We start from the raw sequence: 83498 nt of genomic DNA, 5'->3' as shown, positions 1-83498 counted from the left end.
CTGCATTCCTTATTGCCAAAAATGCTGCACCGTTAGTGCCATTTTTGCTGCACTCTAAATTGCCAAAAGTTGTGTATTCTGATTTACCGATTACAATTGTAGATCCACGCATTTTCTTCGGCATTAAAACAGACCTTATCCGCACCTATCTTGGTTTCATCGACCTGTTATTACAATCGGAAAAAAGTACGGAAATTCTCCCTATCATCGAACAGGCACTTCCCCTAACTGAGAAAGAAAAGAATCGCATAAAACAGATTGTAACCCTTGCTGCAAGCCCTGAAAACGCTTCTTCCAAACCGAAAAAATAAGGCCTTTTTATTTAATGACTTTTAGATGTCAATAAATAAAATTAAAAGTATCACTTTTGCCTAACACTGTTAAATTATTTACACATTAGCATGGGTAGTAAAGAACGCATACAACGGCTCAAAGATGAAAATAGAACCAATATTCTAGATGCTGCGCTCCAAATCGTCAAAGAAGAAGGATGGCAAGCCCTGAGTATGCGCAAAATTGCAGATATCATTGAATATACTGCCCCCATGATATACGAGTATTTCGCCAATAAAGATGCCATTTTGATGGAACTTGCCAACCAAGGCTATCTCCTGCTTGCCAAAAAAGTAAAGCAAGCCAAATCAACTGAAACCGATCTGGAGAAGCAATTGGAAGCAATGTGGTTTAGCTATTGGGATTTCGCCTTCGAAGAACGGGAATTATATCAGTTAATGTTCGGTGTGGGAACTGCCTGTTGTGGATTTGAAAAAACGTATAAATGTGCAGAATCCCATGGGAAATTGATAAGTGATGTCATCCGTGAAATCATGAAAGAGAAAAATCCATCCGAAGAATTGATCTGTAGAAAGTATTTCACCTACTGGTCTATTATACATGGATTGATTTCGATCAATCTGGTAAACCAAGGTAATGGCGAAAATACCAATCAAGAAGTATTAAAGGATGCTATTTACGGCATCACACGCTCCCTGACTGACTAAATTTTTTTACAGCAAAAAATACAACGTTAAAAAATCTAACACCGTTAAATACACCAAAACTTCAATTTTTAATATCACATGAAAACAAATTTATCACCAAGTCTTAAAAAGATTTACGTTCCAGCACTTAACAGTGTTAAACGAATTAATATCGTAAAGACAGCATATGTGTTGAGTGCAATCTTTCTATACAGTTGCTCAACCGGAACAAGTAAACCCATTGATCCACCACCAGTTAACCTTCCGGTCGTTACCATCGAGAACGGTAACGAGACCGTTTACCAGGAATATCCAGCGACTATTGAAGCTTCCGCCAATATTGAGATCAGACCTCAGGTAGAGGGAATTTTGGAAAACATCTATGTCGATGAAGGAGCCAAAGTAACTAAAGGTCAAGCACTTTTCAAGATAAACGACCGCCCCTATCAGGAACAATTAAACCAAGCGAAGGCAAATTTACTGGCAGCAAAAGCTAGTCTGGAAAATGCGGAGTTAGAAGTCGAAAAGAAAACAAAGCTGGTGAATACCAAAGTACTGACAGACTTCCAGCTAAAAACAGCTATTAGCGAACGTAATGCCGCTAAAGCAAACGTACAATTGGCGCTATCGGCCGTTGAAACTGCAAAAATCAATGTCGGATATACGCTAATACGGGCTTCAGCCGAAGGATACATCGGTAGATTACAGCGCAAGCAAGGGAGTTTGGTTGGTCCTACAGACGCACAACCACTTACCGCATTGTCAAATGTAAGAGATCTTCATGTTTATTTCTCACTGGGAGAAAATGACTTTATCGCATTCAAAAACAATACAGAAGGGAGCAACTTACAACAAAAGCTTCACAACCTCCCTCCGATCAGCCTAGTTCTTTCGGATCAGACAATTTATGATCAGAAAGGAAAAATAGATATGGTGGACGGGCAGTTTGATAAAAATACCGGTGCGATTACACTTCGTGCAACGTTCAACAATCCGGAGGGAGTTTTACGCAATGGAAATACGGGGCGTGTAAGACTACAGAAGAAGTATGAACAAGCATTATTGGTACCGCAGCTTGCTACCCTTGAAATGCAGGATAAAATCTTCGTTTATACCGTTGGTAAAGAAAATAAAGTTGTTCAACAGCCTATTACTGTCATTGGAAAAAGTGGTGCAAACTACCTGGTAAGTAAAGGACTGAATGCGGGAGATCGAATTGTCTACAAAGGCATTGACTTGCTTCAGGATGGTCAGAAAATTACACCACAAGCCTTATCAAGAGATAGCATCAATTCATTATAATATTAGAAAATCACATGCTTAAGAAATTTATAGAAAGACCTGTACTTGCTACCGTTATCTCCATATTACTTGTCATATTGGGGGTGATTGGTATCCTCAAACTGCCATTGCAGCAGTTTCCCGATATTGCACCGCCCGCAGTGCAAGTAACGGCATTATATCCTGGGGCAAATGCCGAAACCGTCCTTCGTGCCGTAGCCCCCTCACTCGAAGAGTCAATCAACGGTGTTGAAAATATGAGCTACATGAGCTCTACCGCCAGTAACGACGGTTCGTTAATGATTACGGTATATTTTAAACTTGGTACAGACCCTGACCAAGCTGCTGTAAACGTCCAAAATCGTGTGGCTCAGGCAACCAGCCAATTGCCAGCTGAGGTTGTACAAGCCGGGATCACCACCGCAAAACAGCAAAACAGCTTGATCATGGTATTGGATCTTTATACGGAAGATCAGAGTAAATACGATCAGACCTTTATTACCAATTACGCCCAGATCAATATCATTCCTGAACTGAAGCGGATACCCGGCGTGGGACAAGCATTGGCATTTGGTGGTAGTAAAGACTACTCCATGCGTGTATGGCTCAATCCAAATCAAATGGCGACCTATAAATTAACGCCTGAGGAAGTAATGGCCGCCATCCAAGATAAAAACGTCGAAGCTGCTCCGGGTAAATTCGGAGAGAGCAGCCGTGAAGCTTTTGAATTTGTAATCAAATATAAAGGTAAACTCAACCAGCCAAGTGATTACGAAAATATTATTATCCGCTCCAATACAGACGGTTCTGTATTAAAACTCAAAGACGTCGCTCGTGTCGAACTGGGATCTTATACCTATGCGAGTCATACGCGCATCAACGGTAAAGCAGGATTGAATATTGGGGTCATGCAGCTTGCAGGTTCGAATGCAAATGAAATTCAGATTGCCATTCAAAAATTCATGGAGAAAGCCTCTTTAAGCTTTCCAAAAGGTGTCAAATATCTCGTTTTATACAACACAAAAGATGCACTTGATCAATCCATTGACCAAGTAAAACATACACTAGTTGAAGCATTTATACTGGTATTTTTAGTTGTCTTTCTATTCCTTCAAGATTTTAGATCGACATTGATACCAGCGATTGCGGTACCGGTAGCCATCGTGGGAACATTTTTCTTCATGCAGCTCTTCGGCTTTTCAATCAACCTACTGACTTTGTTTGCTCTGGTACTAGCCATTGGGATTGTCGTCGATGACGCGATTGTGGTTGTGGAGGCTGTTCATGCCAAGATGGAGCATGAAAATCTCCCGCCTAAGCTTGCTACGACATCTGCCATGAGTGAGATCACAGGCGCCATCATCTCGATTACATTGGTGATGTCTGCCGTATTCCTTCCCATCGGCTTTATGGAAGGTTCAACCGGGGTATTTTATAGACAATTTGCTTTCACCTTGGCGATTGCAATCGTTATTTCAGCAATCAATGCCTTGACACTAAGCCCTGCGTTATGTGCGCTCTTCTTAAAACCAACGCATCATGGTCATGCTGATGCCAAGAAACTTAATTTCAAAGAGCGTTTCTTCGCTGGATTCAATGTCGGATTTGATCGGTTGACGAAGAATTATTTAGGTAGTTTACGCTTCTTGATCCGTTATAAGTGGGTTGCATTTGCAGGATTGGGAATTACCCTACTTTTGACTGTATTTATGATCCGTAAAACACCTACTGGATTCATCCCATCAGAGGATCAAGGATTCATTGCTGTATCCTTATCTATGCCAGCAGGTGCTTCTTTGGATCGTACCTCTGGAGCATTAGCCGAAGCAGAGAAGCAACTTCAACATGCTGATTTTACCAAAACTTTAAATGTACTTGCTGGTTTCAATATTTTGACACAATCCACAAGTCCATCAGCAGGTGTTGCATTTATCCTCCTTAAACCACATGAAGAACGTGGTAAGATAAAAGACATCAATGCTATTATGGCCGATGTCAATCAGCGATTGGCAAATATCAAAGGCGCAAATTTCTTTGTCTTTACCTTCCCTACTGTCCCAGGATTCAGTAACGTGGATGGTCTGGATATGGTACTGCAGGACCGGACCGGTGGACAACTCGGAAAATTCAGTGGCATAGGCCAAAAGTTTATTGGCGAATTGATGAAACGTCCAGAAATTATGATGGCTTTCACAACCTTTAAAGCGGATTATCCACAATATGAACTCCAGGTAGATGATATCAAAGCAGAACAACTTGGCGTAAGCACAAAAAGCATTTTACAGACTATGCAAGCCTATTTTGGTAGTGCCCAAGCCTCAGATTTTAATCGTTTTGGAAAGTATTATCGTGTGATGGTTCAAGCTGATGCCAAGGATAGAAGTGAACCAACTTCAATGGACGGTATTTTTGTAAAAAACAGATTGGGAGACATGGTTCCCATCAATACATTAGTCAAATTAGAACGTGTATATGGTCCGGAAACTGCATCTCGTTACAACTTATTTAATTCGATTGGAATAAATGCGATACCAAAACCAGGATATAGTTCTGGAGATGCTATCCGTGCGGTTGAAGAAGTTGCAAAACAACAATTGCCGACCGGATTTACTTATGAGTTCTCAGGTATGACTAAAGAAGAAATTGTCTCCGGAGGCCAATCCACATTGATTTTTATTCTCTGTCTGATATTCGTTTATTTTCTGCTTGCGGCACAATATGAAAGCTATATCATTCCATTGGCGGTTATTCTCTCCATTCCTACAGGTATATTTGGGGTCTTCGCAGCAATTAGCTTCACTGATATTGCCAACAACATCTATGTACAAGTTGCACTCGTTATGTTGATTGGATTATTGGCCAAAAATGCCATTCTGATCGTAGAATTTGCCATCCAAGGGCGTAAACAGGGACTATCAATTCCTAGTGCCGCACTTAAAGCAGCGAGATTACGTTTGAGACCTATTATTATGACTTCTTTAGCTTTTATCGTTGGTATGATTCCAATGATGACAGCGGTAGGTCCATCAGCGCAAGGAAATCACTCAATCAGTATTGCCGCTGCGGGCGGGATGTTCACTGGAGTAGTTTTAGGACTCTTTATTATCCCTATTCTCTTTATTTTCTTCCAATTTATCCAAGAGAAAATAGGAGGTTCTCCAAAGCAAAAACAACATGAAAACAATGCCGTTTCGTTGGAAATACCCGTGCATACAAACAATTAGTATATCATGACAGCATTTAAATATATGAATAGTAAATCAAAATTACTGACGGTTTTCATCTTATCCTTTGTCGCATGGTCTTGCAAAACAGATAAGTTGGTCAGCAATCAACACCTTGCCCCCAACTTACCCGAACAGTACCGCGACCAGGCTAAAGCTCCGCAGGAAACTAGCATAGGTTCTATTCCATGGCGTGATTTTTTTAAGGATCAAGTCTTACAAACCTTGATCGATAGTGCTATACAACATAACTTAGATATGCAACTGGCACTAAAAAATATAGAAGCGTCTCAACTGAGCCTGAAACAAGCAAAAGCAAACTATCTTCCCACGGCCCAACTACAGATCCGCGGAAATAGTACCAACCCATCCAATAATAGTATGAATGGATTGAGCCTGGGGCAGTTTTTAGGCCAACACCATGTGGAAGATTATACGGCATCCTTAGGTTTATCCTGGGAGGCCGACATATGGGGTAAAATCAAAAACCAAAATATCGCTGCTTTAGCTTCCTATCTACAGACAGAAGAAGCGAAAAAAGTAATTCAAACCCAATTAATTGCACAAGTTGCACAAGGTTATTATCAACTACTGATGCTTTATCAATTGCGTGATATCGCCAAACAAAACTTGCAATTGAGCGATACAACTTTACGCATTGTCCAGCAACAATATGAAGTTGGTGACATTACGCTGCTTGCGTTGGAACAGGTCGATGCGCAGCGATTGTCTGCAGCTGCCTTGATCCCAGACTTTGAACAACAGATCCGTATTCAGGAAAATGCCATTCAGATTCTTAGCGGAAAACTCCCGCAGGAAATTAAAATAGGGGAGAAATTGTCGAATATTCAATTCCCCGAAGAATTAGCAACTGGCGTCCCAGCCGATTTGTTAAGTCATCGTCCGGATGTAAAACAAGCTGAACTGGCTATTACAGCTTCACAAGCTTATCAACAATACGCAAAGGCACGCATGTATCCTTCCTTGGTTATTAGCGCCGAAGCAGGAGTAAATGCATTCAAGGCAAGCAATTGGTTCAACTTACCGGCTTCATTATTTGGGGCAATTACAGGAAGTATTACGCAGCCAATTTTACAGCGGAAGGAATTGAAAACTCAATATGAACTGGCACGTGTCGAACAAGAAAAGAACGTACTGATCTTCAAGCAAAAAGTAATCTCAGCAGCTGGAGAAGTTTCCGATGCTTTAATTTCAATTCAAAAATTGAAAGAAAAACAAAAGATTACTTCGGATAGAACGACGCGTCTAAAGGAAGCAACGAAGCACGCCAATCTTTTATTTGAAACAGGAATGGCCACTTACTTGGAAGTAATTACAGCACAAAGCAATATCTTGCAAAGTGAGCTCGAACTTGCTCAGGTAAAAAAAGCGGAGCTTTCTGCAGTTGTTGACCTGTATCGTTCATTAGGTGGTGGATGGAGCAACAACTAATGCTATAAAAAAAGCAATTTTCTAATTTTATTATACATATCTGGTAGATGGGGGGCTTTAGGGTCCCCTGTTTTATTTTTATCCGAAGGGCATTCTACCATCACCTTTAATTTGTTTCCATGTAAAGCATACTTCAAAGCAAATTAAAAGCAAGCTTTTTCTTTTGTTTAACCTTCTTCTACAACGCGATCTCATTCAATTTATAAATCCTTCAAACCTTGGAATAAAAGAGACAAACGCAGCTGAAACAATGCGATTATTTTTGTGACATCATATAAATTTTATAAAATGAGAGATTTAAAAAAAATTGCATTAGCGGTATGTATCGCCTTAAGCACATTAGTAGCGATGAGCTGCAGTAAAGATGACGAAACTGTTGTTGAACCACAGCTTACACCAAGCGAAATATTGGCCAGTACACCCTGGGAAACAACAAACGCAAAGAATAATAAAGGAGAAAGTGTAGTGTTAACAGATGCGAATGTGTCAAATTTTGTAGGATTTGCTTATTTCAAATCTGACGGTACATTTACAATGTTCAATCTTGACAATTCTCCCAAAATGCACGGCGACTGGACCGTATCTGCAGATGGTAAAACGAGAACAATTGTTGCTAAAAATGCTGCTGGTGAAACATTGTTTACTCGTGTGGTTGATATTACTGTATTAACGAAGAAAGAATTCACGTATAGAGTTTATCCAAACGCGAATGACAAAACAATCTATTTCGATATTATCCATACACCAACAACGCATCAAGAGCCAAAATAATTTACACGATAACACATCGAAAAAATAGTTACTTCAGTAAAACAGAAAGGCTTGACGAAACGATGTCAAGCCTTTCTGTTTATAGCTAAAAACGAGCCCCTTAACCAGAGTCATTCTTTTACACTGTTATATCAACAGATCACAAAAAAAACAATAACAACAAGATTTACAATCCATTAAAAAAAACAGAACATCCGAATTTCATAAAAAATTATATTCTGATATGCCAAGGCAAGATAATCTATCGGCCTTCGTCAATATACGTCTGAGTACATCAAATTGATATTTCAGTCGGGGCTTTATACGCTTCAGCAGAAATTTGTCGTCCAATACTAAAAGGAATTACGAAATTTGCATAGATTTCACCGATACATATAAGTTAAAAGAATGCAGGATATAGCGATCTATAAAAACGATAAGACTCTAATTAGTACAAATAAAAAAAGGCTGATATTTACCTTTCTGTCCTTTCTGCTTATTTATCTCGTCGCCTATATTATTGATCCTTTCTCGAGTTGCTGGGATGGCTATTTTAAACGGAATATGTTCGAAATACTCGGTGAATGGACATTTACGATCATTTACAGCTTTATCATTTCCGAATTTAGTATCATTGTCCATGACAAGCTTAATAAGTTCTTAACTTGGAAAGATAGTCCGACAGAGCGACTTCTACTTGAAACCGTCATCAACCTTTTTGCAGTACTCTTTATCAATTTACTGCTGGAGTACCTGATTTCAAAATATTATTTTGGACCTCAAAATGTTACTATAGCCCCATCTTTGGAGGAAAAAAGGGGGATGATTCAAAACATTACAATCAGTGTATTGATTGCGCTCATGATAATGGGGATCAATATTGGTAGTCATTTGATCACTAACTGGAAAAATGAGTCCATGCGTGCGGCAAAGCTCGATCAGGTCATTCTTGAAACAGAACTTCAATCGTTAAAATTACAGATCGACCCCCATTTTGTCTTTAATAACCTGAGCGTGCTCTCAGAAATCATCCTCGAAGACCAACAATTAGGCTATGAATATGCAGAAAACTTCTCCAAAATATATCGCTACCTTCTTGTCAATTCCAAAAAGGACATTATCTCACTCGACGAAGAACTCAACTTTCTAAATTCATACATATTTCTCATCAAAAACCGATTTGGCGATGGCGTAAACTTCGAAATAAACGTCAATCCCGCCAAACGCAATTGCCAATTACCTCCCCTTACCTTACAATTATTGGTAGAAAATGCATTAAAGCATAATCAGACAAATAAGAAAAAACCGCTGAAAATAAAGGTATACACCAACTCCCAGAATCAACTTGTTGTTGAAAATATATTAATCCCTATTGAGAATGTATCCGAATCATCGGGAATCGGGATTTCAAACATCATTAAGAGATACGATTTGCTATCCAACTTAAAACTGCAAATAAAGAATGATGGCAAAACATTTAACGTTATCCTCCCACTTTTAGCGCAAGCATAATGAATATAACCAAAGTATTAATCATCGAGGACGAAAAACTCAATGCCGATCGTTTAAAACGACTTTTGAAGGAAATAAAGCCATCCATCGTTATTTTAGATGTGCTGGATAATATCGCTGATAGCATCAACTGGTTCAATGGCAATGAACTTCCCGACCTCGTGATGATGGATATTCGTCTATCCGATGGTTTAAGCTTTGAAATATTAGAGACTATAAAAATAGATTGCCCAATCATATTTACAACAGCATTTGACGAATACGCTGTGAGGGCCTTTAAATTCAATAGCATAGATTATTTGCTTAAGCCTGTAGAAAAAACAGAGCTGGAAAACGCCATCCAAAAACTTGACTATCAAAAAGATCTCCAGATCAACCAACAACCGCTTCAAGGTTTATTGGATTTTATCTATCCGAAAGATTTTCGCTCACGCTTTCTAATTCCATTCAAAGACGGCTATAAAACCGTTCTTGTTGAAGAGATATTATACTTCTACTCCGAATTTAAACTTACCCATGCGCAACTCAAATGTGGCACTGTCGAAATTGTCCCTCAAACAATGGAAGAACTCGAACAGCAATTAAATCCAAAAGTATTTTTTCGCGCCAACAGGCAATTCATTGTGCATATAGATGCGATCAAAAGATTACATAACCACTTCAACGGAAAACTAAAAATAGAAATTAAAAATAACGATCAAGTGGAAATCCTTGTGAGCAGAGAAAAGGCTCAACTGCTAAAAAATTGGTTAGACTATTAATATTAAAACTGATCCGCTTACTCCTTTTTTCGTCAGAAAGGTAAAGTAAGTTTTTCGCGATGAAGAAGGGGATGTCAATCGGTAAGACCAATATCTCCAACACAATTGGATCGGATCATTTAATATCGTAAAATTCAGATCATCACTGATACGTTTCAGTAAGCAATTGTAACGTCTCGGTAGATTTCTTTGCCTTATGGCTTAAAAGAATTCTTTTCTTTGTTTCATTATAAAATGATAAAATGGCACAAAGAACGATGACTTTAAAACCTTTCCTTACACTTATTACAGCAGCAGCATTATTATCGTCCTGTGGAGGCAACCAAGAACAACCGCAAGAGCAGGCAGTTACTGTTGACTTTATCGAATTATCTCCTACCCACGCGGAGACCGAAAAAAAATATCCTGGTACATTAGAGGGGACCGTCAACGTCGATGTCAAAGCGCAGGTAACGGGGTATCTCGAGCAGATTTATGTCAAAGAAGGAGACTATGTATCCCAGGGTCAACCCCTTTTCAAAATAAAAGCTGATGTCTACAACGAACAAGTAAACAACAGCAAGGCAGCTTACCAAGCTGCTTTATCGGCAGAACAAAACGCGAAATTGGAGATTGAAAAAATCAAACCACTTGTTGAGGGTAAAGTGTATACCGAATTACAGTTAAAAACTGCAGAGGCCAATTATGCCGCAGCTAAAGCGCAGGTAGCGCAAGCACAAGCTGCACTCGGTTCATCTCAAATAAATGCCAAATTTACGTTGATAAATGCGCCAGTGAGTGGTTATATCGGCCGTATTCCTAATCGGATCGGAAATTTAATTACCGCAGCAGATGCGACACCTTTAACAACGCTATCTGAAATCAATACCGTAAATGTATATTTTTCATTGAGTGAGGCCGATTTTATAGCCTTTATCAAAGATCATAATAACAAAACATCCAATCAACAAGCAACGCTATTACTGGCTGATGGAACAGCATACAACCATTCGGGGAAAGTAGAGTTAGCCAGTGGTAACATCGACAGAACAACAGGAAGCATGGCACTTAAAGCAAGTTTCATCAATCCCGAAAAAATTCTCCGTTCGGGTGGCTCAGCAAAAGTAATCTTGAAAAAAGCGCATGAAAACGTATTGTTGGTACCTATGGCCGCTGTCAAGGATATTCAAGACCGCTATTTCGTTTATGTTATTGGTGAGAAAAATAAAATTTCCATGAAACAGATTGAAATTGCAGGAAATACAGCTAACGCCTACTTACTTAAATCGGGACTCACAGCTGGTGAAAAAATCGTTATGAATAGAATTGATATGCTTAATGATGGAATGCAAGTTCAACCGACTAAAAAATCCACCATGTAACAAGGATAGCAGGTATAGCAAAAGCTGAACTGCTCAAAGAATGGCAACAAGGCTATACATTCAGTATTCACTTTTGAAAAAAAAACGGTACTAAAAGCTTTATAAAATTTAAACTAAAATGTTAAAGAAATTTATTGACAGGCCAGTTTTGGCAACTGTTATATCTATCATATTTGTCATACTGGGGGTCATCGGTCTTTTTAGGTTGCCTCAAACGCGATTCCCGGATATCGCCCCGCCCACGGTTCAAGTTACCGGAAGCTATCCCGGAGGAAATAGCGAAACAGTATTGAGGTCAGTTGTTACACCCCTTGAAGAGCAAATCAATGGTGTGGAGGACATGGAGTACATTACATCTACTGCAAGTAATGACGGTACATTCTCTGTACGCATTGTCTTTAAAGCAGGTGTAAATCCAGATCAGGCAGCCGTAAATGTGCAAAACAGAGTACAACAGGCTACTCCTATCCTGCCACAGGAAGTTGTCCGAATGGGATTAACGACCTCCAAGCAACAAAATAGTATGATCATGATATTTAATATCTATACAGAAGATAATAAAAAATATGATGAACTATTTTTACAGAATTATGTGAACATCAACTTGATACCACAGATCAAGCGTGTACCTGGCGTTGGTCAGGCTATGGTATTCGGTTCCAAAGACTATTCGATGCGTGTATGGTTGAATCCGCAAAAAATGGCGAGTTATGGACTTGTGCCACAAGAAGTCATTGCTGCAATTTCCAAACAAAGTTTGGAATCTGCACCTGGAAAATTAGGGGAAGAATCAAAAGCACCACTAGAATATGTCATACGCTATAAAGGGAAAAAGAACCTTCCTGAACAGTATGAAAACATTATCGTCAAAAACAATAACGTTCAGATTGTACGCTTAAAGGATGTGGCACGTATCGAGTTTGGCTCGATCAGTTATAGTGGTAATTCGCAAAATAACGGCCTCAATACCGTTACCATTGGTATATTCCAGACATCAGGCTCCAACGCCAATGAAATTGAAATCGGAATCGACAAACAGATTGAAATAGCGCAACGCTCTTTCCCTCCTGGGATCAAGATTTTTAAATTGATCAGTACCAAAGAACGCTTGGATGAAAGTACGGCACAAGTACGTTCGACATTGATTGAAGCCTTCATTTTGGTTTTCCTCGTTGTATTTTTGTTCCTGCAGGATATACGGTCGACTATTATTCCAGCAATCGCAGTTCCAGTAGCTATCGTAGGTACTTTTTTCTTCCTGCTGGTGTTTGGCTTTACCATCAATATATTGACGTTATTTGCCTTAGTACTCGCCATTGGTATCGTTGTCGATGATGCAATTGTCGTTGTCGAAGCAGTACATGGAAAAATGGAGACTTCCAACTTAACCGGCAAGCAGGCTACCCATAGTGCCATGAGTGAAATCACAGGGGCTGTAATCTCCATTACCTTGGTTATGTGTGCAGTTTTTATTCCCATTGGATTTATGACAGGTTCATCGGGCATGTTTTATAAACAGTTTGCCTATACCCTTGTTATCGCCATTGTGATCTCTGCGATCAATGCCTTGACTTTAACACCAGCACTCTGCGCATTATTGCTTAAAAATACGCACGCCGAAAATCACGATGGGCAGACCCCAAAAACAGGATTTTCTCAACGTTTTTTCAAAGCGTTTAACGCTGGCTTCGAAAACATGACCAACCGATACGTTGGTTCATTAAAATTCCTGGCAAAGAAAAAATGGATTTCGGCACTTTTGATCCTGGCTACAATTGGCGTTGCTGGATACCTCATGACAAGCACTTCCAAAAGTTTTGTACCAATGGAGGATGATAACTTTGTTGTATACAGTTTGGAAATGCCCCCAGGAACAGGACTTGATCGAACCACAAAAGCAGTAGAAAAAATCGAAAAACTACTTGCCGATATCCCTTCTATTGAAAGCCATACAAGTATTACTGGATTCAATATGATCGGTAACAACTCCAGCGCAGCCTATGCAACAGGATTTATACGCCTGAAAGATAAAAAGAAACGTGGTGAGATGAACGATATCGATCAGATTCACCAAGTGATCTCGCAAAAATTATCCAGTGTCAAAGAAGGTAACGCAATGGCCTTTCGTTCCCCTCCTGTTGATGGTTATGGTATGATGAATGGCGCGGAACTCGTTTTGCAGGACAGAGCTGGTAAATCGCCGGTAGAGCTCAAAGCAATGTCCGACTCCGTTATTGCGCAGATTATGAAACAACCAGGGGTGCAGTTTGCTTATACCATGTTCAGAGCAGATTATCCACAGATGGAGTTAGAAGTAGATGAAGACAAAGCTGCCCAACTTGGCGTAGATGTCAGTGAAATGCTTTCGTCCGTTCAAACTTACTTTGCGGGTGACCAATCATTGAATTTCAATCGTTTCGGTAAATTCTATCGGATAGCAGTTAAAGCGGATGGCATCTATAGAACCGATAAAGAAGCCTTCAACGAAATATTTGTCAAGAATAATCTTGGCCAAATGGTTCCGGTGAACACTTTGGTTACACTTCGTAAAGTTTATGGTCCTGAGTCGGTAACACGTTATAATTTATACAATTCACTCACGATAAACGTGGTTAGTACGCCTGGTATCAGTAATGGTGCGATCATGGAAACATTGGAGAAAAATGTATTGACTAAGTTACCAGGAGACTATAGCTACGAATGGACGGGACTTAGCTTGGAAGAGAAGTCTTCGGGCAATCAGACCGTACTTATCCTAGCATTAAGCTTGCTATTTGTATACTTCTTACTATCAGCACAGTATGAAAGTTATTTATTGCCCCTTGCCGTCCTGTTATCAATCCCAACAGGTATGATCGGCTCTTTCCTAGGAACACGTGCCATTGGGTTGGACAACAATATCTACGTCCAGGTCGGCTTGATCATGCTCATCGGTCTTTTGGCAAAAAATGCCATTTTGATTGTTGAATTTGCTTTACAGCGGAGAAGAGCAGGCTCCTCACTCATTGATTCGGCTTTAGAAGGTGCAAGAGCTCGTCTACGCCCAATCTTGATGACTTCATTGGCTTTCATTGCGGGTATGGTCCCCTTGATGTTTGCGACCGGCGGAACGGCTACAGGTAACCATTCCATCAGTACCGGAGCAGCAATGGGTATGTTAAGCGGTGTTATCCTTGGGGTAATTATTATACCATTACTGTACCTTGTGTTCCAATATTTGCAAGAAAAAGTTTCGGGTAAAAAGCTTACGGACAATACAGTACACAATACAAACGATTAAAATGAAAAAATTTCATCACTATACAACAATTTTCGCAAGCACTACCCTGTTGTTGTCCGCATGCAGCGTGGGGAAAAAATATACACGTCAGGAGATAGCAATGCCCGAAAATTTCAAAAACAGCGAGGTTGTCTTGACGTCTGATACGCTACAGCTATCCTGGCGTAACTTTGTACAGGATCCCTTGTTGACTTCACTCATTGAGAAGGCATTATCCAACAATACAGACGTCAATGTTGCACTCCTCAACATGCAACAATTGGAACTCGCTTACAAGCAGTCTAAGAAAGGGTTATTGCCAACAGCTGATTTAAGCATTGGAGCGAATAGAACCTGGTTATCGAGCAACTCATTGAATGGCTCGCTCAGTGACCAATTTATCGGGACACCTTATATGGACGATTATAGTGCCACGCTCAGATTATCTTGGGAAGCCGATATCTGGGGAAAGGTAAAAATGCAAAAAGAGGAATCTATGGCCAATTTTTTTGGCCAAAAGGAAAATTTATCGGCTCTGAAAACCCGGGTTATTGTACAGGTCATCCAGTCCTATTATAATCTGATTGCTTTGGATGAGCAGCTTAAGATTGCACAAAGAAATGTTCAATTGAGCGACAGCACACTGAATATGATACGTTTGCAATACAACTCATCACTGGTCAGTTCGCTTGCCGTGGAGCAAGCCGAAGCTCAGAAGAAAACTGCTGAATTGTTGATTCCCCTAGCCCATCAAAACATGGCTGTAGAAGAAAATGCACTGAGCATTCTTTGCGGCGGTTTCCCCCAGGGCATTCAACGTACAGCAAGTTTAGATGATACGATTGTTGGAGACGGACTTGCTACAGGGGTGCCGGCCGAACTCTTGAGCCGCAGACCAGATGTCAGAGCAGCTGAATACGCGGTTGTGGCTGCCACAAGCAGAATGGGACTCGCCAAAGCGGCGATGTACCCTTCCATAAGCTTGACACCATCCATTGGTACAAACTCCATTCAATTTAACAAATGGTTTGATCTACCGGGTTCGATTGTGAAAACAATAGCGGGGAATATTGCACAGCCAATTTTCCAGAAAGGTGCTTTAAAAACAAACTATGAGATATCAGTCATCGAACGCGAAAAGATAGCATTGCAGTTTAAACAGTCGGTTATGGTTGCAGTTTCAGAAGTTTCGGATGCCTTGGCAAAAATCAAACATACGGAACAGCGCCTGCAACTTATCCATGCCAAATCAAATGCCCTCGCCAAAGCCACCGCTGATGCAGCCTTACTTTATAAAAGTGGGATGGCAAACTATTTGGAAGTGATAACTGCCCAAAACAATGCGCTCCAAAATGATTTGGAACGTATTACAGTAAAACGGGAAAAGCTCAACGCAGCTATAGATCTTTATCGTGCACTGGGTGGCGGAACAGATACTTTACCGCCAAATACGCCATAGAATCACAAAATAAAGGCAACTGACTAAATATATGCCCCTAGAACCAAAGACTTTCTAGGGGCTTTTTCATTCCTTTTTTGCAGCTGCGCCCAAAATTTCCTATCTTCGGGTAAATACAAATATGATGAATAGAACGAGTTGTCTTCCCCCTCCAATAGCGTAATATTTTTTCTCTATATTACTGAAGCCCAATACCAGAAATGGACCGATTTGCTGTGCTTCTTATTTACGATCAATTTTATGATTTAACACCTTTCGTCCTTAATGGACGGAACCGGAAGACAATTTCTTATGAAACATTCATATTTCATGCTGCACCTTGCTGTGCTGTGCCTGGGACTATCTGGTGTATTTGGAAAAGTGATTTCACTCAACGAGGGGATACTCACATGGTACCGTGTATTTTTAGCTGCCGTTATCCTATTTTTTATTCTAAAATGGTATAAAATACCTACAGATTTTACTTTCAAAGAGAAACTGCATATTGCAAAAAATGGGCTACTATTGACAGCATCCTGGCTATTATTCTATGCTAGCATCAAATATTCAAACATTTCCATCGGCGTGATCTGCTACTGTATGGCAAGTTTTTTCACCGCTATTTTTGCACCGATGATCAATAAAACGAAATTCAGATTGTCTGAACTTCTGTTGAGTGGACTTACGTTGTGTGGGATAGCACTGATATTTCACTTCGATACCTCACACCAGCTTGGCATAGTCTTAGGGATAATTTCTCCGGCTTTTGCCTCACTCTATGCGGTTCACAATGAAAAATTGACCAAAAAGTACAATGCAATATGCATTAACTATTATCAAATGATCGGTGGAACAATAGGGCTGGCATGTCTACTTCCTTTTTACATTCAGCACTATCCAATCAGCACTTTCATTCCCAATGCCCTGGATATTTTCTATCTGATCATCTTATCTTTATGTTGCACTGTGGGAGTCTATCTCGCATTTACAGAAATCTTAAAGAAGATATCAGCATTTACATTGAACTTAAGCTTAAATCTTGAGCCAGTATATGCTATTTTGATTGCATTTTTACTTCTTAATGAAGCAAGAGAATTAAACCTATCCTTCTATGTTGGACTGTTTTTGGTTGTTTCATCTGTGTTATTGCAGTATTGGATCAGTAGTAAAAAGAGCGCTTAACAACCTCCATTCATTTCCCAGTCTAACGAAGATTGGGAAATGAATATTGTTTCCTCCTTGTGCCAAGCAGGTAGCCCCGATAAACAGGTAGTCCCGAAAAAAACATGTTGAAAAGAAAAATGTGTGTCATTTTCAACAAAGCCTTATATTTATGAAACGGTTCGGGTTTTAATTCCAAAACCGGCACAACCGGTCAAGCAATTTATTATATATACATTAAATAGATAGTTCCGTTATGAGCAATAGCAGTACAGAAAACAAATTTGTCAACCAGCAGATCCAATACCTTGAGTTTGTATCAAGCGACCTTGAACGTGCCAAAGCATTCTACTCAACGAGTTTCGGTTGGGAGTTTACGGATTACGGGCCAGCATATACGGCTTTTGGCGGAAAATATGTTGATGGTGGTTTTACACTTGGTGACCCCAGAAATGGCAGTATTCTCGTCGTAATCTATGCCGACGATCTGCAGGCTACGCGTGATCAGGTTATCCGTGCTGGCGGGACTATATTAAAAGATATTTTTAGCTTTCCCGGAGGAAAAAGATTTCAGTTCCAGGATCCTGACGGATATGAATTGGCCGTATGGACTGTTGAATAAAAGTTGAATACAGTATATACTCAAATACAAAGCCCCCATATTTTTCTCATATGGGGGCTTTGTATTTTAAGATCAGGCTCTTTTAGCTTTCTGATAGTTTTTATTTTTATTCCTATTGAAACGCTTCTTCTTATGCTGTGGATTCTTTTTGGCAGGATTGTAAGTAGGTCCCGCTTCAAACCCCTCTGGCAATGGAAGTTGTTCAATCGGATAACCTATTAAATTCTCAATCTGAGCGAAACGGTTTTGGTCTTTCTCATTGACAAAGGTAATGGCTGTTCCTGTAGTTGCTGCCCGCGCAGTACGTCCAATACGGTGTACGTAGTCTTCCGGATCCGGTGGAACATCGTAATTAACGACCAAACTGATCCCCACCACATCGATACCGCGAGATATCACATCTGTCCCTACCAGTACCCGTACCTGACGAGACCGGAATCTGGCCATGATATCTTCCCGTTTCGACTGCTCGAGATCCGAATGGAAACCCTCCGCATCAATCCCCTGCTTCTGTAATTCCTGAGCGAGAAGTTTGACTGTAGTTTTTTGGGATGCAAAAATAATAACAGATACATAGTTGGGATCCTTCAGTATATTCTTCAGAAGCTCCATTTTCTGTTGATCATAGGCAAGATATACACGTTGATCTATCCCTTCCGAAGGTTTAGAAATGGCAATATTGACTTCCACAGGCTCTTGCAGAATTTTTCGGGCAAAAGACCTGATCTTCATCGGCATCGTCGCCGAAAACAAAAGCATCTGCTTTTTCTTCGGTAGATAACTTACAATACGTAAAATATCGTCTTGAAATCCCATATCCAGCATACTATCGGCTTCATCCAAAACAAAGTGCTTTAAATGAGAGAGATCAATCTTCATGGAGGTAAGATGGCTTATCAACCTTCCCGGCGTAGCAACAATAATATTTACCCCCTCTCGTATGGCCCGTTTTTGCTGTTCATACCCCATACCATCACCACCACCATAAATGGCTATGGATGTTGCACCCGTATAATAAGACATGCCCATAATCTGCTGGTCAATTTGCATAGCAAGTTCCCGGGTCGGAACAAGGATAATAGCGAGGATAGATTCCCTTGAATTCCGTGCTATTGCATCGAGGATCGGCAACATATAAGCTGCTGTTTTACCTGTACCTGTCTGTGCACAGGCAATCATATCTTTTCCCTCTTTAATAATCGGGATGGTCTGTTCTTGGATCGGCGTAGCCTCCTCAAACATCATACTTTCTAAACCTTCTTCCAAAGCTGGAACAAAGCCAAATTCATCAAATCTCAACGTATTGTTTTTATTGTTGTGCCCTAAATTACTAAATCTAATTCATAAAAGTCTAAAATTAATACCTATAGCTCGTTATCCGCTTTCAAATAGATGTCCAGATCGGATTAATCCATGAGAGAATCAGAAATGAATTTGACCAAAAACAATTGTCCTACACATTCCTGTAAGCCAAGCATACGACTGCTATCTATTCAAAATCTAATCAATAACCTCTGTTTTCTTTGCGGCTGACACTGCGCTCAAAACGACATAGCCTAGCAAGCCAGCGCATAAAGAAGCGATCAGAACCGCGAACTTTGCTTCTTCAATCAGCATGCTATCATCAAAAGATAGTATCGAGATGAAGATCGACATCGTGAAACCGATTCCCCCCAACAAACCTACACCAAAAATCTGTTTCCAGCCAGCCCCTTCCGGTAATTGCGCAATCTTCAATTTTTTAGCAATAAAACAGATCAAAAATATCCCAATTGATTTACCAGCGATTAGGCCAAGGATAATACCGATCCCCAATTTTGAAGTCAAACCACCAATCATTTCCCCATGGATTGGAATAAGCGTATTCGCAAATGCAAACAAAGGAATGATAATGAAATTGACAGGTTTGGTCAATAGATGCTCAAGTTTCTCCAAGGGAGATTCTTCCGCATCCGGTGTTGTCGGCAGCGTCATGGCCACCAGCACGCCAGCTATTGTTGCATGAATACCCGAGTGGTGAACAAAGTACCAAATAAATAGTCCCGGAATCAGGTAAGCCCATATTGCTTTAACGCCCAATTTATTTAACACGATCAAAAACAGAAATATACCTAAAGCAATAAATAAATAGGTCGCATGAATTCCATTGCTATAAAAGATCGCAATAACCAATATGGCAAGTAGGTCGTCAACAATCGCTAACGCAGCCAAAAAGATCTTAAGACTGGCAGGTACCTTATTTCCCAGAAGCGTGATAACTGCTAAAGCAAATGCAATATCCGTTGCCATAGGGATTCCCCAGCCGTTTGCAGTATCGGTGCCCTGATTTAATGCAAAATAAATGATGGCAGGCAAAAGCGCCCCACCAACCGCAGCCAAAATGGGCAGAATTGCTTTACTTGGCGATGAGAGTTCACCTTCTACAATTTCACGTTTTATCTCGAGCCCCACCAGTAAAAAGAAAATCGCCATCAAGCCATCGTTGAGCCACAACAACCAGGAATATTTTAAATGAATATGACCGCTCTCAAAGCCTACTTCCCGGTTCAGAAATTCCATTACACTGGCATACAATGATGTATTTGCTACGATCAATGCCAGAATAACACAGGAAAAAAGTATAATTCCGCCAGCAAAGCTGGATTTTAAGAATTCTTTAAAGACAGTTAAATTGATAAGTTTTGACATGATTTGAATATCTAAAAACGCTTACAAAGGTTCACAAGATACGATTTTTAGGACCATTTACCGAATTCCCTAAACAATATCCGGAGCTATATCCAATGTAAAAAAGCTGAATTAGCTGTGTTTTATCAGTGGTAAAGCTCCTCTCCTATCCTTTTATTTTTCGAACCTAACGAATCAAATGTGAGAAACAGACATTATACCTTAAAATTTCATAAAAATCTAACTTATTTTTTACCGAATTAATTTGACTTTGTTGCAAAAAATACTTAGCTTGCTACTATAGTTAATAAACCGTTTATTATGTGCAAGAAGTGGATTTTCATGGTGCTTCTTTTCGTAGCAAATTTTACATATGCGCAGACGACAGAGGATAAAACCCAACATTCAGGTTCCCATTACATTATTTTAGCAATCATCGCTATCATTGTCATTGTTTATATATTATACAGGAGGCAAAAGAGGAAATTTAATGAATAAGGGAGATCAGTAGATCTCCCTTATTCATTAAATTTCCTTCCACATCCCCTTCACTTCCCATCAAACTTTCAATGACTCAACATATTAATCACGAATCGGTTCATTCGTTTGTGCTAATCGTTGCGCCCCCGTATTTGCCGGACAGGCAATATCATCTGTTGCATCGTATACAAGCTTCTTACCATTCAACTTTGTAATCAATTCTTGAGGGACATACACCTGAACTTTAGTAACCGCATAACCACTTGGATAATAACGAACATAATAACCATCAGGATGAAGCGTCCAAATACCACTTGGCACGTCCGTACGAGGCTCAGCCATACCAGCTAAGATCGCATATTGTTCAAAATCAGCGTACGAATAGTTTCCTGAGGAAACGAGCTGGCGAATATTATTTTCTGCTTCAAAGATTGTCTGTACTGCCGGTGGCATCTGGTCTTTTGCCTTTTGGACAACGTCAAATGGCAAAACGCCGAGTGCACCACCTTCCAAATGCAAAATTTGTTCAGCTGTAAGCAATTTTAAGGCTGTTTCTTTCACCGGACCCGAATAATCAATAAATTTTGTCTTCGCAATGATCGTCCACAATAGCATCTGTATATCTGATTGTGCAACTTCAGGATGCTTTTCAGCGCTTTTCAAAATTGCAATGACCACGTCTCTCTTCTTGCCCAATGTAGGTGCATACATATATCCATCACCTTTCGAAGGCGCATAAGTACCCGCTTTCAAGCAATAGCTCTTATTGGTCATTTCAAAATGTCCAGCCTCCAATAAGTAACCATCATTGCCATTCTTTTGCAAATTTTCTAAAGGTTTATAAACAGCCGTATTTTGAAAATCGGGCATTTGCTCCCCCTTCCTATTTACATCTTCAAAACTTGTACTAATCGCTTCGGGCTCTTTTAAAAGTTTATCCAGCCCAAGTACCTTGCTTCCCTTGGAAGCAACGGCTTTGCTTGCCTTATCCAATAGCCCTCCAAATTGAGCCGAGGCTCCTTGGATATTAAATAAAAAAGCAACTGCAAGTATAACGACACCCGTTATTCTATTTCTTTTCATAATTGATTTCATTTCAGCTCTTGTCCACAAAAAAGAAGCCAATTTAAATCACCAACACAATATTTATAATTTATTAATTCATTATTTGCACACATTGCTGGATTTCACGCTTCATTTCAAAGATCCTCTCCATCCATTGAAATTTCAGCGCATACAGGTTTGCCAAAGAAGCTAAAAACAGTTGATTTCCCCAACATTACTCTCCTCAATTTCTCCTGAAACTGATCACCGCAAATAGTTAAAAATACAATATTAAAACGTATCTTTGCAGCATGATTAATGTGTCAAATCTCTCCCTTCGTTTTGGTAAACGTGTACTATTCGAAGATGTCAATCTAAAATTCACACCTGGAAACTGTTACGGTATTATTGGCGCTAATGGAGCAGGTAAATCTACTTTCTTAAAAATTATCTCAGGGGAAGTCGATCCTTCGACAGGTTCAGTGGCATTCACGCCAGGCGAACGCATGTCTGTTTTAAGTCAGGATCACTATGCTTTCGATGAATTTACTGTTCTTGAAACTGTCATGATGGGTAACCAAGAGCTTTACAAAATCATGAAAGAGAAAGATGCCATTTACATGAAAGAGGATTTCTCTGATGCCGACGGCGAACGTGCTGGCGAACTGGAAAGTCTTTTTGCTGAAATGGATGGATGGAATGCCGAATCTAATGCCGCAACTTTATTGAGCAGTTTGGGCATTAAAGAAGAACTACATTATAAATTAGTTTCTGAAATTGACGGTAACCAAAAAGTCCGTGTACTCTTGGCTCAAGCATTATTTGGCAAACCAGATATTTTGATTCTCGATGAGCCTACCAATGATTTGGATATTAATACCATTGCATGGTTAGAAGATTTTTTAGCAAGTTATGAAGCAATCGTTTTAGTTGTATCCCACGACCGTCACTTCTTGGATGCTGTATGTACGCACACGGTGGATATTGATTTTGGTAAGATGACAATCTATACGGGTAACTACTCGTTTTGGTACGAATCTTCTCAATTAGCGTTAAAGCAACGTTCTGATCAAAACAAGAAAATGGAAGATAAAGTGAAAGAACTTCAGGAATTTATCCGTCGCTTCTCTGCCAACGCTTCCAAATCCAAACAAGCTACTTCTCGTAAGAAAGCATTGGATAAAATTAATATTGACGAGATTAAACCGTCCAACCGTAAATATCCTGCCATCATGTTCAATACCATGAATCGTGAACCAGGAGATCAAACGCTGCAAGTCGAAGGATTAAGCAAAACGGTCAATGGTGAGGTATTCTTCAAGGATATTACCTTTATGATTAATAAAGGCGATAAAATCGCTGTTCTAGGTCCAAATTCATTGGTTACCACAGCATTTTATGATATTATAACTGGTAGAGACACCGATTTCAGTGGCGAATTCAAATGGGGCGTTACCATCACTCCTGCCGATATGCCGATTGAAAATGCCGCATTCTTCGAAGGAAAAAGTGATAATTTGGTCGATTGGTTGAGAGACTATACAACTAACCCAGAGGCAGACGAACAATTTATACGCGGATTTTTAGGGAAAATGTTGTTCTCTGGAGAAGAAGTTATGAAGAAAGTATCTGTACTTTCAGGGGGAGAAAAAATGCGTTGTATGTTTTCTCGCATGATGCTTCAAGGTGCCAACTTCCTAATCTTTGATGAACCAACCAACCACTTGGATTTGGAATCTATCACTGCATTGAACAATGGAATGTCTGATTTTAAAGGATCAATGTTGTTCACATCCCGTGACCACGAATTGACTGAAACTGTTGCAAATAGAATCATCGAATTGACGCCGAAAGGTATCATCGACAAATTGATGACTTACGATGAATACATTAATAGCGATGTGGTGAAAGCACAACGTGAAGAAATGTATAAATAAGATAATTTATCCCAATTTAATAAAGGCTCCATAATTCATTTTATGGGGCTTTTTTGATGCGCAATAAAAAAGCACTGAGGGGTTCAGTGCTAATCGCGATTGATATGAAAGAATTGAGAAAGTTTTACTTTACTGAACCGAAGGTTTGACAACACGCCAACCTAATTGTAAGGACACCGCACAATGGTCGGATAAATCCTGGCCCTTTTCGTTTTGAAAAAGCTTTTTTTGAACCTGATAATTCTTTGCCTCAAATAGCAAATGATGGTTATTGCGATAGTAAATTTTATCAATACCTTCACAATCCTCTGTCAACTCCAATGCTGTTTTCGCTTCAAAATTCACTTGATGCCCAGGAATATTACCTTTGTTGCGTAAACTTACCCATGCATCTACCAAACCTAAGTCCTTCTGAAAAGAACCGATGTTATCCAGCTCGTAAGCATAATGTGCATTAAAGTCACCCATAATCAAAAGTGGTCTGTCAGCCGAATACTTTTTAATATAGGCTTTTAGCTGATTTATATTCTTCTGCCGGGCAATCGTTGCATTCGGATCATCCTGAGCAGTCACATGTACATTATAAACATCTATAAATACCTCTTTGGCCAATTGAATTCGAGCATAAGAAAAGCCTTTAGGCGTCAGACAATCTGCACCATTGCAATCAGTCCAGCCTACCCGCTCAAACTCAACAATCGGATATTTTGAAAGTGTACTCAGCCCGTCCCCAAAAGGTACCCCACCCATATTTGCCGTTCGGTAGCTATGCTTATTTTCGCTGTAGAGGAACTTGTTGTAGTTAAAATCTTCCTGCACATTGACAATATCAAACCCATTGATCCGATTACCGATCGACGTAATACTGGAGGACCGCTCGGTTACAGCACTGGAAATCAATTCAGGAAGGCCAGCTATATTGTACGTTAACAAATTTAGCTTTCCGTAAGTCGCTTCCGGCATAGCTGCATACACAGCATTACTGAGCTTTGGCTGTTGTTTTGGCTTCAACTTAAAACCCAACATAACACCGGCAGACGCACAAATAAATAAGATGACAATCTTTCGAAAACCCTTAGGTCTAATTTTTTTTTCGAACAATAGATCTAATAGCATGGATTGAATATTTCGTTCACTCCAAAGCTACTGCGCCAACATTAGCTCTATTATCATATTCAATTAATTCTATTTTTAATAATTATGCACAAATTATTAAAAACTAATAATTTATAAACACTATAATGACAAAAGGTTAATACCTGCATAGCATAGGAGTTACAGCTTTCAGCTATTTTTATACAACCCCTAATAAGAATAACATGAGAAAGGTAGCCTTCTTTACAGAGATACTCGTCGAGGATTTCGACGGTGCATCACGGACAATGTTTCAGCTAATAAACCGTATAGACCAGCAGAAATTCAACTATTTTTTTATTTATGGTGGCGGCCCTACGCAATTTCGCAATTTTCATTCTTACAAGGTACCCACATTCAAAATACCGGTCAACGACGACTATTGTCTCGCTATTCCACAGCTTATTAAAAAGAAACTTGAGCTCGCCTTAGATAAATTTGCTCCCGACATGATCCATATTGCAACGCCTTCGCTTTTAGGTTTTTTTGCATTAAATTATGCCAAACGGAAAGGTATTCCTGTCCTTACGATCTATCATACACACTTCATTTCATACATTGCCTATTATTTCAAAAACATACTCCCCTTGGTCAAGCCAACTGAACAATGGATGAAAAAAGCAATGAATAACTTTTATAACAAATGTGATATTGTCTATGTACCCACCAACTCTATTCTAAACGAATTACAGCAGATTGGCTTACAACAAGAAGGATTAAAACTGTGGCAAAGAGGAATAGACACAGCCTTGTTTAATCCCAATAAAAAGAATCTATCTCAGCTGCAGACTATCACCAAGAATAACAAACCAACAATCCTCTTTGTCAGTCGTATCGTCTGGGAAAAAAATATTAAAACGCTTATTGAAATCTATCAACAGATACAAGCTCAGAATCTTGACTATAATTTCATTGTTGTCGGTGAAGGAACAGCCAAAATAATTGCAATGCAAGAGATGCCTAATGCCATTTTCTTAGGAAAGAAAAGCCATGATGAGCTTGCAATTCTATATGCTTCGGCAGATGCCTTTGTTTTCCCGTCGGTCTCAGAAACGTACGGAAATGTCGTTGTCGAAGCATTGGCATCCGGACTTCCTTGTGTTATCGCCGATGGTGGGGGTTCGGCTTCCTTGATTCAGCACGGGAAAAATGGATTTAAGTGTCAACCTGAAAATGCAGCTGGATATGTTTACTACCTCAAAAAAATTCTCTCTGACGTGAGCCTAAAAAAGAATCTCATCAATGAAGGTCTATCCTATGTCGGACAACTGGATTGGAATAGACTATCTGGGTGCTATTTTAATGACATTGAACTATTGATTGACAAAACACAGGAAGTCGATTTGGCATGGGCAAACTAACAAACCCAAGCCAACTCATCAAAGGTATTTTTCTATTTTTGATTCTGGCGTCCATCACTGTCTTTTTAGCGAAAAGCGACTTAAATGCCTTGAAAAAAGAGCTCTCCTCAGTTGGTTATCGCTTTATAATTATTTTGTTTACGACTTTCGCGGCCTATTTTGTTGGCACATTAGCTTGGTGGATATGCTTGGGCTCCACAAAAAAGAAGGTCAATCTGATCGAACTCTTTGCCATCCGTCAAATCGGGGAAACCGTTGGACTATTCAACCCTACAAGCATTATAGGTGGTGATTTATTAAAGGCACAATTGATAACCCGTTATGACATTCCCTTAAAAGAAGGATTGAATTCAGTTGCAATATCCCGTATTACCGCCGTACTGTCTCAATTGACACTCTTTTTGATTGCGATGCTTTGGTTGGTATTTTCTCCCTTAAAAAATGAAATTATACGCTACGCAGGCCCGGTAATATATATTATCTGTCTATTTTTGTTCCTTTTGATGATCCTGATATTTTATTGGTTAATGGTTGCAAAAAGTCCCTCGCAAACCAAGGCTTCAACAGCAACACTTTTTGGAAAAGCAATAGCGCATTTTCAGTCACTACTTTGGAACGTAAAAGACTTTTATCGGCATCAAAATAAGGTTTTTTGGTATTCTTACTTACTTTTTGCACTACATTGGATTATTGGCAGCCTTGAATTCTATTATATTCTAAAATTTTTGGGTGTTGCAGTACAACCAATACATGGTTTAATAGTAGATATGAGTGTCATTGTGCTGAAAAGCATCGGTGCTTTTATTCCAGGGCAACTGGGTATTGAAGAAATCGCCAATAAGCTCCTACTCCATATGATCGGTATTACTGGGGGTAGTATTTGGCTCAGTGCTTCATTATTACGTCGCGGCCGACAGCTCACCTGGGTAGCGTTGGGTTTTATATTTTATCTATGCATCAAAAGGAAACCAGTACATGTATCCATCTGAAATAGAAATACTATTTGTCAGCCACAAATATCCCCCAAGTGTTGGCGGTATGGAAAAACAAAGCTTTGAACTGATCAATACTGCGGCTCTTTACTTGAAGGTACACACCTTAGTCTATGACAACCGGGAACCTCTTTTAGCTTTCTTCTTCCAGCTGAATCGCCGAATTCTAGCCAAAATTAACGATAACCCCGGCATCAAGCTTATTCACTTTAATGATGGTTTAATTGCGTCTTTAGCCTCTTTTCACAAAGGATATTCCCATTTAAAACGAGTTGCCACGCTTCACGGACTGGATATTGTATTTCCCTTTCGCTATTTTCAACGTAAGATCATACCGCGGTTTAATACATTTGATCAGCTTATTGCGGTTAGCCAAGCTACCGCCGACGCCGCCCAGTTACGTGGTATCGATCCATCCAAAATTATTGTTATACCCAACGGTGTAGATCCGATACACCACTCCACTGCAAACAATGAATCAGCCTGCCAAAGCAAGCCCTATTTTATCACTTTGGGACGCCCTGTTAAACGGAAGGGCTTCTCGTGGTTGATGAAACATGTCATTCCCGCTATCCAGGGTGATTTCAAATTACTGATGGTAGGTCCATTCGATCACGAACCTACATGGAAAGAACGCCTATTGCAGCTTATACCCAAAAAGATAAATCATTTAATCACCTTATTCCTCGGATTTCCGACCGATCAGGGGGAGATCAGAAAATTACTGAAAGCGTACCCCGAAAAAATTGAACATCTTGGAAAAGTCCCATTCGAACAACTGCAAAGCCTCTTGACCAACGCACAGGCCTTCTTGATGCCCAATATTGAAGTGCCCGGAGATATGGAAGGCTTTGGGCTCGTCTGTTTGGAGGCTTCTACAGCAGGCACCATTGTTGTGGCCGCCGAATTAGAAGGAATTACAAGCGCCGTAACACATAATTGCAATGGCCTGCTCCTGGCAAGCAAAAACCAAAATGCATGGATCGAACAACTTCAAGCCATTTTAGCAAATCCAGTCCATTATAAAAGCCTGAGCCTACAATTTAAACAAAATACCCTAAAACAATATAGCTGGGATATTATGGCCAGATCCTATTGTCAATCATTTGCGGACTTAGTTACAGCAGCAGACCAATAATTGACAGTAACACTTCATAGATTTGACCGCATCTATCATTTAGAGGGAATGGCTCTCCAGAAAGCACTTTTCAACATCTTTCAAGACGCAAAACTTTTTTATAGTGACCTGCTAACGTTTTATAAAAAATCAATTGAATCAAAGCGAAACATCCTACCAAAACAAGCCCCAATGCTGAATAAAAAGTTAGACTGATATACAGTAGTAATAAGAATAGCCGAAGCATCTCAAGTGGAAAAACCCAGTCTTCATGTTCTAGAAGTCCCCCAATACAAATGACGCTACAGAGAATAAATCCTCCGCCAATAAGGAGTTGTATGAGTTGCTGATAATTACCATAAAGCAAAAAAAAGAAAAGCAGGAGCATCGTCAGCATGGACTGAAAAAAGATATAGCGGCTTAATACCTGTGCATGAACTTGTGGCCTAGCTCCTGCAAATATGCGCTCTTCCAGTTCTTCTCGAATTTCAGGCTGTATATCGTCAGGCCTACCAAATATAGTCCGCATTTTGTTTTTAAATCCTTCGGCCCGCTTAAATGATAGACCAATTTCAAATAAATAATGAAAATGCTGCCATAGAAAAGTGTAGCGATGAATGGGCTTTGTGAGTCCATAGACACAAGGTTCTTCTTTTTGTTCCGGGATAAATGTTCCGAATAGCTTGTCCCAAATAATCAGGATATCTCCATAATTTTTATCCAAATAGATTTCATTGCTGCTATGATGCACCCGGTGGTGAGATGGCGTTACAAATACACGCTCCAAAATCCCCAAATTTCCTACCGTCTGCGTATGGGAGAAAAATGGATATACGCCATGGATCAACAAAATAGTGGTCATCATAAAGGGAGGGAATCCCAAAAGGGGAATAAAAGCCCAAAATAACGAACGGAAAACGGCTTGAAATATGGTGATCCGGGCTGCTACGGTAAAGTTATAATCTTCACTTTGGTGATGTACAACATGAGCTGCCCACAACAAGTTTATTTCATGGCTATAGCGATGATACCAATACCAAAGAAAATCTGTAAATAGAAAAAGTATAACCCAGGTCCAAACATTCGCTTCAATGTGAAATATCGCAAAGTTTTGATACACCCAAACGAAAAAAAAGTAAAATAAACTAACAGAAAACATATCACACATACGCTCGACGATACCAACATTGAGATTTGAGATCGATTCATCAAAAGAATAAAAACGTTTCTGTTTTTTGAGGCTATACCAATATTCCAACACCATCAAGATTAAAAATAAGGGAATGATAAACGCCAAAAAATTAAGTTTTTCTGTATACATGCAGCCGCTATTTTGAAGACAAAAAATCTACCTTAATCGCAATTCAACAAGAACCGACTTTTCTGATGCCAAAAGATCAATTCTTCCAAACTCTTTATTATTAAACAATCAATTTTAAATCAGGTTTTTCAATGGACAAAAATGTATGCTTTCTAACGCCCCTACAATAACAAACGCCAACTCAAAAAGAAACGCCAACTCAACGTGATTTTCTACCACAAAAGAACGTGCACAAAAAAAGTCCTCAAAAAGTTAAACACTTTTGAGGACTTCTGATTGAACGATAAATTATTCTTCACTGATGGTGCACTATAATAACAGCGCAGCAGACGAATCCAATATTAATGTACACTGGACATATCGATCTGTGTTTTCCCTTGTTTGATCATCAATACAAAAGGGACACAAATCAGAAAGACAACCCCGAGGTACAGGAACACATCCATGTAAGATAGCACTGTTGCTTGTTTCATCACACTCATGTCCAATATCTGATGCGCTTTGGCCAAAGCCTCATTAGGTGAAAAACCTTTCGCCTGAAAACTCATCTGCAATTGCTGCACCCGTTGTTGCACATCAAACTTACTTGGATCCAAATTAGCTACCAGATCAACACGATGTTTTTGGCTATCACGGGCGATAAATGTCGTAATCAAAGCAATTCCAAATGAACCACCCAATTGACGCATCATCCCTGTAAAAGCAGCTCCTTCACCGATTGACTTACCATGTAATGTTGATAAAGACAGTGTCATAACAGGCACAAACAACAATCCTAGGCCAACTCCGCGGAGAATCAATGGCCAAAACATATGCTCCGAACCTGTATCGTTTGTCATGAGGCTATACATCCAAAAACAAAAGCCAAAAAAGATACATAGCCCTAAAGCAACCATATACTTCTGAGGAACACCATTTTGGATCATCTTACCGATAAAAGGCATCATGATACCGGTCATAATCGAACTCGGTAACAAGAGCAAACCCGCATCTGTTGCCGTCCATCCCAATATCGACTGCGTATAGATGGGAATAATAAAGGTCGATCCGAACAAGCCAAAACCAAGAATAAAGCTCATCACCACACCCACCTGTAAATTCTTATCCTTCAATACACGCAGGTTAACAATCGGTTTATCGTACACCAATTCCCGCCATATAAAAAACAGTAATCCAAAGACAGACAAAATCGATAAGCCTAAAATCAAAGGATCGTCAAACCAGTCATCCTGTTGTCCATGTTCCAATACAAACTGAAGTGAACCAATAAACATGATCAAAAATATCATACCGAACCAATCCACTTCCCTAGCAGACTGCTTTTGACTGTATTTAGGACTGCGTACAAAAGATAAGGTCAACAAGGTCGCAATAATGCCAAGCGGCACATTGATATAAAAGATATAAGGCCAAGAGAAGTTATCGATGATGTACCCACCCAACGGCGGCCCTAATGTAGGACCAACAATGACGCCCATCCCGTAGATAGCTTGGGCCATACTACGTTTTTCTTTGGGATAACTTTCCGTGATAATAGTCTGGGCTGTAACCAGTAAGGCTCCCCCACCCATCCCTTGTATAAAGCGAAATGCAACAAGCTCCCACATATTGGTTGCATTACCGCACAAAAATGAAGATACTGTGAATATGATAATAGAAGCCGCAAAGTAATTTCTACGCCCAAACTGTTGGGACAACCAGCTGGTCATCGGAATCACAATTACATTGGCAATTGCGTAAGCTGTGATAACCCATGCGACATCCGTCAGCGTCGCCCCCAATGAACCTTTCATATCGTTCAGGGCCACATTGACAATCGTTGTATCCACAATTTCCAACAGCGCACAAAGCACCGCTGTAATCGTGATTACAACGCGACGAAAACCATATTCAACCAGACTATCTTGTTGATTTAAATTTTCCATAGTTATTTAACATGCACATCTACGTCAGCATTCATGCCCGGTCTGAGCAAAGCCACATTTTCTGCTTTATTGTCTTTTGTCAATTTGATCTTTACGGGTAAACGCTGAACAGTCTTTACAAAGTTACCCGTTGCATTATCTGGAGGCAATAAAGAGAAACGTGAACCAGTGGCTGGAGAGAAAGAGTTTACCTCGCCTTCAAACTCAATAGCAGGATAAGCATCCACTTTAATACCGACTTTTTGTCCAGGTTTTATTTTTTCCAATTGCGTCTCCTTAAAGTTAGCAACGACCCAAGTTTCAATATTATCTACAATGTAGAACAAAGATTGACCTGGATTGACCATCTGCCCTGGTTGTACCTTGATATTCGATACCTGGCCATCCACAGAAGCAAGTACTGCAGTATAAGAAAGGTTCAATTTAGCCGCTTCAAGTTGCGCATTCGCTCTTTTTATATTTGCCTCAGCAACAGAAGTTTGCTTTGAAGCTACTGTAGTCTTACTCACGACTGCATTACGTTGTGAAGCACTGGCGTTACGTTGTTGTTGCAAAATTTCAACCTGCTTGTCAGCTTCCAATTTCGCTGTTAATGCCTGCTCATACTGTTGTTTCGTAATTGACTGATTGTTGTATAAGTTTTGGTAGCGGATATAATCATTATTCGCTTGCTTAGCACGAATACGTGCTGCATCGATGCTGCCCAAATTAGATTGGATCGTTGCATCCGAGATGGCTACATTCGCCGAAGATGCAGATACATCTGCCTTTGAAACATCAAAGCTACTTTGAGCTGCTGCCAAGGCTGCTAGCGCTTCATCCACACGAACCTGATAATCTTGGCTCTCAATGGTGAACAACGTATCCCCTTTTTTTACCAAATCATTATCTTTTACGTACACTTTCGAGATAAACCCACCAACACGTGGAATGATCGGACTCATGTTTTTCTCTACCTGCGCATCGTCTGTCGTTTCATGCGCCTGACCATGCATATATTTATAAGCACCGTAGGCTCCTCCGAAGATGACCAATGCAGCCAAAATAATTGTGAATTTTTTATTTGTACCTTTCTTTTCAGGTGCGTTTTCTACTGTATTTTCCATGTCTAGATTAATTGCTATTTAATGTTTAAAGACCCATTTGCTAACAGCAGGTCGTAATATTTTTCAATGGTATTTGCTTTGCTGATCGCAAGATTGATCTTGCTTTGAAGCTGCTGTACGTCGGCCGTTAACAAATCGTCCGTATCCGCGATACCATTATCGTACTTATCTTTTGTAATACGATAATTTTCAACTGCCTGATCCACAGCCTGATGGTAAACCACATCCTGCTTTTGTGCCAGCATATAGTTTTCATTGGCCTGTTGAACCTGCACTTTCACCTTATCGTTTAATAATTCAATGTGCTCATCAATTTCCCTGATATGATTTTTCGCAACATTCACTTCTCTTTTGTTTTTATAAAGTGAACCGATGTCGTAGGATACACCTACACCGACCATGGCCGCATTTGTTACGGTAACCACTTTTTGCAAACCAAAAGCATTGTAACCTGCCGTTGCAGAAACCTGTGGCAATGTAGATGCTTTTGTTACCTTCAACTGGTCCTCTGCAACCAACCGTTGTGACTCCAAAGATTTCACATCAGAACGCGAGGTTTTCGCAGCGTCATAAGATGCTTTTAAACCCAAATCAACACCGTTCACCTCAGCCAGATTGATCTGATCCAACTGCGTATCCGCATCAATTTTCAAAAAATTAGCCAATTGATAATTCAGCACCTTGATATTTTTCTGTGCTTCCTGAAGCGAAACCTGATAATTTGAAAGCTGCAGTTCTGCTTTTAACAGGTCGTTACGCGCGATCAAACCATTGTCAAGCATCGCTTTAAAATCCGAAACACGCTGCTCAGACTGCTTGATATTTTCAGCAATCAACAAGTTGGTTTGCTGAGCTTTATAAAGACTTAAATAAAGATTCACTGCACGTATAGCCAGTTGTTCTTTACTTGCTACAGCGTTGTATTCCTCGGCTTTTAATACATCTTTTGCAATATTAATTCCACCTTTAATACGTCCACCTGTATAGATTGGCATACTCACCGAAGCCTGTCCCAACCACAATTGGTTTGCAGCAATATCCGGAGCAGAGCCCCCCTCACCTAAAGCCAACTTTAAATTCACATTTGGAGTAGTCATAGCCATGTATTGTCCACTCAATTTTGCATCAGGAAGCTGTTTCGATTTGGCAGTTTCGACTTCGAGCTGTCTCCCCAATATCTTCGTATCGGTAGACTTTGCTTCCACGCTTTGATTTGCGGCCAAGTGAATTATCTCTTCCAAAGTCATGTGTTTGTTGTCTTGCGCCAACAGACCCATAGGACTTAAAAGCAATAAAGCACTCAAATTGGCCAACTTATTTTTCATATGTCAATAAAGCTTTAATTGTTTTCTGTATAAATTCTGTTAAAGTTGTTTCTATATAATTTGCATAGTCCTCATCGTTATCGATATGCAACTGATCCTGTAAAAAACAATGATTCATCTGAAAATTCATAAATACGCCCATCATCATGGAGTGGATCAAGATGGGATCATAACCCGCTTTGAATACACCCTGTTCTACCCCCGCATTGATAACAGACGATATCACTTCAAGATTGTGCAGCTTGAGTTTGCGAAAAGCCTCCGAGATCAGCATGCGTTGTTTTAACGAACTTTCAATGGTGATGATATGATACAGTTTACGATGCGAGTTCATGGACTTAAACGATTTATCCACCATAGCGTCAATTTTATCCAACGCATTATCGACAAGCGCCAACTCATCCACATTGATCATAAAATCAGGAACACGCCATTCAAAAAACGTATCCAGTAGCTTGTCCTTTGATCCAAAATAATAGTTGATCATCGCAACATTCACATTCGCCTCATTGGCGATATCACGAACGGAAGTCCCATCAAATCCTTTTGTTGCAAAAAGACGCTCTGCTGCAAGCAAAATATCAATCTGTTTCTCGTTAAATTCCATTTTAAACCTCGATCTTTTAAAGATACAATCGCATATTCATAGCGATTATAAAATACGTTCTCGCTAAATGCGCGACAAAGTTAAACAAACGTTTAATTTAAACAAGTGTTTAATTATTAAATTTGTGTAAAAAAAACACCATTTCTGGTGTTCTTGCTGTTGGATGGGATTAGTTAAGTATCCGATAGATCATTTCTTTTAAAATCTCTTCACTATTGAAATTGCTCGGCACATTGACACCTTTAGATTTTAAATCAGTCTCCTTCAACACATTGAGCACATCGAAAGTTTTCCGTCGGTTGTAATTTCTTGCAGCAAGCTCGTATTCTTTCAGAAAGAAAGGATGTACCCCCAATTCTTTTGCTGCGACCGATTTATCGATCAGATAATGGTATTTGAGAATCTTCGTGAAGTAGGTGGCAATTTGTCCAATGACCATTACCAGCGGATTATTTTTGGGGTTGGCCACAAAATAATCAACGATCTGATAAGCTTTTAGGGCATTACGTTTAGCCAATGCTGTATTTAATTCAAAAACATTATAATCTTTGGAGATACCAATATTTCGTTCAACATCTTCCATGCTGATCTCTTGACTCTTTGGAACATTAAGCATCAGCTTGTCAAGTTCATTGGACACTTTGGACAGATCATTACCGAGATAGTCCGCAATCATCATCGTCGCTTGCGGATGAATGCGCCAGCCGGCATCTTTCACATAAGCTCCGATCCAAGGGCCCACCTTATCGTCGTATAGTTTGGCAGCATCAACAACTAGTCCTTTTTTTTCAAAGACCTTATAGATCTTTTTGCGTTTGTCAAATTTCCCATGTTTAAAACAAAACACAAGAATGGTTGTCGGTGTAAGATGTTCCAGGTATTTAGTTAACAGTTCTTCCGTATCCGATTTCCATTTTAGCTCCTGTGCCTCCTTGATAATAATCACCTGATAGTCACTTAGCATAGGATACCTCTTTGCTGCATTGACAATCGTAGAGATATCGATATCTTTTCCGTAAAAAATGGATTGATCAAAGCCTTTCTGCGCATCATTCAATACGGTTGCTTCCAAAGCGTCGGCAATGGTATCAATGAAATAACTCTCCTCCCCTTGCAATAAATACACTGGTTTAAAAGACCTGTTCTTAATATCGGATAAGATCGGATTTATGTTCATATATATAGTCTATTTATTCGTCCGCAATAGATCAGCTGCCCAGATTTGTTTTCGGTATCCAAGCCATCTGCGAAGGCTAAAATACCCCCATGTCACCACATATCAAAATGTCTTTCGAGTTCGACCATGGGCTTTTTATGCGAAGCAAAATTACGATTTTAATGGCAATTCAACCGAGTAACTCCGTAAAATTACGCTTTTATAATTGACTCATGTATCGCGATTACATTAAACTATTGATTTAATGCCATGAACATTTAGCAACATAACTTTCACCATCTCGTTAAGTAATCGCATCATAAATACAGACCTCGGGTTTCCCCCGGCCTAAAAAATCAGACTAGTCAAAAAAACACCATCCTTCGGACTTGACGAATTTATTTCTTTTGCTAATATTTTAGTATATTTGTGTATGTTTTCACCGACTCCACTGAACTTACCGCCATTTAAAGCTAAAATATCCAAGAAGAACAATTCGATTTACATCTTTGATGAGCTCAGAAAAAAGGACTTGGTATTAACACCGGAGGAATGGGTTAGACAACATTGGATCAATTATTTGTCGCTCATGAAAAATTACCCCAAATCACTGATGCATATTGAAGGCGGATTGAAATTAAATAACCTTCAGAAACGAAGTGATTTATTGATTTACAACAGTAGCGGGCATAAGGTCGTGTTAGCCGAGTTTAAAGCGCCACATATAAAAATCACCCAACAGGTATTTGAGCAAATTGCAAATTATAATACGGTTCATCGTATACCATACCTATTAGTGAGCAATGGCATGAATCATTACTATTGTAAAATTGATTTTATCAACGCGTCTTACGAATTTTTGGAAGACCTCCCCAACTACAACGAAATTGACTAAGGAGCTATGCATGAAATAGATAAAGAATTAATCCGGAGATACAGTGTCCCCCAAGTCTTGAAAGGGGATCACCGAAAAAATGTAAAGTAGATGTAAAACATCTTTTCAATTTATTTGATTTTTAAAATATAGTTTTATATTAGTCCTACAGAATAGAAAAAATAAAAAGATGAATATAGATAAAAACGAATTCAGAAAATATGCAGTAAAGCATCACCGTATTGGAAGCCAACATGTTGATAGCTTCATTGCTCGTACAGAGACAAGCATTCCGACAAACCTTACACCTTACATCGTTGAAGAACGTCAATTGAACGTTGCCCAAATGGATGTGTTTTCGCGTTTGATGATGGACCGTATCATATTTTTAGGCAGCGGTATTGATGATCAGGTAGCCAACATTATTCAGGCACAGCTCTTGTTCCTACAATCTACCGATGCACAACGTGATATCCAAATCTACATCAATTCACCAGGTGGAAGCGTATACGCTGGACTAGGAATTTATGATACTATGCAATATATCACGCCAGATGTAGCGACGATCTGTACAGGTATTGCTGCGTCTATGGGAGCTGTTCTTTTGGTTGCTGGTGCAAAAGGCAAACGTGCAGCCTTACGTCACTCACGCGTCATGATTCACCAACCTTCCGGTGGTGCACAAGGAGTTGCTGCCGATATGGAAATCAACTTACGTGAGATGATGAAATTGAAAGAAGAATTATACACCATTATTTCAGATCATTCTGGACAAACTTACGAATGGGTAGAAAAATCTTCAGATCGCGATTACTGGATGAGAGCCAATGAAGCCAAAGAATTCGGTATGATTGACGAGATTTTACTTCCTAAGAAGGAGATTATTAAATAACAATGGCAAAGAATAACGATAGAGACATTCACTGTTCGTTTTGTGGCATAAGCAAAAATGAAGCCCAGATGCTTATTGCAGGCAACGGAGCACACATCTGTGACAGATGTATCCAGCAGGCAGGCGAAATCTTGGCAGAAGAATTAAAACAACGAAAAAGTAAAACTTTACAGACTGCTTTAAAGTTGATCCGTCCTTTGGAGATTAAAACTCACCTGGATCAATATGTAATCGGTCAGGATGATGCTAAAAAAGTAATTTCAGTAGCAGTTTATAATCACTATAAACGTTTAAATCAGAAAGTGGATAAAGACGAGATTGAAATCGAAAAATCCAATTTGATTATCGTTGGTGAAACAGGTACAGGTAAAACCTTGCTGGCAAAAACTGTTGCCAAAATACTCAACGTCCCCTTCTGTATTGTGGATGCAACTGTATTGACAGAAGCAGGGTATGTAGGGGAAGACGTAGAAAGTATATTAACACGTTTATTGCAAGCAGCAGATTATGATGTAGCCTCTGCAGAGCGCGGTATCATCTATATCGATGAGATTGATAAAATCGCACGTAAAAGCGATAATCCTTCCATTACGAGAGATGTATCGGGTGAAGGTGTGCAGCAAGCTTTATTGAAGATTCTCGAAGGTACAGTTGTAAACGTTCCACCTCAAGGCGGCCGTAAACACCCGGATCAAAAAATGATCGCAGTCAATACAAGTAATATTCTATTTATCTGTGGTGGTGCATTCGACGGTATTCAAAAGAAAATTGCAAACCGTCTGCGCACGCAAACAGTAGGTTATAAAATGAACGAAGACGAAGAGGAAATTGACTTGAATAATCTATACAAGTATATTACTCCTCAAGACTTAAAGAACTTTGGCTTAATTCCAGAGTTAATTGGCCGTCTTCCTGTATTGACTTACTTAAATCCATTGGATAAGGAAACTTTACTGAGCATTTTGACTGAACCAAAAAATGCATTGGTAAAACAATATAAGAAGTTGTTTGAATACGAAGGTATCGAACTAAAATTTGATCCTGACGTATATACGTTTATTGTTGATAAAGCTGACGAATTTAAACTTGGAGCCCGTGGCCTCCGCAGTATCTGCGAAGCCATTATGCTGGATGCCATGTTTGAGATTCCGTCAACAAAAGAGCAAACGGGACAGAAAGCATTAGAAATTACCTTGGACTATGCGAAGAAAAAATTCGAAAAGTCCGATTTAAAAAAGCTTAAAGTCGCTTAAAAAAAATCCCGTTCGCTGAACGGGATTTTTTTTTAGAAAAGAATTAAAAATTTTATATTACAATAATAACATAGCCATAACGGAATGTTGACAGGAAGATAAGAGATTCAAGAAATTAAATTTAATGACTATGACAACAAAGAAAAGTGCAAAGAATACCGTAAATAGTCCGATCACACCAGGTTTAAAAACCAAAGAAGAAATCGTGAACAACTGGCTTCCCCGTTATACGGGAAGGCCTTTGGAAGAGTTTGGGGAGTATATCCTTTTAACAAACTTTTCAAAATATATCCACCTGTTTTCTGAAATGCATGATAATGCTCCTATTTACGGGGAAGACAAACCGATGCAATCCGTCACTGCCGGAGGCATCACCATTATCAATTTCGGAATGGGAAGTCCAATGGCCGCAACCATTATGGATCTATTATCAGCAATTGCACCAAAAGCCGTTCTATTTTTGGGTAAGACCGGGGGTATCAAGAAAAAAATTCCTGTAGGTGAATTGATTCTTCCAATTGCCGCTATCCGCGGCGAGGGAACATCGAATGACTACTTTCCACCCGAAGTACCTTCATTACCTGCCTTCGCCATGCAAAAGGCCATATCCACTACAATTCGGGATCACCAACGCGATTACTGGACTGGAACGGTATACACCACCAATAGACGGGTTTGGGAACATGACAAAGCTTTCAAAAAATATTTAAAATCAATCCGTGCCATGTGCGTTGATATGGAAACCGCAACGATATTCAGCGTCGGATTTGCCAACAAGATTCCAACAGGTGCTTTACTGCTAGTTTCAGATCAACCGATGGTGCCAGAAGGAGTAAAAACTTCGGTCAGTGATGTAACCGTTACAGCGAAATATGTGGAAGAACATATCGGTATAGGTATTGATGCTTTAAAACAGCTTATCAATAACGGATTGACCGTGAAGCACCTTAAATTCTAAGCTACAATACTAGCAACATCATATTTTCCTTTGGGGGAAAATATGATGTACCCCTCTCCATAAAACCATAACTATCAAATTCTTAAAACTATTAAACATTATTATTGATTAATAATTGAACAGTTATTAACTAGAATCTGAGATGTTAACAAATGTTAATCTTCACAATAATTAAACTATTTGGCGTTTATATTGTAATATTCATATTACCCAACACATATATCGTAAAAATTAATCAAGCATTGTGAAGAAAAAAACATTATCTATTTTTAAAGTATCCCTATTGATTTGTTCAGCCTTAGCCACACAGGTAAGTTGTTCTTCAAGTTCTTCAAAAGAAAATAAAACCAAAGAAAAAAACGTGGCCTTGCCCGTCTATACCGTCACTAAATCAGATGCTACCACCATCAAGGATTATTTGGGCACCATAGAAGGTAAAGTTAACGTTGAGGTCCGCCCACAGGTCGAAGGACTGCTTCAGGAAATTTATATCGATGAAGGTTCTTTTGTTCAAAAAGGCCAGAAACTGTTCAAAGTAGACCCCTCTACTTATCAGGAAAATCTCAATAACATGGTTGCTACAGAGCAGGTCGCCAGAGCCAAACTTAAAAATGCACAGCTCGAAGTCGACCGATTGAAGCCGCTGGTTCAAAACGACGTTATCTCCGATGTCAGGTTGGCTTCGGCCAAATCAGATTATCAGGTAGCCAAGGCGACACTGGATCAGGCCATCGCAGCCGTACGTTCCGCTCAGATCAGTAAGGATTTTACGGTTATCACCGCTCCGGTAGGCGGTTACATTGGTCGGATCCCAAAACGTATCGGGAATCTGGTCTCAAAAGGTGATAAAGAACCCCTCACCTATCTTTCAGATATCCAGGAAGTCTATGTTTATTTCTCCATGAATGAATCTGACTTTCTTTATTTTTCCAAAGCACAGGCAAAAAAAGATAGCTTAGAAGGGAAAAAATACAACCAGAATCAGAAGCTTGTATTTCCCGAAGTTACGCTCGTCCTTGCGGATGGCGAAGAATATGCAAAAAAAGGTATAGTGGATGCCGTCAATGGTCAGATCAACCGTACTACAGGTGCGATCTCCTTGCGTGCGACATTTCAAAATCACGACAATATACTTCGGTCCGGAAGTAGTGGTACACTTAAAATTGCAGAGGTTAAAAAAGACGTTCTTCAAATCCCTCAGATTGCAGTCAATGAATTGCAGGATAAAACCTTCGTGTATATACTGGACCAAAACAACAAAGCACAAAAACGAAATATCCAACTGACAGGCAAAAGTAAAAACAATTATATCGTCTACTCAGGACTACAGGAAAACGATCGCGTTATTACCAGTGGATTTGACAAATTGACCGACGGTTCACCAGTAACCCCGATTTTACAGAAATAATTATCTATCATTTTTACATGCTACAAGGTGTCAGACATACTGTACACTTCATGTAGCGTGTTTAAAATTCCATATATATGCTAAAAACATTTATAAATAGGCCTGTATTAGCCACGGTGGTTTCCATTATCCTGGTAATCTTGGGCTTAGTTGGGCTAAAACTTCTGCCTGTCTCGCGTTTTCCAGAAATTGCACCACCAAGTGTGCTTGTTTCACTAAGTTATCCGGGAGCTAATGCCGAGACTGTAGCAAAAAGCGTTTTACTACCTATCGAAGAAGCCATCAATGGTGTAGAGGATATGACCTATATCAAGTCATCTGCCTCCAATTCAGGATCGGGAAGTGTGTCGGTCTATTTTAAGACCGGTACCAATCCTGATATTGCCTCGGTCAATGTACAGACACGGATTTCCAAAGCAATCAGTTCCATTCCCGCAGAAGTAAATGAGGCCGGAATCACGGTCATGCCACGGCAAACGGGTGTCATTATGACCATCAATCTCTACTCTGATCATCAGGATAGTGCCTATGACGAAACCTTTCTCCAGGCTTATGCACAGATTAACCTGATGCGGCCTTTGCTGCGTGTTGATGGTGTAGCCCAGGTTTCCCGTTTGGGAGCAAGGGATTATGCGATGCGACTTTGGTTGAATCCCGAAAAACTAGCCCTGTATAACCTCGTCCCACAAGATGTCACCAATGCTATAAAAGATCAAAACTTTGAGATTGCCCCCGGTAAATTTGGAGAAACCTCAGATGAAGCTTTCGAAACAGTGATCCGTCATAAAGGGCGTTTCACCACTCCGGAGGAATTCCAGAGTATTGTGATCAAAACCAACACCGACGGTTCAGTGCTCTATTTAAAAGATGTAGCACGCGTCGAATTCGGTGCTACAAATCTAAGCAGCGACAATAAAGTAAATGGACATCCCGGTCTTACACTCAACTTAACACAAACCAGTGGTTCCAACGCCCATGATATTGATATTGCCGTCAGAAAGGTTCTCGAGGAACAATCAAAAACATTTCCAAAAGGCATAAACTATGAGGTGACCTACTCTGTACGTGACCAGATCGATGAATCGATCAACCAAGTTGAGCACACCCTTTTTGAAGCCTTTATCCTGGTATTTATTATTGTCTTTATCTTCCTGCAAGATTTTAGATCCACCTTGATCCCTGCAATTGCAATCCCCGTTTCATTGGTGGGAACCTTCTTTTTTCTGCAGCTTTTTGGATTTTCGCTCAATGTCCTCACGATGTTTGCCCTGGTGTTAGCCATTGGAATCGTAGTGGATGACGCCATTGTCGTCGTTGAGGCCATCCACGAAAAAATGCACAGCACAGGAATGAAACCCAGAGCCGCTACATTATCGACGATGTCCGAAATTACGGGAGCTATCCTGTCCATAACCATGGTCATGGCTGCTGTATTTTTGCCTGTAGGATTTATGGAAGGGCCAGCAGGTATCTTTTATCGCCAGTTTGCTTACACCCTGGCAACAGCGATTCTAATTTCAGCACTCAATGCTTTGACCTTAAGTCCAGCCCTATGTGCGCTACTCCTGAAAGCCCCGCAACAGCATACCAATCAAAAAAACGGCAAAATCAATCAATTTAAAGATCGCTTCTTTAAAGCATTCAATACCTCTTTTGATCGACTGACCGCCCGTTATGTCTCGATTGTAGAAATACTGATCAAGAATAAGAAAATAGCCTGGGCAGGCTTAATTTTAATTACAGCACTTGGCATTGTGTTTATGATTAAAACACCTAAAAGTTTTATTCCGACAGAGGATGATGGATTTATCACATACAACATTGCCCTCCCTCCCGGCGCTTCATTGAGCCGAACAACTGAGGTTCTTCATCGTGCCGATAGTATTTTAAAGAAAAGACAGGACATCAATGGAATGACAACAGTTTCTGGTTTTAATGCCCTGGACGGAAGCTCAAGCCCGGCATTTGCCGCTGGTTACATCACCTTAAAACCACATGCCAAACGCGAGCATATCAAAAATATCAATGCATTTATGGACACCATCAGGCATGATCTATCCCAGATTAATGAAGCAACGTTTACAGTATTCCCCCGGCCTACCGTACAGGGCTTTGGAGACTTTGCCGGAATTGAAATGGTCCTTCAGGATCGAATGGGTGGTGACATTCGGGATTTTAACACCATTGCAGATACCTTTATTAACCAACTCAATACCTTACCGGAAATACGAAGTGCTTATACAAGTTTTAAATCAAACTTCCCTCAGTATGAAGTAAATATCGATGCTGTAAAGGCAAAATCCCTGGGAGTTGAGGTCAAAGATCTCATGTCCACAATCCGATCTTATTTTGCACGTGTACAGGCGAGCGATTTTAATCGGTTTGGTCGCCAATACCGGGTTTATGTCCAATCAGATTTCGACTTCCGCAAAGATCCCGAATCCTTCAATTCAATTTTTGTGCGCAACAGTAAAGGCGAAATGGTGCCTATTAACACCATATTGACCTTAGAAAAGACTGTGGGTCCAGAAACCATTACGCGTTACAATCTATACAATGCAATTGCGGTAAATATTACACCCGCGGAAGGCTATAGTACAGATGACGCGATGCAGGCTATCCAAAAATTGGCCGACAACAAACTTCCGGGTAATTATGGTTTTGAATGGACGGGCATGAGCTATGAAGAAAGTCAATCCGGCTCACAGACGATATTGATTTTTGCGCTTAGTATCCTATTCGTCTACTTCCTGCTTTCCGCTCAATATGAAAGCTACATTCTTCCTTGGGCAGTATTACTGTCTATACCTGTGGGACTGATCGGCGTATTTTCCGTGATCAACCTTGTGGGACTTCAAAACAACATTTATGTGCAAGTAGGACTCATCATGCTCATTGGTCTTTTGGCCAAAAATGCTATTCTGATCGTCGAATTTGCCGTTCAGGAACGCAAAAATGGTAAAAGTATCGTCGAAGCTGCCATTAACGGCTCAAAACTTAGGCTACGGCCAATCTTGATGACCAGTTTGGCATTTGTTGCTGGCCTTGTACCTTTGATGTGGACGGTTGGTCCCTCGGCGATCGGTAACCATTCGATCAGTTTCAGCGCCGCCGGCGGTATGCTCTTTGGTGTAGCATTCGGCATCTTTATCATCCCTGTACTCTTTGTCGTATTCAAAAGCCTGGATGAAAAACTACATGATAAACTAGCTAAAGAAGAGGAAGAATAATGAAAAACATAAAAAAATACCTTTCGGGAATATCGATCATCATTGGTCTCTTAGGCCTGATGAATGCCTGTAAGATCGGCAAAGATTATGTGCAGCCCAAACTCAAACTTCCCGAAAACTTTCGTGGCGATACGCTGGATTATTTCGGAGACACCTCCAGTATGGGACTGATCCATTGGAAATCCTTCTTTCACGATCCCACATTGAAACTATTGATTGATTCTGCCTTAGCGAATAATTTTGAAATGAAGACAGCATTGCTCAACCTGCAGATTTCAACCCGAGTTTTGGCGCAGAACAAAGCCAATTATCTGCCGAGTGTAAATGCGACAATTGCCAATGGAAACCGTACCTGGCGATCGAAAGACTTTGGTAGTGGTCCCCTGACCAAATATTATGATCACAAAGGTGAAACAGCACCGCAAAATATGTTCGTGTATCAATCTATGTTTGGTTCCGATATTAATTTTAGCTGGGAAATAGATATCTGGAAGAAAATAGGTAGCAAACAGGAGCAGCTGTTAGCCGAGTATCTGGATACACAGGAGGCAAAAAATGCGATACAGACTTCTATCATAACTGCTGTCGCAAAAGGTTACTTCAATCTCTTGATGCTCGATGCCAAGATCGAGGTTGCTAAACGTAACGTCCAATTGAACGATAGTACGCTGCGTATGATCAAGCTCCAATATGAAGCGGGTGAGATCACCGCCTTGGCGATCCAACAAACACAATCACAGCGCCTATTGGCGGCATCCCTCGTTCCCGAAATCGAAAAGGAAATTGTCATCCAGGAAAATGCGCTTCAGACACTTACTGGAAAATTACCCGATAGCATCAAAAGAGGCACTTCTTACGAGCATCTCTTCGCTGAAAGCAAAGACATTTCACTCGGTTCCCCGATCGAAATTGTGCGTAATAGACCAGATATCCGATCATCTGAATTTCAATTGATGGCAGCCAATGCGAATGCCAATATCCAACAGGCCATGCGTTACCCTTCATTGACCGTTGGCGGCGTATTGGGGGTAAATAGTATGCTCCCTAAAAATTGGTTCAATATACCAGGGGCATTGCTCGGTGGAATAACCGGGAATCTGACCACACCTATTTTCAAAAACAAAACCTTGAAAACACAGTATGAGGTCGCTAAATTGGAACGTGATAAAGCCGAAATCCAGTTGCAACAAAAGGTCGTGGAAGCCGTAGCCGAAGTCTCTAATGCAGTGGTCACGGTCGACAAGCAACGGGAGCAATTGTCTTTGGCCAAAGAAAGAGTCGATAATGCACATCTTGCCGTCAAAAATGCGGGTTTACTCTTTAAAAGTGGCTACGCCACATATTTAGAGGTGATTACAGCGCAAAGCAATGCCCTAAACAGTGACCTCGATCTGGTCGAGTTGAGGCAACAGCATTTAGATGCATTTGTGGATCTGTACCGGGCACTCGGAGGAGGTTGGAGATAAGGATTTAAAACGTTATTTTTGTGGTATGACTCCAGAAGAATTACAGCACTATTTTCAATCCAAAGACTTGCCTGAATCGTTAGAAATACAGCAAGATATGCAGGTCTTCGACGTACAACGTTTCTTGAGCACAAGTTTTATCCATGTTGGATTATGGAAAAAAGATCTAAGCAAATGTCCATCCTGGATTAGACTTCTTAAATTCAAGGATGCTTTAGAAAATAAAGAAGAGGCCTAACATCTGTTAGACCTCTTCTTTATTTATAGCTATATGCTAGGAGCAAGTTGTTTCATTAATAGTGGCATCTGTTCTTTCGAAAAGATCTCTTCTGCCCCAGCGTCCCGCAATTCCATCCGTTCATTCTCATCACTACTTGATGTCAGCCCAAATATTCGAATAGAGGGAAACCTCTCCCGTATGATTTTTGCCGTTTCGATCCCGTTTAATACAGGCATATGCAGATCTAATATACATATTTCAGGAAGTTCGTGCTCGTTTTCATCGAGGTAGTCGATTAAATCCCTACCATTGGAAGCACAATAAACCAAATCCAATAAATGAGATTGAGCCATAGCTCGCATCAACACATGATGAATCAGCGCATCATCTGCGTAGACAACCGTACATTTACTTTTGGTATCCATTTGAAAAAGCTATCATTTTAATAATTATAAAAACAATATTATATAAATATGTAATAAAATAAAAAATACAGAAAAAAGTTAGCAATAATTATGTTATTATACAAATTTTATTTCAAAATGTTCACTATTAACAATCCAACAAGCTTTTAGTTTGATTTATACAATAAGAACATCATAGGTAGTAAATCTCTCCGTGTCAATACCGTTAGAAAAGATTAAGTAAAGAGAAATAAAGATCGGTAGCCTATACCTTAAAAATCATCTTCAATAATTTCAGCCACTCTTCCTACTTGGCCATCCGTCAACCTGACTTTAATTCCCCTCGAATGATATGAGGATGATGTCAGCAAGTCTTTCACAATGCCTTCTGTTAAATTTCCTGTACGTTGGTCCTTTTTTAAGATTATATTCACCAACATGCCTGGCTTTACATCTGCTCTATTTCTTCCATCCATGGTCAAACTTAGAAAAATTGTTTTTTAAATGCAATATAAATAAACAATTTATTGTTAGAAAAACCTTCGTCTCGTATTTTGGAACAGGTACAATGAAAGCAAATGAAAGCCAATAGCGTAGATGAATGTTATAAACCGAACTGCAGGCTATTTTATTCAACACCTACCTACCATAAAAAATGGTCGGAATTTCTTCCGACCATGATTGGCTTTAAGCCTTTTTATGGTATGTTGGCCATCAGCATATTGACTGTTTGACCAATTGAATTTATTTAAATAGCTTAAAAATATCGTTTCCGAATATAAAGACCATTAAAGCCAATAAAATAAAGAAACCAACCATTTGTGCTTTCTCCAGGAATTTTTCGCTCAATGGCTTGCCTTGTATCATTTCAACCAACAAGAACAATACGTGACCGCCATCCAAAGCTGGAATAGGCAATAGGTTCATAAATGCCAATGCCATAGACAACATCCCTACTAAGGACCAAAAACGGATCCAGTCCACTTCTGTGCCGAACAAGGTAGCGATTCCAATAGGACCAGATAATGCTTTATCGGCACGTACCTCGCCTTTGAAAATCTTGCCAAATCCTTTGGCGTTGTCGGTAATCACCGTAAATGCTTTTTTAGCGCCGATTGGAAATGCCTCCATCAAGCTATATTGCGTTGTAAAAGATTTGATGGAATAATCACGATTAATGCCTATTCCCAGCATGGCATCCGCAGGAACATTCCCTTGCAATGAAACTTCAGTTCCTTTGCGTAAAACTTTAATCGCTACAGCTTTATTGATATTCGCTTTTATTTGTGCTTTAAATTCGTCGAAGAAAGGAACCAGTACCTCGTTCACCGCAATAATACTATCGCCTTTCACAAACCCCATTTTACTTGCTACCGATCCAGGTGTTACTTCAGCAACACTTGTTGTTTTAACACGAGGTTCAATAAACTTCTCCCCTTTCTTATCAGAAAGCGTGTTCAATAAATCGGCCGGAACTTTGATATCTTCTGTTTTACCAGCGCGATCAACCGCAAGCGTCACTCCGCCCATCAATACTTTAGAACTGATCAACTCCGAGTAATTTTCGATACGGTGACCGTCTATTGAAATCACTTTATCACCAGCTTTCAAACCGATGGATTCACCAATGGATCCCGGAACAATACCGTTTACCAGCTGATCCATTTTGATATCTGTATTGCCCATTTTAAAAGTCAGCATCCAAAAAACAACAACGCCGACCACAATATTGACAATAATCCCCCCAAGCATAACGATTAAACGTTGCCAAGCTGGTTTTGATCTAAATTCCCAAGGTTGTGGCTCACCCTTTAATTGCTCGGTATCCATCGATTCATCGATCATACCCGCAATCTTGACATAACCACCTAAAGGCAACCAGCCAATACCATATTCACATCCTTTATAATTGAATTTAAATAATTTCACTCCCCAGGCATCAAAGAACAGATAAAATTTTTCCACCTTGATACCAAATGCACGTGCTGCTAAGAAATGTCCTAACTCATGTAGAACAATTAAAATTGACAAGCCTAAAATCACTTGTCCGACCATAATTAAAACACCCATGTATGCTTTTTAAAATTTAATCTTTGATTATTTCCTTTGTTACTAATCTTGCGACACGATCCGTCTCCAGATAATCATCCAGCGTCGGTGTCGTAATGAATTCTACTTTATCTAATGTCTGTTCAATAATATCACTCATCTCCAAAAAACCAACTTGATCTTTCAGGAAGGCATCCACAACAACTTCATTGGCTGCATTTAATACACAGCTTCTATTTCCGCCGGCACGAAGGCTCTCATAGGCAAGCGCCAAATTCCGAAAAGTTTCCATGTCTGCTTTTTCAAAACTGAGCGTCGGATAGTCCATGAAATTAAATCGCTCAAAACTGTTTTCAAAACGTGCCGGATAGGTCAGTGCATATTGGATCGGCAATTTCATATCAGGAACCCCCATTTGGGCCTTCATGGAACCATCCTGAAACTGAACCAGCGAATGTACAATAGACTGTGGGTGTACAATCACATCGACCTGATCTATTGCCAGATTAAAGAGCCATCTTGCTTCAATCACTTCTAGCCCTTTGTTCATCAAGGAGGCTGAGTCGATCGTAATTTTGGCACCCATCGACCAATTGGGATGTTTCAAGGCTTCAGCCTTGGTCACAGCGAGAAGATCTGCCCTCTTTTTACCACGAAAGGGTCCGCCGGAAGCTGTGATATATATTTTCTCGATTGGATTATGCTCCTCTCCAGCCAAACACTGGAAAATCGCCGAATGCTCTGAATCGACAGGAAGCATGCGTACACCATATTCTTTCACTAAAGCCATAATCAGCTCACCGGCGACAACCAGCGTCTCCTTATTGGCTAGCGCAATATCTTTTTTCGATTGAATCGCTTTAACAGTAGGTTTTAATCCCGCAGATCCAACGATCGCATTCAAAACAACATCTACTTCTTCGTACTGCACCACTTCAACCAGTCCAGCTTCCCCCAAAAGAACAGCAATATCATGTCCTTTTAAAGCATCCTGCACATAACTGTACTGAAGGGAATCTGTTACGACAACCGCCTTGGGCTTAAACTCCAAGGCCTGTTTAACCAACAATGTGGCATTGCTACCACAGGTCAGAACGATTGCTTTAAATTTAGTAGGAAAGGCTCGAATCACATCCAAGGCTTGTGTACCTATACTTCCCGTTGCCCCTAAAATGGCAATTCCTTTTTTACTCAAAACCTTTGCTATTAATTAAAATATATTATTTAAAATCTTTGGATCCTCTCCCCCATGGTAATCCGCCATCATGGATCGGTAAGCGACCGAAACAACAATACTAGCCAAAGGTACCACCAAGAAAGAACTCACGAGGTTCAAAATAATAAAAATTATGTAATATTCTAAATAATTAAAATACATCTGTAATAACTGGAAAAAAGCAAATACAGCCAAAATCAATAATAGTTTGAATACATTGCCCTTTGTCAGTGCAAAACTGAATCGTAATGACCTCAATGTGCCCGCGTGTTTATCGATAATGAAAAATGGATAAAATGCCACTCTAATAATCAAGATGAAAGTCAATATTGCTGCGACAAAAACAACAAACATCGTAAAGTTACTCATCAGCTCCATCCGATTGTCACCATTTTCAAATAGATAAAGGAATGGTAAAGAAACGGCTCCTAAAATCATCAGAAGTGCTATGGAGAGCACCATTATACTTAACATTGCGCCAAAAAAATAGGCGAGCTCCTTAGAACTAGGGATGCACTGGATCAATTTCTTATCATGATTTCCATCAATCAGACTTAAGATATACTTAAATAAAGTCATATTCAATCCGAAATACATCACCATGAAAAAAAATGCCATAAAACCACTCAACACCACATTGAAATCACTGATGGTGGTCGCGAGATAATTAGAGAGTCCGGAGGTCACGAACAGTAAAAAACAAAGCCCCGCCACTGAAAAATAATGTCTTTTCAGCAACTCCCATGACTTATTAAAAACCTCATTAACAGCAAAAGTACTTTCCTTTAGGAATTGAATCATTTTTTCTTTGAATAAACTTCTACAAAGATGCCATATTTTTTAATTTTCAACAATTTACACTCCCATAAAAATCATTTTTTTTATAATATTTAACATAAAAAAAAATCCCCTATCCGAATGGACAGGGGATTCTATAGGGTATATCGAACTATGCCTATTTAAATTCTTTGGGAAGCGGCTTCTCCAATAAGTATTGATAGTAGAAACGCGCACGCTCATTAGAATCATATTTACTTTTCGAACGGTCAAATCCATGACGGCTTCCCGGATAGATCATCAACTCAAAAGGAACACTTCGATCTGTCAATTTATCAACAAGTTGGATTGTATTCTGTAAATGAACATTATCATCCATATCGCCATGCATAATACGCAAAACGCCTTTATAGTTATTTGCATAGGTTAACACAGAACCAGCTTTATAGCCTTCAGGATTGTCTTGAGGCGTATCCATCCATCTTTCAGTATAATGGCTATCGTACAGATCCCATGAGGTTACTGGAGCACCGGCAATACCAAAATCAAATACATCTGCGGCCTTCGTCATCGCTAAACAAGTCATATACCCTCCGTAGCTATGCCCGGTGATAAGCACTTTGTTTTTAGCTACCCAAGGTTGCGATTTTAACCATTTAACAATCGTTGAATAATCAATAATCTCCCAGTGACCAAGATTGCGGTGCATATAAGCAACACCTTGTTTACCAAAATGACCAGATGCCCGGTGATCTGCAGAGACTTGAATAATTCCTTCATTAGCCCAATATTGATTATTCGCTCCTTTCCAGGTATCTTTTACCGTTCCAGCATCAGGACCACCATAGATACTGAAAACAACAGGGTAAACTTTTGATTTATCGAAATTTGTCGGATAAGTAATTGTCAATGGAAGATCGAACAAACCATCATCTGATTTAAGATGTAAGTATTCGGTTTTACCATACGTATACGAAGCAAAATCAGCCGCTTTACTATCTGCTAACTGACGGACGACTTTACCTTGGTTATCCAACAAAGCAAACCGATCGGGTGTACTCACATTGGAGTATTTGGTAATAAAATACTTACCATCAGGCGATACATTGACATCGTGTGAGTATTCTCCGAAAGTCAGACGTTTTAAATTTTTACCCGAATAATCCACGCGGTATAAATCAAAACGTGCCGAATTTTCTTTACGTGCGGTAAAATAAATCACCTTATTTTTTTCATCAATCCGTTTTAATTCGGTTACCTGCCATTCGCCGGAAGTAATTGGATTGACCAATGTTCCGTCCAATTTATAGAGGTAGTAATGCGCCCAGCCCGTCTTATCCGATTTTAAGATATAATATTTGTTGTCCGCAAGATAGGTGATACGCTCATCGTGATCCAAATTGATCCATGAAGCCTGACGCTCGTCGTAGATTTCTTTTTTAGAACCAGAATTCGGATCCACTTGATAAAACTTCAAATTGTTCTGATCCCTGTTCATCCACTGCACCATCACATTTTTGCTATCAAAGGCCCAGTAAGGCTGCCCAAAATACTGATCATCTTTTTCGTTGAAATCAGCCCAGGTAACGTTCCCCCCATCGAGATGAACGATACCCACCTTCACCTCCGGATTTGGGTCTCCAGCTTTGGGGTATCTTGTCTCCTCCAGGTAACCATGCTGGCCTTTGGACGAATAAATCGGAAACATAGGAACCTTGGTATCATCGAAACGCATGAAGGCGATTTTACGGCTGTCCGGAGACCACCAAAAAGCTTTGTATTTTGTTGGACGCCCAAGAATTTCCTCGTAATATACCCAAGATGACCAACCATTATAAATAACGTCGGTACCATCATTTGTATATTGCATTTCCTTTCCCGAAGTCACGTCCACGCTATACAAATTGCTTTTGCGGGTAAAGGCAACATATTTACCATCCGGCGATAAGGTCGGATTCTGTTCAGCAACATCAGGAGAGTTGGTCAACTTCTTGGCTACACCATCTGTACTTTTCAGGAAGATATCATTGTTTTCGACATAGACAACCGTCCCTTCTTTAGGAGGAACTGTATAAATGCTTCTGTGACCTGATTTAATGTTAACCTGATATAAACGACCATCATTTACATCATTTTCCAGATAAGCTGTCCCGTCTGCCCAGCCAGGATACTGATTCGTGCGAACTGTCAACGATGGCTTTTGCCCCCAGGACTGTGCAAAATCCAATTTCTTTTGTGCAAAACCAACCTCATGCACTAAAAAAACGATAGACGCACCTAAGAGTACTCTTGAAACCGTATTCATTAATTTTTGGATATGTTTATTAATTATTTTGGCTAAGATAAAGAATTGTGACAAATAACGACGATTTTGCCTGTAACAAGCTTAATTCAGATTGCGCGTACCATATGGCTTAGCAAAGACTTGATTAAGCCGGATGATTCCTTGCTAAGGACGATGCTCGAAAAGTGTTAGCTGTATACCTTCCTTTGGAAAATCAGCTTCTTCCACAAAATTTGATATCGAAACACCCAACAACCTTACTTTGTTCACCAGCTCAACCTTACTCAACAAACTATGGGCAGTGGCGTAAATTTTGTCTTCCGAATCAAAACTATTTTCTAAGGTTATACTGCGTGTCAACTGAACAAAATCGGCATATTTAATTTTTATGGTTAAGGTTCTTCCAGAGATTTCCTTTTTCCCGATGCGTGTCCACAACTGTTTGCAGAGCCGTTGCAAAATGGTATTTAATTCTTCAAATGCTTCTACATCCTCGCCAAAAGTATCCTCAATCCCGACCGATTTACTGCTGCGATTGGGGACAACAGGACGGTCGTCGATCCCGCGTACGATACGGTAAAAAAAGTGCCCAGTCTTTCCAAACCAGCGCACCAAATCCTCCTCGCGTTGTTTTTTTAAATCAAGCCCAGTAAAAAGCCCCAGTTCATGCATTTTTTTCGCGGTTACTTTTCCTACGCCAAAAAACTTATCCACGGGCAATGACTCCATGAACTTGACAATTTTCGAAGGACCTATAAATGTTAAGCCGTTGGGCTTGTCCATATCCGAAGCAATCTTTGCAACAAATTTATTGACGGAAACACCAGCAGAGACGGTCAGATTCAACTCTTCTTTAATAGCCTCTTTAATGGCTTTGGCGATATCAATAGCCGAACCAATACCCTGTTTGTCTATGGTCACATCCAAAAAAGCTTCATCCAGGGAAAGCGGTTCGATTAAATCCGTATAACGGAGAAAAATCTCCCGAATTTGGTATGAAACCTGACGATAAACATCGAAGCGAGGATAGGTAAAGATAATATGGGGGCACAACTGGAGAGCCTTTCGGGAGCTCATAGCAGATTTGACGCCAAACTTTCGCGCTTCGTAGCTGGCCGTTGCAACGACTCCCCTCCCATCCGGGGAACCACCCACTGCAATCGCTTTTCCCCGATATTCGGGAAAATCACGCTGATCTACAGAGGCATAAAATGCATCCATATCCAAATGAATAATCTTGCGATGTACCTGTTCGGGATCCATGATCCAAATTTACAAAAATTAGCATTATAGACTAAGAAAACCGAAAAATAACTAATAGAATTAGTAATACAGCACAAAACGACAATCACTCGGCTAACCAAGCGTTAATCTAGGTATAATGCATTCGTCATTATGCTGTTAATTAATTATCTTTAGATGAAACTATCCGTTGGACAGAAAAATCATCGTTCCGGCGCATAGTCCTAGTCACTGCATTAAATGGTTTTAATTAGCACACATGATGGAAAATTTACCCGAACAAAAACCGAAAAAATCCGGATTTAAGAAGTTCTTACTGCTGCTGATCCTTTTCCTCCTTGTGGGGGCTGGCTCCTATGTTTACTGGAAGTATTACTATGTATTCGGTGAAGGTGTAAAATCTGGCTATCTTAATTATGCTGTAAAAAAGGGCAATATTTTCAAGACCTACGAAGGCAAGCTCATCCAGGAGGGATTTGGAAGTATCAAAACGGGTGGTATCGCCAGCAATCAATTTGAATTTTCTATTGAAGATGATTCGATATTCCGTCAACTGGAGCTCAATAGTGGAAAATACTTCGATCTGCGCTACAAAGAATATCATGGTGTGCTTCCCTGGCGCGGAAACACGGTTTATATCGTTGACAAAATTGTCAATATGAAATAGTGAACTCCGCCGTGTTTACCAGCGGAGTTATCGACACAACTTACTTATGCAGAAAGCACATCACGCACGATCAATTTTTCGTTAAAATAACGTTTTAAAATGCTTCCGTCACCGTGTAGTGTCCAAACTTCTTTGGGATTTACCATCTTAATGTACTGAAGAATGTCATTCCAGTCCACATGATCAGAAATATACAGCTCGATATCATTCTGTACCTGTAAACGTTTCCAGCCTGAGGCAAATGCACGTAATACTTTGGTCGCCCTAAAATAACTATTGAAGGTCATCGGCGGTACCAAGTAAACTTTGTTCTGTTCGCCCTGTTTCATTTCTTTTCTGTTGTAGGGCTCGTAGTCTAATTTCTTCAGCCCGTGTTGATCATAAAGGCGATGGTAAGGCAATATTCCACTATGCACAAGCACTTTTCGATCCGGGCAGTACCTGTTGATCAAATCAGTAATTCGCTGCGCCTTGCCCAACACATAAGTACCTAATAAGATATTACTGGCATGTCCATCAAGTTTTTTTATCTCCTCCGCCGGATCGGGATGGCTGATATCCGGATTTGCAAAGGTACTTTCCGTAATGAGGACATCAGCCTGCTGCACTTTGATCGGCTCACAGGTATCATCAGCTTGTAACTTGTAATCGCCGGTGTACAAGTAACGTACCCCCCGATATTCCATTAGAATCTGTGCTGAACCCAGTATATGACCTGCTGGTAAAAATGTGATTTCGACTGCACCTATTTTAAAGGGACTATTAAACAATTTGACCTGATAAGAATCTTTGCGATTTTGTTTATACCGATAAGTCATAAAAACTGAAGTCGCATGTGTGGCATACACATAGTCGTGTCCTGAACTGGCATGATCGCCATGGGCATGAGATACGACATTGTGCATAACGGGATTGCTGGCATCAATAAAAAAATCACCATAACGGCAGTAATAGCCTTCTGGCTTTCTGACTAAGAAGTCAGCCAATAGTGTAGACATCATATTATTTTAGAAACTTTTGATGCAAAGTCCACACCTGCGGTAATAGCGGAGTGGTTCCATCATTAATGATGACGAAGTCTGCCAATTTTAATTTTTCTTCGTCAGATAGTTGCTTATTAATTCGCTCCATGACCTGTTCCTCAGTAACAGCATCACGTTCCATGACACGTTTAACGCGTATGGGTAAAGGCGCAGTAACCAGTATGGTATAATCAAGATCCTTGTAGGACCCACTTTCAAAAAGCAAAGCAGCCTCTTTGAGTGAATAACGGGACTTTTGCTGTTCAGCCCAGTCCTTTGCCGCCTGAATGACGACGGGGTGTACAATGCCGTTCACAAGTTCGAGCTTCGCCTTGTCGGAGAATATCTGTTCAGCCAAAAAAGCCCGATCCAGTTTCCCATCCTTATAGGTCTCTTCGCCGAACTCCGCAATTAAGCGAGCTTTGATTCGCAAATCGGTATTCATCAATTCCTTCGCCTCATCATCAGCATTATAAACAGGTACAGCCATGGCTTTAAAAAGCTGACAGATAAATGTTTTACCGGATCCAATTCCACCTGTTATTCCAATCTTCATGAAAATATTGTTATTTACGTACAAAAAAGTCCACGTTTTGAGGCACAATGCTAATTACCTTACAATAGTCCGGTACCTTGGTCAGCAAAATAGGCAGATATTGCACCTCGTTTTTCTCCCAATCGGACAAATCCACCACCGCTTCAAAATCTCGCGATGTATAGGTATTATAATCTTTGACAGACATCAACACCGTGACGACAACTTTGCTCGGACTAAGCCTGACCGAGCTATAACGTTGGCCATTCTCCACTTTTACGGGCAACTCGATTATTTTCTCTGTCAATTCACCTACAGGCATGAGCACCTCGACCGAAGTCGGATAAACATTGATATTCGCTTTTTGGTTACGTGCCAGGTTGGCCACGGTCCGAACGTCGGTTTCGACTTCTTTCCCCCTAACGGTATCCGTTTCCCAATACTCGATAGCCGAAACATCCTCGTAAGGTCCGGTGATTGTCACATAAGCTGGTGTAACTTTGGTGTCAGCGATAAAACCGTAGCCACGTTTAAATCCGATATTTGCAAGGGGTTTTACAGGCACCTTACGCTGGGTCTGTTTGGAAAAATCAAAAAACAAGGTATCTGGGCTAACTGACACCACGCGTTGTTCATGTGGAAACTGTCGGTTGATAAAGCCCAATTGGTTGGAAAAAACAATCCAGTCTTTGGTTTTTAACGAGCTTAGGTCCACCTGAACCTTTGGGGTTTCCAAAGCAGCTTTGGAAAACAGGAATTGCCATCCTGTCATCTCCAGCTTCACTTTTACCGTATCGGATTGCTGGGGGTGAAATGCGCGTTTTTCGGGAAGATTGACATATTCAATCGCCGCCTTGACGGAAACAGTATATTGATTGGAGATCGAAAACAATAACCAAGCTAACAACGAAATTCCAACACAACGCACGAAGACATTAATCTTACGCCGTTGGGTCTTATTTATTCGAACTGCATTCGCCATGATACAAACTTAATCAATTTGCGTAAAAATCAGCCCATAGGCAAATAAAAACTTAGTCCACTAGGCGTATAAATCAGCTAATAAAAAATTGTCTGCCAAACGACAACTCACTTACCACCCCAAAAAATCCATGAACATCTTTCATAAGGAGAGCACTTGATCTGTTCGTAAAGGCAGACACGATCATCCAAAGTAAAAAACACCAATTGCATGCATCTATCCAAATAAGATGTACTTAAAATTTGGTCAAAACCGAAAGATAGCTTGATCAAATCCAGACTAAATTACTGTAATCGAAAGGGCAACCAATACAACCATAGCTTGAATAAATAGTATAATTCAATAAAAATTTAAAATAAAAAATTAAATAATATATGTTTTATTTTAAATTTAATTAAATTTGTGTTAATCAAAAAAAATCAATTATGAAACTATCCACTAATAACACAGCGCGATATCTCTACTATCTTTCTCGCGTAGTAATGGTATTCTATGTCCTATTCTTGGCATCAAATCTATTTTCATCCGGCATACCTGCCGCAGGTAGCGGTCTCAAAGCTTATGGGGTTTATAATGTTAATATAATACCCAAAGCCGCAGATGGCCCAGCAAATCAACAAAAGGATGTTTCTCAAACATTGGATCACTGGTTCAAGGACACATTGATTATCAGTCCTTACCAAGCGAAGGGCTTCGTTCAGTTGAGATTTCAATCCCTGAAAGAATTACTTTCCTTCTCATCTATTCTTTATCAAACCGCACAGTTATGTTACTGGATTCTAATTGGTTTATTAATTCTCGTTGTCCAGAAACTTTTTAAATCGTTTAGTAATAATACATTTTTTACGGATAAAAATGCTTCATTAATCGTTTTCAGCTCATTCTGTCTGATGCTTTTGCCTGTTATGAGATGGATTACACAGGAATTTTTCCTTAATTGTATTACAAAATTAAGTTTAAATAGTTCGGACTATATGTTACACAATGGAACACATCTTTTCGATACGGAGACAATCATTGGATTAGTATTATTAGCTTTTGGCGCAGCTTTTAAATCCGGTGTCGTCTTAAGTAGGGAGAATGAATCCTTTATTTAATTAAACATGCCTATTATAATTAATTTAGATGTTGTCTTAGCTAAGCGTAAAATGTCTTTGACAGAATTATCGGAGAAAGTCGGTTTAAGCCTTGTGAATCTTTCCATCTTAAAAACAGGTAAGGCTAAAGGCGTCCGGTTTGAAACCTTAGAAGCCATCTGCAAAGTACTGGACTGCAAACCTGGAGACATTCTTGATATGGAGTAAACCAAAAAGATACAGAACAGTATAGTGCCAAATCTCTCTTTATCTCAAAATTAAGCTAACATAGAAACAGACAAACCCTGTTTTTACAGGAAACCGCATCAGCTAACACCGTGTTCTAATGAAACCAACAGCTTCATTGCATTTTTCTCTTTTGTGGCAAGGGTTTTGAGAATTTCTGACGCCTGTTGCAGGTCATCGAAACTGACTGTCTCCGCAATTTGATTAAACAATTCCGACAAGGATGTCCACAATAATGCAATCTGCGCAAACTCATGATGAACCTCAGCGATCTGCTCTATTTGGAGCAGATCATAACTTTCCTTTATAAAGTCGCGGTATAGATTTCGAAACAAAGCGCCACCAGTACCTGCGTTTTCCATCAAATTTGCAGCCATTTTAAACTCACTTTCAATCGCATGACTCGTCTTATACCATTTGGTCAATTCCTCAGCAGTTTTCAAAATTCCTTTATATGAAATGTTGCTGATGGGTGGTGCAAGATATTCCTTTGCATTATTGACCATTGCAGCAATCAGCACTTCTTTCAAGTCCAAATCCCCACCACTACCTGCTATCGTGTAATACAGATTTTTAGACGCCATAGGCCCCTTCTCAGCCCTAGCTAGCACCAAACTCGCAAGGGATGTAAGCACGCTTCCACCCTGCTGCCGCGTATCCACCAGATAGGCATTATCATGGTCATAGCCATAAATAGCTACATAATGACCCGCGAAATGAAAGGGTTTTGCAAAATACTCCAGATGATAGGCATCGAGTTTTAAGCCTACCGGTTGCCCCCTATCCAAGAGCTGTTGTACAGCCTGCCAAGCTTTTACTTTTGAAGAAGTTTCATGAACGCTGAGGTTTAGACCGAGATTTTTGCAGATATGCTGCGTCAGGAGATCTGGTTTTATTCGTCCGCCCAAAAATGGAAAATCCATGGTTTTCATTTTCCAATAGATAAAACTGAGCCCTTCCGCCAGTCCAAAAAGCATCGGCTCGGAAAGTTCAATGCCTATATGGGCAAGTAATGTACCTGTTGCCGTTGTTTCACAATGCTGCCCATCAAATGGTCTAAGATTTTTCATATCGTTTTTTTTCATAAAGTTACTCCCTCAATCGACAGCCCGATGTCAGCAGTGGATTAAACCCTAAAAACAAATGAAAAACCGTTGAGAATAACATCGCAAAAACGACTGTATTTGACAACTGTTACGTTTTATGTTTACAGGGGTTTTACAGGGGTATTACAGGGGGTTAACAGGGGTATAACAGGGGTCAATCCCCTACTAACCCCCTGTTAATCCCCTGTAAAAATAGTGTTACTACTAAAGTAATTGAGAAAATAGTAGTAAATTGATAATAAGCTCAATACAAGAATTATAAACTAAAAGAGGAATAGCTATGGCAATTTTACAAAACGGTCCAAATGGACCTATTATTGGTAAATTTGGATCGGTGAGTGCCTACATGTTGAAGGATCAAAATGTAGTGCGCGGCCCAAAAAGAAAACGCAGCTCCCCACCAAGTGCGGCGGAGCTCTTAAACAGAAAAAAACAGCAAGTAGCCGGCAAGTTTGCCGGCCATAATAAGCGGCTTCTCGAATTTGGTTACCAGTTTTTAGCTGAAAAAGGAAGTCGCGTAGGTGCATTCCAATTGGCACAACGACATATTTTTAAGGAGGCCATCGAAATAGACGCAGAGAATAACCCTTTTGTTAATCCAGAACGACTGCTTCTATTTTCTGGTTCGCTAACCCCATTATCCAACTGCCAAGTCAGCATCAACAATGATGTAATCGACCTGAGCTGGGAAGCAGATGATCAATATAGTGATAGCGTATATAAAATCAACCTGGTATTATTGGACCCGTTTAATGAATCCCATTTAAGAACTTCTATCGCAAGCGTAAGCGAAGGTTCTTGTTCCCTTCAATTTGACCGGCTAAAGCGAAAAACCACTGATTTCCATGTCTATGTCGGAATATGGGATACCTTAGATGGCGGTTTTTCGAATTCCATTTATTGTGGAGTAATCTAAAGCATTGTTATCGTATCGAGCACTGCTCCGTCGCAGTTAGCTAAACGATGAAATTAAAAGGCATCACATAAAAAAGCCAGTTTTCTACGAAAACTGGCATTCATTTCTTTTAGGAAAAAGCTTATTCGTCAATTTTATTGACAACGTATTGAATAAACCAATTTGGAAGTTTATTTTCCGGTAATAAAATAGTAACCTCTCCACGAAATACTTCTGCTATCAGAACCATTGTTTCACCTGAGTTGTCAAATAGATAAGCTTTTTCACAAGTTCTTATCGCTGGCAATAAATTGGTCAGTGTACGATAGTATCTTTCGACGATTTTATCTTTTGGCACACCATGACCACCCTTCTCTTTTCTAATTTCAACACGAGAAATATTAATCAATGGGTCATCTAAGCAAACAAAATAAAAATACGTCCTATACTTTCTTTCACTTGCTTCATCAATTTCATCCAATTTGGACGGATGACTCATAACAGTCTCAAATGAATAGCTGATACCATTTTCGAGCAAATGATACCGTATAAAAGAGGTAATAAGTGACGCTTCATAACTATGAGTATCTCTAGACTTATCTACGATCATATTTTCACGGATAGCAATAGATATAGGGTGTCCTGACTCTTCGGCCTTCCGTAATAGGCTTATAGATTGATCCCTGCCTAGAAATTGATCCAAGTCTTCCTGAGTAAGTTTTAATCCAAACCTATTAAGATTTATAAATCCAGCTTTACTAATATCCTGTTCAATTTCGTCTGAATTAACAAAATAGCCAGTATTAAACTGGCTACTGATTTGCTTATATAAAGTTGATTTACCCGAACCATTTGGACCGGCAAATACCCTCAATCTTTTGGCCCTAGGCATAAAACAATACCTTTTTTTAATTTAACTTTACTCTTTATCCGATCTATTTTTTTAATAATCTGACGACTTCCGTCTACACGTTTTTCAACAACATATCCGCCCTCAATGATCTGGATCGATAAATCTAAAGCCCGGTTCTCCTTATTCGCAATTTCAGAAGCCTGTTTCGCTGCTTGATTTAATTTTCTGCGTTCTTCTTTCAATTCTAATGATGTCATAATAACCTCCGATGTCTAAATATACAAAATATTCACTATACTAATTCGAATAGGGATACATTTTAGACTAAATCTCGTAAGACGAAATTATAAAATTGCTACCAAAATATTATTTTATGTTATCAAAAATCAGGGATACCAGTGCACCTTTTTTATATTCGGGATTCGTTCCCCAGCGTAATCGTTTTACCGGGAACATAATAAAAAAAGCCAGTTTTCTACGAAAACTGGCTTTCATTTCTTTCAGGAAAAAGCTTATGAAGCACTCTTCTCCGTATTGTTAGCAGCTTTAGAAGCATCTAAAGCAATTGCTGATTTATCAAAACGGATTTTTACACCCGAACCTACATCGACTAAGAAAGTAGTGTCTGATACTTCTACAATACGGCCATGAATACCAGCTGTTGTAACAACCTTAGAGTTCACACCAAGTTCCTCAATATATTTTTTGTGATCTTTTTGCTTCTTCATTTGCGGTCTGATCATGAAGAAATAAAATACCACGATAATCAAAACCATTGGTAAAAAACTCATCAAATTGCCTCCCGCTGCTTGTAATAATACTGTGTTCATCTTCTATTATATCGTTTAATAATGTGTTATTTTGCTAATACTTCGCCTTTGAGCTGCACCGTTGTTAAGCCATTGGAAGCATTCGATTGAATCGTAATGATCTTCTGCTGTTTACCAACCTGTCCTTCACTATTGAAAGTTACATGGATCTCAGATTTTCCACCTGGCAAAATAGGGCTTTTCGAAAACTCAGGTTGCGTACAACCACATGAAGCAGTCACTTTCGAGATAATAACAGGTGCATCACCCGAATTTTTCAACACAAAGGTATGTTTTACCTGTGCGCCTTCTTTTACTTGACCGAAATCAAATGCAGACTCTTCAAATTCTACTTTTCCCAATTGTGCTGCTGCCTTAGAAAGGCTATCCGCAGCTGCTGTTTCAGTCGCTGTCGTGGTTCCTTCTTCTTTTCCTTTTTGTGCATTTCCACAAGAAAATAAAAGTACTGCCGACAAAGCTAAAACCGAATATTTGCCAAAGTTTTTCATTCGTATAAATTATTTATGCGTTTGGTTTTAATCTCTTAAACCACGACCTGCCTTCTGGATTCTTCCTTGTTGGTTCAGATCGTTCAGTATTTTATCCAAGATACCATTGATAAATGTATTACTTTTCAATGTACTGAATACCTTAGAAATTTCAATATACTCATTTATTGTCACTTTCACTGGAATAGATGGAAAATTAACCAATTCACATATGGCCATACGCATCAATAATGTATCCATTAAGGCAATACGATCTGATTCCCAATTCTTCGTTTTCTCAGAGATAAGCTTTTGATACTCATTTGTATTGCGGATAGTTTTACCCAACAATGCAATGACATAATCGCTATCATCATTCCAGTTTTGCGTAATCTCTGCAAGTTTATTTTTACGTGGATCTTCAGAACTAAAATTCTTAAAAGTCTTCGCAATCAACGCTTGCAATACTTCTTTATCTACCGGCCAGTTGATGAATTTTTCTTCAAAAACCTGCTCTATAACCGGCGATTTCAAGATGATCTTTTTAAAGATATGCTTGATGATATCTTTTTCCGTACCGATCGAACGATCTTCTTGTTGCAAGTACTCCAAATAAGCTTCAGAATCCTTTAACTGCAAAAATACAGTACGTACGATCTCCGGGTCAAAGCTCCAGGAAATCTTATACTTTTTGACACCTTCTCCATATTGTGGATTTTGTCTCAATGACTCAATAAAAGTGTTTGTACTTAACTTGGTCGTTAAAGACAAGTCTTTTTCAGTTGGTAAAAACTTATTGGCCCTACCCTCTGCATCTATTAAGACATAATCAGATACTTCATCTAAAAGATTCAGTGTCCACATATACATCTCATAAACTTCATCCACATTTTTTAATAGTGCTTTTTCAAATGTTTTGATGTCTTTATCTTCCGAAAGACTGTACGCATAAAGCGTTTGCACTACTTTTACCCTCAGGTGTCTCCTGTTTAACATAGTAATTTTAAAGAACGATTTTTTATAAAATAATAAATAAGAACGATTTTGGGATGAAGACTATCTCTTGATTTTTTTAATATCTTGGATACGCTTCTCCGCGATGCGATTAGCCGCTTCAAAAGTAGAGATATTCTCTTCTTTTGATTTTTTTAACACGTCTCTAGTCGCATTATAAATATTTTTGATCACAAATTCAGTGTGATCTACACCATAATTTTGAATTTCTGAATAACAGCCGATTAATGCACCAGCGTTGATCAAATAGTCAGGGGCATATAATATACCTCTTTCATGAAGGATAGAACTTGTAACAAGTTCATCTTTCAATTGATTATTGGCAGAACCAGCAATAATTTTGCATTGCATTTTCTGTGCGGATTCTGGATTTACGGTACCGCCTAATGCACAGGGAGAATATACATCAAATTCGTGATCGAATACTTCACCGTAAGGTATTGGTTCAGCTTTGTACTTAGCCGCTACTTTTAGCATTTTTTCTTCCGTAATATCGCTTACATATACACGCGCATTCTCTTCACGCAACATCGCAATTAAACGCTCACCAACACCACCTACTCCATGTACAATTACTTTTTTACCAGCAACATTTTCCGATCCGTATAATTCCTTTAAGCAGGCTTTTATACCGAAATAAACACCTTGAGCAGCGAAGATCGAAGGATCACCAACGCCACTGCCATGAATTGCTTTTGGTAAACCAGCAACATGGTCAGTTTCGGTATAAATATGTTCTAAATCGCGTTGTGTGGTACCTACATCCAAAGAAGCAATGAAATTACCATTCAATCCTTCAATAAACTGGCCCAAACGGCGCAATAAAACCTCAGATTTGTCCAAACGGCTATTCCCAATAATAACAGCACTACCACCGCCTAAATTCAATCCAGTGATGGCTGATTTATACGTAATAGCCTTGGATAAACGTAAAGCATCCTCAATAGCTTCTTCTGTACTTTCGTATGGTAACATACGAACCCCTCCTATCGCAGGCCCTAAGGTTGTATCATGGATCGCAACGATAGCTTTCAAGCCCACTAATTCATCATTACAGAAAAATAAGTTTTGATGGCCAGACTGGCTCATCAATTCAAAAATAGAATTTTGAGATGTTGACATAAAATGTACTACTCTAATTTGTTTTAATTTTTTAAGGTACTTGATGCAAAAGTAGGAAAATTATTCGTTGTGCATAACAACTTTTTTTATCCAAGACTTAACATTTGATTTCCGAATGACAGTAAATTCACTCAAATCGTAAAGCATTTTGATGAATTAGTCCTACTTTTGTATTCGTAATATGAAGGATCTCGCCTACTTAAATAAGTACTTTTATAAATACCGCTGGAAACTGATTCCAGGGGTTATTTTTGTTATCATCTCCAACTATTTCGGGGTATTGCCTGCGAAGGTAATCCGCGAAGCATTTGATTTGGTACAGGAAAACATCTATCTATACCGTCTATTTGATGGTTTCGACAGACAGGAACTCATCTACCAGGTTTTTGGCACCAGTCTCCTGTTTTTTGGTTTCGTCGTTCTCCTACTTTCGCTGTTGCGGGGCATATTTTTATTCTTTATGCGTCAGACGATCATTTTAACGTCGCGTTATATTGAATACGACCTCAAAAATGAGATCTATAATCATTACCAAGATTTAAACTTCGGTTTCTTTCGGAAGAACAATACCGGAGATCTCATGAGCCGAGCCACCGAAGATGTCAATCAGGTACGTAACTACCTCGGACCCGCCATCATGTATGCGATCAATACCGTAGTTTTATCGATCATGGTCATCTATGCGATGTATAGTGTCAATGGACGGTTGGCGACCTATGCATTGGCGCCAATACCGGTTCTATCGGTTATTATTTTATTTGTCAATAAGATTATTAACAAGCGTAGCTTAAAAATTCAGAAACAACTGGCGAACCTTTCTTCTTTTGTGCAGGAAACTTTTGCTGGTATCCGCGTCATCAAGACCTATACCAGAGAACAAAATAAAATGCAGGAATTTGAGAAGGAAAGTACCATTTACCGTAATACGGCTCTTGATCTCGTCAAAGTACAGGCTGTTTTCTTTCCGCTTATTCTATTGCTGATTGGGCTCAGTACGGTAATCACCATTTATATTGGTGGAATTGAAGTTGCCAAAGGAACAGTCACTGCCGGAAATATTGCTGAGTTTATCATCTATGTCAACCAGTTGACTTTCCCGGCCATGTCTTTGGCTTGGGTTACCTCATTGGTACAACGTGCTGCAGCCTCACAAAAACGCATCAACGAATTTCTCCATACTGAATCTCCAATTGTTAACGGAACAGCTACCCAAGAACTAGCGGGTGAAATCAGGGTTGATGGGATCTCCTTTACCTATCCGGAAACGGGTATTCAGGCGATTAAAAATATATCGTTCCAAATTCCGATCGGCAAAACACTTGCTATTATCGGAAAAACAGGATCCGGAAAATCTACACTGGCCAACTTACTCCTTCGGATGTATGATATCGACAACGGAAGTATTCATTATGATAGTCTTGAAATTAAAAACCTTGACTTCAAAAGCTTACGCCAACAAGTTGGATTTGTCCCACAAGATGTTTTCCTATTTTCAGATACCATTGCAAATAATATAGGCTTTGGTTTAGATCACTTTACACAGGAACAAGTGGAACAGGCCGCCAAAGATGCCGCTGTATACGACAACATTATAGCTTTTGAAGATGGATTTGAAACCGCCGTTGGGGAACGTGGTATCACCCTCTCCGGTGGACAAAAACAACGGGTTTCCATCGCACGCGCTTTAATTAAGGAACCCAAAGTATTGATTTTTGATGACTGTCTTTCAGCCGTGGATACAAAAACAGAAGAAACAATTCTCCGTTCGCTAAGCCGCATCATGAAAGGCAAGACCTGTATTTTTATTGCCCATCGCATCTCGACAATCAAGAATGCAGACCATATATTGGTGATGGATCAAGGAGAAATTGTGGAACAGGGTACACATGCTGAATTGATGGAGAAAAGAGGTGAATATTTTGAACTCCATGAAAAGCAATTACTGGAAAGTGTCGAAGGATAATTAAAATATCCCTGAATTCAGCTAAAGGATGGAAGGGATATCTCTCCTAAATTTGACTTAAATATTTAAGTCAAACATTTTACATTAAAGGATCATGGAGAGAACCCCTATTCAGAAGGCTACGTCAAGTGACGGAAAAACAATTGCTATTATTTCTTACTTAACCATCATCGGCCTTGTTGCTGCCATCATTATGAACAACAAGGAAAAGACTGCTTTAGCGCAATTCCATATCCGACAAAGTATAGGAATTTCAGTAACAGGAATGGCGTTGGGACTGTTACGTTTTGTTCCAGGTATTGGCGGAATTGCCATTAGTATTGTTGGATTGCTCCTACTTATTGCTCTTATATTAGGATTAATATCCGCATTTTCCGGAGAGCGGAAACCACTCCCCTTTATCGGTGAAAAATACCAGGAATGGTTCAATATGATCTAATCAACATTTTCAAGACATGGAGCACCTTCCCATCAAAGATGCTCCATGTTATCGTTTTTTATGAACGTTCTGCCTTTAATTGAACGTAGCGCATCTTTAGCTAGCTTTCATATCCGGCACCGCTTTCTCCTCTTTAAAAAACAGGGCAAATAGCACAAGACAAAAACCAGAAATACCTGCTGGAATAAACCAAAGATATTCCCAAAATTGAGCAGCATAAGCTGTTTTTAGGTAATCTGAAACAGCACCGGCAACCCAAAATCCGATCAGCATACCTACACCATACATCGCGATGGTAATAAGACCCTGTGCAGAAGCTTTGTATTTTTCACCAGCAATTCGATCGGTATAGATCTGACCCACTACGAACATAAAATCATAGCAGATGCCATGCAATAAAATTCCGAACAGCAATAAGAATGACCGTTCCTGTCCGTCGCCGTAAGCAAAAAACAAATAACGGAGTGCCCAGGCCGCAATGCCCAGTAAAATCATCTTTTTATACCCCAAGCGTCTAAAGAAAAATGGAATCAACAACAAGCAGATGGCTTCGGAAAATTGCCCCAATGCCATTTTTGCTGTGGGATTGGGTATTCCGGCGTTGACCAAAAATGGGTTCGCATTTTGATAATAGAACGAAATGGGAATACAGATGACAATTGCTGTTACAAAAAAAATCAGAAAACTCCGCTGTTTTAAAAGCTTCAATGCATCCAAACCGATTGCCTTTCCAAAATCAAACTTTTCATCTCTAAGCTTCACCTGTGGTGGTGTTTTTGGCAATGCTAGACTGAAGACCGCCAATAATAACGAACAAACCGCGCCCATAATAAAGGTATTATGCAGGGCACCTGCCTGTATCGATTCGGGAGCATCCCAACGGAACAAATAACTGATCACGAGTCCCGAACAGATCCAACCGATCGTTCCCCACACGCGTACCCCCGGAAAATACTTCTTCGCGTCTTCAATATGCCGGAATGCGATTCCATTGGATAAGGATAGCGAAGACATGTAAGCCATAAAATAGACAAATACATAGGGATAAAAATGTGTCGCATCCGGTGCTTGCGACATCCCGTAAAGTAGTGCAGCTCCAAGGAGATGTAATGCTGAAAGTACCCGCTCGGCATTAAAATACCTGTCGGCGACAAAACCCACAAAAAAAGGAGCAAATACAGCACCAAGGGATTGTGTCGCAAAAATATTTGCGACCTCCATACCCGAGGCATTGAGCGATTTAATGAGGTATGTTCCCAAAGTTACAAACCAAGCCCCTTTGATAAAATACTCTAAAAACATCATCAGGGACAATTGCACGCGTAATACTGGTTTCATCTATTAATTGGTGTTGGAGGTGTTTGTTTTGATTCGTTTAATCGGCTTCGCTATTGTTAACTATTTGCTCTTCAAGACATGCTATCATCTGGGTAGGTTATTGACCTATTTGTGCTCAAGGATGTCTCCATTTCTTTTCTTAAGATTCGATTATCTTTTCTTAAGATTCGGGCAATGCATTTCGCATAAAATTAAGCCAGTTCTTGCTGGCAATCTTTTCAAGATCCGTGTTATCATACCCTCTTTTTGACAGGATACCAAATACTTTTTGGATATCAGCAATAGTTTCCAGATCATAAGGACACTGCTCACGTCCAAATGCTCCGTCTAAATCGCTCCCCACCCCAACATGATCGACATTTCCTGCCAATTGACAAATATGATCAATATTGTTGGCCATGATATCCATGGAGCAATTACTTGTTTTAGGGTCGGATACACCGCGGACCCAATTCGGTACCATCATCCAAGCATCGAGCGCTACACCGATCACCGCTTTTTTCTCCACAAGTGTCTTAATCATTTCATCGCTGAACTGCCTATTATGGTCCACAAACTTGCGGCAATTATTGTGACTGGCCCAAATCGCACCCTGATAACGTTGTACAGCATCCCAAAAAGCATCATCATTTAGGTGTGTCGCGTCCAATATCATCCCCAATCGCTCCATTTCCTGCAACAACCTTATTCCCTGCTCATTAAGCTTGCCGGATGAATCTGTTCCATTGGCATATCTACCTGGCCCGTAATGTGCTGGTCCAATCGCTCTTAAACCATAGTTATAGGCTGTTTCGAGATAGCTGATATCCACAATGGAATCGGCACCCTCCAGACTCAGCAGATATCCGATTGGCTTATCGGCATGATCACTGCCATCCGACCAGAGCGCCAAATGCTGGTCCAGATCAGTTTTTGTACAGATCATTTTCATTTGGCCATCGGCTTCCATTGCTTTATACCATGCAAGCTGACCCTGTGTTTGTGCCCATGCCTGTTCCGGTGAGTACCAGCCTGGTAAAGAACTTTCGGGTTTTACGAATCGAGCGATTTGAGTGGCAACAACCAAACCAATATGACCACGACGCAATTCGTCAAAAGTGACTGTTGCCTTAGCCCGATCAGGTTTGTCATCCATCCCCTTTTCCCTACGGTTCAGTTCAGTAATCGGCAATCGAAGATCCCGATTCCATTCCATGGCATTCATACTCAAATCCAAATGTGCATCGACCAAAAATGGCATTTCAAATTCGTACATATCAATAATTTATTTTTTTATTTCGCGCATAAACAGTCCAAATTTGATCTGCCTGCCCTTCATTGACAACTTGAAGCTCGCCATAACAAGCTACTGTCGGACAGATATGTCGTGGCACGGCATACAGCGCATCGCCTAAGTTAAACTGGGCACTATCTGTTACCTCAACGACCAAATGTTCTTCACTCTGCATTTTTATTTCGCCAATACGGGGATCGAAAAACTTGACGCGAGGCTGCGGCGATTCACATGCAACTGATTTATACCCCAGGTCCAAACAAAGGTGCTTGTGATCAACGATAGAAACGACACGCGTCAAAAGTACCGCCGCAAGCATAAAATCTTGTTCTGCGTAATTTTCGGCATAGCCGAAATCCCAAAACACAAACGTTCCGGGACTGCATTCTACATCGCTGCGTTCAGCATGAAAAGGGAAACTTGGCGAACCGCCAATAACTTTAGTCAAAGGTTTAGAAGTAGACACCTGCGCCATAAGATAGGCGGTTTCGAGTATACTATACGAATGTTGGGATTGCTTTTCGCGAAGTTTATAATCTTTGTCATGAATATGACCGTCATAACCATGCACACCTACCAACTGAATACCTTCCAAAAGATGGATATCCATAACGAGACGCTCAATCCCTTCTAAAGCTACTCCTGTACGGCCCATGCCAATATTAACATCGAGATAAACAGCGCTGCGTAAGCCTTTCGACAGACTCCGCTTTGAAATCTCCTGTGCTGCATCGACATGATCCACAAGACAGGCAAAATGTGTCTCGGGAAAGGCGGTTACAAGATTCAAAAAACGATCTATCTTTGGCCCTACGGGCTGGTATGCCAGCAAAACATCTTTTGCGCCGATAACACCCAATAGTTCAGCTTCAGCAATAGTTGCACACTTAAACTTTGTAATCCCCTTATCCATCATCAGTTGGCATACTTCCCGACACTTGTTCGTTTTGATATGCGGCCGCAATCGATCAGCCCGCCCATGCACAATATGTAAAGCGCGGTCTATGTTCTTGACAATGCGATCAGGATAGACCAGCAAGGCTGGCGAATCGACCTGATCGACATCATGTATATGGCACCAAGTTTCCATATAATTTCGATTAGTATAACTCAAATAATGCTTCGATTTCTACGGGAATATTATCGGGCAAAGAACCAAATCCAACGGCACTACGTGTTCCGATACCATTCTCTTCTCCCCAAACCGCAGCGAATAGCTCACTACAGCCGTTAATTACACCTGGATGATAAAGAAAATCCGAGGTACAGTTGACCATACCCAATACCTTGATCACACGCTTGATTTTGTTCAATGAGCCCAAATTGGTTTTAATGGTCGATAACATGGTTAGGCCAACTTGTCTCGCTGCAAGTTTGCCTTCTTCAGGACTGATATCACTTCCAATGCGACCGATAATTAATGCAGCATCATCTTGTACGGGACCATGACCAGAAAGATACAGATACTTGCCGTCAATGACGTATGGTTTATAGACACCTTTAGGTGCCGGTGCTGGAGGTAATGTCAAACCTAATTTTTCGAATTGTTCGTCTGCGTTGTACATCTTTAACGATTTTAAAGTTTAAAATAATAGCTAATATAAAATTAATTGCAATAGTAAAACAGCAAGGAGCCCAACAATGGAAACAATCGCTTCCATGATCGACCAGGAAAATAACGTATCCTTTACGCTTAGGCCAAAGTACTCTTTAAATAGCCAAAATCCGGCATCATTGACATGGGAAAACATCAGACTTCCGGCTCCTATCGCCAATACCATAAGGTTGGGATCCGCTTTTCCCCCTGTAACAATAGGTAGCAGAACACCAGCGGCTGTCAAGGCGGCTACTGTGGCCGAGCCGACACAACCTCTGATAACAGCTGTAATTAACCAAGCCAACAGTAAAGGTGAAATGGGGAGCTGCTGCAGGGTATTGGCCAATAACAGACTGACCCCACTGTCCTCCATCACTTGTTTAAAAATTCCCGAGCCAGCAATAATCAATAGAATCATGGCAATATCTTTCACCGCAGACTCATAGATTGTCATCACATTGGTCATCGATCGTCCCAATTTCAATCCTAATATATAGGTTGCTACACCGACCGCAATAACCATAACAACGGTAGGGTTACCCACGAACTTCAATCCCTCCTGCAGCGCTATATTGGTTGTATGATAGCAATAAGGAAGCAGTGTAAATAAGACAATGAGCAATACCGGCAGCAAAGCAACAGCCAAACTTACTCCCACTGTCGGGCGCGGATACTGCGCAGACTCCGAACGATCTTTCTCGCGAAAAATTGATTCCTGACTTGCCCGTATATTTTTGAGGCTTCTTCCAAAAATTGGCCCACCCAAAATAATAGCAGGTATGGCGATCAAAAGACCATAGATAAGAGTCAGTCCCATATCAGCGTGAAACAGGGCAACTAATGCAACCGGCGAAGGATGCGGCGGAATAAAACCATGCGTTACAGACAGGGCTGCCAGCATCGGTAATCCAATATATACTGTCGGCAACTTATAGCGGTAGGAAATCGAAAATATCAAGGGAACTAATAAGACAAATCCGATTCCATAAAATAGCGGTATTCCAACGATAAAACCCGTCAACATAAGCCCCCACTGCAGGTATCGCTCTCCCATCAGGCGGACCATTTGCTCAGCAATTATCTCGGCGGCCCCACTTTCAGCTACAATTTTCCCTAACATCGCGCCCAATACAATAATTAAAGTCAGGCTCCCCATAACGCCCGCAACGCCCTTTTCAACTGTCCCCACTAACTGTGCCGGTGGAATACCCAAACAAAGTCCACTGAGTAAGGAAACAACTAAAAAAGCGAGAAAGGCATTGATCTTAAAATAAGTTATGCAAAGGATAAGCAAACAAATGCTGATTACAATGAGGATTATAGTCATTATATCACTATTAGGTTTTCCCTCAATTTGAGAGCTTGTATAAAATTTGGTCTATTAAATCATTTTTTCATCCTGAAAGTAAGGTTATTTTTCATTTTTTGCAAGGAAAATGAAAAATTAATGAAAATAAAAAAGGTATGGCTTACACCATACCTTTCTGTTTCCGTGACCTATCTCTTTTTGCTTTCATGACCTATCGTCAAAAAAAACCAGCAATAGGCCCTTGTTGAAAATTTATTTTTTAGGGATCTCTTTGAGAATTTCGAGCACAAAACTCCAAAACTTCTGCACCGAAGAAATGGAGACACGCTCTGCAGGCGAATGTGCACCTAAGATTGTTGGTCCAAAAGAAATCATATCCATTTCGGGATAGTTTGTTCCCAAGATACCGCACTCAAGCCCGGCATGGCAAGCCACCACTTCTGGAGCTTCACCATGTTGTCTCGTATAAATTGATTTGAGCACTTCTAAAATCTCAGAATTTGGATTAGGTGCCCATCCTGGATAATTGCCCGAAAAACCGACGGTAAAACCACCCAGTTCAAATGCAGCTTGTAAAGATTGGGCTAAATCAAATTTAGAGGTTTCAACAGAAGATCTGGTTAGACATTTGATGGAAACCTTTTCCCCGCCTAATTCTACTTTAGCAATATTATTGGAGGTTTCTACCAAATCTTCAAAATCGGCACTCACACGATACACACCATTTAAGGCCGCATAAACACTATTGATCAGGTTTTCCTGCACGTTTACTGGAACTACTGTTGCATAAGCAGCATCAGTTTGCTTTACGACAATTTCCATAGCCGGTTCTGTCGTTGCAAATTCCAATTTAATATCCTGAGCCAATTGTGTCAAATTCTGAACAAAGTCAGTTGCTTTATCCTTACTGATAACCACCTTTGCAACACTTTCTCTCGGAATTGCATTGCGTAGACTTCCGCCCAATAAAGAAGCAATACGCAATCCATAATGTGCATTGGCGCCAAATAACAAACGGTTCATTACTTTATTGGCATTGGCAAAACCTTTATGAATGTCCATACCAGAATGCCCCCCATGTAGTCCTTTTACTGTAATTTCAAAAGATAACGTATCAAAAGGACAAGGCTCTGCAACGTAGGACTGCGTTGCCGTCACATCAATGCCCCCAGCACAGCCAATATCGATTTCAGTATCATTCTCTGTATCCAAATTCAACAGGATTTCGCCCGAAAGCACATCGCCTTTTAAACCTAAAGCTCCCGTCATGCCTGTCTCTTCATCAATCGTAAACAAAGCTTCAATGGCAGGGTGTTCAATAATGGATGATTCCAAAATCGACATGATTGTCGCAACGCCAAGACCGTTATCTGCCCCCAAAGTGGTACCCTCAGCTTTTACCCAATCACCATCAACGTACATCTTAATGCCTTCATTATCGAAGTCAAAAACAGTATCGTTATTTTTTTGGTGCACCATATCCAAATGCGACTGCAATACAATCGTTTTACGGTCCTCCATTCCCGGAGTAGCAGATTTTTTGATGAGCACGTTGCCAATCTCATCAACGCTTGTTTCTAAACCCAAGGATTTACCAAAGTCTACCATAAAGGCAATCACGCGCTCTTCTTTTTTAGAAGCTCTCGGGACCGCATTCAATGCAGAGAAATTTTTCCAAATTGCTTTTGGTTCTAAACTATTTTCAATCATATCTAAATTTTTTCCTTGGTCAAAGTTACTCCATTTTTATTAGATATCCGGTGATTATTGGCTTAGAATAAAAACAAAAGCCAATCACTGTTCGTTCTAATACAGGGTATAAACATCAACATATCATTATGCATAGACCAGTACAAGTTGAACGGAAGGATATTTACTTTAAACCAGATAAAAAGAGAGTTTTAGCACGTTTTTTCTCACTGGGGGATGATCGTACCATTAAAGTTCTCAAACGTATCTTATCCTTGAATGAATCAGAGCGAAAAGAAGTCTTTGGCCAGGTACTCCGAAGCTATACAAAAAGACATCGTAGTATAGTCCATATCTTTGAACGTAATTTTGACCGCATAAGCCACTTATTGGAAAAGATTCCATTTCCAAAAGAGAAACTGAGCCAAATTGACAAGCTACTGATCGGCTCCTATTTCACGATGGAATATTCGATTGAATCGGCGGCATTGTTTAATCCCTCCATTATAGAACATCCGGACCAGACAGAATTATTCAGGGGTGAAAAACGCATTATTTTGAGTTTCAGGGCAACCGGAGAAGGCCATGTCTCTTCGATCGTTTTTCGATCAGGGACATTGGATGTTGACAACAATATACATATCGATTATGTCGGCAGTTTATTGGATAAACCTATGCAAGTCAAAAATCACCGTTATCACAAGGAGTCATTCTTAAAGAAAATGAATGAGTTGCATGCCGAGCCAACGGAAGTTAAGTCCAAACTGGAAGCTAAGCTAACGGAGACATTTACCTACGAGGAACTCAAACGGTACATCGATGAAGTACGGCGCGATAGCGACGAAAACCTGGAAAATGTGACATTTCTACAACAGGCGCTCTGGCTCGCTTCCTCGCATTATGAAATGACTTTCTCCTTGGACACTTCCATTTCAGAACGCGTGATATTTCCGATTGCCGATACCGAAAAAAGAGGAATTGAAGATGCGCGTTTCGTTCAGTTCAAAAACGAAAGAGGTGAGAGCACGTACTATGCAACATACACCGCTTACGATGGATTCAGCATCCTCCCGAAATTACTCACCACAAAAGATTTTTACCATTTTAAAGTGAAACCTATTTATGGTGAAATTGCCAACAAGGGGGCTGCACTATTTCCACGTAAAATAAATGGACGTTATGCGATGCTCTGCCGCATTGATGGTGAGAACAACTACATCGCCTACTCCAATAATATCAATATATGGCAGGAAACGGCAATCCGGATTCAACAGCCAGAATATCCGTATGAATTTGTTCAGATCGGTAATTGCGGTTCGCCGATAGAAACGCAATACGGCTGGCTGATTTTAACCCATGCCGTTGGACCAATGCGTGAATATGTCCTAGGCGCAGCTCTTTTGGACTTGGACAACCCGCATGTGGAAATTGGACGCCTACATAGCCCATTGATGACGCCCAATGACGAAGAGCGAGAAGGCTATGTACCAAACGTCATTTATTCCTGCGGAGCGATAGTACACAACGAACACCTCATTTTACCTTATGCGATGTCCGATTATGCATCAACCTATGCGACCATCAAGCTCGAAGATTTATTGCTCGCTATCTTGAATCCTGATCGTTATCAATAAAAGCACGGTAAACTACGATATAAGCCAAATAGAAACAAAGGGTACTCTCCGCCCCTTGGTTTCTATTGATGCCATAGGATTCGAGGCCATCACAGCAACCTTTGGTTTCCTCATCATACAAACCGAGCCGAAGATCATTCTCTCCTAAAAACCAGCGGAAAGAAGCAATCATACGGGTAAAATAGACCTTTTTATTGGTCAATCGAAAAGCTTCACGATACATAAATACCATTGCCGTGACATCAAGTGGCTGCTGACCAAACTTGCTGATATGCTTCCCTTGCTTGGCCCACTCCTGGTTTCCGACCAATGAAAGCGCGCCATTCTGGACAGTCATACTTTCGAGAAACTTTAAAGTCGATAATCCCAACTGTTTTATTGTTTCATCGTTCAAAAAAGGATAGGCCGTCAATAACGCATAGGGCAAAATTGCGTTATCATAACTCAATACCGCTTCAAACCATTGCCAGTTTTCATCTGAGCTTGCCTCGTATTCCCGTACCAGCTTGCCGATAAGGGCCCGCATCAACTCTATCATCACCTCGTCATTGGATTGATGATGCAAATATTCCGCAATCCCCAGTACAGTATAAGCTATCGCCCGGTTGGAACGCAACTGGCCAAAATTTGGAACGGCCCTAAAAAACAGTTCATGCCCCAATTGATAATAGCTTGTCAATTTTGTCTCCCGAAGAAGTACGCCCAATGCCCACATGGTCCGTCCAAAGGAGTCCTCCGAACCGACCTCATCGAGGAAACTATGTTGGAAATTCATAAAATTGTGAAAAAGCCCATCTTCGCGCTGATGATAATAGATATAACTCAAGTAGGTCGAGATGCGACGATCGAGCCTTTTGTCAGCAAAATCTTGCTGCGCCAATAAAGTAACTAAAAGTGCTCTTGCATTATCGTCCAGACAATAGCCCTCTTTGTAGTTCGGTAAAGAATAAGTTGCATGCTGTAAGATACCGACCTGATTGGTCAGTCTGTCGATATGCTTCCAACTGAATTTGGGCATTTCCTCTATACTAAATCCAACATTTTCTTTGAGGCTATCGTAGGTAGGAATAATTTTATCTAAAATTCGTGTGTACCGGAGGCCTATATTTTTCCAGGTCATCTCTTTACCAAATATACGGGCATTGTCTCTTAGTGTCGTGCGATAGTCCAAATTTGAAAACAGATTTTTGAGCACTTCGGCCATCTTAGCTGAATTTTTAAATTCGACGAGCACTCCCCTTCCATCAGCGAGCAATTCTTTGGCGTGCCAATAAGGAGTGGACACCACCGCTGCTCCGGCACCGATGGCGTAAGACAATGTTCCACTTGTAATTTGCGCCTCATTAACATAAGGTGTAACATAAACATCGCAGGCACATAGATACTCCACAAGATCGGCTTGACTAACAAAGGAATTAACAAATTTCACATGTTCCTGCAACTGATAGGTTTCCACAAGACTGCCCAGGTATTCCCGATATTCCTCGCCGGAATGTGCCAATACATTGGGATGCGTTTTACCAACAACGAGGTACAACAGATCCGGTTCATCTTTGACGACCTCAGGGAGGGATTCAATCACCATTTCAATTCCTTTGTTTCGCCCCAAAAAACCGAAGGTCAATAAGACTTTCTTCCCGGAAAGTCCTTTTTTAAGCTTGGCAAGCTCATGATCTAAAGTAAACTCCGGCACACCGTGGTGTATCAGCCTAACTTTGGAGGTATTGACCCGATAAATCGATTTGAGTAATGTAATTGCATAATTGCTCATGACGATTACAATGGAAGCCCGTTTTACAATTTCAATAAGAATGGCCTTTTCATCAACATTGGGTTTTTCGAGAATGGTGTGAAAATTAACAAGTAGCGGAATGTGTAATGCATTAATCAATGATAAGATATATATGCCGCTATTCCCTCCAAAAATGCCATATTCGTGTTCGAGTATGACGCAATCGTACCCGTTTTCATTAATATAATTTGCGGCTTCAATATAGGACAATTGACGATGTTGATCTATTTTAAACACGACCTCACTGGGATAAACATAGTCCCGATCCGCGACCGCAAAAACATGTTGCGTCAGTTCCTGATTATGCAGTGCTACAGCATGCAATAAATCTGATGTAAAAGTGGCAATTCCACATTCTTTGGGCAAGTAGGTACTTATATAAGCAATCTTCATTGGAATAATATTTTGAATATAGCCCGGACAAAGGCAATAGCATCGTGTGCTCCACTATCTAAATGCGTTTCGAACGAAAATTGTTTGTCACAACTGTATGAATTAAATCGGAGGAAGGTTGGACGACACTTTGTGCAGATCAGTACGTTGCTATAAAACCTGGCGCTGAAAAGCTGTCCATTTGTTGGAAACAGTATAATTTGTTGGAAAACAGGGTATCCATTGATTATGCTTAGTAGAAAACAGAACCTTGATTATGCGAAATAAGAGCGCTCAATATCCTAGATTCACAACACGTAGATTGCTATTGCTTTTAAAAATCAATTTATCTAAGTTTGTTACAGAAAAACGGGCATTGAATGAAATCAGCAAAGGAAAAAATGATTGCCGGACTTCCCTATATTGATTCGGAGGGGCAATTATTTAAGGAAAGACAATACGCAAAAGAAGAACTGAAGCGATTTAACGATTCAGAGCCGAAACAACTGAAATTCAGAAAACAGATTATTCAAAAACTGTTTAAAGCGACGGGAACCCGATTCTTTCTCGAACCTCCTTTTCGTTGCGATTATGGTTATAATATTGCTATTGGTGAGAACTTTTACAGCAACTATAATTGTACGATTTTAGACGGCGCACCGGTTACCATAGGCGACAATGTATTATTTGGGCCCAATGTAAGTCTCTTTACAGCTGGTCATCCCCTCCATTTTGAAGCAAGAAATCAAGGTTGGGAATTTGCGTTGCCGATCGTTATCGAAGATAATGTATGGATCGGTGGACATGTTGTCGTCAACCCCGGCGTGCGAATCGGAAAAAATTCGGTCATTGGTTCTGGATCGGTCGTCACAAAAGATATACCAGCGGATGTCGTAGCTGCAGGCAATCCTTGCCGGGTGATACGTAACATTACCGAAGCGGATCGGATCAACTATACTGAAAATCTGTAGGGATAACACAGGTCACAAGGGATAACATGGGGCACATTTATAAGAAAACGATCTATCTTCCCACTTACTGTTAACTTACAGAATCATTTGTTAAAGATAATGAATAGGTGACGGTGGCTTCATGTTGTTTCAGAAGAGCAAATCCATTACTTGTCCAAAAATGTTGCTGATCGCCGGTCACATTTGCAAGAAGATATTGACCAGCAAACGTATGGATAAATAGTCGCGCATGCTTCAATAATGCTGTGCCTACACCTTTCAGCCTTACATGTGGAGCAACAGCGAGGAAATGGATTGTATAAGTATCACCTGAACTAATCAGGCTCAGCACGCCTACCACTTCGTTTCCATCGTAGGCCGCAAAATGCGTCGCTTCAAAATCGCCCTCCAACATCACCTCGGCCAACTTACCTTCCGGAGCGAAAACCTCTTTTCGAAGTTTCCAGGTCCGGGCGGCAAAAACTTGTTCAATGTACCAATCTATCATAATCCTTTTTCTAAAGACATAAACGCGTCGGAAAGATGATTGATGGTATCTGAAGGTAATAAGGAATAGGTGCCGATCGTCTTCACTGCAATATCTGCCGCGCGCCCATGCATATATACCCCCATAATTAAAGCCTCTTTAGAAGAATAGCCCTGTCCAAGCAAGGAGGTGATTATCCCTGTCAGTATATCACCACTGCCTCCTGTTGCCATCCCAACATTGCCCGTACTATTGAAGTACACCATCCCATCGGGCATAACCATAGCACTATTAGCCCCTTTTATTAATACGTAAAACTGATGTTTACGTGCAAAAACTTTCACTTTCTCAATCTTTTCAAAATCATCTTGCCAAGCACCCAATATCCGGCTAAGTTCTTTGGGATGGGGAGTCAATATACTATGCGCTGGAACAAAAGCCCAAAGATTCGGTTCGCGGGAAAGAATATTTAAAGCATCAGCATCTAATACCAAAGGAGTATCATTAACACGGGTTATAAATACCTTTAGCGCATCAATTGTATGCGGCGCTGTTCCCATGCCGATTCCGATACCAACAGACTGATAGCCATCGATTGCCGGGAATTGGCTAATAAAATCTTGTTCAGGATCAGTCAACACCATCGCTTCGGGCACAGCGGTCTGTAAGATGGTATTACCACCGTCAGGTACATAAGCGGAAGCTAAACCGCAGCCCGCTCGAAGAGCCGCTTTTAACGCAAGCTGAACGGCCCCCATTTTACCTTTACTTCCGCCAATAATAAGGGTATGACCAAATGTTCCCTTATGATCAAATTTCCTTCGTTGTCGATAAAAGGACCTGACAAGCGGCTCGTCGACATAAAAAAGATTGGTTTCTGCCGCTTCAATTGCTCGTTGGCTAAGATCGATATCCAATACCTTGAAGTCTTTTACATACCATTGGTTTTCGGGCAGCAGCAAGGCCATCTTGGGAAACTGAAAGGTATAAACCAAATCTGCCTTTACAATTGGAACATCTGCAGCAGTCTTTTTATCTGCCAGTAGTCCAGAAGGCATATCGACGGAATAGATCCTTGCACCACATCCATTTATACTGGAAATTATACCGTTCCAATCGGCTGTTAATACACGCTTTAATCCATAACCAAACAAGCAATCCAGTACGATTGCATCGGAAGGGATATCAATCTGGTTTTCCGCTGCAATTTTTTGAATCATATGATTGGGTAAACGCTTTTGATTGGCAAGATTATCAGCGGAGTAATCCGCTACATCCATTAAATAAACCTTGACTTGAGCCTGCTGTTGATCCAACAGACGAGCCAGCACCAAGCCATCGCCGCCGTTGTTTCCTTTACCGCAGAAGATGAAAAAGGTACTGTGCTCCAATCGGGGATGAAGCTTTTTAATTTCCTCAAAAACAACTGTTGCAGCTCGTTCCATCAGGTCTAGACTACTGATTTTTCGATCCTTTAGGGTTTCACTATCAATTCTGTTTATCTGCTGAGCGGAAAGTATCTTCATTTGGTCGCTATTTTTATTGAAAGTAGCTATTCTCAAGGTCAATTAAAAATCTCGGTATAATTTTTTGGCAGGCTGGCGATAGTGATCCTAGTGTACGATCCCACGAAGGAACTACATCAGATCGCTATCGTTTAGCTCATGCACGTGTCTGCTTTTTATTCACTTGTTGTTATCGGCTTCTTATTCACTTATTGTTACCTCTTTCACTCCGCCTGTACGTTTCAAGGTACCCCAGGTATTCAATTCACCTTTAATGGCTTTTCTGACAGACTTGAATAAAACGAAGTACATCAGTTGACGCCAGAAAAAACGCTGCGGAAACAAATAAATTAAATTGCTAAGCTTCTCGCCTTCCATTTTAAAGGCAATACCTGCAAAGAACATATCCACGAATACAAAAAGGAAGTAATAAAACATCACTTGACCAAAACCGTTATGCAGTGAAAATAATCCTGCAATTCCCGTCCAGCTGATACCATTTACCTCGCTTAAGGAGAAAAGACCACTCACTAGAGAGAATAACATAAAAATATCGGCCAAAGGAGCAAATAAAGGAAGTATAATCTGAAAAATCAGAATATTAGGCATTCCGACCATACCAAAATAGCCATATTTGGGATTCAACAAGGTCTGTTTATTTTTCCAAAAACTCTGCAACACACCAAAACTCCAACGGAAACGTTGCTTGAAGAGCATTTTGACCGTATCTGGTGCTTCCGTATAAGCAATTGCTTCAGATGAATTTCGCACGGTATAACCCGCTCTTAATATACGCATGGTTAAATCACAATCTTCCGCTAATGTATCTGTAGTAAATCCGCCCACTTCCAAAATAACAGATCTACGAAAGGCCCCAATTGCTCCTGGTACGACCGATATCATATTGAGCAAATCGAACGCTCTCCGATCCATATTCTGTGAGGTGATATATTCGATCGATTGCCAATGTGTCAATATATTATGCACATTTCCCACTTTAACACTACCCGCAACAGCGGCGACCTGAGGTTTATTGAAATATTTCATCAACTGTTTTAGCGCATCTGTTTTCAGTTGTGTATCGGCATCGATACAAAGCACAAACTGTGCTTCGGATTGTTGGATACCATAGTTAAGCGCAGACGCTTTCCCCCCATTTGGTTTTGTAAACAACCTTACTTTAGCATGATCGCCATACACCTTACTGACAATCTCAAAAGTTTTATCTTTCGATCCATCATCAACAAAAATCAATTCATAATTGGGGTAATCCAAATTCAACAGGCTTTTTATCGTTGCCAACACTGTTATTTCCTCATTATAGGCAGGAATGATCACACTTACCTTTTCCCGAGGTTCCACAACCAATTGAGATCGCTCTTTTTTACTTTTTTGTTTTTGTCGGATTGCCAGATAAGCAATCATTGCTGTTCTAAAAATTGCCAATACAATTGCAACGGAAAAAACCAAGTTAAGGAAGATGTTACCGTAAAACAATGTTCCTAAGAACAAGCGGTTGGAAGATCCACTAAATCCCGAATCGGAAGCATTTTCTACAGGTGGCATCAGTTCATCACGTTTTTTCCCCATTAAATCTCCAATCGTCGCAAATTTATAACCATGAGATTTAAAATAATGAATAATACGCGGCAAGGCGGCTATAGTCGCTTCTCGATTGCCTCCGGCATCATGTAATAGAATAATGTTTCCATTATCGCGTTGTTTTATGACTTCATTATAGATTTCATCTGCCGTACGACCAGGTAACCAGTCGTTGGGATCAATATACTCGCCGATATTGATGTAGTTCTCTTTCCGGCTCTGAGCAACAGGCAGAATTTCGGCAACAGTCTGTGGCTCGGCATCAGCATTAAAAGGAGCCCGGAAAAGAATTGTACTATGACCGGTTATGCATTCGATGATCTTTCGGGTGGCATTCAGTTCAAACTTAACGCGATTTGGGCCTATTGTGGACATATCAGGATGAAAAAAGGTATGGTTACCGAGTTCATGTCCTTCTTGATATTCTCTCCGAACCAGATCCATATTTTTCTCAGCCATAACACCAACAAGAAAGAAAGCTCCGGGA

Annotated in this window: 69 protein-coding genes and 1 pseudogene (1 of these 70 cut by a window edge); 33 read left to right on the top strand and 37 right to left on the bottom strand. The window is 40.2% G+C overall.

The window, feature by feature from the left end; translation table 11 throughout:
* The 13 genes and pseudogenes from L1283_RS10695 to L1283_RS10635 form a co-directional block, all read left to right on the top strand.
* Positions 1 to 311, top strand: a pseudogene (locus L1283_RS10695) (hypothetical protein); the annotation flags it as partial.
* Positions 312 to 401: 90 nt separating this feature from the next.
* Complete coding sequence (locus tag L1283_RS10690; RefSeq protein WP_088162102.1) at positions 402 to 1001, top strand: TetR/AcrR family transcriptional regulator; 600 nt, start codon at positions 402 to 404, stop codon at positions 999 to 1001.
* Positions 1002 to 1079: 78 nt separating this feature from the next.
* Positions 1080 to 2282: an efflux RND transporter periplasmic adaptor subunit gene (locus tag L1283_RS10685; protein ID WP_088162103.1), complete on the top strand. Its 1203-nt coding sequence runs from the start codon at positions 1080 to 1082 to the stop codon at positions 2280 to 2282.
* Positions 2283 to 2296: 14 nt separating this feature from the next.
* Positions 2297 to 5485, top strand: coding sequence for an efflux RND transporter permease subunit (locus tag L1283_RS10680; RefSeq protein ID WP_088162104.1), 3189 nt, complete (start codon positions 2297 to 2299; stop codon positions 5483 to 5485).
* A gap of 24 nt (positions 5486 to 5509) precedes the next feature.
* Positions 5510 to 6937 carry an efflux transporter outer membrane subunit gene (locus L1283_RS10675; RefSeq protein WP_088162105.1) on the top strand — a complete coding sequence of 476 codons (1428 nt, stop codon included), beginning with the start codon at positions 5510 to 5512 and terminating at the stop codon, positions 6935 to 6937.
* 288 nt (positions 6938 to 7225) lie between these two features.
* Positions 7226 to 7708, top strand: coding sequence for a DUF4822 domain-containing protein (locus L1283_RS10670; RefSeq protein ID WP_075993253.1), 483 nt, complete (start codon positions 7226 to 7228; stop codon positions 7706 to 7708).
* Between the two features lie 387 nt (positions 7709 to 8095).
* Positions 8096 to 9199, top strand: coding sequence for a sensor histidine kinase (locus L1283_RS10665; RefSeq protein ID WP_088162106.1), 1104 nt, complete (start codon positions 8096 to 8098; stop codon positions 9197 to 9199).
* Positions 9199 to 9960, top strand: a complete 762-nt coding sequence (locus tag L1283_RS10660; protein WP_075993255.1) for a LytR/AlgR family response regulator transcription factor — start codon at positions 9199 to 9201, stop codon at positions 9958 to 9960. Before L1283_RS10665 ends, L1283_RS10660 begins: the two co-directional genes overlap by 1 nt.
* A gap of 242 nt (positions 9961 to 10202) precedes the next feature.
* On the top strand, positions 10203 to 11321 hold the full coding sequence (locus L1283_RS10655; RefSeq protein WP_088162107.1) for an efflux RND transporter periplasmic adaptor subunit: 1119 nt from the start codon (positions 10203 to 10205) through the stop codon (positions 11319 to 11321).
* A gap of 118 nt (positions 11322 to 11439) precedes the next feature.
* Positions 11440 to 14601: an efflux RND transporter permease subunit gene (locus L1283_RS10650; protein WP_088162108.1), complete on the top strand. Its 3162-nt coding sequence runs from the start codon at positions 11440 to 11442 to the stop codon at positions 14599 to 14601.
* A gap of 1 nt (position 14602) precedes the next feature.
* Positions 14603 to 16039, top strand: coding sequence for an efflux transporter outer membrane subunit (locus L1283_RS10645; RefSeq protein ID WP_088162109.1), 1437 nt, complete (start codon positions 14603 to 14605; stop codon positions 16037 to 16039).
* Between the two features lie 291 nt (positions 16040 to 16330).
* Entirely contained in the window at positions 16331 to 17200 is an 870-nt protein-coding gene (locus L1283_RS10640) for a DMT family transporter (RefSeq protein ID WP_115045744.1), read from the top strand.
* 235 nt (positions 17201 to 17435) lie between these two features.
* A complete protein-coding gene (locus L1283_RS10635) occupies positions 17436 to 17801 on the top strand; it encodes a VOC family protein (RefSeq protein WP_046674543.1) in 366 nt (121 codons plus the stop codon).
* Positions 17802 to 17873: 72 nt separating this feature from the next.
* Here L1283_RS10635 and L1283_RS10630 read toward each other — a convergent pair whose 3' ends face one another.
* The 3 genes from L1283_RS10630 to L1283_RS10620 all read right to left on the bottom strand — a co-directional run bounded on the left by L1283_RS10630 (position 17874) and on the right by L1283_RS10620 (position 22031).
* Positions 17874 to 19100: a DEAD/DEAH box helicase gene (locus tag L1283_RS10630; protein ID WP_046674542.1), complete on the bottom strand. Its 1227-nt coding sequence runs from the start codon at positions 19098 to 19100 to the stop codon at positions 17874 to 17876.
* 201 nt (positions 19101 to 19301) lie between these two features.
* Positions 19302 to 20489 (bottom strand): Na+/H+ antiporter NhaA, encoded by a 1188-nt coding sequence (nhaA, locus tag L1283_RS10625; RefSeq protein ID WP_088162110.1) that lies wholly within the window; start codon positions 20487 to 20489, stop codon positions 19302 to 19304.
* Positions 20490 to 21050: 561 nt separating this feature from the next.
* Positions 21051 to 22031, bottom strand: coding sequence for a hypothetical protein (locus tag L1283_RS10620; RefSeq protein WP_157698517.1), 981 nt, complete (start codon positions 22029 to 22031; stop codon positions 21051 to 21053).
* A 272-nt stretch (positions 22032 to 22303) separates the two neighbouring features.
* On the opposite strand from L1283_RS10620, the gene L1283_RS10615 reads away from it, so the two are divergent.
* Positions 22304 to 23929: an ABC-F family ATP-binding cassette domain-containing protein gene (locus L1283_RS10615; protein WP_088162112.1), complete on the top strand. Its 1626-nt coding sequence runs from the start codon at positions 22304 to 22306 to the stop codon at positions 23927 to 23929.
* A 129-nt stretch (positions 23930 to 24058) separates the two neighbouring features.
* Here L1283_RS10615 and L1283_RS10610 read toward each other — a convergent pair whose 3' ends face one another.
* Entirely contained in the window at positions 24059 to 25045 is a 987-nt protein-coding gene (locus L1283_RS10610) for an endonuclease/exonuclease/phosphatase family protein (protein ID WP_429626101.1), read from the bottom strand.
* A gap of 203 nt (positions 25046 to 25248) precedes the next feature.
* Here L1283_RS10610 and L1283_RS10605 point away from each other — a divergent pair, with 203 nt between their 5' ends.
* Genes L1283_RS10605 through L1283_RS10595 form a run of 3 tightly spaced genes read left to right on the top strand, consistent with a single transcriptional unit; the run spans position 25249 to position 28554 of the window.
* Positions 25249 to 26424: a glycosyltransferase family 4 protein gene (locus tag L1283_RS10605; RefSeq protein ID WP_088162114.1), complete on the top strand. Its 1176-nt coding sequence runs from the start codon at positions 25249 to 25251 to the stop codon at positions 26422 to 26424.
* Positions 26412 to 27413, top strand: a complete 1002-nt coding sequence (locus tag L1283_RS10600; RefSeq protein WP_088162115.1) for a lysylphosphatidylglycerol synthase transmembrane domain-containing protein — start codon at positions 26412 to 26414, stop codon at positions 27411 to 27413. Before L1283_RS10605 ends, L1283_RS10600 begins: the two co-directional genes overlap by 13 nt.
* 49 nt (positions 27414 to 27462) lie before the next feature.
* On the top strand, positions 27463 to 28554 hold the full coding sequence (locus L1283_RS10595; protein ID WP_198385932.1) for a glycosyltransferase family 4 protein: 1092 nt from the start codon (positions 27463 to 27465) through the stop codon (positions 28552 to 28554).
* 70 nt (positions 28555 to 28624) lie between these two features.
* On the opposite strand, the gene L1283_RS10590 is transcribed toward L1283_RS10595, so the two are convergent.
* The 6 genes from L1283_RS10590 to holA all read right to left on the bottom strand — a co-directional run bounded on the left by L1283_RS10590 (position 28625) and on the right by holA (position 35994).
* Complete coding sequence (locus tag L1283_RS10590; RefSeq protein WP_198385933.1) at positions 28625 to 29854, bottom strand: sterol desaturase family protein; 1230 nt, start codon at positions 29852 to 29854, stop codon at positions 28625 to 28627.
* A 341-nt stretch (positions 29855 to 30195) separates the two neighbouring features.
* Positions 30196 to 31779 carry an MDR family MFS transporter gene (locus L1283_RS10585; RefSeq protein WP_088162117.1) on the bottom strand — a complete coding sequence of 528 codons (1584 nt, stop codon included), beginning with the start codon at positions 31777 to 31779 and terminating at the stop codon, positions 30196 to 30198.
* Between the two features lie 2 nt (positions 31780 to 31781).
* Positions 31782 to 32885: an HlyD family secretion protein gene (locus tag L1283_RS10580; protein WP_088162118.1), complete on the bottom strand. Its 1104-nt coding sequence runs from the start codon at positions 32883 to 32885 to the stop codon at positions 31782 to 31784.
* A 14-nt stretch (positions 32886 to 32899) separates the two neighbouring features.
* A complete protein-coding gene (locus L1283_RS10575) occupies positions 32900 to 34210 on the bottom strand; it encodes a TolC family protein (RefSeq protein WP_088162119.1) in 1311 nt (436 codons plus the stop codon).
* Entirely contained in the window at positions 34200 to 34817 is a 618-nt protein-coding gene (locus L1283_RS10570; RefSeq protein WP_075993267.1) for a TetR/AcrR family transcriptional regulator, read from the bottom strand. Before L1283_RS10570 ends, L1283_RS10575 begins: the two co-directional genes overlap by 11 nt.
* Before the next feature lie 169 nt (positions 34818 to 34986).
* Positions 34987 to 35994, bottom strand: coding sequence for a DNA polymerase III subunit delta (gene holA, locus L1283_RS10565; RefSeq protein ID WP_088162120.1), 1008 nt, complete (start codon positions 35992 to 35994; stop codon positions 34987 to 34989).
* 412 nt (positions 35995 to 36406) lie between these two features.
* Between holA and L1283_RS10560 the strand changes: the two genes are divergently transcribed.
* From L1283_RS10560 to L1283_RS10525, 8 genes are all read left to right on the top strand, one after another.
* The gene (locus L1283_RS10560; RefSeq protein ID WP_088162121.1) at positions 36407 to 36868 is read left to right on the top strand and encodes a type I restriction enzyme HsdR N-terminal domain-containing protein; all 462 of its coding nucleotides are present in this window, start codon (positions 36407 to 36409) and stop codon (positions 36866 to 36868) included.
* 169 nt (positions 36869 to 37037) lie between these two features.
* Positions 37038 to 37739 (top strand): ATP-dependent Clp endopeptidase proteolytic subunit ClpP, encoded by a 702-nt coding sequence (gene clpP, locus L1283_RS10555; RefSeq protein ID WP_046674530.1) that lies wholly within the window; start codon positions 37038 to 37040, stop codon positions 37737 to 37739.
* A gap of 2 nt (positions 37740 to 37741) precedes the next feature.
* On the top strand, positions 37742 to 38992 hold the full coding sequence (gene clpX / locus L1283_RS10550; RefSeq protein WP_070565518.1) for an ATP-dependent Clp protease ATP-binding subunit ClpX: 1251 nt from the start codon (positions 37742 to 37744) through the stop codon (positions 38990 to 38992).
* Between the two features lie 124 nt (positions 38993 to 39116).
* Positions 39117 to 39950: an AMP nucleosidase gene (locus tag L1283_RS10545; RefSeq protein ID WP_120332702.1), complete on the top strand. Its 834-nt coding sequence runs from the start codon at positions 39117 to 39119 to the stop codon at positions 39948 to 39950.
* A gap of 244 nt (positions 39951 to 40194) precedes the next feature.
* The gene (locus L1283_RS10540; RefSeq protein ID WP_232475553.1) at positions 40195 to 41358 is read left to right on the top strand and encodes an efflux RND transporter periplasmic adaptor subunit; all 1164 of its coding nucleotides are present in this window, start codon (positions 40195 to 40197) and stop codon (positions 41356 to 41358) included.
* A 77-nt stretch (positions 41359 to 41435) separates the two neighbouring features.
* Positions 41436 to 44588, top strand: a complete 3153-nt coding sequence (locus tag L1283_RS10535; RefSeq protein WP_429626100.1) for an efflux RND transporter permease subunit — start codon at positions 41436 to 41438, stop codon at positions 44586 to 44588.
* Positions 44588 to 46054, top strand: coding sequence for an efflux transporter outer membrane subunit (locus L1283_RS10530; protein WP_088162125.1), 1467 nt, complete (start codon positions 44588 to 44590; stop codon positions 46052 to 46054). Before L1283_RS10535 ends, L1283_RS10530 begins: the two co-directional genes overlap by 1 nt.
* A gap of 25 nt (positions 46055 to 46079) precedes the next feature.
* On the top strand, positions 46080 to 46292 hold the full coding sequence (locus tag L1283_RS10525) for a DUF6965 family protein (protein WP_313418478.1): 213 nt from the start codon (positions 46080 to 46082) through the stop codon (positions 46290 to 46292).
* Between the two features lie 29 nt (positions 46293 to 46321).
* Here L1283_RS10525 and L1283_RS10520 read toward each other — a convergent pair whose 3' ends face one another.
* The 7 genes from L1283_RS10520 to dinB form a co-directional block, all read right to left on the bottom strand.
* Positions 46322 to 46699 (bottom strand): response regulator, encoded by a 378-nt coding sequence (locus L1283_RS10520; RefSeq protein WP_182331290.1) that lies wholly within the window; start codon positions 46697 to 46699, stop codon positions 46322 to 46324.
* 251 nt (positions 46700 to 46950) lie between these two features.
* Entirely contained in the window at positions 46951 to 47154 is a 204-nt protein-coding gene (locus L1283_RS10515) for a YwbE family protein (RefSeq protein ID WP_046674525.1), read from the bottom strand.
* A 268-nt stretch (positions 47155 to 47422) separates the two neighbouring features.
* A complete protein-coding gene (gene rseP, locus L1283_RS10510) occupies positions 47423 to 48748 on the bottom strand; it encodes an RIP metalloprotease RseP (protein ID WP_429626099.1) in 1326 nt (441 codons plus the stop codon).
* 16 nt (positions 48749 to 48764) lie between these two features.
* Positions 48765 to 49922, bottom strand: coding sequence for a 1-deoxy-D-xylulose-5-phosphate reductoisomerase (locus tag L1283_RS10505; protein WP_313418484.1), 1158 nt, complete (start codon positions 49920 to 49922; stop codon positions 48765 to 48767).
* A 15-nt stretch (positions 49923 to 49937) separates the two neighbouring features.
* Positions 49938 to 50744 (bottom strand): beta-carotene 15,15'-monooxygenase, encoded by an 807-nt coding sequence (locus L1283_RS10500; RefSeq protein ID WP_153846361.1) that lies wholly within the window; start codon positions 50742 to 50744, stop codon positions 49938 to 49940.
* A 154-nt stretch (positions 50745 to 50898) separates the two neighbouring features.
* Positions 50899 to 53025 (bottom strand): DPP IV N-terminal domain-containing protein, encoded by a 2127-nt coding sequence (locus L1283_RS10495; RefSeq protein WP_429626098.1) that lies wholly within the window; start codon positions 53023 to 53025, stop codon positions 50899 to 50901.
* 144 nt (positions 53026 to 53169) lie between these two features.
* A complete protein-coding gene (gene dinB / locus L1283_RS10490; protein ID WP_145327044.1) occupies positions 53170 to 54267 on the bottom strand; it encodes a DNA polymerase IV in 1098 nt (365 codons plus the stop codon).
* Positions 54268 to 54505: 238 nt separating this feature from the next.
* Here dinB and L1283_RS10485 point away from each other — a divergent pair, with 238 nt between their 5' ends.
* Positions 54506 to 54913: a hypothetical protein gene (locus L1283_RS10485; RefSeq protein WP_075993279.1), complete on the top strand. Its 408-nt coding sequence runs from the start codon at positions 54506 to 54508 to the stop codon at positions 54911 to 54913.
* A 44-nt stretch (positions 54914 to 54957) separates the two neighbouring features.
* On the opposite strand, the gene L1283_RS10480 is transcribed toward L1283_RS10485, so the two are convergent.
* Genes L1283_RS10480 through L1283_RS10470 form a run of 3 tightly spaced genes read right to left on the bottom strand, consistent with a single transcriptional unit; the run spans position 54958 to position 57452 of the window.
* Positions 54958 to 55914 carry an exonuclease gene (locus L1283_RS10480; RefSeq protein WP_312352506.1) on the bottom strand — a complete coding sequence of 319 codons (957 nt, stop codon included), beginning with the start codon at positions 55912 to 55914 and terminating at the stop codon, positions 54958 to 54960.
* A 1-nt stretch (position 55915) separates the two neighbouring features.
* On the bottom strand, positions 55916 to 56491 hold the full coding sequence (coaE, locus tag L1283_RS10475; RefSeq protein ID WP_182331282.1) for a dephospho-CoA kinase: 576 nt from the start codon (positions 56489 to 56491) through the stop codon (positions 55916 to 55918).
* A gap of 10 nt (positions 56492 to 56501) precedes the next feature.
* Complete coding sequence (locus L1283_RS10470; protein WP_313418494.1) at positions 56502 to 57452, bottom strand: CdaR family protein; 951 nt, start codon at positions 57450 to 57452, stop codon at positions 56502 to 56504.
* Positions 57453 to 57877: 425 nt separating this feature from the next.
* On the opposite strand from L1283_RS10470, the gene L1283_RS10465 reads away from it, so the two are divergent.
* A complete protein-coding gene (locus L1283_RS10465) occupies positions 57878 to 58549 on the top strand; it encodes a hypothetical protein (protein ID WP_088162135.1) in 672 nt (223 codons plus the stop codon).
* A 6-nt stretch (positions 58550 to 58555) separates the two neighbouring features.
* Positions 58556 to 58756: a helix-turn-helix domain-containing protein gene (locus L1283_RS10460; RefSeq protein ID WP_088162136.1), complete on the top strand. Its 201-nt coding sequence runs from the start codon at positions 58556 to 58558 to the stop codon at positions 58754 to 58756.
* A 98-nt stretch (positions 58757 to 58854) separates the two neighbouring features.
* Here the strand turns inward: L1283_RS10460 and L1283_RS10455 are convergent, their stop codons facing one another.
* Positions 58855 to 59844 (bottom strand): BtrH N-terminal domain-containing protein, encoded by a 990-nt coding sequence (locus L1283_RS10455; RefSeq protein ID WP_088162137.1) that lies wholly within the window; start codon positions 59842 to 59844, stop codon positions 58855 to 58857.
* 316 nt (positions 59845 to 60160) lie between these two features.
* Between L1283_RS10455 and L1283_RS10450 the strand changes: the two genes are divergently transcribed.
* Positions 60161 to 60796, top strand: a complete 636-nt coding sequence (locus tag L1283_RS10450) for a hypothetical protein (RefSeq protein WP_088162138.1) — start codon at positions 60161 to 60163, stop codon at positions 60794 to 60796.
* A 121-nt stretch (positions 60797 to 60917) separates the two neighbouring features.
* On the opposite strand, the gene L1283_RS10445 is transcribed toward L1283_RS10450, so the two are convergent.
* The 6 genes from L1283_RS10445 to L1283_RS10420 form a co-directional block, all read right to left on the bottom strand.
* Positions 60918 to 61667: a hypothetical protein gene (locus tag L1283_RS10445; RefSeq protein ID WP_313418502.1), complete on the bottom strand. Its 750-nt coding sequence runs from the start codon at positions 61665 to 61667 to the stop codon at positions 60918 to 60920.
* Positions 61646 to 61885, bottom strand: a complete 240-nt coding sequence (locus tag L1283_RS10440) for a hypothetical protein (protein ID WP_088162140.1) — start codon at positions 61883 to 61885, stop codon at positions 61646 to 61648. Before L1283_RS10440 ends, L1283_RS10445 begins: the two co-directional genes overlap by 22 nt.
* Before the next feature lie 255 nt (positions 61886 to 62140).
* Entirely contained in the window at positions 62141 to 62458 is a 318-nt protein-coding gene (gene yajC / locus L1283_RS10435) for a preprotein translocase subunit YajC (protein ID WP_120332688.1), read from the bottom strand.
* 26 nt (positions 62459 to 62484) lie between these two features.
* The gene (locus L1283_RS10430; RefSeq protein WP_120332687.1) at positions 62485 to 62946 is read right to left on the bottom strand and encodes a DUF1573 domain-containing protein; all 462 of its coding nucleotides are present in this window, start codon (positions 62944 to 62946) and stop codon (positions 62485 to 62487) included.
* 27 nt (positions 62947 to 62973) lie between these two features.
* Entirely contained in the window at positions 62974 to 63921 is a 948-nt protein-coding gene (nusB, locus tag L1283_RS10425) for a transcription antitermination factor NusB (protein WP_070565546.1), read from the bottom strand.
* 60 nt (positions 63922 to 63981) lie between these two features.
* The gene (locus L1283_RS10420; protein WP_088162143.1) at positions 63982 to 65061 is read right to left on the bottom strand and encodes a Glu/Leu/Phe/Val family dehydrogenase; all 1080 of its coding nucleotides are present in this window, start codon (positions 65059 to 65061) and stop codon (positions 63982 to 63984) included.
* Positions 65062 to 65242: 181 nt separating this feature from the next.
* On the opposite strand from L1283_RS10420, the gene L1283_RS10415 reads away from it, so the two are divergent.
* Both L1283_RS10415 and L1283_RS10410 read left to right on the top strand, forming a co-directional pair.
* Entirely contained in the window at positions 65243 to 67024 is a 1782-nt protein-coding gene (locus tag L1283_RS10415; protein WP_088162144.1) for an ABC transporter ATP-binding protein, read from the top strand.
* Between the two features lie 94 nt (positions 67025 to 67118).
* On the top strand, positions 67119 to 67463 hold the full coding sequence (locus tag L1283_RS10410) for a hypothetical protein (RefSeq protein ID WP_088162145.1): 345 nt from the start codon (positions 67119 to 67121) through the stop codon (positions 67461 to 67463).
* Positions 67464 to 67559: 96 nt separating this feature from the next.
* Here the strand turns inward: L1283_RS10410 and L1283_RS10405 are convergent, their stop codons facing one another.
* The 6 genes from L1283_RS10405 to L1283_RS10380 all read right to left on the bottom strand — a co-directional run bounded on the left by L1283_RS10405 (position 67560) and on the right by L1283_RS10380 (position 74690).
* Positions 67560 to 68801, bottom strand: coding sequence for an MFS transporter (locus L1283_RS10405; RefSeq protein WP_088162146.1), 1242 nt, complete (start codon positions 68799 to 68801; stop codon positions 67560 to 67562).
* A gap of 160 nt (positions 68802 to 68961) precedes the next feature.
* The gene (locus tag L1283_RS10400; RefSeq protein WP_429626097.1) at positions 68962 to 70056 is read right to left on the bottom strand and encodes a dipeptidase; all 1095 of its coding nucleotides are present in this window, start codon (positions 70054 to 70056) and stop codon (positions 68962 to 68964) included.
* 1 nt (position 70057) lies between these two features.
* On the bottom strand, positions 70058 to 71164 hold the full coding sequence (locus tag L1283_RS10395) for a D-TA family PLP-dependent enzyme (protein WP_429626096.1): 1107 nt from the start codon (positions 71162 to 71164) through the stop codon (positions 70058 to 70060).
* 10 nt (positions 71165 to 71174) lie between these two features.
* Positions 71175 to 71639 carry a RidA family protein gene (locus L1283_RS10390; RefSeq protein ID WP_075993294.1) on the bottom strand — a complete coding sequence of 155 codons (465 nt, stop codon included), beginning with the start codon at positions 71637 to 71639 and terminating at the stop codon, positions 71175 to 71177.
* A gap of 30 nt (positions 71640 to 71669) precedes the next feature.
* Complete coding sequence (locus L1283_RS10385) at positions 71670 to 72998, bottom strand: gluconate:H+ symporter (protein WP_429626095.1); 1329 nt, start codon at positions 72996 to 72998, stop codon at positions 71670 to 71672.
* A gap of 234 nt (positions 72999 to 73232) precedes the next feature.
* Positions 73233 to 74690, bottom strand: coding sequence for an aminoacyl-histidine dipeptidase (locus L1283_RS10380; RefSeq protein WP_429626094.1), 1458 nt, complete (start codon positions 74688 to 74690; stop codon positions 73233 to 73235).
* A gap of 128 nt (positions 74691 to 74818) precedes the next feature.
* On the opposite strand from L1283_RS10380, the gene L1283_RS10375 reads away from it, so the two are divergent.
* Positions 74819 to 76303 carry a glycoside hydrolase family 130 protein gene (locus L1283_RS10375; RefSeq protein ID WP_088162150.1) on the top strand — a complete coding sequence of 495 codons (1485 nt, stop codon included), beginning with the start codon at positions 74819 to 74821 and terminating at the stop codon, positions 76301 to 76303.
* Here the strand turns inward: L1283_RS10375 and L1283_RS10370 are convergent.
* Entirely contained in the window at positions 76275 to 78488 is a 2214-nt protein-coding gene (locus L1283_RS10370; protein WP_088162151.1) for a glycosyltransferase family 4 protein, read from the bottom strand. The genes L1283_RS10375 and L1283_RS10370 overlap by 29 nt on opposite strands.
* Before the next feature lie 359 nt (positions 78489 to 78847).
* On the opposite strand from L1283_RS10370, the gene L1283_RS10365 reads away from it, so the two are divergent.
* The gene (locus L1283_RS10365; RefSeq protein ID WP_088162152.1) at positions 78848 to 79438 is read left to right on the top strand and encodes a sugar O-acetyltransferase; all 591 of its coding nucleotides are present in this window, start codon (positions 78848 to 78850) and stop codon (positions 79436 to 79438) included.
* A gap of 70 nt (positions 79439 to 79508) precedes the next feature.
* Here the strand turns inward: L1283_RS10365 and L1283_RS10360 are convergent, their stop codons facing one another.
* The 3 genes from L1283_RS10360 to L1283_RS10350 all read right to left on the bottom strand — a co-directional run.
* Positions 79509 to 79925, bottom strand: coding sequence for a GNAT family N-acetyltransferase (locus L1283_RS10360; protein ID WP_088162153.1), 417 nt, complete (start codon positions 79923 to 79925; stop codon positions 79509 to 79511).
* A complete protein-coding gene (locus tag L1283_RS10355; RefSeq protein ID WP_429626093.1) occupies positions 79922 to 81430 on the bottom strand; it encodes an NAD(P)H-hydrate dehydratase in 1509 nt (502 codons plus the stop codon). The genes L1283_RS10360 and L1283_RS10355 overlap by 4 nt, the downstream gene beginning before the upstream one ends.
* 180 nt (positions 81431 to 81610) lie before the next feature.
* Positions 81611 to 83498 carry the 3' portion of a glycosyltransferase gene (locus tag L1283_RS10350; protein WP_429626092.1) on the bottom strand. 1535 nt of this gene lie beyond the right edge of the window, so the window shows 1888 of its 3423 coding nt (coding positions 1536-3423); the start codon falls outside the window, past its right edge — the gene reads right to left on this strand; it ends in the stop codon at positions 81611 to 81613.

It is taken from the genome of Sphingobacterium sp. HSC-15S19 (assembly GCF_050433745.1).
Lineage (GTDB): Bacteria > Bacteroidota > Bacteroidia > Sphingobacteriales > Sphingobacteriaceae > Sphingobacterium > Sphingobacterium siyangense.
Note: the sequence above shows the minus strand (reverse complement) of the source record. Positions and strands in the feature narration are given on the sequence as shown.

Bases quoted from the DNA above. Each gene is read 5' to 3' on its own strand.
- L1283_RS10690 (WP_088162102.1), top strand. From the start codon at position 402: ATGGGTAGTAAAGAACGCATACAACGGCTCAAAGATGAAAATAGAACC.
- L1283_RS10685 (WP_088162103.1), top strand. From the start codon at position 1,080: ATGAAAACAAATTTATCACCAAGTCTTAAAAAGATTTACGTTCCAGCA.
- L1283_RS10680 (WP_088162104.1), top strand. From the start codon at position 2,297: ATGCTTAAGAAATTTATAGAAAGACCTGTACTTGCTACCGTTATCTCC.
- L1283_RS10675 (WP_088162105.1), top strand. From the start codon at position 5,510: ATGAATAGTAAATCAAAATTACTGACGGTTTTCATCTTATCCTTTGTC.
- L1283_RS10670 (WP_075993253.1), top strand. From the start codon at position 7,226: ATGAGAGATTTAAAAAAAATTGCATTAGCGGTATGTATCGCCTTAAGC.
- L1283_RS10665 (WP_088162106.1), top strand. From the start codon at position 8,096: ATGCAGGATATAGCGATCTATAAAAACGATAAGACTCTAATTAGTACA.
- L1283_RS10660 (WP_075993255.1), top strand. From the start codon at position 9,199: ATGAATATAACCAAAGTATTAATCATCGAGGACGAAAAACTCAATGCC.
- L1283_RS10655 (WP_088162107.1), top strand. From the start codon at position 10,203: ATGGCACAAAGAACGATGACTTTAAAACCTTTCCTTACACTTATTACA.
- L1283_RS10650 (WP_088162108.1), top strand. From the start codon at position 11,440: ATGTTAAAGAAATTTATTGACAGGCCAGTTTTGGCAACTGTTATATCT.
- L1283_RS10645 (WP_088162109.1), top strand. From the start codon at position 14,603: ATGAAAAAATTTCATCACTATACAACAATTTTCGCAAGCACTACCCTG.
- L1283_RS10640 (WP_115045744.1), top strand. From the start codon at position 16,331: ATGAAACATTCATATTTCATGCTGCACCTTGCTGTGCTGTGCCTGGGA.
- L1283_RS10635 (WP_046674543.1), top strand. From the start codon at position 17,436: ATGAGCAATAGCAGTACAGAAAACAAATTTGTCAACCAGCAGATCCAA.
- nhaA (WP_088162110.1), bottom strand. From the start codon at position 20,489: ATGTCAAAACTTATCAATTTAACTGTCTTTAAAGAATTCTTAAAATCC.
- L1283_RS10620 (WP_157698517.1), bottom strand. From the start codon at position 22,031: ATGAAAAGAAATAGAATAACGGGTGTCGTTATACTTGCAGTTGCTTTT.
- L1283_RS10615 (WP_088162112.1), top strand. From the start codon at position 22,304: ATGATTAATGTGTCAAATCTCTCCCTTCGTTTTGGTAAACGTGTACTA.
- L1283_RS10610 (WP_429626101.1), bottom strand. From the start codon at position 25,045: ATGCTATTAGATCTATTGTTCGAAAAAAAAATTAGACCTAAGGGTTTT.
- L1283_RS10605 (WP_088162114.1), top strand. From the start codon at position 25,249: ATGAGAAAGGTAGCCTTCTTTACAGAGATACTCGTCGAGGATTTCGAC.
- L1283_RS10600 (WP_088162115.1), top strand. From the start codon at position 26,412: ATGGGCAAACTAACAAACCCAAGCCAACTCATCAAAGGTATTTTTCTA.
- L1283_RS10595 (WP_198385932.1), top strand. From the start codon at position 27,463: ATGGAAAAACAAAGCTTTGAACTGATCAATACTGCGGCTCTTTACTTG.
- L1283_RS10590 (WP_198385933.1), bottom strand. From the start codon at position 29,854: ATGTATACAGAAAAACTTAATTTTTTGGCGTTTATCATTCCCTTATTT.
- L1283_RS10585 (WP_088162117.1), bottom strand. From the start codon at position 31,779: ATGGAAAATTTAAATCAACAAGATAGTCTGGTTGAATATGGTTTTCGT.
- L1283_RS10580 (WP_088162118.1), bottom strand. From the start codon at position 32,885: ATGGAAAATACAGTAGAAAACGCACCTGAAAAGAAAGGTACAAATAAA.
- L1283_RS10575 (WP_088162119.1), bottom strand. From the start codon at position 34,210: ATGAAAAATAAGTTGGCCAATTTGAGTGCTTTATTGCTTTTAAGTCCT.
- L1283_RS10570 (WP_075993267.1), bottom strand. From the start codon at position 34,817: ATGGAATTTAACGAGAAACAGATTGATATTTTGCTTGCAGCAGAGCGT.
- holA (WP_088162120.1), bottom strand. From the start codon at position 35,994: ATGAACATAAATCCGATCTTATCCGATATTAAGAACAGGTCTTTTAAA.
- L1283_RS10560 (WP_088162121.1), top strand. From the start codon at position 36,407: ATGTTTTCACCGACTCCACTGAACTTACCGCCATTTAAAGCTAAAATA.
- clpP (WP_046674530.1), top strand. From the start codon at position 37,038: ATGAATATAGATAAAAACGAATTCAGAAAATATGCAGTAAAGCATCAC.
- clpX (WP_070565518.1), top strand. From the start codon at position 37,742: ATGGCAAAGAATAACGATAGAGACATTCACTGTTCGTTTTGTGGCATA.
- L1283_RS10545 (WP_120332702.1), top strand. From the start codon at position 39,117: ATGACTATGACAACAAAGAAAAGTGCAAAGAATACCGTAAATAGTCCG.
- L1283_RS10535 (WP_429626100.1), top strand. From the start codon at position 41,436: ATGCTAAAAACATTTATAAATAGGCCTGTATTAGCCACGGTGGTTTCC.
- L1283_RS10530 (WP_088162125.1), top strand. From the start codon at position 44,588: ATGAAAAACATAAAAAAATACCTTTCGGGAATATCGATCATCATTGGT.
- L1283_RS10525 (WP_313418478.1), top strand. From the start codon at position 46,080: ATGACTCCAGAAGAATTACAGCACTATTTTCAATCCAAAGACTTGCCT.
- L1283_RS10520 (WP_182331290.1), bottom strand. From the start codon at position 46,699: ATGGATACCAAAAGTAAATGTACGGTTGTCTACGCAGATGATGCGCTG.
- L1283_RS10515 (WP_046674525.1), bottom strand. From the start codon at position 47,154: ATGGATGGAAGAAATAGAGCAGATGTAAAGCCAGGCATGTTGGTGAAT.
- rseP (WP_429626099.1), bottom strand. From the start codon at position 48,748: ATGGGTGTTTTAATTATGGTCGGACAAGTGATTTTAGGCTTGTCAATT.
- L1283_RS10500 (WP_153846361.1), bottom strand. From the start codon at position 50,744: ATGATTCAATTCCTAAAGGAAAGTACTTTTGCTGTTAATGAGGTTTTT.
- L1283_RS10495 (WP_429626098.1), bottom strand. From the start codon at position 53,025: ATGAATACGGTTTCAAGAGTACTCTTAGGTGCGTCTATCGTTTTTTTA.
- dinB (WP_145327044.1), bottom strand. From the start codon at position 54,267: ATGGATCCCGAACAGGTACATCGCAAGATTATTCATTTGGATATGGAT.
- L1283_RS10485 (WP_075993279.1), top strand. From the start codon at position 54,506: ATGATGGAAAATTTACCCGAACAAAAACCGAAAAAATCCGGATTTAAG.
- L1283_RS10480 (WP_312352506.1), bottom strand. From the start codon at position 55,914: ATGATGTCTACACTATTGGCTGACTTCTTAGTCAGAAAGCCAGAAGGC.
- coaE (WP_182331282.1), bottom strand. From the start codon at position 56,491: ATGAAGATTGGAATAACAGGTGGAATTGGATCCGGTAAAACATTTATC.
- L1283_RS10470 (WP_313418494.1), bottom strand. From the start codon at position 57,452: ATGGCGAATGCAGTTCGAATAAATAAGACCCAACGGCGTAAGATTAAT.
- L1283_RS10465 (WP_088162135.1), top strand. From the start codon at position 57,878: ATGAAACTATCCACTAATAACACAGCGCGATATCTCTACTATCTTTCT.
- L1283_RS10460 (WP_088162136.1), top strand. From the start codon at position 58,556: ATGCCTATTATAATTAATTTAGATGTTGTCTTAGCTAAGCGTAAAATG.
- L1283_RS10455 (WP_088162137.1), bottom strand. From the start codon at position 59,844: ATGAAAAATCTTAGACCATTTGATGGGCAGCATTGTGAAACAACGGCA.
- L1283_RS10450 (WP_088162138.1), top strand. From the start codon at position 60,161: ATGGCAATTTTACAAAACGGTCCAAATGGACCTATTATTGGTAAATTT.
- L1283_RS10445 (WP_313418502.1), bottom strand. From the start codon at position 61,667: ATGCCTAGGGCCAAAAGATTGAGGGTATTTGCCGGTCCAAATGGTTCG.
- L1283_RS10440 (WP_088162140.1), bottom strand. From the start codon at position 61,885: ATGACATCATTAGAATTGAAAGAAGAACGCAGAAAATTAAATCAAGCA.
- yajC (WP_120332688.1), bottom strand. From the start codon at position 62,458: ATGAACACAGTATTATTACAAGCAGCGGGAGGCAATTTGATGAGTTTT.
- L1283_RS10430 (WP_120332687.1), bottom strand. From the start codon at position 62,946: ATGAAAAACTTTGGCAAATATTCGGTTTTAGCTTTGTCGGCAGTACTT.
- nusB (WP_070565546.1), bottom strand. From the start codon at position 63,921: ATGTTAAACAGGAGACACCTGAGGGTAAAAGTAGTGCAAACGCTTTAT.
- L1283_RS10420 (WP_088162143.1), bottom strand. From the start codon at position 65,061: ATGTCAACATCTCAAAATTCTATTTTTGAATTGATGAGCCAGTCTGGC.
- L1283_RS10415 (WP_088162144.1), top strand. From the start codon at position 65,243: ATGAAGGATCTCGCCTACTTAAATAAGTACTTTTATAAATACCGCTGG.
- L1283_RS10410 (WP_088162145.1), top strand. From the start codon at position 67,119: ATGGAGAGAACCCCTATTCAGAAGGCTACGTCAAGTGACGGAAAAACA.
- L1283_RS10405 (WP_088162146.1), bottom strand. From the start codon at position 68,801: ATGAAACCAGTATTACGCGTGCAATTGTCCCTGATGATGTTTTTAGAG.
- L1283_RS10400 (WP_429626097.1), bottom strand. From the start codon at position 70,056: ATGTACGAATTTGAAATGCCATTTTTGGTCGATGCACATTTGGATTTG.
- L1283_RS10395 (WP_429626096.1), bottom strand. From the start codon at position 71,164: ATGGAAACTTGGTGCCATATACATGATGTCGATCAGGTCGATTCGCCA.
- L1283_RS10390 (WP_075993294.1), bottom strand. From the start codon at position 71,639: ATGTACAACGCAGACGAACAATTCGAAAAATTAGGTTTGACATTACCT.
- L1283_RS10385 (WP_429626095.1), bottom strand. From the start codon at position 72,998: ATGACTATAATCCTCATTGTAATCAGCATTTGTTTGCTTATCCTTTGC.
- L1283_RS10380 (WP_429626094.1), bottom strand. From the start codon at position 74,690: ATGATTGAAAATAGTTTAGAACCAAAAGCAATTTGGAAAAATTTCTCT.
- L1283_RS10375 (WP_088162150.1), top strand. From the start codon at position 74,819: ATGCATAGACCAGTACAAGTTGAACGGAAGGATATTTACTTTAAACCA.
- L1283_RS10370 (WP_088162151.1), bottom strand. From the start codon at position 78,488: ATGAAGATTGCTTATATAAGTACCTACTTGCCCAAAGAATGTGGAATT.
- L1283_RS10365 (WP_088162152.1), top strand. From the start codon at position 78,848: ATGAAATCAGCAAAGGAAAAAATGATTGCCGGACTTCCCTATATTGAT.
- L1283_RS10360 (WP_088162153.1), bottom strand. From the start codon at position 79,925: ATGATAGATTGGTACATTGAACAAGTTTTTGCCGCCCGGACCTGGAAA.
- L1283_RS10355 (WP_429626093.1), bottom strand. From the start codon at position 81,430: ATGAAGATACTTTCCGCTCAGCAGATAAACAGAATTGATAGTGAAACC.